The sequence below is a fragment of the Flavobacterium sp. B330r genome (assembly GCF_056824325.1).
This window is the reverse complement of the sequence record NZ_CP124860.1, coordinates 1,960,832-2,076,174: the sequence shown is the minus strand read 5'-3', so window position 1 is coordinate 2,076,174 and position 115,343 is coordinate 1,960,832. Positions and strand designations below refer to the sequence as shown.

105 protein-coding genes, 3 tRNA genes and 1 pseudogene (2 of these 109 running past the window's edge) are annotated in these 115,343 nt (G+C 33.5%); 47 read left to right on the top strand and 62 right to left on the bottom strand.

Features of this window, described 5'->3' with window-relative positions:
* On the bottom strand, positions 1-505 hold the 5' portion of the coding sequence (gene amaB, locus QLQ95_RS09435; protein ID WP_095929635.1) for an L-piperidine-6-carboxylate dehydrogenase. It extends 1,049 nt beyond the left edge of the window; only the first 505 of its 1,554 coding nucleotides appear in the window; it begins with the start codon at positions 503-505; its stop codon lies off the left edge, out of view.
* Positions 506-857: 352 nt separating this feature from the next.
* Entirely contained in the window at positions 858-1,193 is a 336-nt protein-coding gene (locus tag QLQ95_RS09430) for a hypothetical protein (protein ID WP_482503561.1), read from the bottom strand.
* 113 nt (positions 1,194-1,306) lie between these two features.
* On the opposite strand from QLQ95_RS09430, the gene QLQ95_RS09425 reads away from it, so the two are divergent.
* Positions 1,307-2,263 carry an MBL fold metallo-hydrolase gene (locus QLQ95_RS09425; RefSeq protein ID WP_095929781.1) on the top strand — a complete coding sequence of 319 codons (957 nt, stop codon included), beginning with the start codon at positions 1,307-1,309 and terminating at the stop codon, positions 2,261-2,263.
* A gap of 118 nt (positions 2,264-2,381) precedes the next feature.
* Here the strand turns inward: QLQ95_RS09425 and QLQ95_RS09420 are convergent, their stop codons facing one another.
* Both QLQ95_RS09420 and QLQ95_RS09415 read right to left on the bottom strand, forming a co-directional pair.
* Complete coding sequence (locus QLQ95_RS09420; RefSeq protein WP_286971470.1) at positions 2,382-2,921, bottom strand: 3-hydroxyanthranilate 3,4-dioxygenase; 540 nt, start codon at positions 2,919-2,921, stop codon at positions 2,382-2,384.
* 115 nt (positions 2,922-3,036) lie between these two features.
* A complete protein-coding gene (locus QLQ95_RS09415) occupies positions 3,037-4,137 on the bottom strand; it encodes an endonuclease/exonuclease/phosphatase family protein (protein ID WP_482503558.1) in 1,101 nt (366 codons plus the stop codon).
* Positions 4,138-4,265: 128 nt separating this feature from the next.
* On the opposite strand from QLQ95_RS09415, the gene QLQ95_RS09410 reads away from it, so the two are divergent.
* The 13 genes from QLQ95_RS09410 (at position 4,266) to QLQ95_RS09350 (ending at position 23,512) form a co-directional block, all read left to right on the top strand.
* Positions 4,266-5,342, top strand: coding sequence for a serine hydrolase domain-containing protein (locus QLQ95_RS09410; RefSeq protein ID WP_428237462.1), 1,077 nt, complete (start codon positions 4,266-4,268; stop codon positions 5,340-5,342).
* A 154-nt stretch (positions 5,343-5,496) separates the two neighbouring features.
* Complete coding sequence (locus tag QLQ95_RS09405) at positions 5,497-6,396, top strand: S66 peptidase family protein (RefSeq protein WP_286971473.1); 900 nt, start codon at positions 5,497-5,499, stop codon at positions 6,394-6,396.
* A gap of 173 nt (positions 6,397-6,569) precedes the next feature.
* Positions 6,570-6,941 carry a YraN family protein gene (locus QLQ95_RS09400; protein ID WP_095929629.1) on the top strand — a complete coding sequence of 124 codons (372 nt, stop codon included), beginning with the start codon at positions 6,570-6,572 and terminating at the stop codon, positions 6,939-6,941.
* A 120-nt stretch (positions 6,942-7,061) separates the two neighbouring features.
* Positions 7,062-7,718, top strand: coding sequence for a hypothetical protein (locus QLQ95_RS09395; RefSeq protein WP_008466087.1), 657 nt, complete (start codon positions 7,062-7,064; stop codon positions 7,716-7,718).
* 387 nt (positions 7,719-8,105) lie between these two features.
* Complete coding sequence (locus QLQ95_RS09390; protein ID WP_482503555.1) at positions 8,106-8,669, top strand: RNA polymerase sigma factor; 564 nt, start codon at positions 8,106-8,108, stop codon at positions 8,667-8,669.
* Positions 8,670-9,231: 562 nt separating this feature from the next.
* Positions 9,232-10,410: a FecR family protein gene (locus QLQ95_RS09385; RefSeq protein ID WP_095929626.1), complete on the top strand. Its 1,179-nt coding sequence runs from the start codon at positions 9,232-9,234 to the stop codon at positions 10,408-10,410.
* A gap of 191 nt (positions 10,411-10,601) precedes the next feature.
* Positions 10,602-11,435, top strand: coding sequence for an STN domain-containing protein (locus QLQ95_RS09380; protein ID WP_482503553.1), 834 nt, complete (start codon positions 10,602-10,604; stop codon positions 11,433-11,435).
* Positions 11,423-13,816 carry a SusC/RagA family TonB-linked outer membrane protein gene (locus tag QLQ95_RS09375; protein WP_482503551.1) on the top strand — a complete coding sequence of 798 codons (2,394 nt, stop codon included), beginning with the start codon at positions 11,423-11,425 and terminating at the stop codon, positions 13,814-13,816. The genes QLQ95_RS09380 and QLQ95_RS09375 overlap by 13 nt, the downstream gene beginning before the upstream one ends.
* An 8-nt stretch (positions 13,817-13,824) precedes the next feature.
* Positions 13,825-15,318, top strand: coding sequence for a RagB/SusD family nutrient uptake outer membrane protein (locus tag QLQ95_RS09370; RefSeq protein ID WP_482503549.1), 1,494 nt, complete (start codon positions 13,825-13,827; stop codon positions 15,316-15,318).
* A gap of 14 nt (positions 15,319-15,332) precedes the next feature.
* Positions 15,333-16,409 (top strand): SusE domain-containing protein, encoded by a 1,077-nt coding sequence (locus QLQ95_RS09365; RefSeq protein ID WP_482503547.1) that lies wholly within the window; start codon positions 15,333-15,335, stop codon positions 16,407-16,409.
* 122 nt (positions 16,410-16,531) lie between these two features.
* Positions 16,532-17,929 carry an alpha-amylase family glycosyl hydrolase gene (locus QLQ95_RS09360; RefSeq protein ID WP_428237466.1) on the top strand — a complete coding sequence of 466 codons (1,398 nt, stop codon included), beginning with the start codon at positions 16,532-16,534 and terminating at the stop codon, positions 17,927-17,929.
* A 73-nt stretch (positions 17,930-18,002) separates the two neighbouring features.
* Positions 18,003-20,150: a glycoside hydrolase family 97 protein gene (locus tag QLQ95_RS09355; protein WP_095929780.1), complete on the top strand. Its 2,148-nt coding sequence runs from the start codon at positions 18,003-18,005 to the stop codon at positions 20,148-20,150.
* 245 nt (positions 20,151-20,395) lie between these two features.
* Positions 20,396-23,512 (top strand): Ig-like domain-containing protein, encoded by a 3,117-nt coding sequence (locus QLQ95_RS09350; protein WP_482503545.1) that lies wholly within the window; start codon positions 20,396-20,398, stop codon positions 23,510-23,512.
* Positions 23,513-23,570: 58 nt separating this feature from the next.
* Here the strand turns inward: QLQ95_RS09350 and QLQ95_RS09345 are convergent, their stop codons facing one another.
* Positions 23,571-24,125 carry a DUF5683 domain-containing protein gene (locus tag QLQ95_RS09345; protein ID WP_095929620.1) on the bottom strand — a complete coding sequence of 185 codons (555 nt, stop codon included), beginning with the start codon at positions 24,123-24,125 and terminating at the stop codon, positions 23,571-23,573.
* Positions 24,126-24,304: 179 nt separating this feature from the next.
* On the opposite strand from QLQ95_RS09345, the gene QLQ95_RS09340 reads away from it, so the two are divergent.
* Genes QLQ95_RS09340 through QLQ95_RS09330 form a run of 3 tightly spaced genes read left to right on the top strand, consistent with a single transcriptional unit; the run spans position 24,305 to position 24,944 of the window.
* Complete coding sequence (locus tag QLQ95_RS09340) at positions 24,305-24,454, top strand: hypothetical protein (RefSeq protein ID WP_172426892.1); 150 nt, start codon at positions 24,305-24,307, stop codon at positions 24,452-24,454.
* Positions 24,438-24,671: a hypothetical protein gene (locus QLQ95_RS09335; protein ID WP_482503543.1), complete on the top strand. Its 234-nt coding sequence runs from the start codon at positions 24,438-24,440 to the stop codon at positions 24,669-24,671. The genes QLQ95_RS09340 and QLQ95_RS09335 overlap by 17 nt, the downstream gene beginning before the upstream one ends.
* A gap of 12 nt (positions 24,672-24,683) precedes the next feature.
* The gene (locus QLQ95_RS09330; protein ID WP_482504058.1) at positions 24,684-24,944 is read left to right on the top strand and encodes a DUF6169 family protein; all 261 of its coding nucleotides are present in this window, start codon (positions 24,684-24,686) and stop codon (positions 24,942-24,944) included.
* Between the two features lie 64 nt (positions 24,945-25,008).
* Here the strand turns inward: QLQ95_RS09330 and mfd are convergent, their stop codons facing one another.
* Together mfd and QLQ95_RS09320 are read right to left on the bottom strand one after the other, a co-directional pair.
* The gene (mfd, locus tag QLQ95_RS09325; RefSeq protein ID WP_379794946.1) at positions 25,009-28,374 is read right to left on the bottom strand and encodes a transcription-repair coupling factor; all 3,366 of its coding nucleotides are present in this window, start codon (positions 28,372-28,374) and stop codon (positions 25,009-25,011) included.
* On the bottom strand, positions 28,367-28,975 hold the full coding sequence (locus QLQ95_RS09320) for a hypothetical protein (protein ID WP_250834491.1): 609 nt from the start codon (positions 28,973-28,975) through the stop codon (positions 28,367-28,369). The genes mfd and QLQ95_RS09320 overlap by 8 nt, the downstream gene beginning before the upstream one ends.
* 321 nt (positions 28,976-29,296) lie before the next feature.
* Here QLQ95_RS09320 and QLQ95_RS09315 point away from each other — a divergent pair, with 321 nt between their 5' ends.
* Both QLQ95_RS09315 and QLQ95_RS09310 read left to right on the top strand, forming a co-directional pair.
* Positions 29,297-30,235: an L-threonine 3-dehydrogenase gene (locus QLQ95_RS09315; RefSeq protein ID WP_095929615.1), complete on the top strand. Its 939-nt coding sequence runs from the start codon at positions 29,297-29,299 to the stop codon at positions 30,233-30,235.
* Positions 30,236-30,409: 174 nt separating this feature from the next.
* Positions 30,410-31,606 (top strand): DUF418 domain-containing protein, encoded by a 1,197-nt coding sequence (locus tag QLQ95_RS09310; RefSeq protein WP_482503540.1) that lies wholly within the window; start codon positions 30,410-30,412, stop codon positions 31,604-31,606.
* 90 nt (positions 31,607-31,696) lie between these two features.
* Here the strand turns inward: QLQ95_RS09310 and QLQ95_RS09305 are convergent, their stop codons facing one another.
* The 5 genes from QLQ95_RS09305 to QLQ95_RS09285 all read right to left on the bottom strand — a co-directional run bounded on the left by QLQ95_RS09305 (position 31,697) and on the right by QLQ95_RS09285 (position 37,568).
* On the bottom strand, positions 31,697-32,755 hold the full coding sequence (locus QLQ95_RS09305) for an SDR family oxidoreductase (RefSeq protein ID WP_320494553.1): 1,059 nt from the start codon (positions 32,753-32,755) through the stop codon (positions 31,697-31,699).
* Between the two features lie 94 nt (positions 32,756-32,849).
* Positions 32,850-33,434: a Crp/Fnr family transcriptional regulator gene (locus QLQ95_RS09300; protein WP_320494551.1), complete on the bottom strand. Its 585-nt coding sequence runs from the start codon at positions 33,432-33,434 to the stop codon at positions 32,850-32,852.
* A gap of 136 nt (positions 33,435-33,570) precedes the next feature.
* Complete coding sequence (locus tag QLQ95_RS09295) at positions 33,571-35,451, bottom strand: M1 family metallopeptidase (RefSeq protein ID WP_482503538.1); 1,881 nt, start codon at positions 35,449-35,451, stop codon at positions 33,571-33,573.
* 64 nt (positions 35,452-35,515) lie between these two features.
* The gene (locus QLQ95_RS09290; RefSeq protein WP_320494548.1) at positions 35,516-37,153 is read right to left on the bottom strand and encodes a S8 family peptidase; all 1,638 of its coding nucleotides are present in this window, start codon (positions 37,151-37,153) and stop codon (positions 35,516-35,518) included.
* A gap of 238 nt (positions 37,154-37,391) precedes the next feature.
* Positions 37,392-37,568: a hypothetical protein gene (locus QLQ95_RS09285; RefSeq protein WP_172426692.1), complete on the bottom strand. Its 177-nt coding sequence runs from the start codon at positions 37,566-37,568 to the stop codon at positions 37,392-37,394.
* Positions 37,569-37,827: 259 nt separating this feature from the next.
* On the opposite strand from QLQ95_RS09285, the gene QLQ95_RS09280 reads away from it, so the two are divergent.
* Positions 37,828-39,654 carry a T9SS type A sorting domain-containing protein gene (locus QLQ95_RS09280; RefSeq protein WP_320494545.1) on the top strand — a complete coding sequence of 609 codons (1,827 nt, stop codon included), beginning with the start codon at positions 37,828-37,830 and terminating at the stop codon, positions 39,652-39,654.
* Positions 39,655-39,735: 81 nt separating this feature from the next.
* On the opposite strand, the gene QLQ95_RS09275 is transcribed toward QLQ95_RS09280, so the two are convergent.
* Together QLQ95_RS09275 and QLQ95_RS09270 are read right to left on the bottom strand one after the other, a co-directional pair.
* Complete coding sequence (locus QLQ95_RS09275) at positions 39,736-40,593, bottom strand: MBL fold metallo-hydrolase (RefSeq protein WP_320494544.1); 858 nt, start codon at positions 40,591-40,593, stop codon at positions 39,736-39,738.
* 78 nt (positions 40,594-40,671) lie between these two features.
* Positions 40,672-41,586 (bottom strand): hypothetical protein, encoded by a 915-nt coding sequence (locus QLQ95_RS09270; RefSeq protein WP_482503536.1) that lies wholly within the window; start codon positions 41,584-41,586, stop codon positions 40,672-40,674.
* Between the two features lie 318 nt (positions 41,587-41,904).
* Here QLQ95_RS09270 and QLQ95_RS09265 point away from each other — a divergent pair, with 318 nt between their 5' ends.
* From QLQ95_RS09265 to sufD, 5 genes are all read left to right on the top strand, one after another.
* A complete protein-coding gene (locus tag QLQ95_RS09265; protein WP_068841559.1) occupies positions 41,905-42,234 on the top strand; it encodes a HesB/IscA family protein in 330 nt (109 codons plus the stop codon).
* Between the two features lie 85 nt (positions 42,235-42,319).
* Positions 42,320-43,768: a Fe-S cluster assembly protein SufB gene (gene sufB / locus QLQ95_RS09260; RefSeq protein WP_111286338.1), complete on the top strand. Its 1,449-nt coding sequence runs from the start codon at positions 42,320-42,322 to the stop codon at positions 43,766-43,768.
* Between the two features lie 120 nt (positions 43,769-43,888).
* Positions 43,889-44,635, top strand: a complete 747-nt coding sequence (gene sufC, locus QLQ95_RS09255) for a Fe-S cluster assembly ATPase SufC (RefSeq protein WP_008466070.1) — start codon at positions 43,889-43,891, stop codon at positions 44,633-44,635.
* Positions 44,636-44,722: 87 nt separating this feature from the next.
* Entirely contained in the window at positions 44,723-45,112 is a 390-nt protein-coding gene (locus QLQ95_RS09250) for a four helix bundle protein (protein WP_229353334.1), read from the top strand.
* A 47-nt stretch (positions 45,113-45,159) separates the two neighbouring features.
* Positions 45,160-46,476 carry a Fe-S cluster assembly protein SufD gene (gene sufD / locus QLQ95_RS09245; protein ID WP_482503533.1) on the top strand — a complete coding sequence of 439 codons (1,317 nt, stop codon included), beginning with the start codon at positions 45,160-45,162 and terminating at the stop codon, positions 46,474-46,476.
* 106 nt (positions 46,477-46,582) lie between these two features.
* On the opposite strand, the gene QLQ95_RS09240 is transcribed toward sufD, so the two are convergent.
* A complete protein-coding gene (locus tag QLQ95_RS09240; protein ID WP_482503531.1) occupies positions 46,583-47,932 on the bottom strand; it encodes a serine hydrolase domain-containing protein in 1,350 nt (449 codons plus the stop codon).
* A gap of 221 nt (positions 47,933-48,153) precedes the next feature.
* Here QLQ95_RS09240 and QLQ95_RS09235 point away from each other — a divergent pair, with 221 nt between their 5' ends.
* The 6 genes from QLQ95_RS09235 (at position 48,154) to QLQ95_RS09210 (ending at position 52,267) form a co-directional block, all read left to right on the top strand.
* Complete coding sequence (locus QLQ95_RS09235; RefSeq protein WP_482503529.1) at positions 48,154-49,368, top strand: aminotransferase class V-fold PLP-dependent enzyme; 1,215 nt, start codon at positions 48,154-48,156, stop codon at positions 49,366-49,368.
* Positions 49,369-49,379: 11 nt separating this feature from the next.
* Entirely contained in the window at positions 49,380-49,805 is a 426-nt protein-coding gene (locus QLQ95_RS09230; RefSeq protein ID WP_482503527.1) for a hypothetical protein, read from the top strand.
* Between the two features lie 2 nt (positions 49,806-49,807).
* Positions 49,808-50,233, top strand: coding sequence for a SufE family protein (locus tag QLQ95_RS09225; protein WP_428237478.1), 426 nt, complete (start codon positions 49,808-49,810; stop codon positions 50,231-50,233).
* A gap of 89 nt (positions 50,234-50,322) precedes the next feature.
* Positions 50,323-50,646 (top strand): SUF system Fe-S cluster assembly protein, encoded by a 324-nt coding sequence (locus QLQ95_RS09220; RefSeq protein ID WP_017494560.1) that lies wholly within the window; start codon positions 50,323-50,325, stop codon positions 50,644-50,646.
* 82 nt (positions 50,647-50,728) lie between these two features.
* Positions 50,729-51,238, top strand: a complete 510-nt coding sequence (locus QLQ95_RS09215; RefSeq protein ID WP_095929598.1) for a DUF2480 family protein — start codon at positions 50,729-50,731, stop codon at positions 51,236-51,238.
* A 78-nt stretch (positions 51,239-51,316) separates the two neighbouring features.
* Positions 51,317-52,267, top strand: coding sequence for a DUF3078 domain-containing protein (locus tag QLQ95_RS09210; protein ID WP_482503524.1), 951 nt, complete (start codon positions 51,317-51,319; stop codon positions 52,265-52,267).
* 157 nt (positions 52,268-52,424) lie between these two features.
* Here the strand turns inward: QLQ95_RS09210 and hflX are convergent, their stop codons facing one another.
* From hflX to QLQ95_RS09100, 22 genes and pseudogenes are all read right to left on the bottom strand, one after another.
* Positions 52,425-53,660 (bottom strand): GTPase HflX, encoded by a 1,236-nt coding sequence (hflX, locus tag QLQ95_RS09205; RefSeq protein ID WP_320494522.1) that lies wholly within the window; start codon positions 53,658-53,660, stop codon positions 52,425-52,427.
* Between the two features lie 166 nt (positions 53,661-53,826).
* Positions 53,827-54,684: a hypothetical protein gene (locus QLQ95_RS09200; protein ID WP_482503522.1), complete on the bottom strand. Its 858-nt coding sequence runs from the start codon at positions 54,682-54,684 to the stop codon at positions 53,827-53,829.
* Between the two features lie 179 nt (positions 54,685-54,863).
* Positions 54,864-55,883 (bottom strand): hypothetical protein, encoded by a 1,020-nt coding sequence (locus QLQ95_RS09195; RefSeq protein ID WP_482503521.1) that lies wholly within the window; start codon positions 55,881-55,883, stop codon positions 54,864-54,866.
* A 4-nt stretch (positions 55,884-55,887) separates the two neighbouring features.
* Positions 55,888-58,656, bottom strand: coding sequence for an OmpA family protein (locus QLQ95_RS09190; RefSeq protein ID WP_482503520.1), 2,769 nt, complete (start codon positions 58,654-58,656; stop codon positions 55,888-55,890).
* A 2-nt stretch (positions 58,657-58,658) separates the two neighbouring features.
* Positions 58,659-59,153 carry a DUF4280 domain-containing protein gene (locus QLQ95_RS09185; protein ID WP_482503519.1) on the bottom strand — a complete coding sequence of 165 codons (495 nt, stop codon included), beginning with the start codon at positions 59,151-59,153 and terminating at the stop codon, positions 58,659-58,661.
* A 2-nt stretch (positions 59,154-59,155) separates the two neighbouring features.
* Positions 59,156-59,977, bottom strand: coding sequence for a hypothetical protein (locus QLQ95_RS09180; protein ID WP_482503518.1), 822 nt, complete (start codon positions 59,975-59,977; stop codon positions 59,156-59,158).
* Positions 59,968-60,396 (bottom strand): hypothetical protein, encoded by a 429-nt coding sequence (locus tag QLQ95_RS09175; RefSeq protein ID WP_482503516.1) that lies wholly within the window; start codon positions 60,394-60,396, stop codon positions 59,968-59,970. The genes QLQ95_RS09180 and QLQ95_RS09175 overlap by 10 nt, the downstream gene beginning before the upstream one ends.
* 192 nt (positions 60,397-60,588) lie before the next feature.
* On the bottom strand, positions 60,589-61,926 hold the full coding sequence (locus QLQ95_RS09170) for a DUF5689 domain-containing protein (RefSeq protein ID WP_482503514.1): 1,338 nt from the start codon (positions 61,924-61,926) through the stop codon (positions 60,589-60,591).
* A gap of 11 nt (positions 61,927-61,937) precedes the next feature.
* On the bottom strand, positions 61,938-64,757 hold the full coding sequence (locus QLQ95_RS09165) for a carboxypeptidase-like regulatory domain-containing protein (RefSeq protein WP_482503513.1): 2,820 nt from the start codon (positions 64,755-64,757) through the stop codon (positions 61,938-61,940).
* 216 nt (positions 64,758-64,973) lie between these two features.
* Positions 64,974-66,194: an MFS transporter gene (locus QLQ95_RS09160; RefSeq protein ID WP_095929588.1), complete on the bottom strand. Its 1,221-nt coding sequence runs from the start codon at positions 66,192-66,194 to the stop codon at positions 64,974-64,976.
* A 515-nt stretch (positions 66,195-66,709) separates the two neighbouring features.
* A complete protein-coding gene (locus tag QLQ95_RS09155; RefSeq protein WP_482503512.1) occupies positions 66,710-67,753 on the bottom strand; it encodes a Gfo/Idh/MocA family oxidoreductase in 1,044 nt (347 codons plus the stop codon).
* A gap of 184 nt (positions 67,754-67,937) precedes the next feature.
* Complete coding sequence (locus QLQ95_RS09150) at positions 67,938-69,008, bottom strand: NADH:flavin oxidoreductase/NADH oxidase (protein ID WP_482503511.1); 1,071 nt, start codon at positions 69,006-69,008, stop codon at positions 67,938-67,940.
* 143 nt (positions 69,009-69,151) lie between these two features.
* Positions 69,152-69,424, bottom strand: a complete 273-nt coding sequence (locus QLQ95_RS09145; RefSeq protein WP_482503509.1) for an ATP-binding cassette domain-containing protein — start codon at positions 69,422-69,424, stop codon at positions 69,152-69,154.
* 20 nt (positions 69,425-69,444) lie between these two features.
* Positions 69,445-69,783 (bottom strand): ATP-binding cassette domain-containing protein, encoded by a 339-nt coding sequence (locus QLQ95_RS09140; protein WP_482503507.1) that lies wholly within the window; start codon positions 69,781-69,783, stop codon positions 69,445-69,447.
* A 277-nt stretch (positions 69,784-70,060) separates the two neighbouring features.
* Entirely contained in the window at positions 70,061-70,678 is a 618-nt protein-coding gene (locus QLQ95_RS09135) for a hypothetical protein (RefSeq protein WP_482503505.1), read from the bottom strand.
* A gap of 113 nt (positions 70,679-70,791) precedes the next feature.
* A pseudogene (locus QLQ95_RS09130) lies at positions 70,792-72,943 on the bottom strand (peptidase domain-containing ABC transporter).
* A 6-nt stretch (positions 72,944-72,949) separates the two neighbouring features.
* Positions 72,950-74,008: an HlyD family secretion protein gene (locus tag QLQ95_RS09125; protein WP_482503504.1), complete on the bottom strand. Its 1,059-nt coding sequence runs from the start codon at positions 74,006-74,008 to the stop codon at positions 72,950-72,952.
* A gap of 108 nt (positions 74,009-74,116) precedes the next feature.
* The gene (locus QLQ95_RS09120) at positions 74,117-74,362 is read right to left on the bottom strand and encodes a putative signal transducing protein (RefSeq protein WP_095929584.1); all 246 of its coding nucleotides are present in this window, start codon (positions 74,360-74,362) and stop codon (positions 74,117-74,119) included.
* An 11-nt stretch (positions 74,363-74,373) separates the two neighbouring features.
* Positions 74,374-74,946, bottom strand: a complete 573-nt coding sequence (locus QLQ95_RS09115) for a DUF3267 domain-containing protein (RefSeq protein WP_482503503.1) — start codon at positions 74,944-74,946, stop codon at positions 74,374-74,376.
* Positions 74,947-75,420: 474 nt separating this feature from the next.
* A complete protein-coding gene (locus QLQ95_RS09110; RefSeq protein ID WP_172426890.1) occupies positions 75,421-75,561 on the bottom strand; it encodes a hypothetical protein in 141 nt (46 codons plus the stop codon).
* A 20-nt stretch (positions 75,562-75,581) separates the two neighbouring features.
* The gene (locus QLQ95_RS09105) at positions 75,582-75,734 is read right to left on the bottom strand and encodes a class IIb bacteriocin, lactobin A/cerein 7B family (RefSeq protein ID WP_141248136.1); all 153 of its coding nucleotides are present in this window, start codon (positions 75,732-75,734) and stop codon (positions 75,582-75,584) included.
* 65 nt (positions 75,735-75,799) lie between these two features.
* Positions 75,800-76,084: a hypothetical protein gene (locus QLQ95_RS09100; protein ID WP_095929778.1), complete on the bottom strand. Its 285-nt coding sequence runs from the start codon at positions 76,082-76,084 to the stop codon at positions 75,800-75,802.
* Between the two features lie 373 nt (positions 76,085-76,457).
* Here QLQ95_RS09100 and rseP point away from each other — a divergent pair, with 373 nt between their 5' ends.
* The 4 genes from rseP (at position 76,458) to QLQ95_RS09080 (ending at position 78,409) form a co-directional block, all read left to right on the top strand.
* Entirely contained in the window at positions 76,458-77,801 is a 1,344-nt protein-coding gene (gene rseP / locus QLQ95_RS09095; protein ID WP_482503500.1) for an RIP metalloprotease RseP, read from the top strand.
* 83 nt (positions 77,802-77,884) lie between these two features.
* Positions 77,885-77,958: transfer RNA gene (locus tag QLQ95_RS09090), tRNA-Asn, on the top strand.
* A gap of 39 nt (positions 77,959-77,997) precedes the next feature.
* A tRNA-Asn gene (locus tag QLQ95_RS09085) sits at positions 77,998-78,071 on the top strand.
* A 53-nt stretch (positions 78,072-78,124) separates the two neighbouring features.
* A complete protein-coding gene (locus QLQ95_RS09080; RefSeq protein WP_320494500.1) occupies positions 78,125-78,409 on the top strand; it encodes a GIY-YIG nuclease family protein in 285 nt (94 codons plus the stop codon).
* A 1,256-nt stretch (positions 78,410-79,665) separates the two neighbouring features.
* Here QLQ95_RS09080 and QLQ95_RS09075 read toward each other — a convergent pair.
* Both QLQ95_RS09075 and QLQ95_RS09070 read right to left on the bottom strand, forming a co-directional pair.
* Positions 79,666-80,346: a hypothetical protein gene (locus QLQ95_RS09075; RefSeq protein ID WP_482503498.1), complete on the bottom strand. Its 681-nt coding sequence runs from the start codon at positions 80,344-80,346 to the stop codon at positions 79,666-79,668.
* A 119-nt stretch (positions 80,347-80,465) separates the two neighbouring features.
* The gene (locus tag QLQ95_RS09070; protein ID WP_482503497.1) at positions 80,466-80,744 is read right to left on the bottom strand and encodes a hypothetical protein; all 279 of its coding nucleotides are present in this window, start codon (positions 80,742-80,744) and stop codon (positions 80,466-80,468) included.
* Between the two features lie 175 nt (positions 80,745-80,919).
* Here QLQ95_RS09070 and QLQ95_RS09065 point away from each other — a divergent pair, with 175 nt between their 5' ends.
* From QLQ95_RS09065 to QLQ95_RS09050, 4 genes are all read left to right on the top strand, one after another.
* Positions 80,920-81,330, top strand: coding sequence for a helix-turn-helix domain-containing protein (locus QLQ95_RS09065; protein WP_482503495.1), 411 nt, complete (start codon positions 80,920-80,922; stop codon positions 81,328-81,330).
* 103 nt (positions 81,331-81,433) lie between these two features.
* On the top strand, positions 81,434-82,255 hold the full coding sequence (locus tag QLQ95_RS09060; protein ID WP_482503493.1) for an ABC-three component system protein: 822 nt from the start codon (positions 81,434-81,436) through the stop codon (positions 82,253-82,255).
* Positions 82,245-82,475 (top strand): ABC-three component system middle component 6, encoded by a 231-nt coding sequence (locus QLQ95_RS09055; RefSeq protein WP_482503491.1) that lies wholly within the window; start codon positions 82,245-82,247, stop codon positions 82,473-82,475. Before QLQ95_RS09060 ends, QLQ95_RS09055 begins: the two co-directional genes overlap by 11 nt.
* A gap of 59 nt (positions 82,476-82,534) precedes the next feature.
* Positions 82,535-84,169, top strand: coding sequence for a DUF2326 domain-containing protein (locus QLQ95_RS09050; RefSeq protein WP_482503489.1), 1,635 nt, complete (start codon positions 82,535-82,537; stop codon positions 84,167-84,169).
* 67 nt (positions 84,170-84,236) lie between these two features.
* On the opposite strand, the gene QLQ95_RS09045 is transcribed toward QLQ95_RS09050, so the two are convergent.
* The 14 genes from QLQ95_RS09045 to QLQ95_RS08980 all read right to left on the bottom strand — a co-directional run bounded on the left by QLQ95_RS09045 (position 84,237) and on the right by QLQ95_RS08980 (position 100,281).
* Positions 84,237-85,433 carry a C1 family peptidase gene (locus QLQ95_RS09045; protein WP_482503487.1) on the bottom strand — a complete coding sequence of 399 codons (1,197 nt, stop codon included), beginning with the start codon at positions 85,431-85,433 and terminating at the stop codon, positions 84,237-84,239.
* A 220-nt stretch (positions 85,434-85,653) separates the two neighbouring features.
* A complete protein-coding gene (locus tag QLQ95_RS09040; RefSeq protein ID WP_428237496.1) occupies positions 85,654-86,814 on the bottom strand; it encodes a BamA/TamA family outer membrane protein in 1,161 nt (386 codons plus the stop codon).
* Between the two features lie 57 nt (positions 86,815-86,871).
* The gene (locus QLQ95_RS09035) at positions 86,872-87,840 is read right to left on the bottom strand and encodes a SphA family protein (RefSeq protein ID WP_482503485.1); all 969 of its coding nucleotides are present in this window, start codon (positions 87,838-87,840) and stop codon (positions 86,872-86,874) included.
* A gap of 71 nt (positions 87,841-87,911) precedes the next feature.
* Entirely contained in the window at positions 87,912-89,087 is a 1,176-nt protein-coding gene (locus tag QLQ95_RS09030) for a helix-turn-helix domain-containing protein (RefSeq protein WP_428237498.1), read from the bottom strand.
* Between the two features lie 125 nt (positions 89,088-89,212).
* Positions 89,213-89,791 (bottom strand): DUF4136 domain-containing protein, encoded by a 579-nt coding sequence (locus QLQ95_RS09025; RefSeq protein ID WP_428237499.1) that lies wholly within the window; start codon positions 89,789-89,791, stop codon positions 89,213-89,215.
* A gap of 289 nt (positions 89,792-90,080) precedes the next feature.
* A complete protein-coding gene (locus tag QLQ95_RS09020) occupies positions 90,081-91,481 on the bottom strand; it encodes a DUF2252 domain-containing protein (RefSeq protein ID WP_482503482.1) in 1,401 nt (466 codons plus the stop codon).
* A gap of 46 nt (positions 91,482-91,527) precedes the next feature.
* The gene (locus QLQ95_RS09015) at positions 91,528-92,352 is read right to left on the bottom strand and encodes a hypothetical protein (RefSeq protein ID WP_095930696.1); all 825 of its coding nucleotides are present in this window, start codon (positions 92,350-92,352) and stop codon (positions 91,528-91,530) included.
* A 39-nt stretch (positions 92,353-92,391) separates the two neighbouring features.
* Positions 92,392-93,414, bottom strand: coding sequence for an HAD family hydrolase (locus QLQ95_RS09010; protein ID WP_482503480.1), 1,023 nt, complete (start codon positions 93,412-93,414; stop codon positions 92,392-92,394).
* A 61-nt stretch (positions 93,415-93,475) separates the two neighbouring features.
* Positions 93,476-95,155, bottom strand: coding sequence for an arylsulfatase (locus QLQ95_RS09005; protein ID WP_320494484.1), 1,680 nt, complete (start codon positions 95,153-95,155; stop codon positions 93,476-93,478).
* Between the two features lie 594 nt (positions 95,156-95,749).
* Complete coding sequence (gene pyk / locus QLQ95_RS09000) at positions 95,750-97,183, bottom strand: pyruvate kinase (RefSeq protein WP_095930693.1); 1,434 nt, start codon at positions 97,181-97,183, stop codon at positions 95,750-95,752.
* 5 nt (positions 97,184-97,188) lie between these two features.
* Complete coding sequence (locus QLQ95_RS08995) at positions 97,189-97,677, bottom strand: IPExxxVDY family protein (protein ID WP_095930692.1); 489 nt, start codon at positions 97,675-97,677, stop codon at positions 97,189-97,191.
* Between the two features lie 125 nt (positions 97,678-97,802).
* Positions 97,803-98,543, bottom strand: a complete 741-nt coding sequence (rnc, locus tag QLQ95_RS08990) for a ribonuclease III (RefSeq protein ID WP_095930691.1) — start codon at positions 98,541-98,543, stop codon at positions 97,803-97,805.
* A gap of 10 nt (positions 98,544-98,553) precedes the next feature.
* Complete coding sequence (gene fabF / locus QLQ95_RS08985; protein ID WP_111368511.1) at positions 98,554-99,807, bottom strand: beta-ketoacyl-ACP synthase II; 1,254 nt, start codon at positions 99,805-99,807, stop codon at positions 98,554-98,556.
* A gap of 237 nt (positions 99,808-100,044) precedes the next feature.
* Positions 100,045-100,281, bottom strand: coding sequence for an acyl carrier protein (locus tag QLQ95_RS08980; protein WP_007137004.1), 237 nt, complete (start codon positions 100,279-100,281; stop codon positions 100,045-100,047).
* 175 nt (positions 100,282-100,456) lie between these two features.
* On the opposite strand from QLQ95_RS08980, the gene purN reads away from it, so the two are divergent.
* Together purN and rnhA are read left to right on the top strand one after the other, a co-directional pair.
* Positions 100,457-101,020, top strand: a complete 564-nt coding sequence (gene purN / locus QLQ95_RS08975; RefSeq protein ID WP_095930689.1) for a phosphoribosylglycinamide formyltransferase — start codon at positions 100,457-100,459, stop codon at positions 101,018-101,020.
* A gap of 70 nt (positions 101,021-101,090) precedes the next feature.
* On the top strand, positions 101,091-101,567 hold the full coding sequence (gene rnhA, locus QLQ95_RS08970; RefSeq protein ID WP_095930688.1) for a ribonuclease HI: 477 nt from the start codon (positions 101,091-101,093) through the stop codon (positions 101,565-101,567).
* A 51-nt stretch (positions 101,568-101,618) separates the two neighbouring features.
* On the opposite strand, the gene QLQ95_RS08965 is transcribed toward rnhA, so the two are convergent.
* Positions 101,619-101,966: a DUF6249 domain-containing protein gene (locus QLQ95_RS08965; protein WP_095930687.1), complete on the bottom strand. Its 348-nt coding sequence runs from the start codon at positions 101,964-101,966 to the stop codon at positions 101,619-101,621.
* 317 nt (positions 101,967-102,283) lie between these two features.
* Between QLQ95_RS08965 and QLQ95_RS08960 the strand changes: the two genes are divergently transcribed.
* The 5 genes from QLQ95_RS08960 to QLQ95_RS08940 all read left to right on the top strand — a co-directional run bounded on the left by QLQ95_RS08960 (position 102,284) and on the right by QLQ95_RS08940 (position 107,375).
* The gene (locus tag QLQ95_RS08960; RefSeq protein WP_095930686.1) at positions 102,284-102,871 is read left to right on the top strand and encodes an RNA polymerase sigma factor; all 588 of its coding nucleotides are present in this window, start codon (positions 102,284-102,286) and stop codon (positions 102,869-102,871) included.
* A complete protein-coding gene (locus QLQ95_RS08955) occupies positions 102,855-103,259 on the top strand; it encodes a hypothetical protein (RefSeq protein ID WP_095930685.1) in 405 nt (134 codons plus the stop codon). Before QLQ95_RS08960 ends, QLQ95_RS08955 begins: the two co-directional genes overlap by 17 nt.
* An 8-nt stretch (positions 103,260-103,267) precedes the next feature.
* The gene (locus tag QLQ95_RS08950; protein WP_482503476.1) at positions 103,268-104,176 is read left to right on the top strand and encodes an alpha/beta hydrolase family protein; all 909 of its coding nucleotides are present in this window, start codon (positions 103,268-103,270) and stop codon (positions 104,174-104,176) included.
* A gap of 293 nt (positions 104,177-104,469) precedes the next feature.
* Positions 104,470-105,393 (top strand): PfkB family carbohydrate kinase, encoded by a 924-nt coding sequence (locus QLQ95_RS08945; protein WP_095930683.1) that lies wholly within the window; start codon positions 104,470-104,472, stop codon positions 105,391-105,393.
* Between the two features lie 83 nt (positions 105,394-105,476).
* Positions 105,477-107,375 (top strand): amidophosphoribosyltransferase, encoded by a 1,899-nt coding sequence (locus tag QLQ95_RS08940; RefSeq protein ID WP_248728938.1) that lies wholly within the window; start codon positions 105,477-105,479, stop codon positions 107,373-107,375.
* 859 nt (positions 107,376-108,234) lie between these two features.
* Here the strand turns inward: QLQ95_RS08940 and QLQ95_RS08935 are convergent.
* The 4 genes from QLQ95_RS08935 to QLQ95_RS08920 form a co-directional block, all read right to left on the bottom strand.
* On the bottom strand, positions 108,235-108,846 hold the full coding sequence (locus QLQ95_RS08935; protein ID WP_095930681.1) for a superoxide dismutase: 612 nt from the start codon (positions 108,844-108,846) through the stop codon (positions 108,235-108,237).
* 140 nt (positions 108,847-108,986) lie between these two features.
* A complete protein-coding gene (pth, locus tag QLQ95_RS08930) occupies positions 108,987-109,664 on the bottom strand; it encodes an aminoacyl-tRNA hydrolase (protein ID WP_482503474.1) in 678 nt (225 codons plus the stop codon).
* Positions 109,665-110,243: 579 nt separating this feature from the next.
* Positions 110,244-110,855, bottom strand: coding sequence for a 50S ribosomal protein L25/general stress protein Ctc (locus tag QLQ95_RS08925; protein ID WP_026727205.1), 612 nt, complete (start codon positions 110,853-110,855; stop codon positions 110,244-110,246).
* A 119-nt stretch (positions 110,856-110,974) separates the two neighbouring features.
* On the bottom strand, positions 110,975-111,916 hold the full coding sequence (locus tag QLQ95_RS08920; protein WP_095930679.1) for a ribose-phosphate pyrophosphokinase: 942 nt from the start codon (positions 111,914-111,916) through the stop codon (positions 110,975-110,977).
* 286 nt (positions 111,917-112,202) lie between these two features.
* Between QLQ95_RS08920 and QLQ95_RS08915 the strand changes: the two genes are divergently transcribed.
* Positions 112,203-112,282: transfer RNA gene (locus QLQ95_RS08915), tRNA-Leu, on the top strand.
* Positions 112,283-112,318: 36 nt separating this feature from the next.
* Here QLQ95_RS08915 and QLQ95_RS08910 read toward each other — a convergent pair.
* From QLQ95_RS08910 to araA, 4 genes are all read right to left on the bottom strand, one after another.
* The gene (locus tag QLQ95_RS08910) at positions 112,319-112,789 is read right to left on the bottom strand and encodes an OsmC family protein (protein WP_482503471.1); all 471 of its coding nucleotides are present in this window, start codon (positions 112,787-112,789) and stop codon (positions 112,319-112,321) included.
* A 70-nt stretch (positions 112,790-112,859) separates the two neighbouring features.
* Entirely contained in the window at positions 112,860-113,738 is an 879-nt protein-coding gene (locus tag QLQ95_RS08905) for an alpha/beta fold hydrolase (protein ID WP_428237505.1), read from the bottom strand.
* Positions 113,739-113,908: 170 nt separating this feature from the next.
* Positions 113,909-115,093 carry an aldose epimerase family protein gene (locus tag QLQ95_RS08900; RefSeq protein WP_482503469.1) on the bottom strand — a complete coding sequence of 395 codons (1,185 nt, stop codon included), beginning with the start codon at positions 115,091-115,093 and terminating at the stop codon, positions 113,909-113,911.
* Positions 115,094-115,233: 140 nt separating this feature from the next.
* Positions 115,234-115,343, bottom strand: the 3' portion of a protein-coding gene (gene araA / locus QLQ95_RS08895; RefSeq protein ID WP_482503468.1) for an L-arabinose isomerase. Its footprint extends 1,399 nt past the window's final position; only the last 110 of its 1,509 coding nucleotides appear in the window; its start codon lies beyond the right edge, outside the window; the stop codon is at positions 115,234-115,236.

Genomic DNA, 115,343 nt, shown 5'->3' with positions numbered 1-115,343 from the left:
AATTAAATGCCGAAATAATTCCAACAATTCCAAGCGGATGATATTGCTCGTACATACGGTGTCCAGGTCTTTCAGAATGCATTGTTAACCCGTGAAGCTGACGAGATAACCCTACTGCAAAATCGCAGATATCAATCATTTCCTGTACTTCTCCATATCCTTCTTGTAATGATTTCCCCATTTCGTAAGAAACCAATTTACCAAGCGCTTCTTTATTTTGTCTCAATTTTTCTCCAAACTGACGCACAATTTCACCACGCTGTGGAGCAGGAATTAATCTAAAAGTTTTAAAAGCTTCTGCCGCAGTTTGAATTGCTTTTTCGTAATCAGCTGCCGTTGACATTTTTACCGAAGCAATTAATTTTCCATCAACTGGCGAATAACTTTCTAGGATTTCTCCAGAAGAAAAATTATTAATTCCTGTTGATGTTCCTTCATTTATTGTCTTGATGCCCAATTTATCAAGAGCTTCCTTCATTCCAAATTGCGATGCTATTGTTGTCATTGTAACTTTTTTGGTTAAAATTGTTATATTTTTATGTAAAGATATTGTTTTAGAATTAATTTTAATTATTTGTCGCTTTTAAAAACACGCTTATTTTTAAGAAACAATAAAAGCAGAATAACAAAAAGAATAAAACTCAGACTTGATAAAATACAAATCACTTTATTTTTTCTTTCTAATTTTTCTTCAAATGATTTTTTAACTAAATCTATTTGATATTTAATGTTATTCTGAAATTTAATGATTTGTATACCTCTATTTTTTTTTGATTTATTATACAACTCATCTAACAATTCTAATTCACTATTCTGAATATTTTGTAATAGATTCGTTCTCGAACATATCGAACAGTCTAAAGCATTATAATCTTTTGGGTATAAATCAAATACTCTTTTCCTTTTTCAAAATAATAATCACAAGATCCCATACTAACTCCTAGAATCGTTCTAAAACTTTGTCCATTAATAATCTCGTCTTTATAAATTTTTGAAATTTTAATAGTATAGGAGTACATTTTTTGACCATATTCAGAATATAAAGAACTATCAACTTTTACTACTTTTCCAATAAAAACCTGATGGGCTAGCTCCCAATTTTCTTTTATCGATGGTTTTTCCGAACAATCACAGCAATATACTTCTGAGCTCATTAAAAACAAAAACAGTACAAATAGCGCCTTTTTAATCATCGTATATATTTTTAGTTAAATGTAAATTTAGGGTTAATTAACATGATTTTTTTCAAAATTGAGTGCTTTATTTCTCTTTATTGATGAAATTTGCAATTCTAATTTTTTTGAATATGAATAATTTCCATCGCTTTTTTCTTTGCATCATTTTAATTTCATCTAATGCTTTTTCCCAAAAGGAAAAAACCTCTTTTTCTGTAGTTCCATTGGGAGTAATGGGCGGTATCGACGAGAAAAATCTTTCGTCTTACTTAATCGCTCCAGCCAATACAACTGATTATATCTGTCTTGATGCTGGAACTGTAAACGCCGGAATCGAAAAAGCTATAGAAAATAAAACTTTTAAAGTTTCTACAAGCGAAGTTTTACGAAAATACGTCAAAGGATATTTGATTTCTCATGCACATTTAGATCATGTGTCAGGTTTGATAATCAATTCTCCTGCCGATTCTTCGAAAACGGTTTATGCTACAAAGAAATGCATGGAAATGATGGAAAACCATTATTTCAACGATCAGACTTGGGCTAATTTTGGAGATGCAGGTCCTGGTTTTCATATCAAAAAATATCATTTTCAGACTTTAGATTTGGCGAAAGAAACTCTTTTGACCAATGCTAAAATGACGGTTAAAGCATTTCCTTTAAGCCATGTTAATCCGTTTGAAAGTACCGCTTTCTTAATTAAAAACGACAATAATTATGCTTTGTATTTAGGTGATACAGGGCCTGACGAAGTAGAAAAAAGCAATAATCTTCGCAATTTATGGACCGCAGTTGCTCCATTGGTTAAAGCCAAGCAATTGAAAGGAATTTTTATTGAAGTTTCGTTTCCAAATGAACAGCCAGATAAATTTTTGTTTGGTCATTTGACTCCGAATTATTTAATGAAGGAACTTCATGTTTTAGAGGAATTAGCAGGAAAAGGTTCTCTGGAAAACTTTAAAATTATTATTACACATTTGAAACCGCCGGCAAAGAATATTGCCAAAATTAAAGAGCAGTTAAAAGCTCAAAACAATTTAGGATTGAAGATTATTTATCCTGAACAAGGAAAGAAATTTGAGTTGTAATTTTATTTTGTTACTGATTCTGAGGATTATTTTTTTATAAATCCTAAACATAAAACATTAATTAAACCCGACAGTTTTTTGAAACCTGTCGGGTTTCGTATTTCTATCAAATAAAATATTACTTCTTAGCCGTAAATCTAGGATCGGTTTCCATAACAGTTCCACAATTATCACAGGTTCTTAATTCTTCTGAGTTGTAGAAATGTTCAAAATGAGGAAGAAAGTCTTTCTCTATATTATGAAGTTCAAAATACACTTCATACAATTTATGATTGCAGTTATCGCAATGCCAAAGCAAACCATCTGTAAAACCTTGCCCAGCACGTTTTCTTTCGATCACGAGTCCGATAGAGCCTTCTGAACGAACAGGAGAATGCGGCACTTTTGCAGGATGCAGATACATATCGCCTGCATTTAATTCCATTTCTTTACGCTGTCCATCTTCCTGAATGACAACCTTAATGCTTCCTTCTAACTGATAAAAAAGCTCCTCTGTTTCGTTATAATGATAATCTTTTCGCGCATTCGGACCTGCAACAATCATTACAATATAATCTCCAGAATCAACATAAAGGTTTTTATTTCCAACAGGCGGTTTTAGTAAATGACGATTTTCGTCAATCCATTGCGTCAGGTTAAAAGGTTTTGCTATAGCCATTTTTATTCAAAATTTATGAAAAGCTAAGGTAGTGAAATTGTAGAGACGCACCGCAGTGCGTCTATGGGTTTGTATTTTAATTTCTGAAAAACGTTAGACACACTGCAGTGCGTCTCTACCTTAAAACCTCTTTTATCAAATAAATATAAACCGGAAAATGATCACTAAAACCTGCTTCGCTGAGTGTATTTCGTAAGGGATAACCCTTATAAGCCCCAAAATTTTGAATAAGATAAGATCTATTGAAAATACCTGCTTTCCAAAAATTAAAAGTCGAAAAATCAGCTTTAACCAAGGATTCTGTAATGATAATTTGATCAAAAATATTCCAAGAGTCCCGATAAGCAATAGTTCCTAAGCCTTTTTTAGCAAGCTCTTCAAACGGATTAAAAACATCAAATTCAGCAACTTCAGATTTTATTCCCTTAGCACCTAACCCTATTTTTATACTTTTATTAAATGGTCCGTCATTAAAATCTCCCATTGTCAATACTTTTGCCTGCGGATTAATTTGTTGTAATGAATCGATAATTTTTCGGTTCAATTTTCCTGCGGCTTCCCGAAATATCATTGTTGCTTTTTCTCCGCCTGATCTGGACGGCCAGTGATTGACAATAATATGGATTTCCTCGTCTTCCAAAAATCCCGAAACCAAAAGCTGGTCCCTTGTAAAAACTCGATTTTTATTTTCTTTTTTAATTTCAATTTCGTCATCCAAAACTTCTGCTTCTTGTTCTTTTTTGATCATTTCTTTTTTATAAATAATTAAAGGAATATTCGAATAAGAAGTGGGTCTAAAATATTTTTTCTGATACAGCAAAGCCACATCGATTCCTCGTTTGTCTGGGGAATCAAAATGAATGATTCCTAAATCTAGTGGCAATAGCTTTGGTTCTTTTATTAAATCTTCTAAAACGTCACGATTTTCTATTTCAGCTCCACCAATTAAGGTTGGCGCATTCGAATTTTCGGGCATTCCAATTTCAGAAATAACTCTTGCTAAATTTTTTAATTTCTGCTGGTATTTTTCTGTCGTCCAACGTTGTGTGCCATTTGGCGTCCACTCATCATCATTTGTAAATTCATCATTTACAGTGTCGTAAAGATTTTCAAAATTGTAAAAAGCTACGGTATGTATTTTGTATTTCTTAGGTTGGCTAAACAGAACGTTCAACGCAAAAAGAATAATCAAAAAGAATTTATATTTTAACGGCATAGAGAAGATTTTTAAAAAGACAAACTTAATTATTTTGTAAGATTTTTACTTGAATAAAATTTAAAAATATTACATTTGTTTCTAATAAAACTCTTGTATCTTGCTGAGAAAATCTGACAATTTATAACATGAAAAAAATACTGTTTTTTGCTTTATTCTTGAGCTTTATGAATCCATTTTACGGACAAAAAAATAGTTCCAGAGCAGAGGAAATCAGAAAACAATATAAAATTCCAGAATTGGCTTATGCAGTCGTTTCATCAGATTCTATTTTTGAAATTGAAGCTTTAGGATTTCAACGTTACAAGTCTTCTCATAAAGCAAAAATTAATGATGTTTTTCGTTTAGGATCCATCACAAAAACGGTCACAAGTTATATTGCGGCGACTTTAGTTAAAGAAGGAAAAATAAACTGGAATTCTAAATTTTTTGATTTATATCCTGAATTAAAAGCAGAAAGTAATCCAGAAATTTATAATGTAACTCTGCAAGATTTCTTGACATTTAGAGCACCAATTCCAACTTGGTCTTACGGAAATGAAACTCCAAATCAACAAGAAATTAAAGGAAATAATCAAGAACAGCGTTATGAGTTTATAAGCTGGTTTTTTAAGCAAAAACAAATTGTTACAGAAAAACAAGAATGGTATGGCTCCAATCCAAGTTTTGTTGCTGCAGGTTTAATGCTTGAAAAAGCAACTGGAAAGAGTTATGAAACTTTAGTGCAAGAATTGGGTAAAAAGCTAAATATTAACTTCGGTTTTGGACAACCAAACGTGACTGATATAAACCAGCCGTGGGGACATGATGAAAATTTGAAGCCCGAAAAACCATTTGTAAATTATAAATTAAATTGGCTTTCATCAGCAGGAAATATCAATATAAATCTTCCTGATTTTTGCAAATTTACACAGATGGAACTACAAGGTTTGTTAGGAAAATCAAAAGTATTGTCTGAAGAAGAATTTAATAAAATGCATTTTGGTTTTTCTGAATTTTCTTTTGGATGGTATTCTGAAATAAATGAAAAATCGGGCCTAAAATATTCTTTTCACTACGGAAATCCAGGAACATTTTTAACCAAAGTGTATATTTGCAAAGACATCGATAAAGCTTTTATCTTATTTGCCAATGTGCAGTCTGAAGAAGCAGACAAAGGTTTAATGTTACTTTTGGCCGAGCTTCAAAAACAATATGGAGGTTAAATTGTTAAACCTTAAAAATTAATTTTATAATTTTAAGCAAAAGAAAAAAATGAATAAAAACTGCTTTCACTATATAAAGAGACACTTTGTCTTTTGTAAACTCGCATTTCTTATTTTTGCTTTACATTCATTCAACTGTCAATCTCAACAAAACATGATAACACCGCCTTATTTACAAAAAGGAGATACTGTCGCTCTTTTGGCAACAGCAAGAAAAAACATTGATGACAATTTAAAACCAACAATAGATTTATTGCATAGTTGGGGTTTAGAGGCCGTAATTGGTTCTACAATTGGATTAGATTATCATCAATTGGCTGGAACAGATGAACAGAGAGCTGCCGATTTTCAGAAACAAATGGACAATCCAAATATTAAAGCTATCTGGTGCGTTCGCGGCGGATATGGCACTGTTAGAATGTTAGATTTATTAGATTTTACCAAATTCAAACAGCATCCTAAATGGGTTATCGGTTTTAGTGATGTAACGGTTCTACATAATCATTTGAATACGATGGGCTATAAATCTATTCATGGTATTATGCCAGTAACTGTTCCTAGAGCAACTCCAGATGCCGTCAGCTCATTAAAAGCCGCTTTATTTAACGAACCTATTTCTTACTCTATTAGTCCAAATCCTATGAATCGTTTGGGAAGTGCTACCGGAGAATTAGTAGGCGGTAATTTATCTATTTTGTATAGTTTATTAGGATCCCCATCGGCAATTGACTGCAAGGATAAAATTTTATTTATAGAAGATTTAGACGAATATCTGTATCATATTGACCGAATGATGATGAATCTAAGACGTAACGGATGTATCGAAAATTTAAAAGGAATTATCATTGGCGGAATGACAAGCATGAAAGACAATGAAGTTCCTTGGGGGAAAAATGCTCTGGAAATTATTGATGATGTAACAAAAAAATACAATATTCCAGTAATTTTTAATTTCCCAGCAGGTCATATTAGAGACAACAGAGCCTTAATCATGGGAAATACTGTTTCTATAGAAGTTACTGCTTCTGGAAGCACGGTTACTTTTAAAAAGTAATATCGCATTGCTTAGGATTTAAGCAAATCTAACAATACCACATAAAATCTCGCAAAGACGCGAAGTCGCAAAGTTTTAATATTCTTTGCAGCTTCGCGTCTTTGCGTGCAAAAAACATAAACCTATTATTCAATTTTCAACAACCTGAAACCTGAAACAAAAAAACAAAACCCATGGCAGAACATAACGATTTAGGAAAATTAGGAGAAGATCTCGCTGCAGCATATCTTGAAGAAAATGGATATTCGATTATAGAACGAAACTTTGTTATCCAAAAAGCAGAAATAGATATAATTGCACAAAAAGATGCTGTTTTGGCAATTGTTGAAGTTAAAACCCGTTCGAGTTTAGATTTTGGTTCTCCGCAAGATTTTGTGAAGTCCAAAAAAATTCAATTACTCATTAAAGCAGTAAATGCCTACATAAACGATAGGGAAAAGGATTTTCAAGAAGATTTAGAAATCCGTTTTGATATCATTGCGGTGCATAAAAACGGCGAATCATTTGCAATTGAACATCTTACTGACGCTTTTTATCACTTTTAACATATTTTTTCATTGTTATAATTGTAACAATTTGTTTTTTTATTTATATTTGCAAAGAATTATAACATCGCAATGTTAAATTAACTACCAACTCAACTGTTACCAAAAAAAAAAAAGATTATGAAAACTGTTTCTTCTATTGTAGAAAACTACATTAAAACAAAACCATTTTTATTAAATGCCCTGTCGCTCGGAATTATTAACCTAACTTCACTTTCGCGAAATATTATGACCGAATTAGAAAGTGAGTTTGGCAAAGAAGTAAAACAAGGCGCTGTTGTAATGTCTTTAAAACGACTAACGGAAGAACTAGATTTTAAACTAAACCACAAAATCAATAAAGTAATTAAAAATATTGGTGAAATCACAGTTCGTTCGGAACTTACCGATTACACTTTTGCTGCATCTGAAACTGTCTTAAACAAACAAGCAGATTTGATCTCTGATATTAATGCTCTATCTGATATTTTCTACACCTCATCTCGTGGAGTAAACGAAACGAATATCGTAGTGAGCAGCAGTGTAAATCACTTAGTTGAAAAACACTTTATGAGAGAAAAATTAATCCAAAAATTAGATAATTTAGCTTCGATTACGGTAAAATTACCAAAAGAAAATATTGTTGTTCCTGGTATTTACTACTTCATTTTCCAACGTTTGGCTTGGGAAGGAATTATTATCAATGAGGTAATTTCTACTTCGAATGAATTTACAATCTTAGTTGGAGAAGATCAAGTTGATGTAGCTTTTAAAGTAATTAAAGACTTGAAAAACTAATTTAATCCCTCTTCTTTTTAAAAATAAAATTAGAGTTTATACATAACAAAATCCTTTTGTCTTTTCAGGAAGACAAAAGGATTTTTCTTTTGAAATAAAGTAGAACAAGAATTTTTTTATATTTCTCAAATAAGAATATTCTCAAAAGTAAAATTCAAAAATTACTTTTTACTTCAGAAAAGCGTCAAAATGACACTTACTTGTAAAATGCCACTTTACACAACATTTTATGTCTTTCTCTAAAAAAACTAACAAAAAATTTGAATTAAGTTTTTTTATATATGATTTGTTGAGAATAATATTTTTATATATTTGCGAAGAAGTCAGACATCAGACCTCGCATTTTGATAGTTTAATACCACTGGAATTAAATAAACGCAAATTAAATTGTTAGAAGCGGCCAACCATAGTGAAAAATTATTGGTAAGTGAACTCAAAAAAGGAAACGAAAAAGCCTTTCGACAACTTTTTGATATGTACCGCCAAGATATTTATGGATACAGCATTAGTCTTCTTAAATCAAAAGAAGCTGCAGAGGAAAATGTACAGGATGTTTTTATGAAAGTTTGGCTCAATCGCGAAAGTCTAAATGTAGAACAATCTTTTAAAGCCTACATTTTTACCATTGCCAGAAATCAGGCTTTTAATGTTTTGAATAAGGCTGCGAATGAAATTTTATTGAAAGAAGCTGTTTTCTACGAAAGTCAGAAATCACATGAATACGGAGATTATGCGGTTCGGGAAGCCGATTGCAAAAAACTTCGAAAACAAGCTATAAAACAGCTCCCGCCCAAACGACGGCAGATTTTTAAAATGTCGCGAAAAAAAGGAATGAGCTACGAAGAAATAAGCGAGGAACTCGGAATCTCGATAAATACAGTCCGGAACCAAATGAGTAAAGCGCTCGAATCGATGCGCGGTTTTTTTCAACTTCACGATGAAATTATCTAACCAAAACCACAATAATGCCATTAAAATCACTCTCCGGGGTGATTTTTTTTTGAATGCTTTTAAAACTTCACCCGATCTTGTCATCCTGAGGAACGAAGGATCACACAAGAAATTCCACAATCGAAATCGATAATTTTTGTCTGCTTTTATTTTGATATTTCCTTATGAAAATGAAAAAATAGAATCGTGAATAAACCTGTTTGCCCGCGAGAGGGATGGGAGCAAGCTACCGAAGTAGCGCGGACAGCCCGACAGCATTAGGAAAAGGGGCGCATAAAGACAAAGATTGTTGGCCCTTTTTTCTAATGCTGGCTCGCCCAAAAAATCATTTTTATATTCAGGTTGAGGGATTTCTTTGTCGATTTTCTTGTGTGATCCTTCATTTCTCAGGGTGACAAATGCATTTAATCATTATTTCTTCAAAAAAACAAATTCTCATTTCATTAAAAACCAATGCATTAAATAATTCAAAATGTTAAAATTTAAAAATTTATAACGTTTGAGTAGTACTCGATTGCATCTCGGCTGTATTATAGAAACACAGAACCTAAAAACATTCTTAATGAATTCAAATTCTGAAATAAAAACGCTTTTAGAGAAATTTATTTTAAACCAATGTACTGCCGAAGAAACAGAACAAGTTATTGCCTATTGCCGCAATAATAATCTTACTGATGATTTTCCGACAGTAGAAGAAGTGAAAAATCTGTTGGGCGAAATGCCAAAAATGGAGGAACAGAAAGCTGATTCTATTTTTGATGCTATTCTAGCTACAGCAAAAGAACAGGAAACAGTAATAGAAATAGAGCCTAGAAAATCTAATTATAGAAAATATATTTCTATTGCGGCTTCTGTCTTGGTGCTTTTGGGTGTTGGTTTTGCTTACAAACAAGGTTTCTTTACTAAAAGTGCGGAAGTTCCATTCGATTTTAAAAGTTCGGATATTGTCTTGCAGATGGAAGACGGAAGCGTTCAGGTTATTTCTGAAAATGGAAAAGTTCAGGTTCATGATAAAAAAGGAAATATTATTGGAAATCAAAACGGTGATAAATTAGTTTACGAAAATCAAACCGATTCTGATAAATTGGCTTACAACACGCTTAAAATTCCGTTTGGAAAAAAATTTCGTTTGCAATTATCTGACGGAACTATGGTTCATTTAAACGCTGGAACTACTTTAAAATATCCCGTAAAATTTATTGCTGGAGAAAATCGTCAGGTTTATCTGGACGGAGAAGCTTTTTTTGACGTTGCAAAAGATAAAAAACATCCTTTTATTGTAAATGCTGATGCGCTGAATGTACGCGTTTTAGGAACTCATTTTAATGTTTCTAATTATCCAGAAGATGCAGCTACAGATGTTGTTTTGGTTGAAGGCTCTGTTGGAATGTACCGTTCAAACGAAGAATTTGATGCTTCTAAAAACACAGTCTTAAAACCTGGTTATAAAGGAAGTTTCAATAAAGAAAATGCTTCGATTTTTACAAAACCGGTTCTTACTGAAATTTATACTTCTTGGATTGATGGCGGACTGACTTTTAGAAACATGACTTTCAAAAACATTATAACTAAACTAGAAAGACGCTATAACGTAACGATCATTAATAAAAACGAAAAACTGGCCAACGAGAAATTTAATGCCAGCTTTAAAGAAGAATCAATTGAGAATGTGATGAGCTATTTTAATGATGTTCATGGCATTAATTACACGATAAAAAACAATCAAATACTAATTAAATAACCACTAAAACCAATAAAAATATATGATGAGATAACATTACGGGAATAAAAAAATCGGAAAGAGCTGCGAACAATTTCCGATTAACTAAGTGATTGAATATAACGAATTAACTACAATCAATTAACAAAATTATGAAAAAAAAATCTAAGAATAATGGGTTTCTATACTCATTGTTCCAAAATGACCTAAAATTGAAATTAACTACTCTACTTATTTTGGTCGCCATGTTTAATATCAAAGCAAGTACTTATGCTCAAAAAACAAAAGTTACCCTTGAATTAAACAATTCAACAATCGAAAAGGTTATTGAGACCATTGAACAAAAAACAGATTTCAGATTTATTTACAAAATGAATGACGTCGACTTAGATCGAACGGTTTCAATCTCTGTAAAGGAACAATCGATATATGTGGTTTTGGACCGAATTTTTAAAGGAACCCCAACCGAATTTAAAATTCGAGACACACAGATTATTCTTAAAAAACCAGAATTAAAATCGCAAAATATTCAAGGCGAAAAAGAAACTATTTCTGGAATTATTACTGACGAAAATGGTGCTCCGCTTCCTGGAGCTTCTATCATCGAAGAAGGCACCAAAAATAGTGTGGTAACCGATTTTGATGGTAAATTTAAATTTACTGTCGAAAGCAGTTCTTCTATTATCGTAGTAAGTTTTGTAGGGTATAAAACTAAAAAAGTTCCTGCTGGAAATGGCGTTTTAAATATTCAATTGGAACCTGATGCTACCAACTTACAAGAGGTTGTTTTGGTGGGTTACGGTTCTGTTTCTAAAAAGGATGTAACGGGTGCCGTTTCTTCTATTGCTGCAAAAGACATGAATCAAGGTCCAATAGTAAATCCGCTGCAATTAATTTCTGGAAAAGCGGCTGGTGTAAATATTAACCAGATTGGAAGCGAGCCAGGTTCTGGACCAAGTGTACGTATTCGTGGAGTAAGTTCTTTAATTGGCGGAAGCGACCCTTTGGTTGTAGTGATGGAATTCAGGGAAACTTGGATTTATTAAATTCTATTCCTCCAACAGAAATTGCATCTATCGATATTCTTAAAGATGCTTCGGCTACTGCTATTTACGGTTCTAGAGGTGCGCCTGGAGTTATCATTGTAACTACTAAAACCAACAAATCTGGAAAAACAACTTTTGAATATGTAGGTTCTTCTTCTATCGATTTTATTCCAAAAAAACTGGATTTTCTAAATGCTGACCAGTGGTGGACTGCAGCGCAAAGCGTTGGTGTTCCTGCTTCTGCAAATCACGGTGCAAATACAGATTGGTACGGGATTTTAACACAAACAGGATTTACACAAACTCATACACTTTCGTTTGGTGGAGGCAGTGATAAATTTAGTTACCACGGGTCTTTGAGTGCTATTTTGCAAGATGGTGTTGTAATTAACTCTAGCAATAAAAAATATATTGCAAGATTACAAGCGACTCAAAAAGCATTGGATGATAAATTGACTTTGAATTATACTTTAACTAACGGAATTAGTAATACTGCAAGTAGTGTACAAAGTATTGGTAGAGTAAATCAGGTTTCAAACCTAATTTCTCAGGCTTATCAAATGCGTCCTACTGATCCTGTGTTTCAAGCAGACGGAACAACTTATTATACAGATCCTAACTTATTTCAATATTTAAATCCTTATGCGGCTCAACAAGAAATTACAAACGAAGGAAAATATGATAATTTATTTGGAAGCCTTAAAGCAGATTTAGATATCGTTGATGGTTTAACGGCGGGTTGGTTTGGAAGCTGGAGAAAAGCTAATAACTCAATTGGTTTCTACAATCCGGCAAAATCTACAGATGCAAACGCAATTAACCAAAAAGGTTTTGGAAACATTAATAATACTCGCCAAGAAGAGAAGTTAATGGACATTAGTTTGAATTACAAAAAAACATTTGGAGTTCACTCAATCAATGCCTTAGGTCTTTACGAATGGCAATACCAAAGCAAGCAAGAAAATTATTCTCAAGTAAGAGGTTTTGTTAATGATTTAGCAACTTACAATAACCTTGAACTAGGTGATATTAGTAAAGCTCTACCTGGAGATATTAAATCTAATAAAAATGACAGAACCTTAGTTTCTTTTTTAGGAAGAGTAAATTACTCTTTATTAGACCGTTATTTGGTTACAGCAAGTATCAGACGTGATGGATCTTCTGTGTTTGGAGAAAATAATAAATGGGGTAATTTCCCATCTGCTTCAGTCGCTTGGCAAATTGCAAAAGAATCGTTTATGGCGAATCAATCTGTAGTTAATGATTTGAAATTACGTGTAGGTTATGGCGTTACTGGTAATCAGCAAGGTTTACAGCCCCAAGGATCAATTTCTTTAGTAGGGCCTGCAGGAACTACTTATTTTGGAGGTTCTCAAATTTCAAATTACAAAATTACTCAAAATGCTAATCCTGATTTGAAATGGGAAACTAAAAAACAAACTAATATTGGTCTTGATTTTGGCTTAATTAATAATAGATTGAGAGGTACAGTTGACTTATATACTGCTACAACTGACAATTTATTATTCAATTATACCGTTTCTCTACCACCTTACCAATACGACAAAATTCAAGCAAATATTGGTAGTCTAAAAAATGAAGGTGTCGAGTTTGCTTTAGCATATGATGTAATTAGCAATGAAAATACAACTTTAACTTTGGCTGGAAATGTATCTTTTATGCGCAATGAGGTTCTTAAATTAAACGGAGAGATTAATGGTGTACCATTGAAAACAAACTATATAGATTGGGGTGCGCCAAATTCTTACTTAATAGAAGGACAACCAATTGGTACATTTAACATTTTGCAGCACGAAGGAAAAAATGCTGCTAACGCTGAAACAGTTGTAGATCAAAATGGTGACGGAAATTTCGATCAAAGTAATACGAGTGCAGATCGTGTAATGCAAGGTTCTGCTTTACCAACTTACACTTTTGCTTTCAATCCAACTTTGAGATATAAAAAGTTTGACGCTTCTTTCTTACTAAGAGGATCTGGTGGAAATAAAATTTATAACACCGTAAATCAACGTTCAAGCTATATGGAAAACATTGGAAAAAGTAATGTTTTAGAAAGCGCTGTTGACTTAGGTATTTTCACCTCTCAATATTCTTCAAATTTATGGCTAGAAGACGGTTCTTTTGTTCGTTTAGAAAACGTTACTGCAGGATACAATTTTAGTTTTAAAGATCGATTTATAGAGTCAATTAGACTTTCTCTTACTGGAAATAACCTATTCCTTATCACAAAATATTCAGGTATTGATCCTGAAATTAACTTGAGTGGTAGTGGTGACGTAAATGATTATTTTGGAGGTGATAGAGGAATTTATCCTCGTACCAGAAGCATTTCGTTTGGTGTAAATGTTAAATTTAAATAGTAAAAGAAATGAAATTAAAAAATATATTTATAGCAGGAAGCATTTGTTTCTTTGCTCTTACAGCTTGCACCGATCTTGATGAAAATGTGTACGACAAATATCCTGCATCAGATTTTTATGGATCTCCTCAAGGGGCAGATATTGCTTTAGCTGGTGTATACGGACAAATTCCTGGTAACTGGAATGGGGTTGGTTATGCCGGAGCAGATTTGGGTTGGTACGACTTAAACTCTATGTGTGTTGATGACCAAGTTATTCCTCATAGAAATACAGGTGACTGGTCTACTGAATTTGCAATCTTATTTAAACACCAGTGGCTGCCAACAGACGAAGTAGTTAGAAATACCTGGAACTGGTTATATGTATCCGTTTTCAATGCAAACCTTGCAATAAAACTATTGGAAGACTCTAAAGCTGATGCATCAAAAATTGCTGAAGCAAAAGTGTTAAGAGCTTTTTTCTATTATTTATTGATTGACGATTTTGGAAATGTGCCATTTTACACAGACAACAATATTACTGTTGATAAAATACCACAAGCAAGCCGTAAAGACGTATTTGATTTCGTCGTCTCTGAATTAAAAGCAAATATTGATTTATTACCTGGTACTAAAGGTGGAGAGTTTTACGGCAGATTCAATAAATGGGCTGGGTACACTTTGCTAGCTAAAGTATACATGAATGCGGGCGTTTTAACTGGAACTCCAAAATGGGAAGAATGTCTTGCTGCTTGTAATGTTGTAAATGGCGGAGGATTTTCATTACATTCTGCGCTGTCAGATGCTTCAAGTCCATTAGGAAATAAATACTACGAATTGTTTGGAGATGTAAATCCGCAAGATGAGACCATTTTATCTATTTATACTACCGTAGATGTTGTGGGCCGTAATATTTTTACTGTACGCAGCTTGATTGGGCCACATGCTAATGCTCTATTTGGTTACAGTGGTTGGAACGGATCTGTTGTTCCTAAAGATTTTTACCTAAAGTATGACGATAAAGATATTCGTAAGAAACAATTCCTTTTAGGGCCTCAACCAGGTAATGTAAATTATACATTAGACATCGCTTCATTAGATAATCCGGGAGCTGGTGCCCAAGAAGGGGTTAGAAATGTTAAATTTTATCCTGCAGGTTCAATGAACGGTGGCGGAGCTTCAAATGATTTCCCAATTTACAGATATGCTGACGTTATGTTAATGACAGCAGAATGTAATGTTCGTTTAGGGAATGCAGGAGCTGCTAAACCTTTAGTTGATGCTATTAGAACTCGTGCTGGTCTTGCAGCTTTAGCTTCAAACCCTACTCTTGATGATATTTTTGATGAAAGAGGACGTGAATTAAATTGGGAAGGACATCGTAGAGAAGATATGATTCGTTTTGACAAATTTTTGTTGCCAAATGAATTCAGAGGCGCTTCAGAAGAATATAGAAAAATATTCCCTATCCCAACTTCAGCTTTAAATGCAAATCCAGGACTTAAACAAAATCCAGGTTACTAAAACAGCTAAATAATATGAAAAAATATATAAATAAATTTGCTGCATTACTTGCATTAGTAATCGTGGCTACCTCTTGTGAATCTGACGCAGAATTAACCGTTTTAAAATCGGTTAGTTTTCCTGCAGCAATTACATCTTCTGCAAGCAAAATTGTGCTTACAGAAGATACCGCCGATGAAACTGCAACAACTATTTCTTGGTCTGCTGTTGTTTTCCCGATTGAAGCTCCGGTTTTATATACGGTTCAGTTTGATTTGCCAGCAAATACTTCTGGCACTAAAGCTTGGTTAAATGCTAAAGTATTTGAAGCAGGAAACGATGTTTTGAGTAAGTCTTTTAGTGTTCGTGATTTGAATAAAATTGCAACCGATTTAGGAATACAACCGAATGTAGACGGAAAATTAGCGGTAAGAGTCGTGGCTGCGATGGATAGAAATATTTATTCAGATCCTATTGAGATAACAGTAACTCCTTATGAAAAAGCAGTTGCTTTTGGCGAAATTTATATGCCTGGCGATTATCAAGGTTGGGCGGTTGAAACTGCTGCAACTTTAACCGCAATTGAAAAAGGAGTCTATCAAGGATACATGACTGCTGAAGGAACTGCACTAGCATTCAAATTAAATACTGCCAGAACATGGGCTGAATTTTATGGTGCAGGTGCTACTAATGAAGATTTAGTTAGAATGGATGATGATAATTTATTTCTTCCAAGTGCAGGTTCGTACCAAATTAAAGTAAATTTGAACACGTTGAAATGGTCTGCAACTGCTTATGCATGGGGAATTGTTGGAACTGCTCAAACAGGAGGATGGGACAACAGCACACCAATGAGTTATGATCATCAAACTAAAACATGGAAAGTAACAGCAGACTTAGTTCCTGGAGCATTGAAATTCAGATTGAACAACAAATGGGATGTAAATTATGGCCCTGCTGATGAGTCTAAAAATGTTATTACTAAAGATAATGCAGGTGCTTACACTATTTCTGAAGCGGGAACTTATGAAATTACCTTCACTATTGAAGAAACAGATCCAAACACAAATGGCTATCCTGCAACAGCAACTTGCAGCATAGTTAAAAAATAATCTAACATCATTCATACTGGTTAGATTAGTTTTGAGTGATACCTGCCTTTCTGAGCAAAAGGCAGGTTATCTAAAAAAATAAAAACTGCCGCTCAAAACCTATCCAATTTAATTTTAAAATTATGAAGTCTAACTCCAATATTTTTCTTGCTTTACTGCTTTCAATAGCTTTTGTGTCGTGCAGTTCTTCTGAAGAAAACCTTAAACCAGAGCCAAATCCAGGAACAGAAAACGAATATCAGCAGTATGGATCTCCATTTGATAAAGTGGCAGCCAACGAAGATGCCGTAATTTATCAGGTAAATGTGCGCTCTTTTAGTCCAGAAGGAAACTTAAAAGGTGTTCAGAAACGACTTGGAGATATTCAGAAACTAGGTGCAAATGTCATTTATCTGATGCCGATTTATCCTGTTGGAAAAATAAAAACAGCTGGAAAATTAGGTTCTCCTTATTCTATTAAGGATTATAAAGCCGTTAATTCTGATTACGGAACATTAGAAGACCTTCGAGCATTGGTTACCGAGGCACACAGCAAAAATATGGCGGTAATTTTAGACTGGGTTGCCAATCATACTTCTTGGGATAATCAATGGATAACGGCTCATCCTGATTGGTACCAAAAAGATGCCAGCGGAAACATTACCATTCCGCCTGGAACAAACTGGCAAGATGTAGCGCAGTTAAATTATACCAATGCAGAAATGAAAAAGGCGATGATCGATGCCATGTCCTATTGGGTTTACAATGCCAACATTGATGGATTTAGATGTGATGCAGCCGATTTTGTTCCGATGAATTTCTGGTCAGAAGCGATTTCTAAAATCCGTAAAATCAAAAAGCAAAGAATGATATTAATGGCAGAAGGCACTAGAGTCAATCATTTTGATGCGGGATTCGATTACACTTTTGGTTTTGCTTATTTCGGCGCTTTAGAAAAAGTGTTTTCAGAAGCGCAACCTGCAAGTTATCTTCAAACTGAAAGCTCCAAAGAATATGGACAGCTGGACGCTTCAAGAAGAATTGTACGTTATACAACAAATCACGACGTGAATCTTTCTGACGGAACTCCGCTTGAACTTTTTGGAGGAAAAAAAGGTTCTTTAGCCGCATTTGTAATTGCATCAAGCATGAAATCTGTTCCTATGATTTATAATGGTCAGGAAATTGGGTACAACAAACGCATCGATTATTTTGACAATGTTCCTATCGATTGGTCTACTGCAGATAATGAAATGCTTTTAGAATATCAGAAAATAATCGCATTTAGAAATTCTAGTGAAGCACTCCGAAAAGGAAAACTAACGGGTTATAGCAGCAATGATGTGAGTATTTTTACAATGGAAACTACAAATGAAAAAGTCTTAATTGTAGCAAATATTAAAAATAAATCTATTAAATACACGACTCCAACTTCTTTGGCTAATACCAACTGGAAAGATGCATTAACTGGAAGTACAATTTCTATTGGTTCAGAAATTAATTTAGAAGCTTACCAATATTTAATACTTAAAAAAGAATAAAAGCTTTTAATAAAGTTAGATTTGCAAAAAACTAAATAAAATGAATTTTCAATCCCAAAAAACATTGCTTCAAATGCGTTTGAACAAAAAAACAGCGCTTTTATTTTTTGTTATCCTAAGTGTATTTTCGCTTCAGGCACAAGAAATAACTTCGCCAGACAAAAATCTTTCTCTAAAATTTGAATTAAAAGAAGGCGGCATTCCGTCTTACCAATTATCATACAAACAGAAACCGGTTATTAAACCAAGTTCTTTAGGTTTAGAGCTTAAAAACAACGCTTCGTTTATGGATGGTTTTACCATTACAAATACTGCACAATCTTCTGTTGATGAAAATTGGAATCCGGTTTTAGGAGAAGAAAAAACAATTCGCAATCATTACAACGAATTGGTTGTCACTTTAGCGCAAGCGAAAAACAACAATAGGTTTATCCGTATTCGTTTCCGTTTATTTAACGACGGATTGGGATTTAGATATGAATTTCCGAAACAAAATGATCTGAATTATTTTGTAATTAAAGAAGAGCGCACTGAATTTCAATTGGCTGGAAATCATAAAATTTTCTGGATTCCAGGAGATTATGACACCAACGAATATGCTTATACAACATCAAAGATTTCAGAAATTCCTTCTTTGATGAAAAAAGCTACGATTGAGATTAATGCACAGCAGCCAATCAAAGAATTATCTGTACAAACACCATCTATGATGAAATCAAACGATGGTTTATATATCAACATTCACGAAGCAGGATTAATTAACTATCCCGCAATGTACCTTGAAGTTGATGCTAAAACCAACAAAATGACAAGTCATTTGGCACCAGATGCCATTGGTGCAAAAGGCTACATGCAGACTGACACTCAAACACCTTGGAGAACTATTGTAGTAAGTGATAAAGCAACTGACATTTTAGCTTCAAAATTAATTTTAAACCTTAACGAACCAACCAGTTACAAAGATGTTTCATGGATTAAACCTGTAAAATACATTGGAATTTGGTGGGAATATTTCGTTGCAGGAAGAAGCACGTGGGCTTTCGGGAAAGAAAACAACGTAAAAATGACAGATGATTTTACGAAACTTACGCCAAACGGAAAACACGGAGCCACTACAGAACGTGCAAAAGAATACATTGATTTTGCTTCTAAAAATGGCTTTGATGCAATCCTTATAGAAGGTTGGAACATTGGCTGGGAAGACTGGATTGGCAACTGGAAAGAAGACGTTTTTGATTTTGTAACTGCATATCCTGATTTTGATGTAAAAGCGGTTCATGCTTATGCTGCTTCAAAAGGTGTAAAAATTATCATGCACCATGAAACCTCTGGATCGGCTACAAATTACGAACGTCGTCTAGATCGTGCTTTTCAATTTATGAATGACAACGGTTATGATGCCGTAAAAACAGGTTATGTAGGACAGATTATTCCACGTGGCGAACATCATGACGGGCAATGGATGGTGAATCATTACATTAACGTTGCGAAACGTGCTGCCGATTATAAAATTATGATTAACAGCCACGAGGCCGTTCGACCAACAGGATTAAACCGAACTTTTCCAAACTGGATTGCTCAGGAATCAGCGCGCGGTACTGAGTTCGAATCTATGGGAGGATTAGCTCCAGATCACACTACAATTTTACCATTTACCCGTTTAATGGGAGGTCCAATGGATTTTACGCCTGGAATTTTCCAGACCGATCTTTCGTATTACGGAACAGGAAGTTCACAACGAGTAAACACGACTTTAGTAAAACAATTGGCTTATTATGTAACTATGTACAGTCCGTTGCAGATGGCGGCTGATATTCCTGGAAATTACGAGCGTTTTCCAGATGCATTTCAGTTCATTAAAGACGTTGCCGTAGATTGGGATAACAGTTATATTCTAGAAGCCGAACCTGGAGATTACATTACAATTGCTCGTAAAGCAAAAGGCAAAAAAGAATGGTATATTGGCGGAATTACAGATGAAAATGCCAGAACAGCAAACATTTCATTTGATTATTTACCTGCAGGAAAAAATTTCGTTGCCACCATTTATGCCGATGCTAAAGAGGCCAATTGGAATCAAAATCCACAAAAATATACGGTTACTAAAGTTATCGTAAACTCAAAAAGCAAATTGAAGCAATATTTAGCTCCTGGTGGAGGTGTTGCCATTAGCATCAAAGAAGGAACTGCTTCAGATTTAAAAGGATTGAAAAAATTATAATTTAAGACGCTAAGATTCTGAGATACTCAGTTTCTAATTTTTTTTCCACGAATTTTCAGAATTAAGATTTTCTAGATAAATCCTTAATTCGATAATTCGTGGCAGAAAAACCTATGCTCCTTTTTAAGCAAAAAAACTTACTATTTTGAAACTATTAACCACAAATGTTTGTCGAATTTAAAAACAATGCGAGTGAGAATGAATTTTAGTTAGAAATGCCGACAAGCATCCAAAAAACTATTATTATGGAAATCAAAATTACCACTAGATTATTTCATATTACCAAAGCATTAATTTGCTTTCTACTATTATTTGCAAGTTCAGCTTATGCACAAGATCCTCCGCAGTACGGGACACCGTTTGCAGGAGTTCCTGACACGAGAGATATTAATATGTATCAGGTTCATATTCGTCCGTTTAGTGCCAACGGAGATTTAGCCGGAGTAACTGCCCGATTAGATAATATAAAAGCACTAGGAACCAATGTTATTTATTTAATGCCGATTTTTCCGCACGGCACCGATTCCCGAAGTTCACCTTCGCCTTATTGTATCAAAGATTTTAAAGCTGTCGGATCAGAATATGGTTCTTTGGCCGATCTAAGAACTCTGGTTGATGGTGCACACAGCCGCGGAATGGCCGTTATTTTAGACATCGCCATCAACGGAACTTCTTGGGACAATGTCTGGATTGCTTCACACCCTGAATATTATAAACGAACTGGTACAACCATTCAGCAATTAGGAAACTTCTCTGATATTGCAGCGTTAGATCTTAACAGTTCGGCAACACGAGCAGCTATAAAAGATGCCATGCGTTATTGGATTTTCGCAGCCAACATTGATGGTTACCGTTGCGATTATGCTAATAATCCTCCCTTGGATTTTTGGTCAGAAGTGAATTCAAATCTTAGAAGCATATCTTCTCATAACTTATTAATGTTAGCCGAAGGTGACAGACAAGAAAACTTTCAAGTTGGTTTCGATATGAATTATGGCGACAGATGGTTTCATGCAGGTTTGTATGATATTGCCAATGGCGGACCAGTTTCTCAAAGAATCCAAGATCAGACAACTTATGAATATGCAAAAGCAACAGGTAATCAGCAAATCGTTAGATATACGGGTAACCATGATACATACACCAATGATGATGGCGTAAGAAGACCAATTATTGTATTCAAGAATCATAACGGAATTGTTGCTAATTTCTTGGTTTCAGCTTACATGAAAGGGGTACCTTTTTTAATGAGCGGACAAGAAATCGATTACGAACCCAAAACGGATTGGCCGTGGCAGAACTTTAAATTTAACTGGTCTCAAAATCCAACGGCTGCTGCAGATTTTGCAAAAATCTTAAATTTCAGAACAACGAGCGCAGCCATCAGGCGCGGTGATTTAACCACATACGCAAATGATGATATTAGCATTTTCACTAAAACATTAGGTACAGAAAAAGTAATCGTAATGTCGAATTTGAGAAATGCAGCTAAATCGTATGTTATTCCAGCAGCTTTGGCAGGAACTTATGTAAATCCGTATAACAATAATGCTTCAGTAACTTTAACAGCAGGGTCTACACGTAATTTTGCTGCTTACGAATATTTGGTTTTAACGAATACCAATGCACCTGTTGTCGCAGTAACCGGAGTTTCAGTTAGTCCAACAACGGTAACAGTTGGTTTAGGCACAACACAGCAGTTAAATGCGACGATTGCTCCAGCAAATGCCACAAATCAAAATGTAACTTGGACATCGAGTAATACAGCGGTTGCAACCATAAATGCTTCTGGATTGATTACGGCAGTTGCAGCAGGAACTGCAACGATTACAGTTAAAACAGTTGACGGAAATAAAACAGCAACTTCGGCTATAACTGTTGCTACGATTCCAGTTTCTTCTGTGGCAGTTTCTCCAACTTCTGCAAGTCTGTATGCTGGAAATACACAACAGCTTTCGACGACAATTTCGCCAGCAAATGCCACAAACAAAAATGTAACTTGGTCTTCAAGCAATACAGCAATTGCAACTGTTAATAGCGCTGGTTTAGTAACAGCTGTTGCAGCAGGAACAGCAACGATTACAGCAACTACACAAGACGGAAATAAAACAGCTTCGGCAACCATTACGGTTAATCCGAATACGAATTTCACGGTTTATTTCTACAAACCATCAAACTGGGGAACTGGAATTAAAATATATTATTGGAGCGCTTTACCAACAGGCGTCTTAGCAAATGCAACGTGGCCTGGAGTAAACATGACTGATAATGGAAATGGATGGTATAGCTACACTTTTACAAATGTAACCTCAACCAACTTAATTTTCAACGACGGAACCAACCAAACGGCTGATTTAAGCAGAGATAAAAACGGCTGGTACATGAACAGCGCTTGGTACGATTCTAATCCAGGAACGGGTGTTGCGGTTACAAGTGTGAGTTTGAGTCCTACAACAGCTTCATTAAATGTTGGCGGAACACAACAGCTTACTCCTACTATTCTTCCTGCAAATGCAACGAATAAATCGATAACGTATAGTTCAAATAATACCGCTGTTGCAACTGTAAATGCTTCTGGTTTAATTACCGCTGTAGCGAATGGAACGGCAACAATTACTGTTACAACTGTAGACGGAAACAAAACAAACACTTGTTTAGTATCGGTTACGACAGCTCCTAGTGGAGGAAATTATTATACGATTAAAAACAGATGGACAGGCTCTTATTTATCTGATGCAGGAACAAATACAGGATACGGAGCAAGCGTTTCTGGAAACAATTACAAATGGCAGAAAATCGCTATTGATGCCACTTATTTTGTACTTAAAAATGTGGCAACAGGTGAACTAATGAATATCGAAGGCCAAACCGGAAATGTACAGTGCAATATAACTGATACTACTTTCTGGAGTGCACAATGGTCAAGCGATTATATCGACGGAACTTGGACTCGTTTAAGAAACAGATGGCAGTCAGGAAATATTATTCATGTTGAAAATCAAACTGGCGCCGCGCAATACGGAAATTCACAAGATGGTTGGTACAGCGCACAATGGCAATTGGAAGCGACAACAGTTGGAACTTCAAAAATGGCTCTAAATGTTGAAGAAGTTTCTACAACTGAACCTGAAATTAGCATTTATCCAAATCCTGCAATTAATAATGAGTTTAATATTGTAATGCCTGAATTAGCAAAGGGAAATTCTGCTGAAATTTTCGTTTCAGATTTAAACGGAAGAACTCTTTTAACAGAAAGACTTTCTGCTTCAGGACAGGTTAATCATCATTTATCTTCAGGAGTTTATGTTGTAAATATTATTTCTAAAGATTTTAAAGCTACTAAAAAACTGATCGTTAAATAAATTCGATTTGGTTGAAATAGAAAAGCGCATGAAATTATCATGCGCTTTTTTTTATTTTTTAAAATGTATAATTCAGAGCAAATCCGAAATTATTCTCCGATGTGATTTCATTTTTATTTAATGCGGGTTTAAAAGCTAAATTCTCATTTACATTAAACTGAGATAAAGCAGCATCAACGTTAGCGTCGATAATATTTAAGACATAAAAACCAACCATAAACAAAGCAGATAAATCTCTATTTCTTTGATAGCCTTTTTGAGCTGTAATCAACTGGCTTTCGCTTAATCCTGCTAAAAATTCCGAATCGCTTTTTTTACCTTCAAGCCTATTTTTATATTCGTTTCTATAAAGATTGTAATTCTTCTGATTGTCGATGTAGAAATAAGCACTCGTGCCAATAGCACCATATACCAAAGGAAGTTTCCAATATTTTTTATTATAAATCTGCCCTAAACCAGGCAAAACTGCAGAATAAAAAGCTGCTTTTGCTGGACGAAGCGGATCGATTGTTTCTGATTTTAAGGAATCATTTGAAATAATTCTATCTTTTCCCTGAGCGAAAATTGAAGTAAATCCAAGAAGTAAAAAAAGAACAAGAAATTGATTCTGCATATAAAGTGTCTTTGAAAATTTTGGCTCAAAGAAAACTTTTTAATTCTAAGGTTTTTCTTAAATAAAAGATAAAGAAAACTTAATTTTTAAATTAACTGATAACCAGTTAAATATCTCTAAAAGATAAAAATAATACTACAAGTTTTGTATTATTCAACTTAAAACTGTTACTTTGCAACATGAAAACTACAACAGTAAACAAGGAAGCAATTAAACAAGCCATTATCAAGATGAGAGATGATAAGGTTGCTGTACGCTCTTTTTTACAAGGAAAAACTTCTGCAGAAACCTTAACTTTAAAAGGTATCAAACTTGTTAAAACCATATAATTATACTTTTAATTCTGATTCTGGTTATTATAGTTTCTTTACAAAAAGACAAATTGAATACAGAGTTGCTTTCTACGAAGATTTCACATTAGCATCTTGCGTTGGGAACGATAAAGAACTTGGAAATGTTTATCAAATTACCATAGACAAAATTAGCTCTCGTCCTGAACAATTTGATGTATTGATTTCAAAAACAATCAAAAACATTATTGCCTAGTTTTTTGAAAATATTCATGATGCATTAATTTATATTTGTGATGATAATGATAAAAAAGCATTTCAAAGATTTTCTGTTTTTGATAGATGGTACAAAAAAAGTTCCATGACCAATTATATCACAAAGCTTGATAATATTATTGAACTAGATTCTGATACAGAAACTATTAAACTTTATACATCTTTAATGTTTCATAAAGAAAATACTAATTTTAAAACCATAACAGAAGCTTTTAATAATATCAGTAATGTTTTAAATGGAGAAAAATCATAGTTAGTTCTAGCAACAAAAAACCGATATATTTCTATATCGGTTTTATTATTTATTAGTGTACACTTTACTCCTCAAACAACTCCATCAATTCCAGCGCACGTTTTATCGACTTCACATTTTCAAAAGTCAATAACAAGCGTAAGCCGTTTACGGTTTGTTTTTCTTTCATTTTGCAAAGATTACTATGCTTTTGAACAAAGTTTAAAACATTTCTAAACTTCACCGACTGGTAATAATCTGATTGCTGATCGGATACGAAATAACCAATCATTTTGCCTTGTTTCAACACCAATTTCTCGATTCCGACTTTAGTCGCAATCCATTTTATTCTGATGCTGTTTAACAATGCTGTTGCTTGTTTTGGCAAAGGCCCGAAACGGTCAATTAGTTTTTTCTCGAATTCCTGTAAGCCCGCTTCGTCTTTTATTGCTCCTAATTCGTTGTATAAAACCAAACGTTCTGAAACGTTATTGATATATTCATCTGGGAATAAAAGCTCAAAATCGGCATCAATTTGAATGTCTTTTACGTATTCTTTGGTATCAATATCATTTTCTTCAGGATACAAATCTTTAAATTCGTTTTCCTTCAATTCTTCAATCGCTTCATTCATGATTTTTTGGTACGTATCAAAACCAATTTCGTTAATGAAACCGCTTTGTTCTCCGCCCAATAAATCTCCAGCGCCACGAATCTCCAAATCTTTCATTGCAATGTTGAAACCGCTTCCCAATTCGCTGAATTGTTCCAACGCTTGAATACGTTTTCTGGCATCTTCCGTCATTGACGAATAAGGCGGACATATGAAATAACAAAATGCTTTTTTGTTGCTTCGCCCTACTCGACCGCGCATTTGATGCAAATCTGATAATCCGAAATTATTGGCATTATTGATGAAAATCGTGTTCGCATTTGGAACGTCCAAACCGCTTTCGATAATGGTGGTTGCCACCAAAACATCAAAATCTCCATTCATGAAACCTAACATCAATTCTTCGAGTTTGGCACCGTCCATTTGTCCATGACCAATTCCAACTCTTGCATTTGGAACCAAACGCTGAATCATTCCTGCCACTTCTTTTATGTTTTCGATTCGGTTATTAATGAAGAAAACTTGTCCATTTCTCTGAATTTCATACGAAATCGCATCACGAATAATCTCTTCATTAAAACCAACCACATTCGTTTCAATTGGATAACGGTTTGGCGGAGGCGTTGTAATTACCGATAAATCTCGAGCTGCCATCAAAGAAAACTGAAGCGTTCTCGGAATTGGCGTTGCAGTCAAAGTCAGCGTATCGACATTTGCCGCAATGGTTTTCAATTTATCTTTTACGTTTACACCAAACTTTTGTTCCTCATCGACAATCAATAATCCTAAGTCTTTAAAAACTACATTTTTATTGACCAATTGATGTGTTCCAATTACGATATCTAGTTTTCCTTCAGCTAAATCTTTTAAAGTCTGTGTTTTTTGTTTTGCCGTTCTAAATCGGTTTAAGTAACCAATTGTAACCGGCATATCTTTTAATCGTTCCGAAAAAGTTCTATAATGCTGATATGCCAAAATAGTGGTCGGAACCAAAACAGCAACTTGTTTACTATTATCAACCGCTTTAAAAGCAGCGCGAATCGCAACCTCTGTTTTTCCAAAACCAACATCACCACAAACCAAACGATCCATTGGGCGATCGCTTTCCATATCGGCTTTTACTTCTGCCGTTGATTTCATTTGATCTGGCGTATCTTCGTAAATAAACGAACTTTCTAATTCGTTTTGTAAATAACTATCAGGTGCGAACTGAAAACCTTTTTCTAAACGGCGTTTTGCATAAAGCTGAATCAAGTTGAATGCAATATGTTTGACACGCGCTTTGGTTTTTTGCTTTAAAACCTTCCAAGCATTCGATCCTAGTTTATAGATTTTCGGAGGCGTTCCGTCTTTTCCGTTGTATTTGGAGATTTTATGCAGCGAGTGAATGCTCACATACACAATATCATTATCGGCATAAACCAGTTTTATGGCTTCCTGGGTTTTGCCTTCAACCTGAATTTTCTGCAAACCGCCAAACTTTCCAATTCCGTGATCGATATGCGTTACATAATCGCCAACCGAAAGTGCGGTTAATTCTTTTAAAGTAATATTCTGCTTTTTAGAATATCCGTTTTTAATATTGAATTTATGATAACGCTCAAAAATCTGGTGATCGGTATAAGCCGTAATCTGATTTTCTTCGTCAATAAAACCTTGGTATAAAGGCAATACAATGGTATGATATTGCTTTCTGATGTTTTCTGAATTGGCTTCATCTAAGCTTTCAAAAATATCGTGAAAACGTTTTGCCTGCGTATCATTCGAACAAAACAAATAATTGACATAACCGTTAAAATGATTTTCGCTCAGATTATTCAGCAATAAGTCAAATTGTTTATTGAAAGACGGCTGTGGCTGAATATGAAATTCGAATTTTTTAGTCGTTTTAAAAATCGGTCTTGAGGCCAATTCTACCACCGAAAAATCTAAAGCACGTTTAATAAATGAAGCCTGATTTAAGAATAATTGCTCCGGAGTAGCGTGTTTGATTTCTTTCGACAATTTCTCAAAAGCTTCTTCTGCTCTTGCAAATTGTTTGTCTAATTGACTAAAAAGTCCGTCAGTATTTTGGATGAAAAGAACTGTTTTTTCGGCAATATAATCTAAGAAACTTTCTCGGTTTTCCTGAAAAAGTTTGTTCTCCACATTTGGGATAATCGTGATTTTTTTATGTGTTTCGACAGATAATTGCGTTTCCACATCAAAAGTTCTGATGCTGTCTACTTCGTTTCCAAAAAACTCAATTCGATACGGATGATCATTTGAGAAAGAGAATACATCGACAATTCCTCCACGAACTGAAAATTCGCCAGGTTCTGTAATGAAATCTACTCTTTTGAATTCGTATTCAAATAAAACTTCGTTAATAAAATCAATCGAAATTTTATCGTTTAAAGCCACTTTTAACGTGTTTTTATCGAGTTCTTTTCTCGTAACAACTTTTTCAAAAAGTGCTTCAGGATAGGTAACAATTACGGCAGGTTTTTTTCTTGAATTGATTCGGTTTAAAACCTCAGCGCGAAGCAGCACATTGGCGTTGTCTGTTTCATCAATCTGGTATGGGCGACGAAATGACGCTGGATAAAACAATACATCTTGTTCTCCAATCATCTGCTCCAGATCGTTTAAATAATATGCCGCTTCTTCCTTATTGTCTAAAACAATCAGAAAAGGCAGTTCGGTTTTCCTGAAAACAGAACGTATTATAAAAGAAACAGCAGATCCCAACAATCCGCTGATATTCATTTTTACCTGATTTCCCTCCAGTAAACTTTTAGCAATCTGCTCGGCTTTTGGCAGATTATCGTAGGTTGTATATAAGGCGTTTTTACTCAACTTTTGGTATATTTTTATCTAAAGGCGGTGCCGAACTCGGAATCGCGCGTGTTGTGTCTAACATTCTAAGGAAATCTTCTTCTCCTTGTTCTTTAGGTATTTTGGCTTTTTCGACAATTTTATCCATTTGTCTTTCTAAAGAAATCAGCTCTTTATTGATTTCTTGTATCAAAAACACCACTTTATCATCTGGAATGGTACTCAAATGAATAAATAAATCCAGCATTTTAATTTTAGTAATCAAAATAGAAATACGGCTTTTGATCTGTGGCTGATTAAATTGAGCCGGAATATTATTGTTTAAAGCCATTGCTTTCTTAGAAATCGCAGCCGATTTTTTCTGAAATGCCCCAATTGTCTTTCTAGGCTTTTCTGAAATTTCTTTATTAAATTCACGCCACTCTGTCCATGAATTCAATTGTGATTCTGAAATTTCATTAATGGGTTCGTCTAGAAAAGTCCAACCTTTATTTATGTTGTTAAAAATAGCTTCTTTCTTTTTTGCTTCTTTTGCATTTTCTGCAAGGCGTTTTTCATTTTCATTTTGGCAAGAAAATAACACAGTTGTCAAAAGCAGAAAAAGAGATATTTTGTATTTCATTTATTAAAATGTTAGGCTGCAAAGTTACGAAGTAAATTTACAATTACGAATTCTGTTTTTTGCTAAAGATTCTATAAATCAAGGTTATTTTTTCGTCTTTTTATCCTTATCAGAAAATCAATTTTAAAAAAAATCATTTGATCATTATCTCAATAAAATAGCGCTTTTTCATGGGATTCTTAAAAAGGCACAAAGACACACTCTTAAAAGAGAATAATATAACAAACAAACTTTTAAATTATTGAATTTATAATTTATTATTCAAAAAAGCGCAAGTAATTGCGAAAACGTTATATTTGTGTCTCTAAAAATCATCATGAAATGAATCCTAAAATATTGATCATTGGCGCATGCGGTCAGATTGGAACAGAACTGACGCAAAAACTGCGCAAAATATACGGAACCGAGAATGTTATCGCTTCTGATATTCGAAAATTAAATACTGATGTTGTTAATTCGGGACCTTTTGAAGTGGTCAATGCTTTAGATTTTAATCAGATCGAACATTTGGTAGAAGTGCATAAAATTACTGATGTATATCTAATGGCGGCACTTTTATCGGCAACTGCTGAGAAAAATCCAGCTTTTGCTTGGGATTTGAATATGAACTCCCTTTTTCATGTTTTGAATTTAGCTAAAGCTAAAAAGATTCAGAAAATTTTCTGGCCTTCAAGTATTGCCGTCTTTGGACCAACAACTCCAAAAGAAAACACGCCTCAGTATACCGTAATGGAACCTTCTACGGTTTACGGAATTAGTAAACAAGCAGGCGAAAGATGGTGCGAATACTATCATAATATTTATGGTGTTGATGTTCGCAGTATCCGTTATCCTGGTTTAATTAGCTGGTCGACCCCTCCAGGCGGTGGAACTACAGATTATGCTGTTGATATTTTTTATAAAGCTATTGCTGATAAAAAATACGAATGCTTTTTATCTTCTGAAACCAAAATGCCAATGATGTATATGGATGATGCAATCGATGCGACAATTAATATTATGAAAGCACCAGCTGAAGAAATTAAAATACATTCTTCATACAATTTGGCTGCTATGAGTTTTACTCCCACTGAAATTGCGGCAGAAATCAAAAAACATATTCCTGAATTTGAAATTACGTATAACCCAGATTTCCGTCAGAAAATTGCAGACAGCTGGCCCGCAAGTATCGACGATGCTGAAGCAAGGAAAGATTGGGGATGGAATCATAAATTTGATTTGGAAACTATGACTAAAGATATGCTGGAGCATTTGGCATAATCTGAAACGATAAAATTTTAAAGCGCGTTATTCTAAAAAATAACGCGTTTTTTTGTACATTTTATTTGTAAGAAAAAATATTGAATCTATAATTTATCTACATTTGATTACGTTAAACATTAATCAAGTTTATTCCAAAATCATCAATCAAATCACAACAAAAACATCAATCAAATGACAAATTCTTATCATCCTGTCGAGCAGAGCAAAAGAACTGCAATTGTCGACATTCTTCGGGGCTGGGCTATATTGGGTGTAGCCATTGGCAATTATCTGGATTTTCTATACATCGGTATAGAAAAAGAGCTTAAGCATAGTGCTTTCTCTGAAACTCTTCAATTTATTAACCGCTATTTATTTGCGGCAAAATCTTGGACATTATTAACTCTTTTATTTGGCTACGGATTTGCCATTTTGATTAACAATGTTGCTTCTAAAGGAAAAAATCCTGTCGCTTTTTTTGCATGGCGAATGTTTTTGCTATTTATTTTAGCCTTTATTAATTCTGCTTTTTGGCTTGGCGACATTTTAAAAGATTATGCCTTTTTAGGACTTGTATTATTGCTTTTTTACAGATGTTCTGCCAAAACCTTAGCCATTATTTCTGCCGTAATTATACTTACAATTCCTTTTGTAATGGCGTATGTAAATGGTTTAAAAATTGAACATCCTGCAATTGCAACAAATCCAGAATATTTAAAACTGTATCATTCTGGAAACTGGATTGACTTTTTCAGATTTAATCTGCTTGCGTCATTCTACGAACAAATTATAATTCCAGGTTATGCGATTACTGCTCATTATGTAATGTTGGGCTGTATGCTTTTTGGATTTATGCTTCAAAAACTAAACTTCTTCAATCGCTTAACAGAATTAAAGACACTTTTAAAATCTGTGTGCATCATTAGTTTGGCTGTTGCTATACTTATCGGAATTGGGTTTAATATTGCTATAATATACAAAGCTCCGTTATTAAAATTCTTTCACCCACTTTACTGGTTAGTGTTAAGTACAATGATTTTTATCTCGACTGGAATCTGTCTTTTATACGTCAATGGAAAATTAAAAACAGTTTTCAGTTATTTTAGCGCAGGCGGAAAAATGACATTGACCAATTATATGAGCCAAAATATATTGGCTGGTATTATTTTTTCTGGAATTGGATTCGGAATTGCAGATTCAATGCCGTATTGGTTTTACTTTTTATTGGCTGTTTTTATCTTTATCATTCAATTGTTTATTAGTAAATGGTGGCTTTCAAAATACAATTATGGCCCAATTGAATGGTTATGGAGATCTGCAAGTTATAGAGAATGGGTTCCTTTTAAAAAAGCACAACCAGAGGTTGCTGCTGATATAAAAATGGTCTAAAATTAGAAATTTGGAATAAACTTGAACATAAAAGAAAAGCCCTTAAATTTAGATTTAAGGGCTTTTTTTTAAGTAGTCTAAAGGAAAAATTTATGGTATGATTTTTTTCTGACGCAATTGATCAAAAAGACTAAAAAACATTTCTTCGGTATCTATAAATTCATAAAAACCCAAACGTCTTGCTTTGGTTCCATCAGCAAAAAAATCATAATCCCACGAAAAAACAAAATCTCCAAAGTTCCAACTGGCTAATTTTTCATAATCGTGTTTTTCTAAATTGTATTTTCCCTGAATATTTCCCCATAAAACCTTTTTGTCAGCCATAACTGTTTTTAATTCCATTTGAAGCGGAGGTGCAACAAGAATATCAAAATAAGAAGCAATTTTTGGCCAAAGTTCTGTCCAACGAAACAGATCGCCATTTGTTATATTAAAAGCCTGATTGGCACATTGCGAATTTGTAGCTGCCCAAACAGTTGCTTTAGCTAAGAGCCCTGCATCAGTCATTTCCATAAGTTTATCGTACGCCCCTGCCTTCCCCGGAAATCTAAGCGGAATATTTAATTCTTTAGAAATTGATGCGTAAACAGCTATCAAAAGTGCCAGATTCATTGGATTTCCTATTGCTGTACCGCCAACAACCGATGGACGGATTGCACTCCAATTCCACTTTTTTCCTTCTTTCTTTTTTTCTAAATATTGCTGCTGATCCATGTTAAATTCAGGAGGCATGTGTCCCGCATCTGTTTCTTTGGCTGGAGTTTTAAATGGCCCTAAATGAGCTCCATAAACTTTATAACCTTGCATCAAACTAATATGCTGTAAGTCTTTAGATATTGGTTCAATTATCTCAACTACATTTTTAAGCATGTTTAGATTTGGCTCAACAAGTTCAGACCATGACGGACGATCTTGATAAGCGGTATAAAATATATGGGTAATATTTTTAAGATCAGATAATTGTTTCTTACTGTTTTCAGTATCCAGCAAATCAACTGAAATGTATTTCAGATTAGGCGCATCATTGCCTCCTTTTCGGGATAATCCAATAATATCCCAATTGTTAGTAGATAAAAGATATTCTATAAGATTTGCACCGATAACGCCATTTGCGCCAACAACCAATGCTGTATTTTTATTTGCTGTCATTTTCTTTGTATTTAAAATTGTTTTACAAAGTTCAGACAAGCTAAAGAGCTATAAAATGAAGTGGATTATGAAATAAGGTTGAACTAGTTCAAGTTTATTTTTTCAATTTATTGTTTTTTATTTTTGAAAGAAATTCTGTTGTCATTCCCAAATAAGAAGCCAAAGCATATTGAGGTACCCGATTTGCGATTAAAGGGAATTGATTTATAAATTTCTCATAACGCTCTTCTGCCGAAGAAGTGAGATTTGTAATAATTCTTCGTTGAAAAAATGCAGCCGTACGTTCTGCTGTAATACGAAAAAAAGTTTCAAATTTTGGATTAGCCCCTTTTAATTTCGCTTCCGTTTCGAAATCTATTTGCAGCAAAACAGCATCTTCTAAAGCCATAACAAACATCGTAGCTGGTTGCTGATAAATGTAACTATTATAGTCAGAAATCCACCAATCTTCAATAGCAAAGGCAATCGTATGTTCCTGACCTTCATCATTTACCACATACGCTCTTAAAGCACCTTCGACCACATAGTTTCTATGTTGAGCCACAAAATCTGGCTGCACTATAAACTGCCGTTTCTTTATCTTTTTTATTTTAAAATTAGAAACAAATTGATTGGCCTCTTCGTCAGAAAGTTCTATTCGGTCTTGCAAATGCTTGATTAAAAACTCGTATTCTGTCATCCTTTTTTGATTTAAATATTTCAATCTACAAGATTACTATTGTATCAAAATTACAACTCTTTTAAATTTATAAAGCAAAAAAAAATCCAAAGCCAGAAACTGCTTTGGATTTTTTCTATTTGAAAATGTAGAATCTTTACTTCACTTCAAAAACATTATTTGTTTGTTTTACATCAGCCATTAATCCGCTTGGATCGATAGTGATTTTTTTGATTGCCGTTTTGTTTTTGTCAATTGTAAAACTATAATTTTGCTGTGCCCAAGCCCAGTCTTCTAGAACTGTTCTTTTCTCGTTCGGGTTTGGATTTGGTTTAATGAAATTCATCATTCTTAATGGAATGTAGAATGTTTCAGATGTTCCGTCCGTATAATCCACTTTCAAGTCAATTGGCATTGGCATTCTTCCAATTCTTTCTAAAGAAACGGTTGTTTTTCCTGCATTGTCAGCAACGTCTTTAATTCCGTAGTCGATCGTATTGGTAGTTTGTGTCCAATCAATCAAATACCAATCTAACTCAGCTCCAGAAACTCTTTCAGCTGTTCTTTTGATGTCGTTTGGCGTTGGGTGTTTGAATTTGAAATCGTTGAAATATCTTTTTAAAGTTGCATCAACATTTTCTTTTCCGATTATATATTCTAATTGAGAAAGGAAAAGACTTCCTTTGATATAAGAAGAAATACTGTACGGACGGTTTTCATCGTAACGATCTCCATGCGTAGTTTGTGGCTGTTCTTTACCAGAATTCACTAAACTGTAATATGCTTTATAATTTCCTACAAAAGGATTTACTTCCTTTTTGTCTCCTTTTAATTCATTCAAAGCACTGTCTTCGATGTAAGTTGTAAAACCTTCGTCCATCCAAGGGTGTTTTGACTCGTTTGAAGCCAAAATATGTTGGAACCAAGAGTGCCCTAATTCGTGTGTAGCTGTTCCTAGAATTCCTTCAAGAGTGCCGTTTCCTAGCATTAAAGTACACATTGCGTACTCCATTCCACCGTCTCCACCTTGAATAAATGAGTATTGCTTATATGGATACGCTCCAACTCTCTGGTTGTAATATTCCATTACTTTAACCATTAACGGCTCTAACTGTTTCCAGTTTGCAGTTGTTTTTTCGTTGTTTTTGTAGAAGAAATGCAAATCTACATCGTTTGGTCCTTTTACAATATCGTGCGTATATTCTTTATCGGCAGCCCAAGTAAAATCGTGAACATTTGGCGCAATAAAATGCCAAGTAAGTGTTTTTGCTTTTTTAGGATAAGTAACCGTTACACCAGCATCTTGATAACCATGTCCGATCGAATTTTTGTCTTGCAAATATCCAGAACCACCAATTGTGTACTCTTTATCGATTGTAATTTTTACATCAAAATTACCCCAAACACCGTGAAATTCTCTTGCAATGTATGGATCTGCATGCCATCCTTCAAAATCAAATTCGGCTAATTTTGGATACCATTGCGACATAGAAAGTTCTACTCCTTCAGAATTGTTTCTTCCAGAACGACGAATCTGAACCGGAACTTGTCCGTCAAAATCTAAGGTAAAAGTTGTTTTAGAATTTGGTAAAATTGGTTTCGCTAAAGTTACTTCTAAGATCGTTCCAGAAACTCTTGTTTGAGCAACAGCACCATCTTGTTTGAAGTTTGTAATTTTTAAATAACCAGCTTCATTTGGTTTTAAAGTTTCAATACGGCTTTGTTTTACTTCTTTTCCGTCAGCTTGTTTTACTTTGTTTACCATTCTTCCGTCTGGATCTTTAATAAAATGAAGACGCGCATCCATTTCGCTTCCTGGTTGAAATGCGTTTGGATATAAATGATAAAATACTTTTTTTAAAGTATCAGAAGAATTATTGGTATAAACCAATTCTTGTTTTCCTTTGTACTGATAGTTTTTTACATCCATAGAAACCTCCATTTTATAGTCAGCGTGCTGCTGCCAATATGGGGCGCTTTGTGCAAAAGCCGAGTTAAAACCTAAGCTTAGGAAAGAAAGTAAAATAATTTTTCGCATGTTTATATGTAATAGAAAATGGAAGAGCGTTAGCCCTTCCATTGGATTAATCGTTTATTATTGTTTATTTTTTAGACATCTTTTCAGCCATTAATAACGCATTATAAGCATTTACCATCTTTGCTGTTTTTGATGATTCTGCAGAAGAAACCGCAACTGGTTTTTCATCTGGATTCTCACTTTCGCCCAAAACAACCATTGAAGGAAGCGCTACTCCAGAGTCCATTAAAATCTTTTTAACTTGAGCTGCTTTCAATTTTGGATAGTACGAACGAATCAATGCTGCAACACCCGCCGCATTTGGAGATGCCATTGAAGTTCCTTGCAAGTATTTGTATTTGTTGTTTGGCACTGTTGCATAGATTTCTTCACCTGGAGCAAAAACGTCTACGTTTATTTTTCCGAAGTTTGAAAATGGAGCAACAACATTTTCTCCGTACGATTTATTAATCGCTCCAATTGTAATTACATTATCTGCAAATTCTTTTACGTTGTCTTTAGAATCGTTTGGATAATTGATGTTTTTTGTTTCATCGATATTGTAACCGTCATTACCTGCAGCATGCACAATTAAAACGTCTTTTTTGGCTGCATATTTAATCGCGTCGTAAACCCACTCTTTGTGTGGAGAGAAACTTTTTCCGAAACTTCCATTGATTACTTTAGCGCCATTGTCTACTGCATAACGAATTGCCAAAGCAATATCTTTATCGTATTCGTCTCCATCTGGAACGGCTCTAACCGTCAAAATTTCAACATTTGGAGAAGCAACTCCGTCTCCACCTAAATTATTACCACGAATTTGGGCAATAATTCCAGCTACGTGAGTTCCGTGAAGCGCTTTTTCTTTATCTGGACCAAAAACCACATTATTTCCATAATAAGCATCTTTAATATCTTCTGGATTATCGCCTACGATTTTTCTTCCGTCATAATCTTTGTTAAGATTATATTTTAACTGTTCTTCTACATAATCGCTATACTCTGTAAATTGAGCCTCCGGATCAAAAGTTGGTCCTGCATTTGTAAAAATCATAGTCATAGCCCTTTTACTTTCCAAAACATTTGGATCTGCAGAAGTAATTGTACTTAAATCTTCTAATTTATAATCCGTTTTATTAAGCTCTTTTTTAATCGTATTATGAAAAGCCATTAAACGATCTGCTTGCCCTTTATTTTGAAGAGCTTCTTGATACTTCTCTGTATATTGTGCTAAAGCTGCTTTATATTCTGGAGAACCGTCATCGGCTTTTTTCACGATACGTGTCATCTCTAGATTTTCATGAACAGCATTTCCAAGGAAATTCCATCCGTGAACGTCATCTATAAATCCGTTTTTATCGTCATCGATTCCGTTTCCTGGAATTTCTTTTTTATTCGTCCAAATCATTCCTTGAAGATCTTCGTGCTCGATATCGACACCAGAATCTACAATTCCTACGATTACTTTCTGTCCTTTTTTACCTTGCAGTAATTCAGTCAAAGCTCTGTCTACACTCATTCCCGGAATAGAATCTTTTATCAAATCAAGATGACTCCATCTCTTCAATTCATTTTCGCTAACGGGAGCTTTTTTCACTACTGCTAAAGGAGCCACAATTGGCTGTTTTGGCACTGAAGTTTGTGCTTGTAAAGTGGCATTACAACCTGCTAAAACAAGTAATGCAAACGCAGATAATTTAAGTGGTTTTATATGACTCATATATCTATAAATAATTGTAAAGTTAAAAGATGGGTCTAAATTATGCTTTTTTGTTACAAAATGCTAACTGTTAACAATGTGTTATGAAATTACCGTTGTTTTTAAGTCTTAATTATTTAAATAGTAAAGAAATTTCATCCATAAAAATTTATTTTTTATTAGCCATCAATTTTCTAGTTGAATAAATACAATAAAAAAATCCGCCATTTTATAGCGGATTTTCAATGTTAGAAATTAATCAACATGAGTAACAACCTTCAGAATGTATATTATATTCAATCCAATCTAAAGGATCGACATCATATTTTCTAGGAGCCGGCCCACCTATTCCACCATTAATTTCTTTCAATTGATCAGATTCAAGTGCTACAACACCTAACTCATCAGCATTTTTAATAAAATCGTCTAAATTCATAATTAATAAAATTTTTGTTTGCCTACTCTTTAGCTTTTCGGTATCCGCTATATTTTGCTAAAATATAAAAATTAACTTACAAAAATATATTAATAGAAAATATTTTCTTGTTAAAATAATAAGTGTTTATGGATAAATATACTTTTGGTTTACTATTTACTTAGCAGTGTAAAAAAAATAATATAACGTTTACGGGTTCACGTAAATATTATCAGTTAAAAAGACGTACCATTGCGCGACCTAATTCTAAATATATTCTATGAAGACAAAACTACTTTTATTGCTATTATTGGCAAATTTTTCTTTTTATGCCCAAACAAACTTAGTTCCGAATGGAGATTTCGAAAACTGGACACCTTACTCTCAACCAAATCAATGGGGACGCTATTCTAATGGCCTCCTTTATCAGGATTCTGATGCTCAAAATGGAAATTCAAGTGCAAAGGTGGAAATCACAAGTGGCACGTTTCATTATTTTTATACTGACACCAAATTTCCTGTAGAAACTGGTAAAACTTATCGAGTTACAGCATACCATAAATTAGCCTCTGGTTCTTTTACTTCTATCGAATTAAGGCTTATAGATTCTGATATTTGGCAGACAAAAATTACAGGTACTACAGACAATACCACTTCAAACTCTCAATGGAGAAAAATTGAATTTGACTATGTAGCTACTGCCTCTAGAAATATCGGAGTTATGATTTGGGTTACAGGAACAACTTCTTCACAAATTTTAATTGACAATGTTTCTGTCATAGACAAATACACATCTATTCCAGACATAAATTTCGAAAATAAATTGATTGACCTAGGCATAGATTCTGGTACTGCAGATGGAAAGGTTTTGACTTCAAGCATTTCATCAGTAACTAGTTTGGATGTTTCAAGAAGTTCTATCTCAGACTTGACAGGAATTGAAAACTTTACCTCTTTACAAACTTTAATTGCAAGCCGAAATTCTCTAACAAGTGTCAATCTTTCAAAAAATACAAAATTGACTTATTTAGATCTTGGCACTAATCAACTAACTGCATTAGATTTAAATACAAATACAGCATTAGATAATTTAGATTGTCAGAAAAATAAATTAACGGCATTAGATATTTCTAACAACACTAGTCTTACTCGATTAAATTGTGCCTCAAATGCATTGACTAGTTTAAATGTCACTGCAAATACATTATTAACTGCATTAGCTACTAATACCAACAAAATAACTTCCTTAAATATCGACAGCAATTTAGCATTGCAAAGCATAAACTGTGGAGGCAATCTGTTAACTGCTTTGAATGTAGATAAAAATCTTGCTTTGAAAAGTTTATGGTGTGGAAGCAATAAATTGACAAGTTTAAACATCAATAAAAATCTAGAGTTAAGTGATTTAAATTGCGGAATTAACGAACTAACAAGTTTAGATGTATCAGACAATAAAAAATTAGTTTCTTTAGTTTGTCACCAAAATAAAATTTCAATTTTAAATGTTTCTCAAAACATTCTATTAGAACAGCTGATGTGCCATTACAATGAATTGACAAGCATTGATGTATTACTTAATCCAGAATTGTACATGTTAAACTGTCATTTCAATAAGATTACAGATTTAGATATTTCTAAAAATCCAAAAATTAACGAAATATCGTGTAATGACAATGAACTAAAGTCCCTGAATTTAAAAAACGGAAACAACAATAATTTCGATCTTGTATATACAACCTTTATCAACAACCCTAATTTAACTTGTATTACGGTCGATGATGTGACTTTTTCTAATACAACATGGGCAGATAAAAAAGATGCTTCGACAGTCTATTCTCTAAATTGTTCTGTATTAGGCGTTGAAGATTCAGTATTTTCTAAAGCAGCAATATATCCAAACCCTACAAAAGGAGAATTAAACATAAACAATATTGCCCTAGACAAAGCAACAGTTTACAACTCATTAGGCCAATTAGTAAAATCTTTTACTTTAAACAATGCAAACACAGATTATACAATCAATTTATCTGGACTGCCAAAAGGAATTTATTATATATACTTAATCAATGGAGACACGGCTTCTGCGAAAAAAGTAATAATAGAATAATAGGTTTAGAATTTAATTTGATTTAAAAATCCCGTTTTCAGAATGTTGAAAGCGGGATTTTTTATATCTAATTTATTTCGATTAAAGAATTTCTTCGCAGGTAAAAACATCTTTTAGTCGAACGCCTTTTTCGGTATGTTCCACAGTTATAATCTGATTGTGCGCATCATGTTCTAAAAATAAATAATGATTGTTATCTGCTGCCAAATTCAAGAATTTTGATTTCTCAGGCATTGTCAGCAAAGGTCTTGTATCGTATCCCATAACATACGGAAGCGGAATATGCCCAGCTGTAGCCAATAAATCGGCACAAAAAACAATTGTTTTATCTTGGTATTTAATGTACGGAATCATTTGTTTTTCAGTATGACCGTCAACATAATAAATATCAAAGCCAAGTTCTTTTGAAAAGCCAAAATCAGATTCTGGTCTCTCAATAAAATTCAATTGACCGCTTTCCTGCATTGGCAAAATATTTTCAGACAAGAAAGAGGCTTTTTCTCTAGCGTTGGGTTTTGTCGCCCATTCCCAATGGTTTTCGTTGGTCCAGAATTTAGCATTTTTAAAAGCTGGCTCGTAACCTGTTTTATCGGAATTCCATTGTACACTTCCTCCGCAATGATCAAAATGAAGATGCGTCATAAAAACGTCGGTGATATCATCTCGATTGAAACCATATTTTGCCAGAGATTTATCTAAAGAATGTGATCCCCAAAGTGAATAGTACCCGAAGAATTTTTCTGATTGTTTATCTCCCATTCCTGTGTCGATCAAAATAAGACGATTTCCGTCTTCGATCAATAAACAGCGTGCAGCAATATCGATAAGATTATTGGCATCGGCAGGATTTGTTTTATTCCAAATTGTTTTAGGAACAACGCCAAACATTGCGCCTCCATCTAACTTAAAATTTCCAGATTCTATTGGGTAAAGTTTCATGAGAATGATTTTCTAAAAGAACAAAGCTAGAAAATTCAAACTCCTTTTGCTAAAATTTAAAGCTAAAAAACTTTTAGATTATTCTAATGTAATCGAAGTGCTTCCCATTATTTCCTGCTTATCAAAATAATTCACAAAATAAGTTCCTTTCTTAAACCCATCTGCATTTAAAATTCCATAAGCATTGAGAGATTTACCTTGAAAATCGGTGCTGACAATAAAACTATAAACTAGTGCTTTATCATTTCCAAATTCAATTAATTTGTTATCTCCTAAAACCGTATTTTTTTGATCTAAAACTTGAACATAAAAAACTCTTTTTCCTGTTTTTGCAACCGCATTTCCGTTTACGGTGAAACTAATTTTAAGCTTTTTCGTATTCTTTGCTTTTGTTGTTTCCAATTCGGCTCCAGAACTTTTTTCGCGAAGCGCGATAGCCTTAAAATTGCTTAAATAAAGTTTTGAAGCATCTTTTAAAGTCGATTCCAATTTCACTTGTTTAGAAATCAAAGTGTCATTTTCTGCCTTTTGTTTGTACATGACAACATTCTGACTTTCTATTTCGGTCAGTAAATTTTTATTCTGAGATTTTAATTTTTTAATCTCTATGACCTTACTATCCAATGAAGATTTTAGCCCCGAAAGCTGGTTTCGGTAAATTCTAATTTGATCTGCCGACGGATTTTGCGAAACTTTTATAATTTCCATTAAATTTTCGACATTCTTACGTTCCAGTTCCAACTCTTTAGACAGAGCTGTATTTTCCTGAATGACCAGATCGTATGCCGCTTTAAGTGTACTTAATGAATCTAAAATGTTTTGCTGCTCCGTTTTTTCATTATTAACCACTAAAGCTTTATCGCTTTCCGCTTTAACTTCTTCCTTAATTTTATCAGATTCACTGCTAAAAACCAATACTGCAGCACCTAATCCAAAAACAAAAATTACTGCCAATAAGGGTTTTAGCCACTTATTTTTGTGTTGTTTTTTCATAATTACTCACAATTTTCTGCAAAAGTACCGAATAAATAATGGCTATAATCAGTAGAAATACTTGTTTTTTAACATTTAGGAGCGATATTTGCAGCACGATTCAAAAAACAATTCTTTTCGAATTTTGATTTCGATTTTGTCAAAATAAGTATTATCTATTTTCACATTTGTTATAATAATGTGAACCGTTATGGAAAAAGGTTTTTAAGTCGTATCTTTGCAGATAATTTCTATTTAACATTGAAAATTAGCGTTTTAAATCTGTAATAAATTCATTACAGACAAAAAATGTTCATTAAAAACAAACATCTAAGAACAATGATAAAAGTTTCTGATACTGCCAAAAAGAAAATCATCGACCTGATGACGGATGATGGTTTTGACGCCGCAAGCGACTACGTAAGAGTAGGCGTGAAAAGTGGTGGATGCTCTGGTTTGTCTTACGATTTAAAATTTGACAAAACCAAAGGAGATGACGACAAAATATTCGTTGACAACGACATACAAATTGCTGTAGAAAAAAAATCATTCCTTTATTTAGCTGGGACAATTTTAGAATTCTCTGGCGGATTAAACGGAAAAGGATTTGTTTTCAACAATCCGAACGCAAGCAGAACTTGCGGATGCGGAGAATCATTCTCTCTTTAGTCAAAAGCTGAAAGTTGTAAAGTCATAAAGACTTCAATTGACTTTCAAATTTTAGACTTTAAAACATTAGACAATAACAAAAATAATGAGCAAATACACCGAAGACGATTTAAAGATCGAACTGGAAACTAAAGAATATGAGTACGGATTTTATACCAATATAGAATCTGAGACTTTCCCTATTGGCTTAAACGAAGAAATTGTAAGAGCTATTTCTCTTAAAAAAGAAGAACCTGAATGGATGACCGAATGGCGCATCGAGGCTTTCCGTGCATGGAAAGAAATGATCGAACCAGAATGGGCAAACGTTCGTTACGAAAAGCCAGATTTTCAGGCCATTTCATATTATTCAGCTCCAAAACAAGTAGACCCTAATAAAACGCTGGACGATGTAGATCCAGAATTATTAGAGATGTATAAAAAACTTGGAATTTCTGTTGATGAACAAAAAATGATGAACAATGTCGCTATGGATATTGTTGTCGATTCTGTTTCTGTAGCAACAACTTTCAAGAAAACTTTGGCAGAAAAAGGAATTATTTTCTGTCCGATTTCTGAAGCTATTAAAGAACATCCTGAATTAGTGAAAAAATATTTAGGAACTGTTGTACCTCAAAAAGACAACTTCTACGCAGCATTAAACTCAGCTGTTTTCTCTGACGGAAGTTTCTGTTATATTCCAAAAGGCGTTAAATGTCCAATGGAACTTTCAACTTATTTCAGAATCAATCAGGCAGGAACTGGACAATTCGAAAGAACTTTGGTTATTGCTGATGAAGGAAGCTACGTTTCTTACCTTGAAGGATGTACTGCTCCAAGCCGTGACGAAAACCAATTGCACGCTGCTGTGGTTGAATTAATCGCTTTGGATGATGCTGAAATTAAATATTCTACAGTTCAAAACTGGTTCCCAGGAAATAAAGAAGGAAAAGGTGGAGTTTACAACTTTGTAACCAAAAGAGGTTTATGCGAAACAAACGCTAAAATTTCTTGGACACAAGTTGAAACTGGTTCTGCTGTAACTTGGAAATATCCTTCTTGTGTATTAAAAGGAGATAATTCGGTAGGAGAATTTTATTCTATCGCTGTTACCAATAATTTCCAACAAGCAGATACTGGAACAAAAATGATCCATTTAGGAAAAAATACTAAATCGACTATTATTTCTAAAGGTATCTCGGCTGGAAAATCACAAAACAGTTACCGTGGTTTAGTGCAGATTTCTCCAAGAGCAGAAAACGCAAGAAACTTTTCTCAATGTGATTCATTGTTAATGGGTAACAATTGCGGAGCACATACTTTTCCTTATATCGAAAGTAAAAATCCATCTGCAAAAATAGAACACGAAGCAACAACAAGTAAAATTGGAGAAGATCAGGTATTTTACTGTAACCAAAGAGGTATACCAACTGAAAAAGCGATTGCCTTAATTGTAAACGGTTTCAGTAAAGATGTATTGAATAAACTTCCAATGGAATTTGCTGTTGAAGCTCAAAAATTATTAGAGATTTCTTTAGAAGGATCTGTAGGTTAAGAACCGAGTTTTTAACCATTAAAAAAGAATTTTATATCATATTAAAATAAAAGATTTTTCAAAGTTTCGCTTTTCGGCACAACTGAGAACTTGAAACTTGAAACTTTAAACAAAAAAAAGATGTTATCAATAAAAAACCTTCACGCCGCAATTGGTGATAAAGAAATCCTTAAAGGAATTAATATAGAAGTTAAAGCTGGAGAAGTTCACGCTATCATGGGACCAAACGGTTCTGGAAAAAGTACACTTTCTGCTGTTATTGCAGGAAATGAAAATTATGAAGTTACAGATGGAGAGGTTATCCTTGACGGAGAAGATCTTGCTGATTTAGCTCCTGAAGAGAGAGCACATAAAGGTGTTTTCCTTTCTTTTCAATATCCTGTAGAAATTCCTGGGGTTAGTGTAACTAACTTCATGAAAACTGCAATCAACGAAACTCGTAAAGCAAACGGACAGGAAGAAATGCCTGCAAACGAAATGCTAAAAGTAATTCGTGAGAAATCTGAATTGTTAGAAATTGATCGTAAATTTTTATCTCGTTCTTTAAACGAAGGTTTTTCTGGAGGAGAGAAAAAAAGAAACGAAATTTTCCAAATGGCAATGTTAGAGCCAAAATTAGCTATCCTTGACGAAACCGATTCGGGTCTTGATATCGATGCTTTAAGAATTGTGGCTAATGGTGTAAACAAATTGAAAAGCGACAAAAACGCAATTATTGTTATCACGCACTACCAACGTTTGTTAGATTATATCGTTCCTGATTTCGTTCACGTTCTTTACAACGGAAGAATTGTAAAATCTGGAGGAAAAGAGCTAGCATACGAATTAGAAGAAAAAGGATACGACTGGATCAAAGCAGAAAATTAAATTTTTGTTTCAAGTTTCATGTTTTTTTTAGTTTCAAGTTGAATTACGTTTTGTAAGTTTAAACTTAAATTATTTAAAACAGAAATTATGGCAACAATTACTCGATTTGAAGATTTAGAAATCTGGAAAGAGGCTCGACGATTAGCAAAAGAAATTCATCTCATTGCCGTTCAAACAGAATTAAGATCCGATCTCAGGTTTAAAAATCAAATAAAAGATTCTTCGGGTTCAGTAATGGATAACATTGCTGAAGGATTTGAAAGAGATGGAAATTTAGAATTTCGACAATTTTTATCAATTGCAAAAGGTTCTGCCGGAGAAACAAGATCTCAATTGTATCGAGTTTTTGATTTTGAATATATTTCAGAAGAAAAATTCGAAGCTTTAAAAAAAGATTATGAAAATTTAAGCGGTAAAATAAAAAACTTTATCACTTACCTAAATAAAAAAGATTTCAAGGGGAATAAGTTTCAATAGGCAACATGAAACTTGAAACCTGAAACACCGAAGGAAACAAAAGAACAATGGATTTAAAAGAAAAATTAGTATCGTCTTTTATGGCTTTTGAAGAACGTGTCGATGTACATTCAGATTTACATGACATACGCACAAATGCCTTAAAAAACTTCGAAAATAAAGGTTTCCCAACCAAAAAAGAAGAAGCTTGGAAATATACATCGCTAAATGCCATCTTAAAAAATGACTTTACGGTTTTTCCAAAACAGGAAAATGCAATCGAATTCAATCAAGTTAAAAAATACTTTTTACACGAAATTGATACTTATAAATTGGTATTTATCGATGGCGTTTTCAGTTCGCATTTGTCTTCTACAACGCATGACGGAATCGATGTTTGTTTGATGTCATCGGCATTGACCAAACCAAAATATAAAATGGTTATTGATACGTACTTTAATCAAATCGCAAGTAAAGATGACAGCTTGACTTCATTGAATACTGCATTTGCAATTGAAGGTGCTTTTATCAATATTCCGAAGAAAAAAGTAGCCGATAAACCAATTGAGATTATGTATTTCTCAACTGGAAATGAAGCTGCTTTAATGGTTCAGCCAAGAAATTTGGTTATTGTGGGCGAAAATTCACATGTTCAAATTATTGAGCGTCACCAAAGTTTGAATGAAAATCCAGTTTTAACAAACTCTGTTACGGAGATTTTTGCTCAAAAACGTGCAATTGTTGATTATTACAAAATTCAAAACGACAACAGCGAAGCGAATTTAATTGACAATACATACGTTTCTCAACAACAAGAAAGTCATTCTTATGTTCATACTTTCTCATTTGGTGGAAATCTAACTCGTAACAACTTAAACTTTTACCACTTTGGTGAAAGATTGACAAGTACGTTAAACGGAATTTCTATTTTAAATGACAAACAACACGTTGATCATTATACTTTGGTAAACCACGCGCAGCCAAACTGCGAAAGTTTCCAAGATTATAAAGGAATTTTCTCTGATCGTTCGACAGGAGTTTTCAACGGAAAGGTTTTGGTAGAAAAAGAAGCTCAAAAAACAAATGCTTTCCAAAAAAGCAATAATATTTTATTGAGTGACAAAGCTACTATCAACGCAAAACCACAATTAGAGATTTTCGCAGATGATGTAAAATGTTCTCACGGATGTACTGTTGGACAGCTTGATGAAACAGCAATGTTCTACATGCAATCACGTGGAATTCCGAAAAAAGAAGCTAAGGCTTTATTGATGTACGCATTCTCAAATGCCGTTATCGAAAGCATTAAAATACCAGAATTAAAACAAAGAATTACTAAAATCATTGCCATGAAATTGGGCGTGAATTTAGGATTTGATTTGTAGTCAGGTTTTACCGCAAAGACACAAAGGTTACGCAAAGTTCGCAAAGGTTTATTACAAAACTTTGCGAACTTTGCGCTTTTACCGTTGCGCTCTTTGCGGTTAAATTTTATTTTTTTACCGAAGCAATAACTTCCTTCAAAAACCCATTAAAGTCAAAACTTTTATCACCTTCTCTTACTCCCATTCTCACAATTACCATATCCAGAGACGGAATAATCGCTACCATTTGACCTTGATAACCGCTGCAATAAAACATATCTCTAGGAACATCTGGAAATTTCCCTCCAGCGTTTAACCAAAACTGTGCACCATATTTGCCATCAGAAGTATTTGTTGGAGTTACGGTGTATTTTACCCAGCTTTCGTCTAGAATTTGCTCACCATTCCAGTTTCCTTTGTGCAGATATAATAATCCAAATTTTGACCAATCTCTTGGCGTTGCCCATCCGTAAGATGAACCTACGAAAGTTCCTGACATATCTTGTTCGACAATCATAGAATTCATTCCGATTTTGTCAATTACGGCGCTGTACCAAAAATCAAGATATTCTTGTTGTGTTTTGAATTGTCTTCTTAAAATCAGAGATAATAAATTGGTCGTTCCTGACGAATAATTCCAATGTGTATTGGGTTTAAATTGTGCTGGTTTATCCAATTGTACTTTTCCCATATCTTCGGCCTGAAAAAGCATTTTTGTAGCATCACAGATTGTACTGTAATTCTCTTCCCATTCTAAACCAGAATTCATGTGAAGCAAATCATTAAGTGTGATGTTTTTACGCTCATCATTTTTCCATTCTATAACTGGAGCAGGTTTGTAAATATCTATTTTTCCTTGTTTAGCCAAAACTCCAAAAGCCGAACTTGTAATGCTTTTTGTCATTGACCAGCCTAAAATTTTACTGTCTTTATTAAAACCTGTATCGTATTTTTCGGCAATCAATCTATCTTTATACAAAACCACAACAGCACGAGTTCTTTTGATTCTTCCGCCTGTTTTGTCAAAAGCATTATCGACAGCTTTTTTCAATTTCGAATAATCTACATCAGAAAATGCAGTGTCTTTTGGCTCATTATTTCCGTATGGAAAAGGAAGATTGTTTTCTAATTTCGTTCTCTTTGGAAGTAGATATGGTTTTGAAACATCAAAATTATCATTAATCAAAGTTGCTCCAAGGCCTTCACGATAAATTGCTTTTCTTTCTTTCAATCCATAAACAGAAGAAATAGCATATTTTCCTGCATCATCAATGGAGTTTTTCGCCAGATCAATCATATCGATATCATTGTCGGTTTTCTCAATTAGATCCAACGGACGATTATCTATAAAATGTCCAGATGCGACACTTTTGGCCGAGAAGCCTGAAATCAAATCAAGCTTTGGATAAGTTGTAAATCCGAAATACAAAAAAGCAAGAACCACTGCAAGCAAAAGTACTTTGAGAAATTTTTTCATGATGATTTAATTTATTTTTAATGCAATATAAATAATTTATGTTCACGATTTTAAGCATCAAATTAGAAAACTGTTTCAGATAATTCATAAAAGCGAACCGATTTTTACAAAATCATCATTTAAGCCTTTAATCAATGGCATCATAAAAGGAAATTATAGAATTGCTGTATAAACAAATTTAGTTTTAGTACTTTTGTAAATAGATTTTTTCTAAATAAGACATGCTAGATATTCAAAAAATAAGAGCTGATTTCCCAATACTTTCTCAAACTGTAAACGGAAAGCCATTAGTATATTTCGACAACGGAGCTACTTCGCAAAAACCACAAGTTGTAATTGATGCAGAAGTAAAATATTATCAGGAAATCAACGCCAATATTCACCGTGGCGTTCACACTTTGAGCCAGTTAGCAACTGATGCTTACGAGGTTGCTCGCGGAAAAGTAAAAGACCATATCAACGCCAAACATGCCCACGAAGTTCTTTTTACTTCGGGAACAACACATGGAATTAATTTGGTTTCAAATGGTTTTGCTTCCATTTTAAAACCTGGTGATGAAGTTGTAGTTTCTTCATTAGAACATCACAGTAATATTGTGCCTTGGCAAATGTTATGCGAGAAAACTGGAGCAATTTTAAAAGTTATCCCAATCAATGACAATGGAGAATTAATCATTGAGGAATTTGACAAATTGCTTTCAGACAAAACAAAAATTGTTACCGTAAATCATATTTCAAATGCATTGGGCGTTATCAATCCAATCAAATATATTATTGACAAAGCACATTCTGTAGGAGCAGCAGTTTTAATTGATGGCGCGCAAGCTGTTCCGCATTTAAAACCAAATGTTCAAGAATTAGATTGTGATTTTTATGCCTTTTCTGGTCATAAAATGTGCGGACCAACGGGAACAGGAATTCTTTACGGAAAAGAAGAATGGCTAAACAAACTTCCTCCTTACCAAGGCGGTGGTGAAATGATCAAAGAAGTTACTTTCGAGAAAACAACTTACGCTGATTTACCTCATAAATTTGAAGCAGGAACGCCAAATATTGCTGGCGGAATTGTTTTAGGAACTGCGATTGATTATTTAAACGAGATTGGTTTTGATAAAATTCATGAATATGAAAATGAATTATTAGAACATGCTACAAAACGTCTTAACGAAATTGAAGGTATCCGAATTTATGGAAACACCAAAAATAAAGCTTCTGTAGTTTCATTTAACATTGATGGAATTCACCCGTATGATGTTGGTTCTATTATAGATAAATTAGGAATTGCCGTTAGAACAGGACATCATTGTGCGCAACCTATCATGAATTTCTTCTGTATTCCAGGAACAATTCGTGCTTCTTTCTCTTTTTACAACACAAAAGAAGAAATTGACGCAATGGTTGATGCTGTAAAAAAAGCACAAACCATGTTAAGCTAAAAAAGAAACATATGAGAATATTATCACTATTGCTTTTAACTCTTTTTATTGCAACTGGATGTTGCAGTCAAAAAAAGACCGATATGAAATCGACACAAATTGAATACTCCGCTCATTCTAGAGGTTATTTTAAAGTGATAACGGTAAAAGACAAAACTGTTTCGCTTATTAAGGAACGTAATGCTGAAGCCGTTAGCAGCAATATAGATGATGCAAAATGGAATAAAATTGTTGATGCTTTTTCAAAAGTAAATTTAGAAGGACTTTCTACTTTAAAAGCCCCAACGGATAAACGCACTTATGACGGTGCTGCAATAGGAAATTTAAAAATAGTAAAAGACGGAAAAACGTATGAAACTCCAGGTTTCGATAATGGTTTTCCTCCAAAAGAAATTGAAAAACTAGTTAATTTATTAGTTGATTTTTCTAAAGAATAATTATGACAATAAAAGAAATACAAAACGAAATAATAGACGAATTTTCAATGTTTGATGATTGGATGCAGCGTTATGAATACATCATCGAACTAGGAAAAAGTCTTCCGTTAATAAAAGAAGAATACAAAACCGACGATAATTTAATTAAAGGCTGCCAGTCAAAAGTTTGGCTGCAAGGTGAACAAAACGACGATAAAATTGTTTTTACAGCAGATAGCGATGCTATTTTGACAAAAGGAATAATCGCAATTTTAATTCGTGCTTTTTCCAATCAAAAACCAAAAGATATCCTAGAAGCCGATACGGATTTTATCGACGAAATTGGACTAAAAGAACATTTATCTGCAACTCGTGCCAACGGTTTGGTTTCGATGATAAAAAACATCAAAATGTACGCTTTGGCTTTTGATGCAAAAAACAATAATTAAAATTCTTTCTGCCACGAATTTCACGAATTATCACTAATTTTTAAATTCGGGAAATTTGTGAAATTCGTGGCAAAAAAACAAATAACAAAATGGAACAAGAAATAGACACAAACGAATTAGGAGAATCAATCGTAAAAGTTTTAAAAGGAATTTACGATCCTGAGATTCCTGTAGATATTTACGAATTAGGATTAATTTACGATGTAATGGTAAATACAGATTACGAAGTAAAAATCCTTATGACGCTTACTTCTCCAAACTGCCCAGTTGCCGAAAGTTTACCAAGAGAAGTAGAAGAAAAAGTAAAAACAATCGAAAACATTAAAGATGTTGACGTTGAAATTACTTTTGATCCGCCTTGGAGCAAAGATTTAATGAGCGAAGAAGCGAAATTAGAATTAGGAATGCTTTAATATTTGTTTCAGGTTTAAAGTTTCACGTTTCAGGTTACACAACTTGAAACGTGAAACCTCAAACTTGAAACTAACTTTTCATATGGAAGAAATTATCAATAAAGTTGCCAATAGTGCTTTAGAAGTTTTTGATTTGGAGGATTATTATCCAAAAGGAATGCGTGTGCAGATTGACATTTCGCAATGGCTTTTGGAGGGATTTTTATTGAAAGAAAAAGACTTTAGAGAACACCTTAAAAACCACGATTGGTCACAATATCAAGATCAATATGTGGCGGTACACTGCAGTACAGATGCTATAATTCCGGCTTGGGCATTAATTTTGGTAAGTGTTCATTTAGCACCTTTCGCAAAAAAAGTCGTTAACGGAACAATTGAAGATCTTGACGCCAGTCTTTACGAAGAAATTCTAACTAAAATTGATTACTCTGCATACAAAGGCAAACCTGTAATTGTAAAAGGTTGCTCGAGAAAACCCGTTCCTATGAGGGCTTACATTTTGGCAACAACTTATCTTCAGCCATTTGCCAGAAGCATTATGTACGGCGAAGCATGCTCTGCAGTGCCTTTATACAAAGAATCTAAGAAATAACCTGCAATAACAGGATAACATCTCTTAACTTTCCATTGGTTTTTAGTATATTTGATAATACACTCTAAACTAAAAACCATGAGAAAGATTCTATCATTGCTCTTCGTTTTAGCAAATCTTACTTTTGTTCAAGCCCAAAACACCGAAAAAGAACTAGCACAAAACACCGAAAAAGCCGTAAAAAAAATCAATGATACAATTGAAAAAGAAGGCTGGAAAGCAAAAGGAACCGTATCTCTTTTATTAAATCAGTCCAGCTTCAATAACTGGATTGCGGGAGGTGAAGACAGCTTTTCGGGAACACTCGGAATCAATTACGACTTCAATTACAAAAAAGAAGATGTAACCTGGGACAACAAAATACTAGCGTCATACGGTCTATTACAAACTAAAAATACTGATTTCGGAAAAAAAACGGATGACCGTTTAGAATTTAACTCCATTCTTGGTAAAAGAGCCTTTGGTGAATGGTATTACTCTTATTTCTTAAACTTCAGAACTCAATTTACGACAGGTTATATTTATGGGCAGGATGCCAACGGTAAAGAAATCAGAACTGAACAGACGAAGTTTATGTCGCCAGGATATCTTACCACTAGACCTGGTATTTATTGGTCTAAAGATGAAAATCTTAAAATTAACTTCGCCCCACTGACTTCAAAATTCACTTTTGTAGACAACGCTTATACAAGCGGCATTGATAGGTTTACTGGTCTGCCTTATGTAGATGGAGATTATTTTGGTGTTGATGAAGGCAAAACCATGCGCTATGAACTTGGTTTTTATGCATCAGTTTATTACAAATTAGCCATTATGACGAATGTAACGGCAGAAAACACACTTAATTTATATTCTAATTATCTAGAAGATCCTCAAAATGTAGATATCAATTATTCTTTGAATATCATTATGAAAATTAACAAATTCTTATCTGCAAATTTTGCTTTTCAAGCAATATATGATGACAATGCCTTCAGAGGGCTTCAAACCAGACAAGTATTTGGTTTAGGCGTTAATTTTGGATTTTAATCTGAAAATTGAAACTGCTAATATTTTATCTTAAAAAACGCCAAGGTTTTCATAAGCTACGTTTTTATAAAAATGCAAAGTTCGCAAAGCTAAATCTACATATAGCTTTGCGAACTTTATACTTTCTGAAGATAATTTAAATAATCTTTGCGGTTAATTATTCCTCTTCTTCATCCTTTTCAACTGCATCCTTATAATCTGGATATAAGAAATTGTTATAAGGAAAACGTGTTATATGAATCTGGCGAACAGCTTCATAAACTGTTTCTCTGAATTCTTCGAAATTCTCTTTATTTCTTGCAGAAATAAATAAAGCTTTATTCTGACCAACATTACTCATCCAAGTTTGTTTCCACTCGTCAAGTGTCCAGTATTTTCTGGTTCTTTCCGTAATCAAATCATCTTCTTCGATAGTTAAATGTTTGTAAGCATCGATTTTATTAAAAACCATAATGGTTGGTTTATCGTTGCTTTTGATCTCTTGTAAAGTCTTATTTACAGACTCGATATGATCCTCAAAATCTGGATGAGAAATATCTACCACATGAAGCAACAAATCGGCTTCACGAACCTCATCTAGGGTACTTTTAAAAGAATCAACCAATTGTGTTGGTAATTTTCTAATAAATCCAACTGTATCAGAAAGCAAAAAAGGAAGGTTTTTAATAACCACTTTTCTAACTGTTGTGTCTAAAGTTGCAAATAATTTATTCTCAACAAAAACATCACTTTTACCAATTGCATTCATTAAAGTCGATTTTCCAACATTGGTATATCCAACCAAAGCTACACGAACCATTGCTCCACGATTGCTTCGCTGAATACTCATTTGCTTGTCAATCGTTTTGATTTTATCTTTCAGCAACGAAATTCTATCACGTACAATACGTCTGTCTGTTTCAATCTCCGTTTCTCCAGGTCCACGCATACCGATACCCCCTTTTTGACGCTCAAGGTGTGTCCATAAACCAGAAAGTCTTGGCAACAAATATTGGCATTGCGCCAATTCTACCTGCGTTCTTGCGTATGAAGTTTCGGCTCTCTGTGCAAAAATATCTAGAATCAAGTTCGTTCTGTCTAAGATTTTGCAGTCAATTATTCTTGAGATATTTTTTTGCTGAGATGGCGTTAATTCATCATCAAAAATTACAGTAGATATTTTGTTCTCTTTTACAAAAAGATTAATGTCGTCAATTTTCCCTGTTCCAACAAAAGTTTTCGGATTAGGGCGTTCCATTTTCTGCGAAAAACGTTTAATAACTTCACCTCCAGCGGTAAAAGTTAAAAACTCCAATTCGTCTAAATATTCATTTAGTTTTTCTTCACTTTGATTCTGAGTAACAATACCAACGATAACTGTTCTCTCAAAATTTATAACTTCTTTTTCTAACATAGTCTTGAATAAGGTGCAAATTTAATCATTTGTCAGCTACAATCAATTATACAATTTTGTTTTTACGTTTATATTAAGACATTATAATTCAAAAAAAAATGGAACCCGTCAAGATAAACTCAACTAAAGCTCCACTTTTCAAATGAATGGTCTAAGTTTAAAACCTTTATTCGTAAATAAACGTTTTTTCCGTTTTCACAATTCCGTTTTCTTCTATTTGAGAACAAGAAATTGGGTAATTTAATTTGTTGTATTTGTATTTTCTGCTCACCGCAACTAAAGCTGTAGATGATGGGCTGAAATTCATTTCGTTATTATAAGAAATAGATTCAAACTCAAATTCTTCTTCATGATAAGAAACCATTGGAACAATTACTTTGTAATTATCTCCAAAAAGACTCTGAACGATTAACTGGTCAACCGACTTTTTATCATCGTAAGTATATGATTTAGAAATTTTATCTCCTACCAATCCTTTATGTCTTGACACATTATCGTTTACATAAACATATTCTAATTTTCCAATAATAGCCTTATTTCTATCTCGTGAAGTACGTCTTACAATAATTCCGTTTTCAACAAGATATTCAATATCGTCTACTAAATTCTGATGGTTGGTACTCTTTTTTGTAGTTACTTTTACCCTTGCTCCTTCATATACAAACGAAACCACTTTTGTAATATAATTAGGGCCTTCCTGATATTTTTTTACAAATTTGGTAATGTTGTTGTCAGGGTTGTAAGTATAGTTGATTACTTCTTTCCAATCGCTTCCCACTTTGTCTTTTACAGTCATATCCAGCAAACCATTTTTGTTGTAATAAAAATGCTGTACAACATCTGAAGTGGTTATGGTTTGAAGCTTACCCTCTTTAAAAACCATTGTTTTATTAACAATTTCGCCGTCTTTAGAGTTTTGGTAATTTGTTCTTACAATGTTAATCTGCTTTAGTTTAACGTCGTCTTGACTGTGCATCAAGAAAGGAAACACCATCATTAAGATGGCAATAAAGTAGGTTTTCATGTGGTATTTGTATTGATTTGGGATGACCAAAGTACAAAATTCAATTAGATTTTAACGTTTTGAAATACAAAAACTACAAACTTTTCAATAATACTTTAAAAATCAGCACATTATTTTCATTATTCTAAATTAGTTTTTACTTCTCTCCAAAAATCTTAATGCTACTCATATAATTTATATTATCGAATCATTTGCAAATCCTCCAAACCTTTGCCCTCTGGCACAAAAAGATAAAGACGATGAAAATCTGCAATAGTATTTCCATCTTCATCTTTATATTTTCCCCATAATGCCGACTTTTCTCTTTGGCGTGGGTCATTACTTATCTGTCTTAAACATACAATTTGCCCGTAACTGAAAAACTCCATTTTATAGTCTTCTACAGGTTGAAATTCATAAGTAGAATTATCATAAGTCGCTTTAAACTCGTCCCAAGCATCCTTCACATATTTTTCATCTCTATATTCTGCAATAAATTGATCTTTGAAGCCTCTAAACATCTGTCTTGCAAGAGCATCTTTGTCCTTATTTTCAACTATTCTTTTTCTTGAATTATAGAATTTAAGCACTGCCTGCTTTAAGGTATCAGGATTTATTTTTTGTAAGTCCTGTCCTTTGCTCCAGCCTTCTATTTCATAAGGCACTGTAGCATCAAAATAAATAGTAAGCTCATAATATTTCTGCCCTTTTCCTACAAATTCTTTCACTTTTTGAAACTCTGTTTCACCCACTTGCACTTCTTGGGTAGGCAGTTTGTCTTCTGCTACCAGTTTTTCAGTATCTACATCAGGTCTTTTTAAATCCTGCTGGTAAACGGATATTTCACATGTGGTGTTAGGCGAAAATGTATCCCCATTTTTACCGTTAAACTCTTTTGGTGCAGGATATATACGACAGGTAATTTTTTGTCTGCCTGATTTTAATATAGATTCATTTATATAAATAGGTGTTGCCAACTGTTCATACTTATAATTTAGACGAACAGGAAAGTCATTTACCAGTAGTTCGTAAACGCATAAAGAATTAGCCACATATACATAATATATAGGCTCTGAGGGATAGTGTTTTACTTGTTTGCTTGTTTCTGATGCTATATTATCTGAAGTGATTTCCATATTTTGTTCGTTTAAATTTTCTTTTTTTTGAGAGCACGAGCTCAAAGTTGTTATTAATGCGAGAGCTATGATTACTTTTTTCATTCGGTTAAAAATTAAATGTGGTTACTTTTTTCATTTTTATTTTTTGTTCCTTAAATACCATAATGGGGACGCTTTTTCCTGCGGGATTAGAATCATAAACCTCTTTATCGTTTTTACTTCCTTTCACCTTCAACACATAACTCCCCTTAAGTCCCGTAAAAGTTATGACATCCTGATGATACGCTTTCCTGTTCTCGATGCTATATTTTCGTTCAAACGAAATATAACCGCCTAATTCTCCTTCGAGGTTTACATCTATTTTTATGTTTTGTGGTACTGTAAAAGGTATCCAAGTTATTGTTTTTTCAACGACGCCTCTTACTTTTAGTTCTGCTTTTACCGCAATGGCTTCACTGGCAGTAAATGAACCTTCAGAATTTGTCAAAATATTGCTGGCTCTATCATATATCGAAATTTTTCCTGTCAGCGAATTAAGCTTGGCTGTATAGTCAGCATTTATAGTACCTTCAAAATCGAGTTTTAATGTGGCTTTCAAACCATAATTATCTAAAAGTTCTTTTGCTCCTGTATTATCTCCAGAATCTTTTGCCAAATCACTAAGCAAATGAGTTTTATGGTATTGTATTCCAATTACAGGATAAGCCATAAATCTTTCGCTGGAAACATTTGCAATGCGACCGTCTTTTTGCTTTTCAAAATAATATCCTTTAGACCATGAGATTTTTGGAGTCATAAATTCAAAACCCAGCTCATTCAATTTCTTGGATACCCTTGCCAATTTTCTATATTTTCTCAATCGTCCAAATGAGCCTTTTCCTTTTGTCAAATATACAATCAGCAATTCAACAAGTATAACAGCTAAACAAACCATTCCTATATAAACCTCAGCCATCCATCTGTATTCCTCTGTATAGTCTATTCGCTGTGTTGGTGTTGTAGGATTTGAGAAATCATGTAATGCATGCATACCTACCGCTACACTATCCGGCAATTCTGTAAGTGATTCTAACGCCTGTTCTGCCGCTTCCTGCTGTTCTCCTGAGAGGAAAGGAATATTCTGGATAAAATCCTGCAACTTCTCCTTAAGCTTTGTAACAAACCTGATTCCTGCAACCAAATCAACTGGCAAGTCCTTAAAAAATGGCGCATTGGGATAATCATACCGCATATGGCTAACCCAATTTACATCAGGATAAGCATTAATTACAAATGTTGGCTTCTTTTGATTTGATATTGAATAATAGGCGCAAGAATTCAGATAATAACTATAAATGTTCTGCCCTTTATCAAACATAAAAGCATTTATCAATTCCTGAATATTTGGCGTTATAGAATGTAATTTTACATCTATGTAATTAGGCTTGCCTTCTGTTAAGTTATGCGAATCTATTTCTTTATAACTGTCTTTGGAAATTATTTTGTTTAAATGTTCCTTTGTTTTATGACATGCTTTTCTGCTAAATCCTTCAATGGAAATCCGCAGTTTAGCAGGCATTTTATAACTTGGAACAATTACATCATGTACAAGTGCTTGCGCATCATTTTCAAAAAGTTTAAACTTCAACGTTGTTCTTCTGTTTTCTTGATGAAATTCTTCAGAGATATTTTCCCCTGCATGAATTAATTTGGTTTTGCCATAACCTTTAGCAGAAATTAAATTGGCGGGAACTCCTTTTGAGATTAAATACTTTACTACAGAATCTGCTCTTTTAGCGGATAGTTCCATATTATATTCGTCTGTTCCTCTAATATCTGTATGTGCACCTAATTCTACTGGCAATAATGGTGGTTCTTTTAGATAAATTGCAACTTTATCTAAAAGCGGTTTCGCATCATTACGAATTTCCCACTTATCATAATCGTAATGTATTTTTTCTAGTATATCAAATTTGTCGTTTGGGTTTATCCTACGAATAAATTTTCCTTCATCAAAAATGACGTCATAATCTTCATTATAAGTAATTCCAATTTTTTGAAACTTACAGCTCCCGGGGTTTCTTTCGTATTTTTTTTGTTCTCCTTGTACTTTTACCTTACTATTTCCTGTTTCTATTTCTGGCAGAATTAATTCTGTTCTATTTTGTATGCGCAGAAAACGTGCATGATAAACATCATTATTATAATCTTTAATATATTCTTTTGTTGATGGGTTTTTAACTTTAATATAAAACTCTTCTATCTCTATTTTATGTGTTACTTTCCAACTTATTGTATCACTTAAAATAATATTGATTTCTCCATTTACAACTGGAACTTGAGTATAGACTTTTATTAATTCATCGTCTTCTATTCCTTTATTTCCTTTTACTCTGCGGTGTACTTCAATAATCAAATTGTTATACCCATTTAAACCTTCTGTTTCTAAATGCAGATAAATAGGATGTCCGTAATAAAAGTAATGAGACAATCTAACATCTTTTCCTTTTGTTTCTGTTGCCCATGCACTAGATACAATTTTAGGCTCGCACCAGCCACCAATAACTAAACCAGCCGATCTAGAATAATCAAGACTTGGAACGCTTGCCTGCAAATAATAAACAAACGGACCGCATAATTTTTTAGGCAGTTTAATACCATATTTATCCTCAGACTTTTTACTTGTTTTGAGAACACTTTCTCTTGGGGTGTGAGTTTGAAAATGCCAAAGAATATTTCCTTTTTTCTCTTCGACTGCTGTTCCTTCATACCAATCTGCAATTTTAAAATATACAAATTGATCTGCCTGTATTATCGCTTTTTGATTTGGAATTGAAAGATTACTAACAATCCTTCCTTCGCCTGTCCATTCAATTTTTTTAATTCCTTTTGCCATGATTAATTTTGTTCAATTCCCTTAAAATTAGGCTTTGGTTTTTCTATTCCATTTAAATCTAGCAAGGGATTAATTTTATTCTGCACATCGCGGTTTGCTTTTGTAAAATTTTGTTTGGTCGGTTCTGCAATTTGTCCATGATTGATAATTTCAATACAATCTGGAATCCCCATCGCACAGGTGGCTTTACTATTCTCCAATAATATTTTACCTCCGTTACTTAAGGTTATTTTTTCATAAAAATTACTCCACTTTGTTATTTGAACCATACAGGGCAAATAATCATTTCCTGATGGCTGTTTTTTACATTTCCCGAACGTATTTTTTTCCAGAGTTTTTCCAATTTCTTTTGTTGTTGCCAGTAATTTGTTTTCCCCTTCTTTATCGTTAGCAAAATGTTTAGATTGTGTTTTTACTTTCAGAATATCTGTTTTTGGCTCAACGCTTAAATTACATTTACAAACAGCATTTTGGACTACCATATGTTTATCACTCATATTTATATTTTTTTAAGATTTATGAATACCCAAACAAGTGCAGACAACATAATAACGATAAGAATTATAAACCAAAAAAATTGTCGAAATAAGCTAGATTCTTTCTTTTGTAAAGGAATATGTAATTGTATGTTACTATTATTAAGAACTAATTTCCCTTCATCTTCAAAATCCGATATTTTAATTGTAATTTTTTGTGGTATATCAAGCTTGATTTCACATTGAAGAAAAAGACTTTCTACTGTATTTTTATTGGGATTTAAAAAATAATAAGCCTCAAACGTACCTTCTAATTTTTTAGATTCACTTTCTTCTAAACTATTGTATGGGAAAAGCAAGTTGTTTTCAAAATCTTCTTTACTTCTGCTATCAACAAGAAAACCATTTTGAGTTATATTCACTAAATTATATTGATCTACAGTAGGCATTATAGTTTGTTCAACTTCAAAATCTAGCTCTCCAATTTTTTTGGAAAATGGAAATTGAACAATATTTTTTATCGATAAAGTTTGTTTGTATTCAATATTTAAACCATTAAAAAATGCCTTTAAAAACCAATCATTAAGAAATGATTTTTTGATTAGATCTTCATCTTTTAACTTAACTTCAAATTCTTTCAAACGCTCTTCAACCGCTTTACCTCCAAACTCCTTAAATACTTCTTTTTTGACTTGACTCCAACGTTCAAGAATCTTATCCAAATTGTATAAATCAATACACTTTCCATTCGAATCAACAACAACTTCAAGAGGGTAAAATACTTTCGCCGTTATTTCGGCTAACTCATCAGCAACCGATTTTTCATAATTTTCATTTACAAACAAGGCTTTTCTATCTCTATAAATGAATAGTCATTTTTATCTGTAGCTAGCCACTTTACATTAATCTCTTCCTTAATTGAATTTTTTTCGGAGCCTTTTTCAATATCATACATCGCCAAATATCTTTTATTTAAGTGCGATGGAAAGAATGGTAATTTAAAATTCTGAGTAGAAAAATGAATAGGTTCACGATGTGCTTCTATTTTCTCTTTTTCTTCTTGTGATTGAATAATAAGAAACTTTAAATGTCTTGGAAAAGTCGGTCCAATACAATCATCAATAGATTCACAATAACAATTATGGTAGCTTCTTAATGCATATAAATCGATGTCTAGGTTTTTGGCAACACTTTCTGGCGTATCTCCATCTTGGATTTTATACGTCAAAAAATCATCATAAGAAAAAGGCTTTATGTAAGACATGTTTTATATTTTAGAAAATCAAATATAAGGATTAAATCAAATAAGAAAGAAAAATAGTACGTTTTTAAAAATCTCTTCTTTTAATATTTTTCGGTTTTTAATGACCTTAACAGAATGCTATAGATTTAACGGCCTAAACCCGCTAAAAAAAAACTAATTCAACCTCTTAATTTCCTTTTCACAAAATACCACTTACTTCTCTCCAAATATCTTAATGTCATCTACCATAAAAGCGCCATTTAATGTTTTGTCTTTTCCAGAACCAATATATTTAAATGCAATATGTATGTTTCCAGAATAAGCAGAAAGATCGATTCCGCCAGAACTTATAAATTCTCGAGCAGGCGCTGAAAGCGTTGGCACTTTTGCTTCCAATTTTGTCCATTTTGCTTTGGTCACACTTGCACCGTCAAAATTGGTTGAAACATAAACCTCTAAAGTATTTAGAGGCGAATCTACTTTCAAATCATGCTGTGCACTTCTAAACGAGAGAACAGCATTTTTGTATCCTGTAAGATTTATTTTTGGTGAAACTAACCAAGCTATATTCTCAGCTGCAGTTGTACTTGTGGTATTAAATTCTGCATATCCATTTCCAGAATACACCATGCTTTTCCACAATTTTGCTGCTTTTTCAACAATATTACTCCAACCTGGAAGCGTAAAATTGATATTGTTTTTAACCGATTGGAAATCTTCAGAAAAAAATGGAGTGCTTCTTTTCCCATTCATTACAATATCACTTTCATAGCGAACCATAAATTGATAATCAGAACCAAATTTTGTTAGAATACCTCTCACTTTTCCACTTCCCTCTGGCACAAAATGATCTGCAAATTTTGCATAAGCGCTTGTTCTAAAAATAATCTGATTTCCTGTTTTATCCCTCAAATACCAATTCGTTGAACCTCCTACATTATTGGATTCTTCAAAATAATGGCGTCCTAATGCCGCTTCTGTAAATTCAACATCATTTAATTCAATCAAAGTATTTAGTTTAGAATCTGAAAACGCTTCTTCCACAGAAAGTGATTTCACCAATTGATTTTCGTCTATAGTTGTACAGGAAGCATTCAACACATTTCTATATTCGTTTTGAGAAATCCTTCCAATTGTCGGGTCTCCAGCATTGCTCACATACAAACTTCCAATTCTTAAACCACCATAATACAAATCTGTAAATTGATTTTTAAGTTTTACAAACACTTTATTTCCCACTCGATAATCAATGTAAGTATTGGTGGCATCAACTGGAACACTAAAACCAATAGCAGGCGCATTTTCAGTTTCTTTTGTCTGTAATGAAATCGTTTTGAAAAAATTACCGCCTTCATCACTCGATACAACATAAGCTTCTATGATATCATCATATAAATATTGTTTAGCAGTCGTTCCCGAAAGCTCGTATACTTTTGCTACCGTTTTGTTTACAGTAAAATTGGGTTGATTACATTTTAATTCTGGTGTTTCAACCTCGTTACTGCAACCATACAGCAACGATATAACAAAAAATAAAATTAGTTTTTTCATAAGGAATAGGTTTATAAACCGATTGTAAGATTTAGAAAATAAGTTCGGCCATAGCCATAATAATATCTTGGTCCAAAAGATGGCGTTCCACTAGATGCGTCCTGATTTAGTGCTCTAAAATTGGCATTTCTTGCCTGTTCAAAACCACCAGTTTTATACATTAAATCGAAAACATTATTTATACTGGCAAAAAGTCCAACGTATTTTTTATGAATTCGCCAAGATTTGCCTCCGCTAAAATTTAGTAATGTAGCAGGATTAAACTTTTCTTGTTTTAATAATTCATTTCCTCTTTCGGAAGTTGCTTCAGGAAAAGGAAAACCATTGGCTGGATTGATATAAAATTGAGAAGTACGAGAAATTGGTGAAACATCAATATAGCTTTCTGCCAAATAATTGATGTTGCCTCCAATCCACCAGAACTTTGGATCACGATATTCTAATCCAAAAGAATAGGCCTGTTGTGGAGTTCCTGGCTGTTTGTAGTTCTTTAAATAAGCGCGTCCAAAATCAAAAGACATTTGCGCTCCTTCTTTCGCTCTATTGGCATCGTTTACAATGATTACGTTCGGATTGCTATTGTAGATGTAATTCCCGAATGCTGCAGATAAAGTTGTTTTTACTGTTGGCCAAATCTGATATTCAAAACTTAATTCTGCTCCAGTATTTTTCTTATCCAAATTGGTCAAAGTCTGACTTACAAATGCATTGGTTGAATCATAACCCGAACCGTTGTCAAAAATTCCTTCTGCATAGAAATAAGAAGTTTTTGAAGTATTTTTAATCAAAGAATAATATGCTGTTAAACGTAATTTGAGTTTTGCAGAACGGTATACATAATTAGCCTCGGCACTACTGATATTTTCACTTTCGATTCCGTCAACGACATTATTATTTAAGCGTGAATTTGAAAACGTATTTCGAAGCGAAGGCGCTCTGGTAAAATGTGCAGCATTAAAAAACAACAATTGTTTTCCTGAAATTTTATAGGTGAAACCTCCTTTGAAGCCGAAATTCTCAAAATTTACTTTCTCACTTTTTCCTAGCGAATTTGTTGGATACAATCCGTTTTGATATAACCCTTCTCTTTGGTAATCTGACATGGAATAGGATTGCGCCAAAAAGAATTCTGTTTTATTATAGCTAAATTTAAACTGCGCAAAAACATCTAAAGTATTCGCCAGTAAATTATAATTGTATCCGTAAATATCTCCTTTTTCGACTTGGCGATTTGGATGCTGCAAATCGGACTGAGAAAGGCTTCCTTTGTAAAACGGATCAATATCTTCAAAATAAGCGCCACCAAGAAGATCTAATAAATATTGAAAATTATGCGATTTTAATTTCTTAAAAGTAAATCCGCCATCAAAAGAAATATTGGGAGTTATCTGTGTATTCAGATTTGAATTTACTGCCAAAGTCTGATCATCTGTTCGGTCTTCATAAAGCACATAATGACTTTGAGCAGGCAAATAACCATTTTGCCCTATTTTTTGATTGGCAAAATACATCTCATCCCAATTTATCTGTGACTGGTCCAGAAATGCCACTTTGTTTTTTTCTGCATTTTCATAGTCTGGAATAAACGCACCCGAAAATTCGCCTTGATCTTTCGCGTAAAGCGAACTAAAATAGCTTGGCATTTTTTTGTAATAAACAGGATCGGGACTATCAGCATTTTGATAATCGATATTGCTATTTCCAACTTTTCCAAATTGATACATAATGGCAGAATTCAGGTTGGTTTTATCATCAATTTTAAAATAATGATTCAGCATAAAGAGCGGCTCTTCTACATTTTTTATTCTTGCATTTCTCTTTTTACCATTCTGAAATCCCCAGTACGAATTGTATTTTTCGCCGATTAAATCAGTTACCTCAGCCGTGTTAGCAGAATTTTTTCCGCGAGAATTTGGCGTGTAAAATCCTGTAAAATTGAAAGAATGCCTATGGTTTAGCTTCTTTTCGACACTAAGAAAAAAAGAGTTGGCATCGAAATTGGTTCCTTCAAAATACCCTTCATCTGCCCAGCGTTTTCCAGCCGAAACTACAAAAGCCCAACCAGAAGCATTCATTCCCGAAGCATATGTTCCTATTGCCCGCCATAAATAAGTGGTATTGCTTCCCGAAAATGTTAGTGATGTTCCTTTTCTATACAAAGAAGCACGAGTAAAAATCTGTTGTGTTCCTAAAACGCCTCCAAAAGTATAATTGGAAGCTGCTGTTCCTACTGAGAATTCCTGATTTCGGAGCACATTATTTAAACCGCCCCAATTTCCCCATTGTGGTCTGCCATCGTAAATTTTATTCATTGGCATTCCGTTAAGCATCGTGATGGCGTTTTCGCTATCTAAACCGCGAACACGAAATCTAGCCTGTCCCCAATTGAATGCCGATGCCTGCATAAAAGCATCTCTTGAAGATTGTAAAAGTCCAGATGTCATTTCTGAGGAACTATTATCATCTGAAAAATCATTATCTGAGAGCGTAATCAATGCAGCCGGAACCTCGTCTGAATAAGTGTCTTCTAATTGTAAAATTCCAAGATCAATATCTTGCCCAGAATTAGACTTTACTTTTAAAAGAAAATCTTTGTATCCTTGACTTCTTAGTAAAAGCAGCTGTTCTTTTTTGGGAAATATATGAAGTTCAAATTTCCCTGTTTTTGACGTAAGCTGCATCACGGCTGTGTTCTGTATCGTTACCACTACACTTTCCAACGGATTCTGTGTTCGGGCATCAATAACAATTCCTGTTACCGTAATTTCTTTCTGCGAAAAAGCAAAATTAAAGAACCAAAAAATAAAGAAGACTGCGTATTTTTTTACCATTAAAACCTATTATTAACTTTGAAAATATTCTAGGATTACAATCCTTAATTCAAAAGATAAAATTGGTTTTTGGAAAAAAAAAAATTTCAAACTTCAGCGCTTGAAGTTTGAAATTCAAAAATAAACAAAATATTTAATTGTAATTAAATTCTTTCAAATTTATTTTAATATAATGAAAGAATAGTTAAAAGAAGTCAATTTTACAAAGGGAGTTCATTACGCTTCAGTTCTAATTTTAGAAACCATAAAAGCGATTAGAACACCAAAAATTCCGATAAAGGCAAAAGAAAACTGCAGTCCGAAACTTTGTGCAATGTGTCCAATAACTGGTGGCCCCATTAAGAAACCTAAGAAACTTACACTCGAAACAATAGTTAAAGCCTCTCCAGCTGGAACTGTTGGGTTTTTACCTGCAATACTATATACTGTAGGAACGATCGTTGCAACGCCCAAACCTACAAACATAAAGGCAATGGTACACGGAATGATATAAGGAAGAAAAACAGCTGTAAAAAGTCCAGCTGAAATCATAACTCCACTGATCTGCATAACGCGTTCACGTCCAAATTTATTGATTAATCCGTCGCCAAGAAATCTTCCGCTAGCCATCATAATCATAAAAGAAGTGTAGCCTAAAACCACCAATGGTCCAGGTGCTTTTACAATATCTTTAAAGTAAACGCCGCTCCAGTCGAACATAACGCCTTCGCTGGCCATACTGCAGAATCCGATAACACCTAACCAAAGTAAAGCGGTATCTGGTTTTACAAATAGCTTTTTGCCTTCTTCTTTTGGTTTCTTTTTTTCTTTGGCTCTAACCAAAAATTTAAAGTTAAATGCCACCATTAATAAAACAATCCCGGCTACAATAATAAAATGATGCAGCGGACTTAAATTTAAAGCCAGCATTCCCAAACCTACCAATGCACCTGTAAATCCCGCAAAACTCCACATTCCGTGAAAAGAGGACATGATTGTTTTTTTAAACAAAACTTCAGTATAAACCCCTTGCGTGTTTACGGCAATATTGGCAAGATTTCCGAACACGCCAAACAAAAATAATCCTAATGACAATTGTAATGATGTTGTCGCCAAACCTAAATTGATTAAGCACAAAACATACATTATTAAAGAGAAAATTAGAATACGATGGCTGCCGAATTTGGTTACCATTTTTCCTGAAAAAGGCATAACAATTAGCTGTCCAACCGGAAGTGCAAAAAGAATAGAACCTAAATCTCCTTCTGTTAAATGCAAAGCTGTTTTGATATCTGGAATTCTACTAGCCCATGTGGCAAAACTCAAACCCATTCCGAAATAAAACATTCCAACAGCAAAACGAATCCGATTTAAATAGGAAGCTTTGGCTTCTCTAAATACTTTCTTGATTTTGGCTTTAGTCTGAAAAAGCGATAATGGATTAATGTTTAACAGCATATTGAATTTTATTGGAATAGGATCAAAAATACTAAAAACGCTCGTTAAAGTGCATAAAGTCTAAGGTTATACACAATATACAACGTTATTGTTTATAAATTCAAAGGTTTTGAGTTGAATTCTTATTCCTAAAATTACAATTTTTCGGCTTTAGTAGAATTATAACTGGTTTGATTTTTTTAAGAAAATAAAAAAGGGATAATCTCAAAAATTAAGACATCCCCTTTTATTTATATTTCTCTGTTCCGTAGGAACATTTCGTTGGTAAAAAAATCGTTGCCAATATTTTACGTTCCGTAGGAACGTTTGAGACATTAGATTATTAAAAAATAATGCGCAAAATCAAACGTTCCTACGGAACGTAAATGCACCTGAATATTATTTTTTTCTACTACCGACGAGACATTCCTACGGAATGTTTTTAGGATATGCCTATTACTTTTTGCTGGGCATTACTCGCAATTGCAGCTTCTATAACCTGCATTACTACCAATGAGACATTCCTACGGAATGTGTTAGGATATGCTTATTACCTTTTGCTGTGCATTACTCGCAATTGCAGCTTCTATAACCTGCATTACTTTTACACCTTCGCCTGCGGTAACAGGCTCTTTTTTGTCGTTTGCAATAGAATCATAAACGCCATCGAAGAAACTGAAATAATTGCCTTGAAGCGTTGGTATTTTTTCTCGCACAATTTTACCATCTATTTCGGTGTGTAAAAGTCCCTGTAAACTTTCATCTTCTGTTCCCCAAGAATCTAGATTTGGTTTTTTGCCGACTTTTAAATCATCTTCCTGAACATCTCCACGAGGTTTTAAGAAAGAACCTTTTTTTCCGTGCAAGGTATATGCCGGATTGGCTTCTCTCACAAAAAATCCTGCTTTTAAACGGACTCTGAAATTAGAATAAAACAAAGTCAGATCGATCCAGTCGTCTACAACTGAGTTTTCTCTCGTTACTCGAATATCTCCAAAAACAGCTTTTGGACAGCCAAATAAACTAACCGCCTGATCTATAATATGTGGCCCTAAATCTTTTAGAACTCCTGCTCCATCATTGGCAGTTTCTTTATGTGCTTTCGGACTCAATAACGGATTGTATCTGTCAAAATGAAATTCGGCTTCGACTAAATCTCCCAAAAGACCATCATCGATTACTTTTTTAACGGTTTTAAAATCGCTATCCCATCTTCTGTTCTGGAAAACAACCAATTTCAATCCTTTTTCTTTCGCGATTTTTGCCAATTCTTTTGCTTCTTCAGCCGTTGTGGTAAATGCTTTTTCTACAACAGCATGTTTTCCTGCCAAAAGCACTTTTTTAGCATATTCGTAATGCGTTCCAACTGGCGTATTCACAATTACCAAATCGACATCATCGTTTAATAATTCGTCCAGCGAAGCATAGCTTTTTACGTATGGATAATCTTCTTGAATTAATTTTTTGCTTCTTTCCCAAGAACCTAAAAGTTCAAATCCTTCGTGAATATCTAAAAACGGAGCGTGGAAAACTTTCCCCGACATTCCGTATGATAATAGTGCTGTCTTTATCTTTTGCATGTTGTTATGTTTTTTTTGCCACAGATTATATGGATTAAAAAGGATTTTCTGTCTGCCACGAATTACACAAATTTTCACTAATTTTTTTAAGTTTCTGAACGCAACGATTTGTGAAAATTTGTGCAATTCGTGGCGAAAAAAAAAATTAAAAAAAATCATTTTAATCTGTGGCTAATAAAAATATTTAAAGTTTAGCTCTTTCGTATTGTTTTGGCCATTGAATATCGTCGTTTAGTTCTTTAGCAAAATCCAACGGAAGGTTTGGGTTTCTTAAAGATTCTCTGGCGAACAGAATTAAATCGGCTTGACTGTTATTTAAAATTTCTTCGGCTTGTTTGGCTTCTGTAATTAAACCCACTGCGCCTGTAGAAATTCCTGCTTCTTGTTTTACTTTTTCTGCAAAAGGAACCTGATAGCCTGGCCCTAATGTGATTTTCTGATGCGAAACCAATCCGCCTGACGAAACATCAATTAAATCTACTCCTTTTTCTTTTAATATTTTGGAAAGCTGTACAGATTCTTCTGGGTTCCAACCATTTTCTGCCCAGTCGGTTGCTGAAATTCTAACCAATAAAGGTAAATCTGAAGGCCATTCTGACTGTACTGCTTCTACAACTTCTAAAGTGAAGCGAATTCTGTTTTCGAAACTTCCTCCATATTCATCTGTCCTTACGTTTGTTAAAGGCGATAAAAATTGGTGCAATAAATATCCGTGAGCCGCATGGATTTCTACAACTTGATATCCTGCTTCGACTACTCTTTTGGTTGCCGTTTTAAAATCGGAGATCACTTTCTGGATTCCGTTTTTATCTAACGTTTCTGGAAGAAAGGGTTCGTTGTCATGATACGGAATCGCACTTGGTGCAACGGTTTGCCATCCGCCTTGAGCGAAATCTAACTTTTTATTTCCCAACCACGGAGCCGAAACACTTGCTTTTCTTCCTGCATGCGCTAACTGAATTCCAGGAATTGAATTTTGAGAAACAATAAAAGCATTGATTTGTTTTAGTTTTTCAATGTGTTCGTCTTTCCAGATTCCTAAATCGGCTGGAGAAATTCTCGCTTCTGGAGAAACCGCCGTCGCTTCCTGAATAATAAGCCCAGCACCTCCGCTGGCACGGCTTCCTAGATGAACCAGATGCCAATCGTTTGCAAATCCGTCAACGGCAGAATACTGGCACATAGGCGAGATTGCAATTCTATTTTTTAAAGTGATATTTTTTATAGTAAGCGGAGAAAATAATTTCGTTGCCATATACGTGTAACTTTTAATGAGTTTATACTGCCAATTGATTAAGGCAATGTTCAAAAAGTAAAGTTACAGTATCTTGTTAAAACGAGAAATCGAAATGTTTATTAATTAACAAACATTTAAATCAAATGCCACCTTATTCTACATTACCTAAAAAGCATTTTCTCTATTTCTGAAAATTCAGTTTTCTCAAATAGCTGTATGTTTTTGTCTTTCAGCAGAAAAATTTGATCACAATCTTTGTATAAGATTTCTAGAATATGAGAAGAAATCAAAACTATGCTGGTTTTAGAAAGTTCTCGAATGTAATTCATTAACAAATAATTTGATTCTAAATCCAATCCGTTGAAGGGTTCGTCTAAAATGTAGATTAAAAAATCTTTCTGAAAAACAGCATTGAGATACGTTTTCTTTTTCATGCCTGTTGAAAATTCTCGAATTAACTGGTTTTCTGGAACTTCAAAATTTCATCAAAAACAAAAGTCTTCAAATCTAACAAATGGGCATAAAAATCATAAAATTCTTGAGCAGTAAGTTCATCATAAATTGGAGGTTCAGTAGGAACCCAACCCGCATTCTGCAGCATTAGTTTTTCTTGATTTAAAATAGAATTTCCATTATACCTTTCAAGGCCCAAGATACATTTAAAAAGTGTTGTTTTGCCATGTCCATTTTTCCCAATCACACCATAAATTCCAGGTTTTTCAATATTAATTTTGATGTCTTCTAATATCAATTTGTCACCGTATTTTTTTTGATCAATTTGAATCTTCAGCATATTTAATGGCTTTTAAATTTTGAATTGCTTTTTTGTACATAAAAGGTATTGCTATTAATGAAGCTCCAAAAGACAGGACACTTGACACAATAAATAGAACAAAAACAATTTGATGCATTAGGTCATTTCTAAAATAGAGGTATTTTAAAATAACATTTAATAATGGTGCAATAAATACAAATCCAACCCATAGTAATTTTTCCCATTGCTGAAAGCAACAAAGCATGACGGCAATTGGAATGGTGATGTAAAATGTATTAATAACGGTATTCTTTAGTTAACACTTCAAATATTTTTCTGCCGTATAAGGATTTCGTTTAATTTCTTCTACCTGTTCTCTCTCAAAAGACGGACTACAAGCTATTATTCCTAAAACGAGCAATACAAAATAAATAAGATTATGATTTTGATATTCTGTAGCTACATAAATTAAAATGGCTAAAAGAGGAAATAGATATATTAACTTGTATTTTCTAAAATTGATGTGCCAGTAAACATTAAACAAATTAAAAGGATATCGTATTGTTTTGAAATTTGATTTTGGAAGATTTATTAAAACAATATTAAAAATTAATACTCCCGTAATAAGCAAAAACTCTTCTTTAAATAATAAAACCAAATAAAAAGGCAGGGAATAAATAAGATATTCTAAGAACAATATTGCTTTATAATTTTTTCTCAGCTTCAAGATTTCGATATCGGATCTTTGCAAATGATAACCAACAGTATCAAGAAAAAAGAGCAAAATATAATTTTGAAAATGCTGGTAATTTCTAAAAACTAAAAATGCAATCGCAAAATAAAGAAGTACAATTAAAAGTAAGGCTATACGGTCTCCTTTAGAAATTAACTTTCTAAAACGAACAATAAACAAATATTCTAAAATCGTAACCAATATCTTACCAAGTTAATCGTTATAGCATATTTGTAACATAAATAGCAAATTCGTTACTAATAAAATGAGGTTAATTTAAATTATTAAAACTAACAACAATTATTAACAAACATTTAAACCAAATTCTGCTTATTCCATAAATTATAATACTCCGTTTTTTGTTCTAACAAATCAAAATGATTTCCAGATTCCACAATTGAACCATTTTTCATAACTAATATAGTATCTGCATTGGCTATTGTGCTCAAGCGATGTGCAATGACGATTATAGTTTTTCCTGAGGATTTAAAATTATCAATAACATCTTTCACCATTTTTTTCTGAATGAGTATCTAATGATGCAGTCGCTTCATCCATTAATAAGATTTCAGGATTTTTATACAATGCTCTTGCAATGGCAATTCTTTGTTTTTGTCCGCCCGAAAGCATCGCTCCGTTTTCACCAATCTGTGTTTCAAAACCGTTTGGCAATTTTTCGACAAACTCATGAATTCCAAGTTGTTTTGAGAGCTCTAAAATTCTCTGAATATTAGGAAAAGATTCCCCTAAAGCAATGTTTTCTATAATATTTCCAGAAAACAAATTAAGCTGTTGGGGAATAACACCAACAATTTTCCTTAAACTCTTATAATGAACATGTTGAAGATCAAAATCTCCAATATTAATTTTACCTTCTTTTATTGGGTAAAGATTTTGTAAAAGCGAAATTAAAGTGGTTTTTCCGCTACCGCTTTCACCAACAATAGCTGTAGTTTGGTTTTTCTTGAATATGGCATTAAAATTTTTAAAAACTTCCACTCGAGACCCATACCGAAAAGAAACATTTTCAAATTTTATATCTCCCAAATTTTCTTTTGATAATTCAATTTTGTTTTCTGTTTCTTCTCTTTCCAAATCCATGATTTCAAAAAGTCTGTCTGCTGCAATTAGTGCATTTTGTGCTGTTTTATTCATATTAATTAAGGATGCAACGGGCGAAGTAAAATAACCGATTAACGCATAAAAGGAAAACAATTCTCCAGGAGTAATTGCTCTGTCGATTACATAACCTGAACCAATCCACATTAAGATTACAGTAAATACAGATGCCAAAAACTGTGTCGATGTTGCGGCAAAAATGCCATTTAGACCAGATTTATAGGTTATGAATAATAGTTTTACAAATTTGTTTTCGGTTTTTAAATTTGAAAACTCTTCAATCCCAAATTCCTTTACAGTTCTAACATGCGTAATGCTTTCAACTAATTGTGTTTGTAATTCTGCCGCATTCTCCATTATGTTTCTTTCAACCTTTTTGTTGAATTTATTTAGCAGAAAATAAACAAAAACATAAAACGGAATAACCAGAATAATGACCAAAGCCAATTTCCAATAATAAGTAAACATTAATGCAAATGAAAAGACAACAATAAAAACATTTACAATCATTTCGATTGCGGTTTCATTTATAAAGGATCTTATTTTTACAGCGTCATTTATTCTTGATGTGATTTCTCCAATCTGCATGGTATCAAAAAATCGTTGAGGCAGATGAAGCAAATGTTTATAATAACCTAAGATTAATTTAGCATCGATTAACTGACCAGTTTTCATCACAAAAACACTCTTCTTTGACCCAATATAAGCTTGAAGCAAAATAATAGCGATCATAGAGACACTTAATAAATTAAGAAGATTTCTATTGCCATCAACCAAAACATAATCTGTTATTTTTTGAATATAGATAGACATAGCCAATCCTAAAACTGTAAATACTATAGCGCCAATTAATGCTTGAATTAATATAGTTTTGTGTGGCTGAATTAAATTCCAAAACCTTTTTATAGGTGACGTTTTTTCATCTACTATTTTAAAATCATCATTTGGTGCAAAAAGAATTAAAACACTTGTCCATATTTTTTGAAATTCTTCAAAAGTGTATGTTCCCATTTTGCCAAAACCTGGATCCATAACCGTGATTGTAGATTTTTCAACTTTGTAAATCACTACATAATGTTGCAATTGCTCTTTTACAATAATATGGGCAATAGCAGGAAGCGGTATTTTATCTAAAGAGTCTAAACCTCCTTTTACTCCTTTTGCTGTAAAACCCATTTTCTCGGCAGCTTCAATTATTCCAAGAACATTCGTGCCTCGCTTATCTGTGTTGGCATACTGACGAATTCTCGCTATTGGAAGATTAACTTTGAAATGGTTTCCAATAGACGCCAGACAAGCAGCACCACAATCTTTAATATCATGTTGTTTTATTTTTATTGAAGCCATTTAATTTTAAGCTGATAGTTGTTTTGGGTTGAGCCAATTGTCTATTTTGTCAAATAGCAAATCGAATAAACTTCGGCGTGTAATTATATATCTCGTAGTTAAGGTCATTCCTTTTGAAACATCAGTCTTATATCCTGATTTTAGATGTAAAGTTTTAGAATCTAATGCACAGCGAACTTTAAAAAAAGCTTGCTCTCCCTGCATTGTTATATTTTGGTCAATATCAATTACTTTCCCTTCTAATAAACCCCATTGATTATAATTAAAAGCATCAATTTGAAATTTTACTTTTTGATTTTTCTTAATCAAACCCATATCGTTTGGAGAAACATTATTCTCAACAATAAGATGATCTGGAGAAGAAATTGTTGCAATAGATTGCGATACGTTTATAAAAGAACCTTTTTGAATCCCTGAAAAGTTTTCTATAGTTCCAGAAATGGGAGCCAAAACGAAATAATTATTGGCCTCAACGTTTATTTTAGCAACAGTTCCATTAAGATTTTTTAATCGTTCTTCTAAATCTCTTTTCTGATTTTCCCATGTTGATTTTTGCTGACTTATAAAACTTTGCAATGCTTGTTTGGCTAAGCTTAACTCATATTCATATTTTTCAAAATCTGCTTTTGCGATAATATCTTTATCGTACAAAATCTTATTTCGGTCATAATTTATCTGAGCGTGAGAAATTTTGCTTTGCAGTTCATTTTTTCCAGATTGAAATTTAAATAAATCTTCACGCGCTGTGGATGTCTGCAATTGTGATGGCTTATTTTGTAAAAGATTTGAAATATCACTTAACAACAACAAAACAGAGCTTGACAATGTATCTTGGGTTCTTTTATCGCTTTCCAAATTTTCTTTAGAGATCTTTAAAAGTGTATCTCCTTTTTTTACAAAAGCATTATTTTTTAATGTTATACCATTTATTCTGCCACTTACAATTGTTGTAACAGGAACATTATCTATCTTACTTCGAATTATTCCTCTACTCTGACTGCTTATATCTAATTTAATTACTGGCAATAAACCCAATAAAGTGATAACAGCAAGAAGAATTATCAAATAAATTGAAAAGCTTTTTGTTTTGTTTTTTGCAATAAGATTTTCGAGAGTGTTTATAGGGTCTGAACTAAACTGCATATCAATTAATTTACGGTGCTTGTCAATAAATTAAATATCGTATTCTCCAGAATTGTAATTATCAATTATTGCCTTTGCTTTTTCATAATCTTCTTCAGCTACTTTTAGTTTTATAGCATTTATATCTCCAACTAAAACTCCCCATGGGTTCAAAACAGACATTAGTGATGCATCTTCAAAAACTTGAATAGAAAAACTTTCCAATAACATTTTCAAAACAGTTGCTTCTTCTTTACTTCCTTGATGAATAGATATTCTTCTTTCTTGCTGGATCACTTTATTTCATTTTAATCTATGATCATAAAACCAACTTTGCTCTTATGATCTAATAATTTATGATTTAAACCTACTTTGAATATTAAATAAGCATAGATAAAATCTCCGACTGCACCTAAAGTCATGGAAAAGCCTATAAATAAAAAAGTCAAATTATTATAAAGAAATCCATAAATTGCAGGCAATAATCCAAGAATAAAAAATGGTGCAAGTGCAACAACTAACATCTTCTTGGATTCTAACGGTTCTATACAATTTGCAAAAGGCATTAAATATTTCTTAATGAAACCAAATTTTACCGATTGCCATCCTTCTTTTGAAAAAAGCGCCATAAAAATTCCATGTATAATTTCATGCACAAGTATACCTACGCAAATAATTAAATTAGGAACCAATAAAATTAAAAGTACGTTTAGTTTTTTATTATCAAAAAACTGAAATGTTTGCTTTACTACTTTCAAATTCGCTGTAAAAATCTCATTCCATGTCAAATACAAAACAAATAGGAAAAGCAAAACAATCGGAACACTTATTAGCATTCCTAAAATTTGTACTTTTTTAGAATCAATAGAGATTTCTTTCATTTTCTATGATTTTATAATTTCTAGCAACTCCTGTGGAATTTTCAATTTATTTTTTGGAAAGAGATTAGTTTTAAAGAGTTAATGGCATATATAATATACAAGCTTGCCACACACATAACCTGCCCAATACAATAAAAATGACATTGCAACTATCAATAAAACAATTTTAAGAAAGGGGTCTTCTTTTAAAAATCCTTTAGAAAAATTCATAACTATTTATTTTTTAATTTTTTGTTTTTTATTAACTATATATATATAAAACAAAACCGTTAACGAACAAGAAATTCCGATTAAAAAAGAGCTAATGTGTTTTTCAGGATATTCTCTTAATATAACAATCGTAATGAAATATATTATTCCTAAAATGAAGATAATTTTTTTTTTCATAAACAAGGGTATTTAAACCTCTTCTGAGGATGTATTTTAAATTTTTATGAAACTGTCCAAGTTAGGGACAGTTTCATTCTTAAAGTTTTATAAAACCGAAGCTAAAAATCCGGCAAATGCTAAGCCACAAGCAATGCCTTCAACAAAATCTTTTAAATGAGATCCTCCTTCAATTTGGATTAACTCAATTTCATTTAATTGTTCTAATTCTAAATTCTCTGTTTTCATTGTTACATTTTTCTAATTAATTATTGTGCCATAACATATGCCAAACATGCTCCTGCTGCCCATGGAAAAGCTACTGCTGCTACACCAGCCCAGAAACAAGGTTCATGACCTCCTACTACTTCTTCTAATTCCTGAACATTAAGTTCAACTAAATTCAATTCTTCTAAATTCATAACTTTAAAATTTAAATGGTTAATTAATAAATCCAACAAAATTCATTTTCTCGAGAAGCATTTTGTTAGAGCAAACTTATTAGACTTCCGTCCAATAAACTTGGACGCAAGTTAGAACCGCCAAAAATTTCTCTTGATTCATCATCTTTTATTGTTTTTAGCGAAAAAATTAATATCAATTCAAAAGGAGTTTCATAATAAAATGTCTCCCTCTTTTTACAATATTTTACTGGCGCATCGAGTTCTTTTATAAGATCTAGCTCGTTATAAAACTGGCTTCGGCTCAAACATAACCTTTTGGCAAATGTTAAAGGAGAGCCTGTTTTTTCTCCGCAAATTAACTTATGCATTTTTTTGATTCTTTCAATTTGTCTAATAAAATTCATATTCTCACTGTAAAAAATTAATAAAACAAAAAAGTCTTTAAGAAATTCAAAATAGTTTTGTTAACTATTTAAGAATAATCTTTTAAGCTTAAAAAATGAAATTAGAATTGAAATTTTAAAAACACCTCCCCAATAAGTTTTAAAAATATCAGAATAGGACATTTTGTAACATTTTCATGCAATGAAGTACTAATACAATAAGTGAGATTTACTTTTTGTTTAATAAAAACTAATGTAATTATTAACAAACATTTAAAACCTTAAACACTATCTTGCACTCTTATATTAAAATAGAAAACGCTACTTTTGTGCGTTAAATACGAATTAAAAACAAAAAATGGATATAGTTATCAAACTCTCTCAATTTCTATTGAGTTTATCTTTACTTATTATTCTTCATGAATTAGGGCATTTTATCCCTGCTAAATTGTTTAAAACCAGAGTCGAAAAATTTTATTTGTTTTTTGATGTTAAATACTCACTTTTCAAAAAGAAAATCGGAGAAACAGAATACGGTATCGGATGGCTTCCGCTGGGTGGTTATGTGAAAATTTCTGGAATGATAGACGAAAGTATGGACAAAGAGCAAATGGCGCTTCCGCCTGAGCCTTGGGAATTTCGTACTAAACCGGCTTGGCAGCGTTTAATTATTATGCTTGGCGGTGTTACTGTAAACTTTATTCTGGCTTTTATTATTTATATCGGAATGGCATTTGCTTACGGCGATACTTACATTGCAAACTCTGACTTAAAAGATGGTGTTGCGATTGAAAATCCTGCTATGCTTAAAGCTGGTTTTAAAACTGGTGATAAAATTATTTCTATTGATGGTAAAGCGGTAGAAAACTTTGACAGTGATATGAACATGAATGTAATCATGGCAAAACACGTTTTGATTGAAAGAAACGGACAACAGCAAACGATTACTATGCCAACTGATTTTGTTGACCAACTTTCTAAAACAGAAAAAGGAATGCTTATCGATATCCGCAGACCTTTTGCAATTGGAAAAGTTGGAGAAGAATCTCCTAATCAGAATTTAAAAGCAAAAGATTTGATTCTTTCTCTTAACGGACAAAAAGTTAAATATTTTGACGAAGCAAAAGCAATCTTGGCCGCTAATAAAGGAAAAGAGATTTCTGCTGTTGTTTTACGTGATTTAAAAGAAACACCTCTTAATGTGAAAGTTTCTCCAGAAGGAACTTTAGGCGTTTTTGCTGGTGGTTTAGACATGAAATCATTAGAGAAACTAGGATACTATAAAATAAGTACAAAAGAATACGGTTTCTTCGAATCTATTCCGGTTGGTCTTCAAAAAGGAAAAGATCAATTGGTAGGTTACGGAAAACAATTGAAAATGATTTTTAATCCAGAAACTAAAGCTTACAAACAAGTGGGTGGTTTTGCTGCGATTTATAATATTTTCCCTAGTTCTTGGAGCTGGGAAGTTTTCTGGTCAATCACGGCTTTATTGTCAATTATGCTTGGAGTTATGAATTTATTGCCAATTCCGGCACTTGATGGTGGACACGTAATGTTTTTATTGTATGAAATTGTAAGCGGCAAAAAACCGAGCGATAAATTCCTAGAGAATGCGCAAATGGTTGGTTTTGTTTTACTTATTTCACTACTACTATTTGCTAATGGTAACGACATTTACAAAGCAATTGTAGGCAAGTAAAAAAAAGTCAAAAAAAGAGTGAAAATGTTTTTGAGAAACTAAAAATAGTTTTATATTTGCACTCGCTAAAAAGAGCAACACTTTCCTCCTTAGCTCAGTTGGTTAGAGCATCTGACTGTTAATCAGAGGGTCCTTGGTTCGAGCCCAAGAGGGGGAGCAACTTTTTTTAGCAAACATATTAACCTTTTAAGGTGATTCCTCCTTAGCTCAGTTGGTTAGAGCATCTGACTGTTAATCAGAGGGTCCTTGGTTCGAGCCCAAGAGGGGGAGCTTAAGAAATACCACTTACAAATGTAAGTGGTATTTTTTTTTATCCCTATACCATGAATCATATTGTATATATTTTACACTCCCTAAAGCTTAATCGCTATTATATTGGTTATACAACTAATTTTGACTTAAGATTGGAATTTCACAAAAATTCACCTTCCAACAAATTTACAGCAAATGCAAATGACTGGACTTTGTTTCTTAGTTTTGACTGTACCAACAAAACCCAAGCACTTTCAATAGAAAAGCATATCAAAAACATGAAGAGCAAAACTTATATTGAAAACTTAATGAAGTATCCCGATATTATTTTAAAATTGAAAGAAAAATACAACTAACCTGTTAATCAGAGCCCCGATAGCTATCGGGGTTGGTTCGAGCCCAAGAGGGGGAGCAAAAAAGACTATCAGAAATGATGGTCTTTTTTTTTGCCCAAATTCCAATATTATAGGATTGCTTATTTAACCGCAAAGTTCGCTAAGGTTTTACGCAGAGAACGCTAAGAGTTTTTTTATCCGAGACTTAATAGGAATCTATAAAAGAGATCGCAAAGGTTGCCAATCTTTGCCGATACGCGAGTGTGATCCTTCGTTCCTCAGGATGACAAACTGTAGGTAAAACAAAAAAATTCGTAAAGCATTATCTACACAAAGCTTTGCGAACTTAATCTTTAGATTTAGCTCAAAATAATCTTAGCGAACTTTGCGTAAAAACCTTGCGCACTCTGCGGTAAAAAAATTCCAAATTCCAATAATAGGGTTGTTTATTTAACCGCAAAGAGCGCAAGGTTTTTACGCAAAGGTCGCAAAGATTTAACGCAGAGAACGCTAAGGTTTTTTTTATCCGAGACTTAATAGGAATCTATAAAAGAGATCGCAAAGGTTGCCAATCTTTGCCGATACGCGAGTGTGATCCTTCGTTCCTCAGGATGACAAACTGTAGGTAAAACAAAAAAATTCGTAAAGCATTATCTACACAAAGCTTTGCGAACTTAATCTTTAGATTTTGACTAAACTCCAAATTAAAATAGCTTTGTGCTCTTTGCGTAAATCTTAGCGCACTTTGCGTTAAAAAAATTAGAAATTCCAATATATTGGATTGTTTATTTAACCGCAAAGAGCGCAAGGTTTTTACGCAATGGTCGCAAAGATTTAACGCAGAGGACGCTAAGAGTTTTTTTATCCGAGACTTAATAGGAATCTATAAAAGAGATCGCAAAGGTTGCCAATCTTTGCCGATATGCGAGTGCGATCCTTCGTTCCTCAGGATGACAAACTGTAGGTAAAACAAAAAAATTCGTAAAGCTTTATACACACAAAGCTTTGCGAACTTAATCCTTAGATTTTGGCTAAACTCCACATTAAAATAGCTTTGTGCTCTTTGCGTAAATCTTAGCGCACTTTGCGTTAAAAAAATTAACCCAATCTTGTCCTTGTCATCCTGACGACTGTAGGTAAAACAAAAAAATTCGCAAAGCATTATCTACACAAAGCTTTGCGAACTTAATCTTTAGATTTAGCTCAAAATAACCTTAGCGAACTTTGCGTAAATCTTAGCGTTCTCTGCGGTAAAAAATCTTCACACAAAGAAAACCTTATTTCATACTCAAAGTTTCACTCTTAAACCTTTTCATTAAAGTATTTGCTTTTTCATTTTCATTTATTGCTTTTAAGGACTGTGCATATCTGTAATAATAAATAACCTCTAAATCTTTAGCTTCTTCAAATAATTGCGTGTAATAGCCCGCTGCGGCGCTTAGATTCCCTTCAAAATAAAAACGGTCGGCTACTTTTTTAAGCATATCGATAGATTTATACCCTTTATCAATAACTTTTTCGTAGGTATCAACCATATTAACGGTTACATATTTTGAAGTTGTTGGAGCGGGAGCTGTAATTTCGACTTTAACGGGCTCTACAGAGACAGACGAACTTGCAACAAGCGTTTTGGTCTCTATTGTATTTGGAGCTACCTTAGGCTTTCTTTTTACGTAATTAGGAATTACTGTTCTAGTATTGTTTGGTCCGAGATCGTAAGTGTCGACCATGTCCAATTTTGAAACTTGGTAGGTAATAATTCTACCTCCAAAAAGTTTATTTATTCTCTCTTCTACATAATAAGATTGAATGACCAAATCATCATTAGAAAGACTATCCGTCAAAAGTGTCGTTTTTCCTGTTGCTGGAGAAGCGGAGGCATGGTTGGTGCGCTGAGCAAAACAGCCGAGAGAAAATACGAACGCAAGTGTACATAAAATTGCTTCATACTTTTTCATGATTTTTGAATAAAATTAGATGCCCCAATTAAAAAACTCAGCCTAAAGTTACTGATTTTCTTTTAGTTAGCTTTCATTCTGACCACGAATTACTTAGAAAACCGATAAAATACTTCTTTTTACCCATTTATCATTTGAACACAGGCTTTTTGTATTTCTTCGTCTGAAAATGATTCTAGCGCTTTTGCCACCATTTTACTGGTTCTAATACAGCTTAGCATTTTAATTCGCAAAGAACGACTGTCTCCCGATTCTGTTTCTAGAAGATGCTCAAAAATCTCGGTTAAGTATTCTGTATGGTTTTTATATTCTCCGTCGAAACAAAGATCTGATACCAATCTAGCTACCGATTCTATTATTTTGTTTTGATTGGCATTGCTTTCGTTTTCTGTTTTCATGGCGTTTATTTATGGTTTTGGTTATGAATAATTATTGTACGAAAAATTGTATTTTTGTTTCGGCTAAATAAACGATAGCATACATTCTAACAAAACATCGGGTTTGGTAATTCACCAAAAAAGATAGTCTTTTACCAATATCTTAATTTTTAAGGATTTTTAATATCTTTGAAGTATGAGCACAGCAACAAAACCAAAACATATCGGGAGAAACATAAGCCGTATTAGAGAGCTTAGAGGAATGAAACAAGAAGCACTTGCCATTGCTATTGGCATGAGCCAACAGACGATTTCTAATATTGAAGGAAGCGAAACAGTTGACGATGAAAAACTAAACGTTATTGCAGAAGCTTTGGGAGTTTCCGCTGATTCAATAAAAAGTTTCTCAGATGAAGGTGTCGTTAATTATTTCAATAATGTATATGACAACGATATTACCGATAGTATTGTTAATGCAAATGCGCTAGAATGCACTTTCAATCCGATTGATAAAATTGTGGAACTTTATGAGCGTTTGGTTCAGGCTGAAAAAGATAAAGTGGAGTATTTGGAAAAGTTGATGAAAGTCAATCTAAAAAATGATTAAACTCATAGCTTCTGTTTTAAACCCTTTTAATTACATTAGCAGTCAATTTATAAAAGTATAATTTTATACAACAATTACGATCTTAACAACATCCATATTTAACATGGCTGAAAATAAAGCTAGAAATTATTCAACATTAACAATTAAAAAACTTTACGCTTTATCAGGAAACAAATGTGCATTCCCTGATTGTAATGTAGTATTTTTAAAACCAGAAGAAGATTTAAATTATTCTAATATTTGCCATATTGAAGATGCAAACCCTGGATGTCGTTATAATCCAAATATGACTGATAAGGAACGGGCTGATTATAATAATTTAGTATTATTTTGCCCAAATCATCATATTGAAACAAATAATGAAGCCCTTTATCCTAAAGAAACTCTGTTAAAAATAAAAAAAGAACATGAATCTAAAATTCTTCAAATTTTGTCTGGGACAGGATCTCTTTCTAAAAATCCATCAGCACTAAATGAAGTAATAAATAAAATTGGTGTTTCCTTTTATACAATTGAGGATTTGGGAGAGCCAAATAATGCACCAGATCCTGAAAGTAAGATTTCTTATAACAATATAAAAAGCTACAAACCCATTATAGAAGAATATAAGGTTTATCAAGGAAAACTAAATAAAATTTATGAAGAAATCGAAAAAGATGGCTCTTCAAAGAAAAGTTTTGTATTAAATAAAATTAGGAGCCTTTATTTAATTGAGAAAGGAAAATACTCCGATATTCAACAAATAAGGTTAAATGCAGATCATATAATTTCAAATGTTGAAAAAGAACTATGGAAATTGATTGAATCAACAGGCAATCTCAACAATTCAATTCCAATTGAAGCAATACAGATAAGTTTACTCATAATTCTAGTCGATGCTTTTATGAGATGTAAAATTTTAGAAGAACCTAAAAATGATAATTGATAAAAATATAAATCCAGAAAGAGATGTGTATTTCTTAGGAGCTAAAGCGATAGATGTAATAAGCTCATCAGACAGTAAAGTAATTGACTATTTTGAGTTATTTCATAATTTGAATAAGACCCAAAAAATTTCAATAAATCTTTATTCACTAGTTTTAGACTGGTTATTTATTTTAGGAATTATTAAAAAAGACAATGGAGTAATAGAGAAATGTTTTTAAAAAAATTAATTATATCAAATAAAGATTCAATTATAAGAGAAATTCCTTTTCATAAAGGAATGAATTTTATAATAGATGAAACGCCTGAAAATCACACAGAACAAACCACTGGCAATAATGTGGGGAAAACAACTGTTCTTAGATTAATTGATTTTTGTTTTGGTGCAGATGGAAAAAACATCTACCAAGACACCGAATTTAACAAACAACCAAATACAAAAATTGAAAGTTTTCTCAAAGAAAACAATATCACTATTACAATTATTCTAGTTGAAAACCTTGACGATTCAAATTCTAAGGAAATAATCATCAAGAGAAATTTTTTAAACTACAAACAAAAAATTCAAAGTGTAGATGGCGAAAACATTATAAACAATTCTGATTTTGACAAAAAACTAAAAGAAATTATTTTTAAGTCAACTGTTGAAAAGCCTACTTTCAAACAAATTGTTTCAAAAAATATAAGAGACGAAAAAAACAAATTAACTAATATAGTCAAAGTTTTAAATCCTTATACCAGACCTGAAGAATATGAAGCGTTATATCTATTCTGGTTAGGAATTCAGCTAGATACTATGAGTGACAAATATCGTCTAACTGAGGAAAAAAAGGCTGAAGAAAGGCTTCAAAAAAGATTAGAGAAAGAAAGTAGCTTATCACTTATAGACCAAACTTTAAATTTTGTAAATGGAAAGATTGAAGAATTAAATCATAAAAGAAATACTTTTAATCTAAATGAAAATTACAATTCGGAATTAGAAAATCTTAATCAGATAAGAATTAGTTTAAACAAAAATTCTACAGAATTAAGCCGTTTAGAAATTAGGCGTGAATTAATTTTAGAAAGCAGAGAAGATCTTGAACAAGAATATAGCTCTATAGATACATCTCATATAAAAGCTTTATATGAAAAAGCTAAATCTTTAATTCCCAACATTCAAGCTTCATTTGAAGAAACTGTAAAATTTCACAATGACTTAATAAAGGAAAAAATAACCTTTATAACAAAAGAATTACCTGAATTAGAAAAGAATTTAACTCACTTAAAATTTGAAAATATCAAACTAGCTCAAAGAGAAAGTGAACTCGCAAACGGACTTTATAAGTCAGGAATTACAGAAGATTTAGAAAAAATCGTCATTGAATTAAATAAACAATACGAAAGAAAAGGCACCCTTGAAGAACAAAAAAGAGTTTGGGAAAATTCAACTAAAAAATTAGAAACTATAGCAGAGAATCTAGAGTTAATTAATTCTGGTATTATTTCAAAAGATAGTATAATTCAAAGCAGAATTACCAAATTTAATAAGTTTTTTTCTGAAATTTCATATAAATTATATGGAGAGTATTACTTACTAAGCTCTCAAAAAACAGAAAAAGGATACGATTTAATAGTAACAAATTTAGAAGGAAACCCTAGTACCGGTAAGAAAAAAGGGCAAATTGCTGCGTTTGATTTTGCTTATATTTTATTTGCTGATTCTCTAAACATTGAATGTCTTCATTTTATAATGCACGATCAATTAGAAAGCATACATGACAACCAATTAAATACATTAGTTGATGTAGCAAACTCTATTAATGGTCAGTACATAGTGCCCATATTAAGAGATAAAATTCCTTCTAACATTCATATAGAACAATTTGAAGTTTTATCATTATCACAAGAAGATAAACTATTTAAAATCCCATAAACCAAAAAAAGCGCCGTAATCTTTTGGATTACGGCGCTTTTTTATTTCTTAAAAACTCTCAGATTAATTAAACCCCTAATTTCTTAGCAATTTCAGCAGGAATTCCTCCTTTGTTTACTAGAAGTGCAGTAGTTTTATATTTTACGAAGTTCTTAGTTACAAACAAGAAACCTTTGTAGTCGTTTGTTTCTCCCCAAGAATTTTTTACGATATAGTATTCTTTTCCAGTTTGATCTTTTGCAAGGCCAATAATGTGCATTCCGTGGTCGTCTGTTGTAGTGTAGTTATCAAACGCAGCCTGACGCATTTCTGGAGTAATTTCTGGTTCTGCTTTTGGTCCGTTAAACATGTCTGCTTTTTCTTCAGCCGTCATGTCGTCGAATTTTTTAGATGCTACATACGCTACACCGTTTTTCCAGCTAAAGCTTTTCTCGCTAACATCTGTTGCCCAAGCTACAGTATATCCTTTTTTAAGTGCGTTGTCGATAACGTCTGTCATATCGTTCACTTTTACGTTGTAAACTTGATCCAATGACCAGTTGTCTGGCACCATCATAGTTGTTTTTTGGTAGTACGGAGCGTTTGTAAAAGATGACATTTCTACATACTCATCTGGGTTAATTCCTACTACTTCTTTAGCAAAAGTTTGTGGTGTATAGTTTTTTCCTTTGTAAGTAAAGTTTTCTGGCACTTTTCCTAAGTAAGAATCAATAACTGCTGCGTATGCTTTTTGCCAGTTTGGAGTCAATTCTCCATTCGGGTTTTTCACCACTGCTGCAAGAACACTTTCCATAAGAGCTCCCATTTCAGCAAATTTGTTTTTGTCTGTTCCGTAGTTTAATCCTGTGTAAACTTCTCTTGGCACAGTTCCGTATTTTTTGTACATATTAATTACATCGTGAAGAGCACCTCCGTCACCAAGCGTAATTGCTCCGTGCATACGAACATAGTTTACCCCTTTTTCTACATACACGTTTCTTGCAGAATAAATTTGAGAAAGCTCAACTGGCTGTTTTCCTAAACGAATCATTTCTGACTCTAAGAATGAGTTTGTTGAGTAACTCCAACAAGTTCCAGATGATCCTTGAGATTTTACCGATGTTGTACCTAGATTAATTACTTCTGTAAATTTGAAGTTCTCTTTACTTTTGTCGCTTGCATTTAGTTTAAGTGAATTTACTAAAATGTCTTGCGCAAAACAGCCTGCAGTTCCAGCCAAAAATACTGAAGCAGCAAACACTGATTTGAATGAAAATGTATTCATAATTTATGTTTAAGATTTAACAAAATTAGTCTTCAATGTTTCCAATTTGTTACAAAACAATTAAATATTATACAATTTGTGTAATGTTTAGTTGTTAATGTTTTCTTAACGGCATTAATTATTAAGGCATTTAACACAAAAAGCCTCAATAACGTATCATTGAGGCTTTTTGCGTTTATTAATTTATAAATTAACTTCTTACAAGTTTTTCACTTTAAATCTATCTCATCCAGTTGCTTCCAAAAACAATATAGTAGGCCCACTCTTCTGGCCCTCTGGCAACGTCTACTCCCATTCGGAGTTTAAACTTTCTGGCAATGAGATATCTAAAACCGGTTCCGTAACTGTAAATAACGGGTTTGGCAAAAGCCTGATCCCAATCGTTAAAGGCGCTGGCGAGACCTCCGTAACCCATTAAGCTCCATCGCCTGTAGAGATCCCATCTAAATTCTAACTCGCTCACAATACTGGTGTTTCCCATGTATCTCGCCGCTGGAATTCCGCGCATATTAATTCCTGGTTTTAAATAAAAAGGCGGACTCCCCAACGCCTGCTCTCCTTCAATCCTGAGTCCGCCAATTAAGGTTTTCGCCAACGGATAATATCCAATTGCCGATAAATTGATGCGCCACGCCTGATAATCGCTTCCTAGCGCTTTATCTGACCAGAAAAAATCGGACTGAAGCCGTATTCCTTTATCTGGCGTAAATATATTGTCCCGTCCATCAAACTGGAGCGCGGCTCCAAGCTGACTTATGGTGCTTTTTATGTCTTTTGGGTCTACAAATGGCGGCGGAAGATTAAAGTCGGGCAGGTTTATTTTTGAGTTTAAAAACAAATACTGAGGTCCTACACTCCATTTGGCATTGTTAAACTGTTTGAGCCATTGTGTATAAAAAATAGTCGATTTAAAATTCAATTTAAATTCCTCATCTTTCTGATTGGGCAAGTTATTGGCATAAAAGGATAAATTCATATCGCCATAAGCCGCAAAAGCCCGGTACAGAATTTTAGGTTTTACCAAGGTTGCAGAACGGAAAGCGCCAGCCATCCAACTTTTGTTGGCCGTATACATTCCGACTCCTCCCGTAATATCTGGATTTATAAATCGTTTTTTTCCGTCTGCTTCAATAACAGGAGCGCGTTTTTTTAGAAAAATTGGTGCAATTGCAGCCCCAAATCCTCCAACAGCAGGCTCTGTAATTATGGTTGGTACGACTATAAATCCGTTGGCATAAATAAGAAAGTCGCTTAAATCAAAAGCTCCGTCTAGCGAATCTTTTAAAACTGCATGGTGTTTTTGTGCATTTAAAACATTAAACGATAGAATCATACAAAGCAAAAACAGAACGCTTTTTTTTGTTGTTTTTTTGTTTTCCATACAGTGTTTATCGTTTTAGATTTAAATTTTCACTTCGTCAAGAAAAATCTCCAGCAATTATTTTTTCTTAAAACTGAATACGTGTGCCAGCGTAATAAAGAAAGTATTTCCCTGAAATCTATTTATTGCGTTTACTTCGCCAATCCATCTAAAACCTGCCGAGGTCATACAGCCAAGATGCAAGTAATTTACCTCAGCGCCTAGTCCGCCAACTCGATCTTTGTCGGGTTCAACAACCAAAATGCTTCCTACTGGAATTTTATCGTCTGAAACTTTATATTGCAAATAATAAATCAGACCTGCATTGAATATGCCTTTGGGTGCGGTTTTTTCGGCATTCATACAATAAAACGTTTTTCCCAAACCTCCTTCAATACTTAAAATGTCTCCCGTTTTTATATCGGTGTCTTTCTTTTTTCCGTTGATTTCATAAGAAGCTAAAGCTGAAAAATGAATTGTCTTTTTATCATTAAAGAATAAAGTTGTCCCTGCCGAAAACTCATTCATAAACATTCCTAAACCGCTATTATCGCTAGCTCCAAGTTCATATTTTCCTGTTGGCAAATACAATTGGTAACTGAATACAAAATCGGCTCTTTTATTGTGCCAGCCTAACTGAACGGGCTGTATGTACATATCTGTAAAAGCAAAACTGCTTTTAGAATCGATGTAACTCCCTTGAATGGTATTGGAAGCACCAGCCAACAGAATTGTAGCACCATAATTGGCTCCTAGAATTTTAAAATCAGTTACATAATTTGCTCCAACGCCTGTTATAAACATGGTAAGATCTGGATTGCCCATTTTATCTCCGTCAGCATTTCTTAAAGAAGATGCACTATAAATATAACCTGGAATGTAGACGCTCAATGTTTTATCTGGAGCCTGAGTTCCAGATTGAAGCCCCATTGCACCCAAAATATGCCCACCTTTTAATTGAGCATTACTACAAAAAGAAATCAATAAAAGCATTGCTGCATATATTGATCGGAATGTTTGTATTGAAAAAATTTTTTTTGCCTTCATGCTGAAATGTTTTAAAATAAATTAAGACTTTACAACCGCTGTCAACAACGCTATTTTGGAAGGGGATAATTTTATTTAAAATAATACGCTCCTTTATGATCCGGATTTATTCGTATAGTTTTAAAATATTCTGAAGGAGATTTTCCAGTATGTTTTATAAAAGCTCTAAAACAAGTTGTTCGGGATTTAAAACCAGAGCCCCAAGCCATACCTTCTAATGATAAGTCTTTCCACTCGGGATCGTTTATTTTATCTTTAAAATATTCAATCCTTTTGAGATTAACATAATCCTGAAAATGAAGACCAAATTCAGAATTAATCAAATTGGATAAATGATGTACCGATATTCCTGTTTCTTCAGCCAAATCTCTTATTACAAAATCTTTTTTTAAGAATAGATTTTTAGAGTTTAACTCATAATCTAATTTTAAAAGGTATTCTTCTCTTTTTTCAAGAGTCAGTTCGTTTGCAATGGGAAGCGTATTCTTTGTTTCTTTTGTTTTTACCATTAATGTATTGTCGACAACAAAATCGAATGACTCTTCTTCGTCATGAAAGATTTGAGGTTTGAAATAAAGCCAGCCAACCGTAAAAAACAATACAGAAGAAATGAGAATGTAACACGAAAGATCTGTTGCCTCTACTTTTTGCAATAAAAAATGATGTACAAAAAGTGCCGAAAATAAAAACAAAATCATGAGATTATATACTCTAATCCAGTTAATTACTTTATTATGATGAAATTGGTTTCCTGTAAATTTTTTCAGATCATAGTTTAAAATCAACATGGTTTGAAAAAAGACATAGAAAAGCCAAATCGTCAGTGTTAAAACAGAAAATGGATTTTTAATTAATCCCGCAATATAATGGACCACTTTTATATTAGTGTAACTTCCGACATAAACAACGAGCGTTAAAAAGAAATAAATAGCAAATGGCACAAAATGCAGCCAGTCGTATTTTCTGAAACTTTTATTTAATGATAAAATGTTTCTAACGTACAAAAATGAGCAAGGAGCGGTTAAAAATATAAACGCTTTTGTGATGGTAAATAGATCTGGGAAATTTTTAAATAAATTGGCCGACAAATAAAAATTGTAGATACTTACCAACGCAAGACTCAATAAGAACATTCCCAAAAAGAAACTCTTTGAATAGTTTTTTTTGGAAAATAAAACCATAATTGCAGTAGCCAGGCCAGCAATTGTGGCTATAAAAAAGAAAAGGGAGAGTAAAATATCGATCATTTTTTTAAGCTTAATTAGTGAATGGTTTTCTTAAAATCTTAAAAATAGAATACGATGGGGGCGTACGCAGGAATTATAAAGTATTGTACTTGCCGAAGTCTGGCAAGTACAATATTTGGCTGTAGTTATTTTTTAACTGCTCCCGGAGGAAAACCAGTTAATATTTTTTTGATTGCATCATTGATAAACTGTTCTGGATTGTCTGGTTTACTGTCAATTTCAGCATTTCCGATTCCTTGCCAAACCAATTTGTCTGTTTTTGTAGATACGATGTCTATTACTAGTGAACCATCAACATAATCGTAGGTATTGAATGTTGTGCTACCACCACCCATCATGGCACCGCCGCCCCAATATCCGTATGGACGATACATTCCTCCATAGCCATAAAAATTAGTATCGGCTGTCACTTGAGTTTTATTTTTTAGAATAGAAACGGCATTAACTTTTAAATCAGGATTGCTGGATTCTGTAAATCCTTTTGCAAGCATTTCATTTCGGATTGCTTTTGCAACACGATCAACATTTAACTGATTTACTTGACCTTGCTGCGCTTTTAAGTCATAAACCGCAAAAGTTTTGTATTCGCTGAAGTTAGCAGAATGATCATAATCAGTTGTAACTTTTACAGTTGGAGAGCAGCTGTAAAACAAACCCAAAAATAAGACTGGGAGTATACGAAGACTTGTTCTTTTAATATTCATGTTGTGGTATTTATTAAATTAATAATTAAATCAGTTTAACTCGAATGTATTAAAATCGTAAAAATCTTGAACGGAGGACAAAAATGTATTAATAATTGTCAGTATGACACAAAGACCTACTAAACAATTACTTAGATCACTCTCAAAGATAAATCATTTTATTTAATTAACAGTATTAAATAAATAAAATCTTACTTTATCATTTTTTAACCTATTTTGTTCAAAATTTTAAGATTGTTTAAAGTTCTATTTACCTTGCACAGCTACATCATTATCTGTATGATGCTTATTAAATTTCTGCAGCTATAGGCAGTTTGCCATGTTTTATTGCTTCCAGCATTTTATTATAATCCGATTCGTTTTGATCGGCGTATAAAACTGAGAACTCCGAAATGGCATTAGCAAATTCGTTTGTATCTCCAATATAACCTGAAATCAGCGAAGGATCTCCCGAACGTGCGTGAGCCCTTGCAAGTGCCCATCCGCAGGCTTTGGCGTACTCTGCCATATTTTTAGGTTTCATCACTTCTAGCACCGGTTTTACTTTAGCATCTCTAAGCTGGCGTATGTAGAAGAACTTGTTTTTGCTGTCGTCTGTCCAGCCCAGAAACATATCAGATGCCGATTGCATTAATTTTTGTCCCATTACAATTCGTTCGCCTTGATGGCTGTATTTTCCTTTTGTTTTTACATTTCCTTCCAATACGCTTTTTCGGGCTTCTTTAAACTGTAAAAAAATAGGTTCTCCAGTTGCCGACATCAGCAGACTAATCCCGCACAATGTTCCAACACTGCCAACCCCAACAACTTTTATGACTATATCATGAAGCTTATATCTGCTTAGCAAAACTTGTTTTTCTTCTGAAAGAGATTCTAAATATCTATTATGGATAATTTCTCCTTCTTTGGCAACTTGTTTTTCAAGATCTCCGGTTGGATGAAATATCAAAGGCGGATCATCTTTTATACGTGCTCTGGCTCCATCAAAATAGGTCATTTTGGCAAACTCCTTTTCATGGGCAGTATATTCTGATGCTTTTTTTATTCTCTTTTGGTCAAATTCTTTAAAGTCTTTGTCTCGGCCTAATTCAATCAGTTCTGCCAGATCAATATCGGCATACCAAATTTGAAGCGCTGAGAGTTTACTATAATCCAACATGTGCCGTTTATAACTGTCTGCAACATTCCAAGCAAATTCTTTACAATTTTTATTGGAAAATTTTCGCCATCTTCCTGCGATAACAAAACTGGCCGCAAGTCTTTTTACATCCCATTCCCAGGGTCCTGGATAAGTTTCATCAAAATCATTAATATCAAAAACCAGTTTCCGTTCTGGAGTTGCAAATCCGCCAAAATTCATCAAATGGCAATCACCGCAAAGCTGTAGATTTATTCCCGATACCAGAGTGTGAGCCAAGTCGGCAGCCATGATAGCAGCGGCACCTCTGTAAAATGAAAAAGGAGATTCCATCATTCTTCTGTACCGAATAGGCAAAAGACTTTCAACCCTTCCCACACTGGTCTGAATTAAAATATCTACTGGATCTTTTCTGTTTTTAAAAGAATTCCATTCTCCATGCTTCGCTAAAGAGATTTTCTTTCTAATTGAAGCTCCTTTTTCATAGCGTTCAGCCTTTGATGCTATCGGATTAAATACGGTTTCGGCTGTATGTTTTGAATCTTCTTCCATAATTTCCGATAAATAAAATTAAAAAAACCGTTTTAAACTTCTTTTATTATTGTGGAAATATAAAGGCTACGACCGCTCTTAATCCCCAGTCTGGTCTTATGCTTGAATGCCCAACAACCGGAATTAAAGGCATAACAGCAAATTGCATGGTCTGACCTCCTAATTTTGTAATGGCGCCAACGTTTGGGCTAACGGTAATAAGAGTCGTTTTTCCTTCCCAGTTTTGGGTTATTTCTGAAGTGATTCCTAAACTTGCACCGCTTTTATAACTATGTGTTAGAAATAATTGCGTGTAAAACTGATTAAAATCTGCTCTGTCGGCATTTCCTGCAACAGACCAAATTTGATTGGCTAGAAAACCAATCGAAAGTCCTTTTCCTTGATGCATGACCAAAACGCTGGGTCCAATTCCAAACTTTTCTGTTCCTAAAAGTTTCTCTGTAGCAGTTGGCACCAAAAAAGCAGGACCAACTCCCAAGATAATTCCCTTTGTTTTAGGAGCAAAAAATGCTGTGACTGTTGCATCACTCAAACCAAACTCATGTGTGTTTTCTCCCGTAACATCCTGCTGATCTACAACTGGAAGAATATAACGCGTAATTAAATTTAAATTTTCACTCAACTTAAAAGGAACAACCGGCTGTATATTGATCTGATATTTTGATCCATTATAAGCACCAATACCGTAAGTAAGGTTATTTTGCAACGGGACACTAATTAAACTTGCTACAGGGTTGGCCATTTTATCGGCGAGTTCCTGTGCGCTATTTCCCGGCTTTGGCTCTTCTTGTGCAAAAGATCCTAGTGAAATTGCAAAAAACAGAGTACTGAAAAATAATTTAAGGTCGATAAAATGCTTATTTTGTTTCATGAATATATTTTTAAAAGTTCTATCACTTTCAAAATCAAATTATTTATCAGCGAAAACCTGTTTCCAATCGTCTTTCATGCTTATTACATGATATTTATATTTTGTTGCCGTATTTAATGAAAGATTATCTTTTTCCTGATAATTGTATTCTCTAATGGAGTCATTATGGTTTACAATTAACTGAAAAGATGGATATTTACTTCCAGAAGAATATCTCAACATGGCAAGGTCGCCAGCTCCACCTTCATTTCCGCAAGCAAAAACAGGTCTTTGACCAATGTGTAGCTGTATGCCAACAGGTTTTCCTTCTTTGTCATTAAAATGATCTAATCCTGGTTCTCTTAAAACTGCATTTTTGGCATCATCAAATTTATATTTGAAAGACGTTCCCACAACCTGATCTTTTGGAATCCCGTAAAAATCCTGAGATATTGCTCTAACAACTTCAACCGTTCCGCCAGTAACAATGAAAGTTTTGAAACCATTTGCACGCAAATAATTCAAAAGTTCCAATTGAGGCTGATATCTAATTTGTTTTACTGGAACATTTTTACCAGGATATTGCGATGTTTTAAAAAAATCATTCACTGATGCTTCAAATTCATCTTCTGTCATTCCAGTATGAGTTGCCGCAACAAGTTCAATAAGTGCTTTATCGCCTCCTTTTTCAAAAAACGTTTTGTCTTTTTCAACCACGGCTTTAAATGGCTGTTTTTGAGCTAAAGCAGGATTAGCTTCTACCATTTTTTTTACTTTATAAAAAGCAAAAAGCTCTTGTACGTATGGTTTTTCTGCCCATAGAGTTCCGTCATTATCAAAGGTTGCAATCCTACTTTCTACCGGAATAAAATCCGGACTTCCTTCTTTGGTTACTTTTTCAACGTAAGCGATAATGTCTTTTTTTAAAGCTCCATCATTCCAGCTTGGTAGTGGATCTCCGCTATTTGCGGTAGTTTCTGTTTGTTTATTTTCTGTTGGAGCAGTTAAAGTATCTGATTTTTTACAGGAAAAGAAAAACAAAGACAAAACCACCAAAGACCAAATTGATATATTTTTTTTCATGATGTTTTTATGTTAGTAAAAAAGATTCAGACTTTTCAATCTGAATCTTTTTTTAGATTATTTATTTTTTCTTTTTTGAAGCTGCCTCTTCTTCTTTTAACTTAGGTAAAACATTTTTCTCTACATATTTTTGTGCTTTGATGTCTTTCATTGCTTCTTCCATAATAGTATAAGCAGAGAAACTTGGTGGAATTGATCTTGGAGGATATTCTTTAAATGTCTCTGCAAATGCAACCACATCTTGAATTGCACCGTACATTAACTGTACGTGATTTAACTGCCATTCCCAAAATGAATTAGAAGTTATATCTGCTCTCTCAAAAGGATCTTGATACAAATTGAAAATCTTTTGTAAACGTAGTTTTGTAAACGGTTCTGCCCAAACTCCCATTGTACCTTCTAGTCGCTGTTCTGCAAAAACATACTTATAATCCCCTTCTCTTAAACCAACTAAAAGTCCATCATCATCTGTATAAAAGAATTTTTCTCTGAAACTTTTTTCTGTCTTCCCTTCCAAAAATTTACTTTGATCATAACCATCTAAATGCACCTTATAGGTTTTTCCATTTGCTGAATATCCCTTTAAAAGTTTATTCACAATATCTGGTTCACCTGCGATTGAAGCGAATGTAGGAATCCAATCATTATGGCTCATCAATTCTGTAGTTACAGCTCCTGGCTTAATATGCCCTGGCCAGCGTACAATACATGGTACACGGAAAGCTCCATCCCAGTTCGTATTTTTTTCTGAACGGAAAGGTGTCATCGCACCATCAGGCCAAGTATTCATGTGAGGTCCATTGTCTGTAGAATACACTACAATAGTATTATCAGCAATTCCTAACTCGTCTAGTGCTTTTAAGATACTTCCAATAGTTTCATCATGCTCAATCATACCGTCGATATATTCACTATCTCCGTGAGTATATCTGCCTCTATGCTCAGCTCTTACGTGTGTACGAAGGTGCATACGAGTTGCGTTAAACCAACAGAAAAATGGCTTTCCCGAAGCGCTTTGTCTCTTGATAAAATCAATTGCTGCGGCAGAGGTTTCATCATCTATAGTTTCCATTCTTTTTTTGGTAAGGGCTCCAGTATCTTCAATTTTTTGTTTTCCAACTCTTCCAAAACGAGGATCTGTAGTAGCGTCATCAGCATTTGTTGCAGTACATTTTAAAACTCCACGTGGTCCAAATTTTTTCAAATATTCTGGATCTTTTGGATAATCTGGCAATTCTGGTTCTTCTTCAGCATTTAAGTGATACAAGTTTCCAAAGAATTCATCAAAACCATTAACGGTTGGCAAACTCTCATTTCGGTCTCCAACGTGGTTTTTACCAAATTGACCAGTCACATATCCTAAACTTTTCATGATTCCTCCAACAGAAGGATCTAACTGACTCATTCCCATTGGAGCTCCTGGGAAACCTACTTTTGTAAGCCCAGTTCTTAAACCGTGCTGTCCTGTTAAGAATGCTGCACGCCCAGCTGTACAACTCTGTTCTCCATAATAATGTAAAAAACGTAAACCTTCATTGGCTAAGCGATCAATATTTGGGGTAGTGTATCCCATAAGTCCATCACTATAAGCACTTATATTAGTAGTTCCAATATCATCTCCCCAAAGCACTAGAATATTTGGTTTTTTGCTCTGTGCTGTAACAGAAACTCCCGTAAAAAACAGCAATGCGAATACTCTCAAGGTATCTGCAAATCCGTACTTAAATTTGATTTGTTTCATGATAATAAAAATTCGTTAATGATACTTATTTATATGAGTTTGAAAAGCAAAAAAATAAATAGGAAAAATGATAAACTTTGAAAAGGCATTTCTAATCTGGGTTGCATTTTTTTGAATGTTTCAAATTCATTTTTATTTTAAAATCTGAAACAAAATATTTTTAACTTTTTCTTAAGTATCTCAAATTTAACTAGTAAAAGAGCGAACTATTGAATTTATTCGGCATGAACTTGTTTCATATTATAAAATGAAACAAGAAAATTGGAGAATTTGCACCAAAATGTTTCATTTTAAAAAATGAAACACATTAAAACATCAGAAAATTAAGAAGTTGTGTTTAATTTAAATAAGGACAAAAAAGAGGTAAATAACGATTTAAGTTCGTTTTTTGAGTAGGTATTTTTTAAAAAATGGTCAAATGAAACAAAAAATTCTTCTTTTTTAGGTAAAATTTTAACAAATTGTGAGTTGCAAAACGTTCCTAAAAAGACAAAATAACAACTGGGGAAAAGCAAATGAAGTTTTGCAAAAACAGGCTAAAACAAAAAAAGCCGCTTACAGAAGCGGCTTTTTTTAAATTATTAAAGAATAAATTTATTCGATTTCAGAAACTCTCATCGTATTAACCATTCCTTTATCTTTAATTGGCATTGCAGCAAGGTTGATTAAATAATCTCCTTTTTGTGCATAACCTTTTTCGATTGCAATTTGATTTACATCTGTTACAGTATCATCTGTACTTTCTTCATTATCATAGTAGAAAGATTTAACTCCCCATAATAAATTCAATTGTGTTAAGATTCTTCTGTTTGAAGTAAATACTAAAATGTGAGCCGTTGATGGTCTCCAAGCTGAAATTTGGAACGCTGTATAACCACTATTAGTTAGCGTACAAATCGCTTTGGCTTCAATTTCGTTAGCTAATAACGCTGCTTGGTGGCAAACTGTTTTAGTAACAAAACGTTTAGTTTTAATTTGTGGTGTATTTTGAGGCACTTGAATAAGCGGAGAGTTTTCTACAGCCTCGCAAATTTGCGCCATTCTTTGAATTACTTGTACTGGATAGTTTCCTGTAGCAGTTTCTCCAGACAACATTACAGCATCTGCGCCATCCATTACTGAGTTAGCAACGTCGTTTACCTCTGCTCTTGTTGGAGTTAAGCTTGTAATCATTGTTTCCATCATTTGTGTAGCAACGATAACAGGAATTCTAGCTGTTTTAGCTCTTCTGATCAAATCTTTTTGTACCAATGGAACTTCGTGAGCAGGAAGCTCAACACCAAGATCTCCACGAGCAACCATTAAACCATCACAATATGCTACAATTTTGTCCATGTTCTCAAGAGCTTCTGGCATTTCAATTTTAGCAATAATTGGAATTTTAACTTCTGAATGTTTTGCAATTAACTCTTGCAAATCTTGTAAATCGCGTGGAGTTTTCACGAATGAAAGTGCGATCCAGTCTACTTTTTGTTCGATTGCAAAAATAGCATCTGCAATATCTTTTTCTGTTAAAGCTGGTAAAGAAATTTTTGTGTTTGGAAGATTAACTCCTTTTTTAGATTTTAATTCTCCACCTTGAATAACTTTAGCAACAACCTCTGTTTTTTTATCCGTTGAAACGATTTCAAAAATAAGTTTACCATCGTCAAGCAAAATACGCTCTCCAACATTTACATCATTTGGGAAATTTTGATATTTCATAAATGCTTTTTTTGCATTTCCGATAATATCCTCTGCAGTTGTAAAAGTGATTTCATCACCATCATTTACCACAGTTCCTTCTTCCATTACACCAACTCTAAGTTTTGGTCCTTGCAAGTCTCCTAAGATTGCAGTTGTGTAACCAAACTCTTCGTTTAATCCTCTAATAATGTCGATTTTTTCTTTTACTCCTTCGTAATCTGCATGCGAAAAATTGATTCTAAACACATTAACACCTGCATCGATCATATCTTTAATGATCTCTCTTGTACTACAAGCGGGGCCAAGTGTAGCAACAATTTTGGTTTTCTTGTTTGTTAGCATTTTTTTTAAAAAATTAGATTGTTTTTTGATTTTATTTTGTCTGTATCAACGGCATAAATAGCCGCAATACTTTCTATTGTGTTTAATTTTTGTTGAATTTCTGAAAAATTAAGCGCCTCTTCGCTATTATCAATTTTCAGGAAAAAATCGACTTTTTTAAATTCAGGAAGTAAATGAATTGTTGTAGAAACCTCACTTGTTTCATTAGAAAACAAATTCTGAAAATCATTTGTACTCACAGAAATGATTTCATTTTTATTCTGAATTAAATTCCAGGAAACAGCTTTTTCTTCATCATAATAATAGAATCTGGAAAAATTTGCTTCACCTTCCTTAGTTTGAGCATGGATCTCGTTTTTGCTCTTACTTAAGTTGATCGGAAGGATTTTATTGATAAAATAGGCTAATCTATAATCTTCTAATGAAGTATGAATTGCCATTAAATAATAATCAATTTCGTCAAATTCGTCTAAATCCAATTTATGAATAGCCATGTCTTGAAAAATCAAGTTGTAAATATACTATTTCTAAACGGAGCATCAACAGTTATGACATGCTTGTTTTGTTAAATTATAAACGAAAACGTTGTAGCCTTGTGATAGTTACAACATTTTTGCAGCTATTTCTTGTCAATTTTCTCTTGAAATGCAAAATAAGCTCTTTGCGATGCTTTTTCTTCTGCTTTCTTTTTTGATGTTGCGCGCGCTCTTGCGACAACTTTATCATCAATACTCAATTTGACACCAAATAAACGCTGGCCGTCTATACCATTGTCTTCAAAAATGTCATAATGAAAAACTCTTTTTTCCTTCTGACACCATTCGATAACAAGGCTTTTATAACTTATAACTTTTCCTTCTAGTCGAGCAATATCGACATAAGGAGTGACTACTCTTTTCTGGATGAATTTCTCGCAAAAAGAATAGCCTTTATCTAAGTAAATTGCTCCAATTAAAGACTCAAAAATATTACCATGAATGTTTTCTCCAAAGTGCTGAATAGGCACTTTACTTTCTACAAACTGTACTAAATTTAAATCTTTTCCTAATTCGTTCAAATGTTCTCGGCTCACGATTTTCGAACGCATTTTGGTTAAATAACCTTCATCGCCATTTGGAGCTTTATTAAATAAATGTGCAGCAATAACGGCACTTAACATCGCATCTCCTAAAAATTCTAAGCGTTCATAATTTATAGGATGCCCATTTTGATCTAATTTATTAGAAGAGCGATGCGTGAAAGCTCTTCGATAAAAATCAACATTTGTAGGCGGAAAACCAAGAATTTTCTGAATAGTGTCAAAAAAAATCCCGTCTTCTAGAGAACGGGATTTAGAAAATATTTTTTTGATAATATTCATATACAGAAAATTAATCAGCTAGTTTTTTAAACAATACACAAGCATTGTGTCCACCAAAACCAAATGTATTACTCATAGCAACATTTACTTCTCTTTTTTGAGGTTTGTTTAGAGTAAGGTTTAAAGATGGGTCAATGTTTTCGTCAACAACTGTATGGTTAATCGTTGGAGGAACAATACCGTGTTGCATTGCCAAGATAGAAGCAATTGCTTCAATAGCTCCGGCAGCACCAAGTAAGTGTCCTGTCATAGATTTTGTAGAGTTGATGTTGATGTTTTTAGCATGATCACCAAAAACTTTACTAATTGCTTTTAACTCTGCAACGTCTCCTAATGGAGTAGAAGTTCCGTGAGTATTGATATGATCAACTTGATCAGGTGTCATACCAGCATCTCTCAATGTGTTTTCCATTACTGCAATAACTCCAATTCCTTCTGGATGTGGTGCAGTTAAGTGGTAAGCATCAGATGACATACCTCCACCGCCAATTTCGCAGTAGATTTTTGCACCTCTTGCTTTAGCATGCTCATAATCTTCAAGAACTAAAGCTCCTGCTCCTTCTCCTAAAACGAAACCATCTCTAGTTGCGTCAAAAGGTCTTGAAGCCGTTTCTGGGCTTTCGTTTCTTGTAGATAAAGCGTGCATTGAGCTAAATCCTCCCATACCAGCAATTGTAACTGCAGCTTCAGAACCACCAGAAACAATAACGTCGCACATTCCTAAACGAATGTAGTTGAAAGCATCGATTAATGCATTTGCAGAAGATGCACAAGCAGAAACCGTTGTATAATTTGGTCCCATATACCCGTTACGCATAGAAATATGCGCAGGAGCAATATCGGCAATCATTTTAGGTATAAAGAAAGGATTGAACTTTGGAGTTCCATCGCCTTTTGCATAGTACAATACTTCATCCTGAAAAGTTTCTAAACCTCCAATTCCTGCTCCCCAGATAACACCAACTCTTTGTTTGTTTACGTTATCATTTGTGATTCCAGCATCTTTAATAGCTTCATCACTGGCAGCAATTGCATATTGTGCAAACTTATCTAATCTACGAGATTCCTTGCGATCCATGTAATCTTCAATATTGAAGTTTTTTACTTCGCAGGCAAATTTCGTTTTGTGTTTCTCGGTATCATAATATGTGATCGGAGCGGCTCCGCTAACTCCATTCACAAGTGCATTCCAATATTCCTGGATATTATTCCCAATAGGAGTAAGTGCACCTAATCCTGTTACAACAACTCGCCTTAATGCCATAAATATGTATTTTGTGTCTTAAACAAATAAAACCCATTGCTTTCTTAATCGTATTGCTACTTAAGAGCCATGGGTATTTATATAAATATATCTTGTTTGATTGAAAATCAATCGAAATTTAAAAATTTAAAAAATAATAACACCCGACTCTTAAAAATTTCAAATTTCAAAAATCAAATTCCAATTGGAATTTGGAATTTCAAAAATTGGGATTTTTAGAAATCGGGTGTGGTATTATTATTTTTTTGCTTCTTCGATATAAGAAATAGCTTGACCAACAGTAGCAATGTTTTCTGCTTGATCGTCTGGAATTTGAATATCAAATTCTTTTTCGAATTCCATAATAAGCTCAACAGTGTCTAATGAGTCAGCTCCTAAATCATTAGTGAAGCTTGCTTCTGTTACAACTTCGTTTTCGTCAACACCTAATTTGTCTACGATAATCGCTTTTACTCTTGATGCAATGTCTGACATAATCTTTAATTTTAGAATTTAATTTGTTGGCAAAAATAAAAAACTTTATTTTAAAACAACTATTTAGTTTATAAATGTGACACTAATTTATAAAATTAATTTCAAGAAAGGTCTTTTAAAGCTATTTATTTTCGTTTTTTATTCCGTTTTTTGCAGTCTCAAAATACACAACTCTATGAAAAAAATTATCGTTTTCGCCTCAGGATCAGGAACTAATGCAGAGAACATTATAAAATATTTTTCGAACACCGAAATTGCAAGGGTCGTTTCGGTATTTACAAATAATGCTTCGGCAAAAGTGATTGAAAGAGCAAAAAATCATCAAATTCCAGTCGAAATCTTCTCAAAAAACGAACTTTTAGAAAGAAACGTACTACAAAAAGTACAAGAAATCGACCCAGATTTAATAATCTTGGCTGGCTTCTTACTAAAGTTCCCAGAAAACATAATCGAACAATATCCAAACAAAATAATTAATATACATCCTGCACTTTTACCTAATTACGGAGGTAAAGGAATGTACGGAATGCACATTCATAGAGCAATTGTAAATAATAAGGAGAAAGAAACAGGAATCTCGATTCATTACGTTAATGAAAACTATGACGAAGGCGCTATTATCTTTCAAGCTAATGTTGCCTTAACTGATGAAGACACACCTGAAACAGTTGCAGAAAAGATTCATGAACTGGAACAAAAACATTTTCCAGAGATTATTCATAGAATATTGGAAAAATAAATCAATTCAAAAATCAATTACAATTACAAAAATCATCCCGATAGCTATCGGGACTGAAATCTAAAATTAAATGAATCACGAAGTACATATATATACAGATGGCGCAGCAAAAGGAAATCCTGGTAATGGAGGTTACGGCGTGGTAATGGAATTGGTTGGCACTCCTCATAAAAAAGAATTTTACGAAGGTTTTCGTCTTACTACCAATAATAGAATGGAACTTCTAGCCGTAATTGTAGGCTTAGAGAAACTCAAAAAACCAAATATGAAAGTCCTTGTAGTTTCCGATTCTAAATACGTTGTAGATTCTGTCGAAAAAAAATGGGTTTTTGGCTGGGAGAAAAAAGGATACAAGGATAAAAAAAATCCAGATCTATGGAAACGTTTTCTAATTGTGTACCGCAAACATCAAGTCGACTTTAAATGGATTAAAGGCCACAACAATCATCCGCAAAATGAGCGTTGCGATCAATTGGCTGTTATGGCATCTATGCAACCAAAACTTTCCGTTGATGTTTATTACGAAACCATCGGATCAAAAGAATAAAAAAAACGCATCAATTACTTGATGCGTTTTTTGTACTAACTTTATTTTTATTTACTCTTTATCCAAATCTTTTGCTGTTTTAAATCCAGTCAAAAGTCCGATTCCCGCCATGATAAAAATGATTGAAGGATAAACCGCTCCATCGTTTAAAGAGGTATAAGTTGTAATTAACAGCGCAAGAAAAATTCCAACACCGCTACCTATTAATAAGAATGCTAGATTTACTACAAAGATTTTCCAAGCTGGAACTCCATTTCCTTTTCCCTGAATAAAAATACTGGCATCTACTCCTTTTTCTATAAGAGCTAGACGCTCTCTGTTTCTTGTTGAATAAATAAGATAAACAATTCCGAAGATCATTAAGAAAAAGCTAATTGGAATTAAAATTTTGTCGTCCATGATATTTTACGTTTTTAATTGATTGATATATCCCATATGACGAGGGTTTTTAAAATCAGGTTACAACTTTTGGTGAAAAATTTCAATTTTTAAATTCCAAGCTCTAAAACTAACTGATAATCAACTAATTTTGACTTGAATTTATTCGTCGCTACAACTTTGTCAAAGTTTAAAACTTTGACAAAGTTCAACTCCTGTACTTTAATTATATATTAAAGAGTGGCAATTGGAATTTGATATTTGCAGTTTTCCTGAAAATTGGAATTTATTTTCAATTTTCTTGTAACCTAAACAAACAACTTGTCGTCCTATATAATATGAGCACAATACCTGATCAACATTATATCGATAAAATTCTGCAAGGCGAGACCAATGCGTTTGCCGTTCTTGTGGATCGTTATAAAGATATGATCTTTACTTTGGCTCTTAAAATGGTTAAAAACCGGGAAGAAGCAGAAGAAGTTGCACAAGACACTTTTATAAAGATTTATAATTCGCTGACTAAATTTAAAGGAGAATCTAAATTTTCGACCTGGATTTATAAAATTGCTTACAATACTTGTCTAGATCGTTTAAAGAAAAATAAAAAAGAAGATTTAAATATTTCTATTGATGATTTTTCGTCTCATTTAATCAAAACAATGGACAATGCTTTGAGCGCCTTGGAAGAAAAAGAACGAAAGCAAACCATTCAAAAATGTTTAAATTTATTACCCAGTGACGAAAACTTCCTTTTAACCTTATTTTATTTTGATGATCAGAATTTAGAGGAAATCGGAAAAATAATGAACATTTCGGCCAATAATGCGAAAGTAAAATTATTTAGGAGCCGACAGAAATTAGCTGTAATTTTGAGACAGCAGTTAGAACCAGAAATAATAGAATGTTATGAAAGAGAGCGATAAAAATATAGAACAACTTATTGAGAAAATGATGGCTGAGGAAAAACTGCAGTCACCATCAATAGATTTCACTTCAAAAATTATGGCAAATGTTCAAATTTTAGAGGAGAAAAAATTGAAAACATACAAACCTTTAATTTCTAAACCAATCTGGATTTCGATCGGCTTGGCGGTAGCGGCATTAGTAATTTATGTATCTCTATTCTCAGTTTCAGAAACTGATTTCAAAATTGACGAAGTTGGGAAATTATATTCTGATAGAATGTCAACAGCCTTTTCAGGAATTCATTTCTCTAAAAACATTTTGTATGCCATTTTAATTGTTCCCATTATGATTTTGATTCAGGTTGGGATTTTGAAAAATTATTTTGATAAGAAGTATCAACTATAGATTTAAAGATGAAAAATAAAACGGCAATATTTAAACACTCTTTAAGAGCAAAAAAAACATATACCTATTCTCTTTTAATATTGTTGTTTTCTATCACTAATTATGCATCAGCAATTTCAACAAGCTTTACTACTAAGGAAATAAAATTTGTTAGTGAAGGAATTTCACTCGCTGGAACTGTTTTTATACCTAACAACATTGAGGCTGCCGTTGTTATTGTTCATGGATCTGGGCAAGAAAAAAGAATGATAGACTTTGCTACAATTCTAGCCAACAATGGAATTGCCGTTTTAACGTATGATAAACGTGGAGTCGGAGAATCAGGCGGTGTATATGCCGGACCTGAAGTAGGAACTAACAATGTCGATTTCTCCAATCTAAACCTTTTGTCTTTAGACGCGAGTGCTGCTGTAAATAATTTATCTAAATCTCTATCCAATAATAAAATACCAATCGGTTTAATTGGAGGCAGTCAAGCGGGATGGATAATTCCATTGGCTGCAGAGAAAAATAAGAAAGTTAAATTTATGACCATCTTTAGCGGAGCTCTTATAACAGTTAAAGAACAATTGAGATTCCAATTTTATACCAATGGCAATAATTTATTTTGGGATACACATTCAGAAGAAGAAGCGAGAAAACATGTATTTAATGACCCTGATAAATACGAATTTGTCGACACAGATCCCAAAGGTATTCTTGCTAAAGTATCAATTCCAGGATTTTGGATTTTTGGAGGCAAGGATATTCAAGTTCCTGCGAATCTATCCATCGAATATCTTGATGCATTAAAATCTAAAGGAAAACCTTATGAATATAAATTGTTTCCAAACTTAGGTCACAACACCGCATTTTCAGACTCTGAAGAGCCTATGAAAGATGCAATCAATTGGGTTAAGAATAGAAAAACAAATTAAGAAATCATGCGCAAGAATTTTTCGTGTTTCAATCGAAAAAGAAAATCTTCTTCATTTAGAAAATTAAGATAGAAGAATCACTTGTAAATTATTCGCAATTATTTTCAAAAAACTTGCAATTTAAATCTAAAAAACATATTTTAATCTCGTTAAAAAATCAATTTTAACCAATTCATTTACAATAGTTTTACTCCGAAATCGTTGTCATTTTTTTAAGAAAATTTTGAGAACCTAAACCATTGCAAGATTGTAACTTATGAAGTATCTTTGCACCCTAATTCGAAATTCATAAAATGAATAAACTATTGATTGTTGGAACAGTTGCTTTCGACGCGATTGAAACTCCTTTCGGAAAAACAGATAAAATATTAGGTGGTGCTGCAACGTATATTGGTTTATCAGCTTCATTTTTTAACTTGCAATCGGCCATTGTTTCTGTAGTTGGCGACGATTTCCCTCAAGAACATTTAGATCTTTTAACTTCAAAAAATATTGATATCTCTGGTATCGAAATTGTAAAAGGAGGAAAGACTTTTTTCTGGAGCGGTTTATACCACAACGATTTAAATTCTAGAGACACTCTTGTAACAGAGTTGAACGTTTTAGCTGATTTTCAGCCGAAGGTTCCTCAAAACTACAAAGATGCTGATGTTGTCATGTTAGGAAACTTACATCCATTAGTTCAAAGCAGTGTTTTAGATCAAATGGAGAAAAAACCAAAATTAGTTGTTTTAGATACAATGAACTTTTGGATGGATTGCGCTCTTCCTGAATTATTAGACGTTATTAAACGTGTAGATGTTATTACAATCAATGATGAAGAAGCTAGACAGCTTTCTGGCGAATATTCATTAGTAAAAGCAGCTTCTAAAATCCAAGACATGGGGCCAAAATATGTGGTGATCAAAAAAGGAGAGCACGGAGCACTTTTATTCCACAACAGAGAAGTATTCTTTGCACCAGCTTTACCATTAGAAGATGTTTTTGATCCAACTGGAGCTGGAGATACTTTCGCAGGTGGTTTCTCTGGATTTATTGCGCAAAGCGAAAACATCTCGTTTAACAACATGAAGAATGCAATTATTTATGGTTCAAATTTAGCTTCGTTCTGCGTTGAAAAATTTGGAACTGAAAGGATGGAAACATTAAGCAAAGCCGAAGTAGCGATTCGATTACAACAATTTAAGTCGTTAACTCAGTTTGACATAGAAATATAATGCCTAAGAGCCTCGATAAAACGGGGCTTTTTTTATTACGTTAATACACACAACTTACAACAACACACAAATAACAAAAAACAATGAGCGACGCTTTAAAACACGAATGTGGTATAGCCTTAGTTAGACTACTAAAACCGCTTGAATATTATAAAGAAAAATACGGAACTGCTTTCTACGGAATCCAGAAGATGTATTTAATGATGGAAAAACAGCACAACCGCGGACAAGACGGAGCTGGTTTTGCTAGCATTAAATTTGATGTTGAACCTGGACAGCGCTATATTAGCAGAGTTCGATCAAATCATTCGCAACCTATCCAAGATGTTTTCAAACAAATCAATGAGCGCGTTAGTGAAGAACTAAAAGCGCATCCAGAACTGGGAGACGACATGAAAGAACTAAAAGCAAATATTCCGTACGTTGGAGAATTGTTTTTAGGCCACGTTCGTTACGGAACTTTTGGAAAAAACAGCATCGAAAGCGTTCACCCATTCTTACGTCAAAGTAACTGGATGCACCGTAACTTGATTTTGGCAGGAAACTTCAACATGACCAATGTTAAGGAGCTTTTCGAAAATCTGGTTGAATTAGGACAGCATCCAAAAGAAATGGCTGATACTGTTACGGTAATGGAAAAAATTGGTCACTTCTTAGACAAGGAAGTAATGCAATTGTACCAAGACTGTAAAGCTGAAGGATATTCTAAAAGAGAAGCTTCTCCAGTAATTGCAGAACGTTTGGATATCGCTAAAATATTAGGCCGTTCGGCCAAAAACTTAGATGGAGGTTATGCAATGGCTGGTTTATTAGGTCATGGTGATGCTTTTGTTTTTAGAGATCCAGCAGGAATTCGTCCAGCTTACTTTTATCAAGATGATGAAGTTGTGGTCGTAGCTTCTGAAAGACCTGTTATTCAAACTGTATTCAACGTTCCTTTTGAAAGTGTTCAAGAAATCGATCCGGGCCACGCTTTAATCATTAAGAAAAACGGAAATGTTTCTATGAATCAAATCTTGGAACCAACAATCAAAAAAGCTTGTTCGTTCGAAAGAATTTATTTCTCAAGAGGAAGCGACGCCGAAATTTACCAAGAACGTAAAGATTTAGGAAAATTAATTTTACCAGCTGTTCTTAAAGCTATTGATAGCGATACAGATAACACTGTTTTCTCTTATATTCCAAATACAGCCGAAACTTCTTTTTATGGTTTAGTTGAAGCTGCTCAGGATTTCTTAAACCAGAGAAAAAACAATTATATTCTTGAAAATAGAAATACATTAACGACAGAAACCCTTCAGGAACTTTTAGCTGTAAAAATTCGCACTGAAAAAGTAGCAATTAAAGATGCTAAACTTAGAACTTTTATTACCGAAGACAGCAGCCGTGACGATTTAGTGGCTCACGTTTATGATGTTACTTATGGTGTAATTAAACCAGAAGATAATTTGGTAATTATCGACGACAGTATTGTTCGGGGTACTACATTGAAAATGAGTATCATTAAAATGATGGATCGCTTGAAACCAAAACGTATCGTAATCGTTTCATCTGCACCACAAATTCGTTATCCAGATTGTTACGGAATTGATATGGCAAAACTAGAAGGCCTAGTTGCTTTTAGAGCTGCTCTTGCTTTATTAAAAGAAAGAAATCTTTACCATATTGTAGATGAAGTATATGCAAAATGTAAAGCTCAAGAAAATTTCCTTGATAAAGATGTTGTAAACTACGTAACAGCAATTTACGACCAGTTTACAGACGAGGAGATTTCAGATAAAATAGCAGAAATGTTAAGCTCACCAGAAATAAATGCTGAAGTTAAAATCATCTTCCAAACCGTAGACGATTTACACAAAGCATGTCCTAAAAATTTAGGAGACTGGTACTTTACAGGAGACTACCCAACTCCTGGTGGAAATCGAGTTGTAAATCGCGCCTTCATGAATTTTTACGAAGGAAAAGATGCTCGAGCTTATTAATAAAATACTAACAAAAGGTTAAATTGTGCATTTCATCGGTTTTTTTTGCCGTTCATCCTATTTCTTTGGTGAAATTGAAAAGCTATGATACTTTTGAGATACCATAACATTAGTAGGTTAAGTTTATGGTAGATTTGGGGCAAAAAGGGTGGAAGAAATTCCACCTTTTTTATTGGAATTAACTCAAACAATTTATAAACAGCCGATTATATCTCTTAATCGGATTTACTTACCTTTCATCTAAATTTTTTTCATCACAAAAATATCCACCATACATTTACTACACCATAACATTAGTAGGTTAGTTTATGGTAAATTTGGGGCAAAAAAGGCAGAGTAATATCTGCCTTTTTTATTTTAATCCGTAATGCACTGAAAAACAATTGCTTAAATGATTTTTATCGGATATAATTGCGTTTCATCTAAAAAATTTTCTTTATAAAAATGTCCACCATACATTTACTGAACCATAACATTAGTAGGTTAGTTTATGGTAGATTTGGGGCAAAAAAGGTGGAAGAAATTCCGCCTTTTTTATTGAAATACATCCGCGATTCACAAAAACAAGCATTATACGCCTTTAATCGGATATACTTGCTTTTTATCTGATAAGTTTCTTTTAAAAAAACATCTGCCATACCTTTACAGGACCATAACATTAGTAGGTTAAGTTTATGGTAGATTTGGGGCAAAAAAGGCAGAGTAATATCTGCCTTTTTTATTTTTCTTTTTTTTGAGAAGATAGAAAAGAAAATAGAAGAAAGAAAATAGAAGAAAGAGAATAGAACGAAAATGTATATATAAAAAAAGACGAGCACCTTTGGGCTCGTCTTTTATCTTTATTCTTTATTCTATTTTCTTATTTGTCTAAAGCAAATCTTCTAGCAACTTCTGTCCAGTTAATTACACTGAAAAAAGCTTCAATATAATCTGGTCTTCTGTTTTGGTAGTTTAAGTAGTAAGCGTGCTCCCAAACGTCCATTCCTAAGATTGGAGTTCCACCGTTACCAGCAACTTCTGGCATTAATGGATTATCTTGATTTGGAGTACCTACAACTTCTAATTTTCCTCCTTTTTGAACTGTTAACCAAGCCCATCCAGAACCGAATTGTGTAGCTCCAGCTTTAGCAAATTTTGCCTTAAATTCTTCGAATGATCCGAAAGAAGCTTCGATTGCAGCCAATAAATCACCTGTAGGCAATCCTCCTCCATTTGGAGACATTACAGTCCAGAATAAATTGTGGTTGTAAAAACCTCCACCATTGTTACGAACTGCAGCGTTAGATTTATCTAAGTTGATTAAGATGTTTTCGATTGTTTTTCCTTCTAAATCTGTTCCAGCAATAGCTGCGTTAAGATTTGTAGTGTAGGCGTTGTGGTGCTTTGTATGATGGATTTCCATTGTACGTGCATCAATATGTGGTTCTAATGCATCGTATGCATAAGGTAATTGTGGTAATTCAAAAGCCATGGTATTATGATTTTTATGGTTTATAAATAATTTATCCCAAATTTAGACATTTAACTTTGGAATTGAAAATACTATTTCGTTATAATTGAATTAAATTCTCTGATAATTTACATTTTTACAATATAAACATCTGAAAATCTTTATTTTCCATTAAATGTTGTCATTGTATTTTCTAAACCAGCCGTTCCAAAAGTTCTAATAATTTCTGCTGAAGTTTCTAAACGTTCTGGAAGTTTTGCTTCTTCTTCAGGTGTCCATTCTCCTAAAACATAATCTACCTGCTGTCCCTTTTTGAATTCATCACTAATACCAAATCTATAGCGTGTATAATTTTGTGTATTTAAAACCAAATTAATGTTTTTTAAACCGTTATGACCACCGTCGCTTCCTTTTGGTTTGATTCTAATAGTGCCAAATGACAGATTTAAATCGTCTGTAATAACCAAAATATTCTCTAATGGTATATTTTCTTTATCCATCCAATATTTTACCGCTTTACCGCTTAAGTTCATGTAAGTGTTTGGCTTTAAAAGAAAAAAGGTTCTTCCTTTAAATTTGTATTCAGCCAAAGCGCCTATTTTTACGGTTTCAAACGAAAGCCCTTCTTTTTTTGCTAAAAAGTCTAGGACTTTAAATCCGATATTATGTCTGGTGTTTACGTATTCGGCTCCGATATTTCCTAATCCGACGATTAAATATTTTTTACTCACGCTTTCTATATTGTTTTTTTGGTGTTCGTGAACCTCCGGTTTGCTATTATCTTGTGTGTTCCCTTCTTTTGATGGCGATGAAAACAGTTTTGTTATCCATTTTATCATGATTGCAAAAGTAAGATTAATTAGAGAATGTGGCAATTGGATAATTTGAAAATGTGAAAATTAGAGAATTGACTGTTGCCCGAGATTTAACCGCAAAGATCGCAAGGGTTTTGCGTTAAGAACGCTAAGAAATAGCTTTTACTGAGATTTGCAAGGAACACAAAGACTTCGACTTCGCTCAGTCTGACAACGATGAAAAAACTTAGTATCTCAGACTCTTAGCAACTTAGGACCTTATGAAAAAGATATTTTCTTACTAGCCCTGACAGGAGCGGCATCCTTTTTCTGGCTTCTTTAGCCAGGAAAAGATACAGCGGATGGCAGGAATGTTACATCTTATGAAAACGGAAAGTTGCTGCTTCTAAAAAATAATTAGAGAATTTGAGAATGTGGCAATTAGAGAATTCTTAAAGTAGCTTCGACTCCGCTCAACCTAATACGTATACTATTTGTCAGGCTGAGCGGAGTCGAGGCACTTTTGCAGTAAAAAACTTAGAACCTTAGGAACTCAGCATCTCAGAACCTCAATAAAAAAGCCCCAATCGTAAGATTGAGGCTTTTTGTATAGTTTAAAAAAAATTATTTTTTCTTTCCTTTTGCAGGAGCTTTTGCAGCTTTTGCAGCCTCTTGAGCAGCTTTCATAGCAGCACGAGAGATTCTCACTTGACAAACAACTGTGTTGTCTGGGTGCATAATTTTGTACTCTGGTTTTCCAACTTTAGTAACATATAATTTGTTACCCATTTCAAGTGGAGTGATGTCAGCTTCAACGAAATCAGGAAGATTTGCTGGTAAAGCTTTAACTTTTAATTTACGTTGGTTTAAACGTAAAACACCTCCCGCAAGAACACCTTTAGATGTACCAACGATTTTCACAGGAACTTCCATTGTGATTTCTTTATCATCAAATAATTGGAAGAAGTCAATGTGTAAAATTTTGTCAGTTACTGGGTGAACTTGGATATCTTGCAAAATTGCATTGAATGATTTTCCTTTTCCAAGCTCAATCACAACTGTGTGTGCATTTGGAGTGTAAACCAAGTTTTTGAACGCTGCAGCGTCTGCTGAGAAGTGTACTGCTTGATTTCCTCCGTATAACACGCAAGGAACCGCTCCAGCATTACGTAAGGCTTTAGTTGACACTTTGCCCACGCTTTCTCTTTCTGATCCTTTAATTGTAATCGATTTCATTGTAAAAAAAATATAGTTATTAATATAAATATTCTATTTTGTAAGCTTTAAGCACTAGACTTCAGGCTTTTTATGCAAAGTAAATAAGCTTACGGCCTAATGCCTACAGCTTACTGCTTTTACATAATGAATTTTCCACTGATGGAATTGTTGTGGTGAACCATCTGCATAACCTCAGCAAATAGAGGCGCACAGCTTACCACTTTTATCTTTTTTGACTCTTTCTTTAACGGAATAGAATCTGTTACGATTAACTCTGTTAATTTTGAGTTTTCGATTTTTTCGTATGCTCCGCCAGATAAAATAGCGTGCGTACAAATTGCTCTTACACTTAGCGCTCCCTTTTCGATCATTAGGTCTGCCGCTTTCGCTAAAGTTCCTCCTGTATCGATCATGTCATCTACTAAGATTACGTTACGTCCTTTTACTTCACCAATAAGCTCCATAGTGTCGATAACGTTGGCTGCTTTTCTTTGTTTGTAACAGATTACTACATCTGATTCTAAAAACTTAGAGTAAGCATATGCTCTTTTTGAACCTCCCATATCTGGAGATGCAATTGTTAGATTATCTAATTTTAAACTTTCTACGTATGGTAAAAAGATGGTAGATGCAAATAAATGATCTACTGGTTTTTCAAAGAATCCTTGAATCTGGTCTGCGTGCAAATCCATAGTCATGATTCTTGTTGCTCCTGCAGCAGTCAATAGGTTTGCCACTAACTTTGCTCCAATTGGAACTCTTGGTTTGTCTTTTCTATCTTGTCTTGCCCAACCAAAATAAGGCATAACAGCTGTAATATGTCTTGCTGATGCACGTTTTGCCGCATCAATCATTAACAACAATTCCATCAGATTATCTGCACTTGGAAAAGTTGAACATACGATGAATACTCGTAAACCTCTTATTGATTCTTCGTAAGACGGCTGAAATTCTCCATCACTATACGTTGACATCGTTACTTTTCCTAACGGAATTCCGTAATCTTTTGCAATTTTTTCTGCAAGATAAACACTTTGTGAACAAGCAAAAATTTTAGCTTCTGGTTCTAGGTGCGACATTGTAATTTGTTGTTTTATCCCGTTACTTTTAAAAAAATTCAACTTTATATTTCAATAAAGTGGAATGCGTATAAATGTCTCGGATGTAGTTAGTTGTGTGTGCTTCGTTTTAACGAGCTGCAAATTTATAAAATTTATTGAACACTGAAAGCAAAAATTTAAGTATTTTTAGTAGTTCGTTTAAAATTATTTTTTACATTTGCACCGTGTTAAAGGAATGGCGCCATTTATGACTTCATTCTATTGCGTTAAAATAATCGCTTTTGGTTATTTTTTCGTCTGCTAAGCCCGGATGGCGGAATTGGTAGACGCGCTGGTCTCAAACACCTGTGGGAAACCGTGCCGGTTCGACTCCGGCTCCGGGTACGAAAAACCTCTTCTTAACGGAAGAGGTTTTTTCTTTTATACTACTTCACAACTTCCATTATGCAAAACAGGAAAATTGCAAGAATTAGCAATAAAACACAATTGATTTGCTTTATGATGCAACTCTAAAGCCAATTCTATTTGATCTGAATTTGAGATTTTTACTTTCGGATATAATCTTGCCTCAACAAAACGTCCGCTTCCTTCTGGATTTACTTCTAAGGTCGCTTCTGCATTGTCTGAATACTCCAGAACTTCTATTCCGTTTTGTGAGCAGACATATAAATATGACATCATGTGGCAGGAAACTAAACTGCTTAACAATAAATCTTCAGGATTGTATAATTCTGGATCACCTTTAAAAGCTTTTGCTGCCGAAACATCTAAAATGGGTTTTCCTTCAACTTGAATTTGATGGCTTTTGGTATAGAATCTTTTGGAAGAATCTGCTAATTTTTGTTTGGAAGTCCAGTTTGCTTCTGCTTTGAAAATGTGTTTGAAAGTCATTTTTTTTGTTTTTTTTAGCCACGAATTAAATAATTCATGGCTAAAATAACACAATTCTGTTGATCCAATTTTATTTATCCCATTTAGTAAAATCTGAATCTGGTCTTTTAAAAGGTTCTGATAAAAACTTATTTGCTATTGTATTAAATACTTCCGGGCTTGAAGCCGGCGCAAAATGGGTTTCTCCAGGCATAATACATAGCTGTGCCTTAGGTATATTTTCGAAAATTTCAACGGTATGCTCATTTCTGATTACGTCTCTATCTCCAGCTATTACAAGCACTTTTGCTTTTATTTTTGATAAATCTTTTGCTGCAATATTAGGTTGATATGCCAAAAGTCCAGTAAGTTGTTTCAGCAGATTCCAATTCTCACTAGTGTCTTTTTCTTTAATTTTTGAAATAATCAATTTCCTAAAATTCTGAACATATTTTGCCGCCCACGAATAAATAGCTGTAGAATCAGGTCGTAAATTGGCACCCATCGCTATAATTTTCTTTATTTTTGACTTCCCTGAAATCCCCATTTGTAATCCAACAATTCCTCCGTCACTCCATCCAATAATACTTATTGAATCCAGTTTTAAGTGATTAACTAATGCTTCAGTATCTTTTGTCATTTGGACAAATGTTAAAGAATCTGTTTTCAACTCTGATTTGCCTTGTCCTCTACTATCAAGAGCAATAACTCTGTATTTACTTTTAAAATAAGCAATCTGATTTCCCATTGTTTCAATACTTCCACTATTTCCGTGAATCAATAACAACGGTTCTCCCTTTCCATATTCTTCATAATAGATTTTAGCTCCATTGAGTTCGACAAACTTTCCGACAGCAGTATTGTTACCATAAGGCGTGTCAAATTTAGAATTCATCTGAACCTGAGCATGTACAATTCCAAATAATGAAGAAGTTAATAATAGCAGTAATGCTTGAAGTGGTTTTTTCATAAGGGAGGTTTTTGTTATAGTTATATTACAAACGTAAGAAATAATTTAACAAATTAACAAAGTCATTACAAATCTTAATGCGTTTTATTATTTACAAATAAAAAAACCTCGAAAGCATTTAACTTCCGAGGTTTTTAGAGAATTACTAAACTAATTAACAGATTCTAAAACTATTTTTTTACCGAGAATTTAAAAGTAGTTTTAGTTTTATAATTTTCTCCCGGGTTTAAAACCGTTGTTGGGAAATTTTTCTGGTTTGGAGAATCTGGATAATGTTCTGTTTCTAAACACAATCCTGTTCTGTGTGCAAAAGTTCCTCCATTTGACATTGGTAAAGTTCCATCAAGGAAATTTCCAGAGTAGAACTGAATTCCAGGTTCGTCTGTTGTCATTTCCATAATCCTTCCGCTTGCTGCGTGATATACTTTTGCAATAATTGTTTTTCCTTTTTCAGAGTTATTCAACACCCAACAGTGGTCGTAACCTTTTCCTTTTTCTAACTGCTCATTTTTAGCATTGATATCTTTTCCAATTAATTTTGGAGTTCTGAAATCGAAAGGTGTACCAGCAACATCTTCTAATTTTCCTGTCGGAATCAAATCTGCATCAACTGGAACTAATTTATCAGCATTTAAAGTCAATTCATGATCCAAGATTGTTTTGGTAAAATCTCCTGATAGATTGAAGTATGAATGTTGAGTTAAATTAACAACTGTTTTTTTGTCTGTTGTTGCTTCGTAAAGCACTTCCAACTGATTATCATTTGTCAAGGTATAAGTCACAAAAACCTTTAAGTTTCCTGGATAACCTTCTTCCATATCTTTACTTACATAAGATAATTTTAAAGAAGCTGTATCACCAGATTTAACCTCATCTGCTTTCCAAACTACATTAAAAAACCCTTGTGGACCTCCGTGCAAAGCATTTGGGGCGTTGTTTAAAGCCAATTGATATTCTTTTCCATCTAATGAAAATTTACCTTTGGCAATTCGGTTTCCGTATCTTCCGATCAAAGCTCCAAAAAATGGATTTTCTTTTTCATATTGAGCCAAAGAACTGAATCCTATTACTACATTTTCAGAAACACCAGCTTTATTAGGCACTTTCAAATCCGTAATTCTTCCACCAAAAGTGATGATGTCCACTTCCATCCCGTTTTGGTTTTTCAATTTATAGCTTTCTACTTTTTCTCCTTTAGCAGTAGTTCCATATTCCGATTTGTCAATTGTAACTAAAGCTTTTGCATCGGCTTCCGTTTTTTCTGTATCAGCTTTTTTATCGCCTTTACACTGAACTGAAACTATAGCAATACCAAGCATGCTTAATATGAAAAGAGAGCGTTTTAATACATTCATAAATGATAATTTTGGGTTTGTAAAAAAGTTAAATGTTAGATGTAAATTGTTAGATGTGAAATTTAATCATTTTAAAAATGTAAAAATTACCTTTTTAAGTTTTTTCACATTTTACATCTTACAAATTACATTTTACCGCCTTACAGGCCGTGTTGAAACAAATGGAAATACGCTTCGTTAGCATTGATTTTATCTTTAAACTCTCTTACAGTCGTTTTTTCATCGATTACCAATAATTCGATTCCAGCGA

Excerpts from the sequence above, each read along its gene's own strand:
- QLQ95_RS09430 (WP_482503561.1), bottom strand. The coding sequence starts at position 1,193 with ATGATTAAAAAGGCGCTATTTGTACTGTTTTTGTTTTTAATGAGCTCA.
- QLQ95_RS09425 (WP_095929781.1), top strand. The coding sequence starts at position 1,307 with ATGAATAATTTCCATCGCTTTTTTCTTTGCATCATTTTAATTTCATCT.
- QLQ95_RS09420 (WP_286971470.1), bottom strand. The coding sequence starts at position 2,921 with ATGGCTATAGCAAAACCTTTTAACCTGACGCAATGGATTGACGAAAAT.
- QLQ95_RS09415 (WP_482503558.1), bottom strand. The coding sequence starts at position 4,137 with ATGCCGTTAAAATATAAATTCTTTTTGATTATTCTTTTTGCGTTGAAC.
- QLQ95_RS09410 (WP_428237462.1), top strand. The coding sequence starts at position 4,266 with ATGAAAAAAATACTGTTTTTTGCTTTATTCTTGAGCTTTATGAATCCA.
- QLQ95_RS09405 (WP_286971473.1), top strand. The coding sequence starts at position 5,497 with ATGATAACACCGCCTTATTTACAAAAAGGAGATACTGTCGCTCTTTTG.
- QLQ95_RS09400 (WP_095929629.1), top strand. The coding sequence starts at position 6,570 with ATGGCAGAACATAACGATTTAGGAAAATTAGGAGAAGATCTCGCTGCA.
- QLQ95_RS09395 (WP_008466087.1), top strand. The coding sequence starts at position 7,062 with ATGAAAACTGTTTCTTCTATTGTAGAAAACTACATTAAAACAAAACCA.
- QLQ95_RS09385 (WP_095929626.1), top strand. The coding sequence starts at position 9,232 with ATGAATTCAAATTCTGAAATAAAAACGCTTTTAGAGAAATTTATTTTA.
- QLQ95_RS09370 (WP_482503549.1), top strand. The coding sequence starts at position 13,825 with ATGAAATTAAAAAATATATTTATAGCAGGAAGCATTTGTTTCTTTGCT.
- QLQ95_RS09365 (WP_482503547.1), top strand. The coding sequence starts at position 15,333 with ATGAAAAAATATATAAATAAATTTGCTGCATTACTTGCATTAGTAATC.
- QLQ95_RS09360 (WP_428237466.1), top strand. The coding sequence starts at position 16,532 with ATGAAGTCTAACTCCAATATTTTTCTTGCTTTACTGCTTTCAATAGCT.
- QLQ95_RS09355 (WP_095929780.1), top strand. The coding sequence starts at position 18,003 with ATGCGTTTGAACAAAAAAACAGCGCTTTTATTTTTTGTTATCCTAAGT.
- QLQ95_RS09350 (WP_482503545.1), top strand. The coding sequence starts at position 20,396 with ATGGAAATCAAAATTACCACTAGATTATTTCATATTACCAAAGCATTA.
- QLQ95_RS09345 (WP_095929620.1), bottom strand. The coding sequence starts at position 24,125 with ATGCAGAATCAATTTCTTGTTCTTTTTTTACTTCTTGGATTTACTTCA.
- QLQ95_RS09340 (WP_172426892.1), top strand. The coding sequence starts at position 24,305 with ATGAAAACTACAACAGTAAACAAGGAAGCAATTAAACAAGCCATTATC.
- QLQ95_RS09320 (WP_250834491.1), bottom strand. The coding sequence starts at position 28,975 with ATGAAATACAAAATATCTCTTTTTCTGCTTTTGACAACTGTGTTATTT.
- QLQ95_RS09315 (WP_095929615.1), top strand. The coding sequence starts at position 29,297 with ATGAATCCTAAAATATTGATCATTGGCGCATGCGGTCAGATTGGAACA.
- QLQ95_RS09310 (WP_482503540.1), top strand. The coding sequence starts at position 30,410 with ATGACAAATTCTTATCATCCTGTCGAGCAGAGCAAAAGAACTGCAATT.
- QLQ95_RS09305 (WP_320494553.1), bottom strand. The coding sequence starts at position 32,755 with ATGACAGCAAATAAAAATACAGCATTGGTTGTTGGCGCAAATGGCGTT.
- QLQ95_RS09300 (WP_320494551.1), bottom strand. The coding sequence starts at position 33,434 with ATGACAGAATACGAGTTTTTAATCAAGCATTTGCAAGACCGAATAGAA.
- QLQ95_RS09295 (WP_482503538.1), bottom strand. The coding sequence starts at position 35,451 with ATGCGAAAAATTATTTTACTTTCTTTCCTAAGCTTAGGTTTTAACTCG.
- QLQ95_RS09290 (WP_320494548.1), bottom strand. The coding sequence starts at position 37,153 with ATGAGTCATATAAAACCACTTAAATTATCTGCGTTTGCATTACTTGTT.
- QLQ95_RS09285 (WP_172426692.1), bottom strand. The coding sequence starts at position 37,568 with ATGAATTTAGACGATTTTATTAAAAATGCTGATGAGTTAGGTGTTGTA.
- QLQ95_RS09280 (WP_320494545.1), top strand. The coding sequence starts at position 37,828 with ATGAAGACAAAACTACTTTTATTGCTATTATTGGCAAATTTTTCTTTT.
- QLQ95_RS09275 (WP_320494544.1), bottom strand. The coding sequence starts at position 40,593 with ATGAAACTTTACCCAATAGAATCTGGAAATTTTAAGTTAGATGGAGGC.
- QLQ95_RS09270 (WP_482503536.1), bottom strand. The coding sequence starts at position 41,586 with ATGAAAAAACAACACAAAAATAAGTGGCTAAAACCCTTATTGGCAGTA.
- QLQ95_RS09265 (WP_068841559.1), top strand. The coding sequence starts at position 41,905 with ATGATAAAAGTTTCTGATACTGCCAAAAAGAAAATCATCGACCTGATG.
- sufB (WP_111286338.1), top strand. The coding sequence starts at position 42,320 with ATGAGCAAATACACCGAAGACGATTTAAAGATCGAACTGGAAACTAAA.
- sufC (WP_008466070.1), top strand. The coding sequence starts at position 43,889 with ATGTTATCAATAAAAAACCTTCACGCCGCAATTGGTGATAAAGAAATC.
- QLQ95_RS09250 (WP_229353334.1), top strand. The coding sequence starts at position 44,723 with ATGGCAACAATTACTCGATTTGAAGATTTAGAAATCTGGAAAGAGGCT.
- sufD (WP_482503533.1), top strand. The coding sequence starts at position 45,160 with ATGGATTTAAAAGAAAAATTAGTATCGTCTTTTATGGCTTTTGAAGAA.
- QLQ95_RS09240 (WP_482503531.1), bottom strand. The coding sequence starts at position 47,932 with ATGAAAAAATTTCTCAAAGTACTTTTGCTTGCAGTGGTTCTTGCTTTT.
- QLQ95_RS09235 (WP_482503529.1), top strand. The coding sequence starts at position 48,154 with ATGCTAGATATTCAAAAAATAAGAGCTGATTTCCCAATACTTTCTCAA.
- QLQ95_RS09230 (WP_482503527.1), top strand. The coding sequence starts at position 49,380 with ATGAGAATATTATCACTATTGCTTTTAACTCTTTTTATTGCAACTGGA.
- QLQ95_RS09225 (WP_428237478.1), top strand. The coding sequence starts at position 49,808 with ATGACAATAAAAGAAATACAAAACGAAATAATAGACGAATTTTCAATG.
- QLQ95_RS09220 (WP_017494560.1), top strand. The coding sequence starts at position 50,323 with ATGGAACAAGAAATAGACACAAACGAATTAGGAGAATCAATCGTAAAA.
- QLQ95_RS09215 (WP_095929598.1), top strand. The coding sequence starts at position 50,729 with ATGGAAGAAATTATCAATAAAGTTGCCAATAGTGCTTTAGAAGTTTTT.
- QLQ95_RS09210 (WP_482503524.1), top strand. The coding sequence starts at position 51,317 with ATGAGAAAGATTCTATCATTGCTCTTCGTTTTAGCAAATCTTACTTTT.
- hflX (WP_320494522.1), bottom strand. The coding sequence starts at position 53,660 with ATGTTAGAAAAAGAAGTTATAAATTTTGAGAGAACAGTTATCGTTGGT.
- QLQ95_RS09200 (WP_482503522.1), bottom strand. The coding sequence starts at position 54,684 with ATGAAAACCTACTTTATTGCCATCTTAATGATGGTGTTTCCTTTCTTG.
- QLQ95_RS09195 (WP_482503521.1), bottom strand. The coding sequence starts at position 55,883 with ATGAAAAAAGTAATCATAGCTCTCGCATTAATAACAACTTTGAGCTCG.
- QLQ95_RS09190 (WP_482503520.1), bottom strand. The coding sequence starts at position 58,656 with ATGGCAAAAGGAATTAAAAAAATTGAATGGACAGGCGAAGGAAGGATT.
- QLQ95_RS09185 (WP_482503519.1), bottom strand. The coding sequence starts at position 59,153 with ATGAGTGATAAACATATGGTAGTCCAAAATGCTGTTTGTAAATGTAAT.
- QLQ95_RS09175 (WP_482503516.1), bottom strand. The coding sequence starts at position 60,396 with ATGTCTTACATAAAGCCTTTTTCTTATGATGATTTTTTGACGTATAAA.
- QLQ95_RS09170 (WP_482503514.1), bottom strand. The coding sequence starts at position 61,926 with ATGAAAAAACTAATTTTATTTTTTGTTATATCGTTGCTGTATGGTTGC.
- QLQ95_RS09165 (WP_482503513.1), bottom strand. The coding sequence starts at position 64,757 with ATGGTAAAAAAATACGCAGTCTTCTTTATTTTTTGGTTCTTTAATTTT.
- QLQ95_RS09160 (WP_095929588.1), bottom strand. The coding sequence starts at position 66,194 with ATGCTGTTAAACATTAATCCATTATCGCTTTTTCAGACTAAAGCCAAA.
- QLQ95_RS09155 (WP_482503512.1), bottom strand. The coding sequence starts at position 67,753 with ATGCAAAAGATAAAGACAGCACTATTATCATACGGAATGTCGGGGAAA.
- QLQ95_RS09150 (WP_482503511.1), bottom strand. The coding sequence starts at position 69,008 with ATGGCAACGAAATTATTTTCTCCGCTTACTATAAAAAATATCACTTTA.
- QLQ95_RS09145 (WP_482503509.1), bottom strand. The coding sequence starts at position 69,424 with ATGAAAAAGAAAACGTATCTCAATGCTGTTTTTCAGAAAGATTTTTTA.
- QLQ95_RS09140 (WP_482503507.1), bottom strand. The coding sequence starts at position 69,783 with ATGCTGAAGATTCAAATTGATCAAAAAAAATACGGTGACAAATTGATA.
- QLQ95_RS09115 (WP_482503503.1), bottom strand. The coding sequence starts at position 74,946 with ATGAAAGAAATCTCTATTGATTCTAAAAAAGTACAAATTTTAGGAATG.
- QLQ95_RS09110 (WP_172426890.1), bottom strand. The coding sequence starts at position 75,561 with ATGAAAACAGAGAATTTAGAATTAGAACAATTAAATGAAATTGAGTTA.
- QLQ95_RS09105 (WP_141248136.1), bottom strand. The coding sequence starts at position 75,734 with ATGAATTTAGAAGAATTGAATTTAGTTGAACTTAATGTTCAGGAATTA.
- QLQ95_RS09100 (WP_095929778.1), bottom strand. The coding sequence starts at position 76,084 with ATGCATAAGTTAATTTGCGGAGAAAAAACAGGCTCTCCTTTAACATTT.
- rseP (WP_482503500.1), top strand. The coding sequence starts at position 76,458 with ATGGATATAGTTATCAAACTCTCTCAATTTCTATTGAGTTTATCTTTA.
- QLQ95_RS09080 (WP_320494500.1), top strand. The coding sequence starts at position 78,125 with ATGAATCATATTGTATATATTTTACACTCCCTAAAGCTTAATCGCTAT.
- QLQ95_RS09075 (WP_482503498.1), bottom strand. The coding sequence starts at position 80,346 with ATGAAAAAGTATGAAGCAATTTTATGTACACTTGCGTTCGTATTTTCT.
- QLQ95_RS09070 (WP_482503497.1), bottom strand. The coding sequence starts at position 80,744 with ATGAAAACAGAAAACGAAAGCAATGCCAATCAAAACAAAATAATAGAA.
- QLQ95_RS09065 (WP_482503495.1), top strand. The coding sequence starts at position 80,920 with ATGAGCACAGCAACAAAACCAAAACATATCGGGAGAAACATAAGCCGT.
- QLQ95_RS09060 (WP_482503493.1), top strand. The coding sequence starts at position 81,434 with ATGGCTGAAAATAAAGCTAGAAATTATTCAACATTAACAATTAAAAAA.
- QLQ95_RS09055 (WP_482503491.1), top strand. The coding sequence starts at position 82,245 with ATGATAATTGATAAAAATATAAATCCAGAAAGAGATGTGTATTTCTTA.
- QLQ95_RS09050 (WP_482503489.1), top strand. The coding sequence starts at position 82,535 with ATGAATTTTATAATAGATGAAACGCCTGAAAATCACACAGAACAAACC.
- QLQ95_RS09045 (WP_482503487.1), bottom strand. The coding sequence starts at position 85,433 with ATGAATACATTTTCATTCAAATCAGTGTTTGCTGCTTCAGTATTTTTG.
- QLQ95_RS09040 (WP_428237496.1), bottom strand. The coding sequence starts at position 86,814 with ATGGAAAACAAAAAAACAACAAAAAAAAGCGTTCTGTTTTTGCTTTGT.
- QLQ95_RS09035 (WP_482503485.1), bottom strand. The coding sequence starts at position 87,840 with ATGAAGGCAAAAAAAATTTTTTCAATACAAACATTCCGATCAATATAT.
- QLQ95_RS09030 (WP_428237498.1), bottom strand. The coding sequence starts at position 89,087 with ATGATCGATATTTTACTCTCCCTTTTCTTTTTTATAGCCACAATTGCT.
- QLQ95_RS09025 (WP_428237499.1), bottom strand. The coding sequence starts at position 89,791 with ATGAATATTAAAAGAACAAGTCTTCGTATACTCCCAGTCTTATTTTTG.
- QLQ95_RS09020 (WP_482503482.1), bottom strand. The coding sequence starts at position 91,481 with ATGGAAGAAGATTCAAAACATACAGCCGAAACCGTATTTAATCCGATA.
- QLQ95_RS09015 (WP_095930696.1), bottom strand. The coding sequence starts at position 92,352 with ATGAAACAAAATAAGCATTTTATCGACCTTAAATTATTTTTCAGTACT.
- QLQ95_RS09010 (WP_482503480.1), bottom strand. The coding sequence starts at position 93,414 with ATGAAAAAAAATATATCAATTTGGTCTTTGGTGGTTTTGTCTTTGTTT.
- QLQ95_RS09005 (WP_320494484.1), bottom strand. The coding sequence starts at position 95,155 with ATGAAACAAATCAAATTTAAGTACGGATTTGCAGATACCTTGAGAGTA.
- pyk (WP_095930693.1), bottom strand. The coding sequence starts at position 97,183 with ATGCTAACAAACAAGAAAACCAAAATTGTTGCTACACTTGGCCCCGCT.
- QLQ95_RS08995 (WP_095930692.1), bottom strand. The coding sequence starts at position 97,677 with ATGGCTATTCATAAATTGGATTTAGACGAATTTGACGAAATTGATTAT.
- rnc (WP_095930691.1), bottom strand. The coding sequence starts at position 98,543 with ATGAATATTATCAAAAAAATATTTTCTAAATCCCGTTCTCTAGAAGAC.
- fabF (WP_111368511.1), bottom strand. The coding sequence starts at position 99,807 with ATGGCATTAAGGCGAGTTGTTGTAACAGGATTAGGTGCACTTACTCCT.
- QLQ95_RS08980 (WP_007137004.1), bottom strand. The coding sequence starts at position 100,281 with ATGTCAGACATTGCATCAAGAGTAAAAGCGATTATCGTAGACAAATTA.
- purN (WP_095930689.1), top strand. The coding sequence starts at position 100,457 with ATGAAAAAAATTATCGTTTTCGCCTCAGGATCAGGAACTAATGCAGAG.
- rnhA (WP_095930688.1), top strand. The coding sequence starts at position 101,091 with ATGAATCACGAAGTACATATATATACAGATGGCGCAGCAAAAGGAAAT.
- QLQ95_RS08965 (WP_095930687.1), bottom strand. The coding sequence starts at position 101,966 with ATGGACGACAAAATTTTAATTCCAATTAGCTTTTTCTTAATGATCTTC.
- QLQ95_RS08960 (WP_095930686.1), top strand. The coding sequence starts at position 102,284 with ATGAGCACAATACCTGATCAACATTATATCGATAAAATTCTGCAAGGC.
- QLQ95_RS08955 (WP_095930685.1), top strand. The coding sequence starts at position 102,855 with ATGAAAGAGAGCGATAAAAATATAGAACAACTTATTGAGAAAATGATG.
- QLQ95_RS08950 (WP_482503476.1), top strand. The coding sequence starts at position 103,268 with ATGAAAAATAAAACGGCAATATTTAAACACTCTTTAAGAGCAAAAAAA.
- QLQ95_RS08945 (WP_095930683.1), top strand. The coding sequence starts at position 104,470 with ATGAATAAACTATTGATTGTTGGAACAGTTGCTTTCGACGCGATTGAA.
- QLQ95_RS08940 (WP_248728938.1), top strand. The coding sequence starts at position 105,477 with ATGAGCGACGCTTTAAAACACGAATGTGGTATAGCCTTAGTTAGACTA.
- QLQ95_RS08935 (WP_095930681.1), bottom strand. The coding sequence starts at position 108,846 with ATGGCTTTTGAATTACCACAATTACCTTATGCATACGATGCATTAGAA.
- pth (WP_482503474.1), bottom strand. The coding sequence starts at position 109,664 with ATGATAAAATGGATAACAAAACTGTTTTCATCGCCATCAAAAGAAGGG.
- QLQ95_RS08925 (WP_026727205.1), bottom strand. The coding sequence starts at position 110,855 with ATGAAATCGATTACAATTAAAGGATCAGAAAGAGAAAGCGTGGGCAAA.
- QLQ95_RS08920 (WP_095930679.1), bottom strand. The coding sequence starts at position 111,916 with ATGTCGCACCTAGAACCAGAAGCTAAAATTTTTGCTTGTTCACAAAGT.
- QLQ95_RS08910 (WP_482503471.1), bottom strand. The coding sequence starts at position 112,789 with ATGACTTTCAAACACATTTTCAAAGCAGAAGCAAACTGGACTTCCAAA.
- QLQ95_RS08905 (WP_428237505.1), bottom strand. The coding sequence starts at position 113,738 with ATGAAAAAACCACTTCAAGCATTACTGCTATTATTAACTTCTTCATTA.
- QLQ95_RS08900 (WP_482503469.1), bottom strand. The coding sequence starts at position 115,093 with ATGAATGTATTAAAACGCTCTCTTTTCATATTAAGCATGCTTGGTATT.